Origin of the sequence: Convivina praedatoris, from assembly GCF_933208495.1 — a bacterium.
Lineage (GTDB): Bacteria > Bacillota > Bacilli > Lactobacillales > Lactobacillaceae > Convivina > Convivina praedatoris.
This window is the reverse complement of record NZ_CAKOET010000002.1, coordinates 115344-230686: the sequence shown is the minus strand read 5'-3', so window position 1 is coordinate 230686 and position 115343 is coordinate 115344. Positions and strand designations below refer to the sequence as shown.

General features: G+C 39.6%; 124 protein-coding genes, 1 tRNA gene, 1 pseudogene and 1 riboswitch (2 of these 127 cut by a window edge). Of the genes and pseudogenes, 29 read left to right on the top strand and 97 right to left on the bottom strand.

Features of this window, described 5'->3' with window-relative positions:
* The 5 genes from tilS to pth form a co-directional block, all read right to left on the bottom strand.
* Positions 1–787, bottom strand: the 5' portion of a protein-coding gene (gene tilS / locus M4974_RS02860; RefSeq protein WP_248706003.1) for a tRNA lysidine(34) synthetase TilS. 506 nt of this gene lie to the left of the window's left edge; the window shows 787 of its 1293 coding nt (coding positions 1–787); it begins with the start codon at positions 785–787; its stop codon lies beyond the left edge, outside the window.
* A 41-nt stretch (positions 788–828) separates the two neighbouring features.
* The gene (locus M4974_RS02855) at positions 829–1227 is read right to left on the bottom strand and encodes an FtsB family cell division protein (RefSeq protein WP_248706002.1); all 399 of its coding nucleotides are present in this window, start codon (positions 1225–1227) and stop codon (positions 829–831) included.
* A gap of 85 nt (positions 1228–1312) precedes the next feature.
* A complete protein-coding gene (locus tag M4974_RS02850) occupies positions 1313–1585 on the bottom strand; it encodes an RNA-binding S4 domain-containing protein (RefSeq protein ID WP_089938500.1) in 273 nt (90 codons plus the stop codon).
* A complete protein-coding gene (gene mfd, locus M4974_RS02845; RefSeq protein ID WP_248706001.1) occupies positions 1586–5119 on the bottom strand; it encodes a transcription-repair coupling factor in 3534 nt (1177 codons plus the stop codon).
* A 2-nt stretch (positions 5120–5121) separates the two neighbouring features.
* The gene (gene pth / locus M4974_RS02840) at positions 5122–5688 is read right to left on the bottom strand and encodes an aminoacyl-tRNA hydrolase (RefSeq protein WP_248706000.1); all 567 of its coding nucleotides are present in this window, start codon (positions 5686–5688) and stop codon (positions 5122–5124) included.
* 123 nt (positions 5689–5811) lie between these two features.
* On the opposite strand from pth, the gene cbpA reads away from it, so the two are divergent.
* On the top strand, positions 5812–6459 hold the full coding sequence (gene cbpA, locus M4974_RS02835) for a cyclic di-AMP binding protein CbpA (RefSeq protein ID WP_248705999.1): 648 nt from the start codon (positions 5812–5814) through the stop codon (positions 6457–6459).
* Positions 6460–6496: 37 nt separating this feature from the next.
* Here cbpA and M4974_RS02830 read toward each other — a convergent pair whose 3' ends face one another.
* From M4974_RS02830 to M4974_RS02805, 6 genes are all read right to left on the bottom strand, one after another.
* Positions 6497–7384: a prenyltransferase gene (locus M4974_RS02830; RefSeq protein WP_248705998.1), complete on the bottom strand. Its 888-nt coding sequence runs from the start codon at positions 7382–7384 to the stop codon at positions 6497–6499.
* Positions 7385–7406: 22 nt separating this feature from the next.
* Complete coding sequence (locus M4974_RS02825) at positions 7407–8075, bottom strand: DUF421 domain-containing protein (RefSeq protein ID WP_248705997.1); 669 nt, start codon at positions 8073–8075, stop codon at positions 7407–7409.
* Positions 8072–8515, bottom strand: a complete 444-nt coding sequence (locus M4974_RS02820; RefSeq protein ID WP_248705996.1) for a DUF3290 domain-containing protein — start codon at positions 8513–8515, stop codon at positions 8072–8074. The genes M4974_RS02825 and M4974_RS02820 overlap by 4 nt, the downstream gene beginning before the upstream one ends.
* Positions 8516–8608: 93 nt before the next feature.
* Positions 8609–10228 carry a chaperonin GroEL gene (gene groL / locus M4974_RS02815; RefSeq protein WP_248705995.1) on the bottom strand — a complete coding sequence of 540 codons (1620 nt, stop codon included), beginning with the start codon at positions 10226–10228 and terminating at the stop codon, positions 8609–8611.
* 101 nt (positions 10229–10329) lie between these two features.
* The gene (groES, locus tag M4974_RS02810; RefSeq protein ID WP_089938517.1) at positions 10330–10614 is read right to left on the bottom strand and encodes a co-chaperone GroES; all 285 of its coding nucleotides are present in this window, start codon (positions 10612–10614) and stop codon (positions 10330–10332) included.
* A gap of 105 nt (positions 10615–10719) precedes the next feature.
* On the bottom strand, positions 10720–11463 hold the full coding sequence (locus M4974_RS02805; RefSeq protein ID WP_248705994.1) for a nitroreductase family protein: 744 nt from the start codon (positions 11461–11463) through the stop codon (positions 10720–10722).
* 78 nt (positions 11464–11541) lie between these two features.
* Here M4974_RS02805 and M4974_RS02800 point away from each other — a divergent pair, with 78 nt between their 5' ends.
* Positions 11542–12030 (top strand): FUSC family protein, encoded by a 489-nt coding sequence (locus tag M4974_RS02800; protein WP_248705993.1) that lies wholly within the window; start codon positions 11542–11544, stop codon positions 12028–12030.
* Positions 12031–12039: 9 nt separating this feature from the next.
* Here M4974_RS02800 and M4974_RS02795 read toward each other — a convergent pair whose 3' ends face one another.
* From M4974_RS02795 to M4974_RS02735, 13 genes are all read right to left on the bottom strand, one after another.
* Complete coding sequence (locus tag M4974_RS02795; protein WP_248705992.1) at positions 12040–12864, bottom strand: Cof-type HAD-IIB family hydrolase; 825 nt, start codon at positions 12862–12864, stop codon at positions 12040–12042.
* An 89-nt stretch (positions 12865–12953) separates the two neighbouring features.
* Positions 12954–13991, bottom strand: a complete 1038-nt coding sequence (locus M4974_RS02790) for a lipid II:glycine glycyltransferase FemX (RefSeq protein WP_248705991.1) — start codon at positions 13989–13991, stop codon at positions 12954–12956.
* A 6-nt stretch (positions 13992–13997) separates the two neighbouring features.
* Complete coding sequence (locus M4974_RS02785) at positions 13998–14648, bottom strand: redox-sensing transcriptional repressor Rex (RefSeq protein WP_089938527.1); 651 nt, start codon at positions 14646–14648, stop codon at positions 13998–14000.
* A gap of 103 nt (positions 14649–14751) precedes the next feature.
* Positions 14752–15768: a tRNA (adenosine(37)-N6)-threonylcarbamoyltransferase complex transferase subunit TsaD gene (gene tsaD, locus M4974_RS02780; protein WP_248705990.1), complete on the bottom strand. Its 1017-nt coding sequence runs from the start codon at positions 15766–15768 to the stop codon at positions 14752–14754.
* Entirely contained in the window at positions 15761–16174 is a 414-nt protein-coding gene (locus tag M4974_RS02775) for a GNAT family N-acetyltransferase (protein WP_248705989.1), read from the bottom strand. Before M4974_RS02775 ends, tsaD begins: the two co-directional genes overlap by 8 nt.
* On the bottom strand, positions 16164–16670 hold the full coding sequence (rimI, locus tag M4974_RS02770) for a ribosomal protein S18-alanine N-acetyltransferase (protein WP_248715737.1): 507 nt from the start codon (positions 16668–16670) through the stop codon (positions 16164–16166). The genes M4974_RS02775 and rimI overlap by 11 nt, the downstream gene beginning before the upstream one ends.
* A 22-nt stretch (positions 16671–16692) precedes the next feature.
* On the bottom strand, positions 16693–17406 hold the full coding sequence (tsaB, locus tag M4974_RS02765; RefSeq protein ID WP_248705987.1) for a tRNA (adenosine(37)-N6)-threonylcarbamoyltransferase complex dimerization subunit type 1 TsaB: 714 nt from the start codon (positions 17404–17406) through the stop codon (positions 16693–16695).
* 88 nt (positions 17407–17494) lie between these two features.
* On the bottom strand, positions 17495–17764 hold the full coding sequence (locus M4974_RS02760) for a phosphocarrier protein HPr (RefSeq protein WP_248705986.1): 270 nt from the start codon (positions 17762–17764) through the stop codon (positions 17495–17497).
* A 179-nt stretch (positions 17765–17943) separates the two neighbouring features.
* The gene (locus M4974_RS02755) at positions 17944–18507 is read right to left on the bottom strand and encodes an LOG family protein (RefSeq protein WP_248706072.1); all 564 of its coding nucleotides are present in this window, start codon (positions 18505–18507) and stop codon (positions 17944–17946) included.
* Positions 18508–18526: 19 nt separating this feature from the next.
* Positions 18527–19549 carry an L-threonylcarbamoyladenylate synthase gene (locus tag M4974_RS02750; RefSeq protein ID WP_248705985.1) on the bottom strand — a complete coding sequence of 341 codons (1023 nt, stop codon included), beginning with the start codon at positions 19547–19549 and terminating at the stop codon, positions 18527–18529.
* Positions 19539–20438, bottom strand: coding sequence for a peptide chain release factor N(5)-glutamine methyltransferase (gene prmC, locus M4974_RS02745; RefSeq protein WP_248705984.1), 900 nt, complete (start codon positions 20436–20438; stop codon positions 19539–19541). Before prmC ends, M4974_RS02750 begins: the two co-directional genes overlap by 11 nt.
* Before the next feature lie 2 nt (positions 20439–20440).
* Positions 20441–21517 (bottom strand): peptide chain release factor 1, encoded by a 1077-nt coding sequence (prfA, locus tag M4974_RS02740; RefSeq protein WP_248705983.1) that lies wholly within the window; start codon positions 21515–21517, stop codon positions 20441–20443.
* Between the two features lie 8 nt (positions 21518–21525).
* Positions 21526–22119, bottom strand: coding sequence for a thymidine kinase (locus tag M4974_RS02735; RefSeq protein WP_248705982.1), 594 nt, complete (start codon positions 22117–22119; stop codon positions 21526–21528).
* 135 nt (positions 22120–22254) lie between these two features.
* On the opposite strand from M4974_RS02735, the gene M4974_RS02730 reads away from it, so the two are divergent.
* Positions 22255–23613, top strand: a complete 1359-nt coding sequence (locus M4974_RS02730; RefSeq protein ID WP_248705981.1) for a Mur ligase family protein — start codon at positions 22255–22257, stop codon at positions 23611–23613.
* Entirely contained in the window at positions 23613–24344 is a 732-nt protein-coding gene (locus tag M4974_RS02725; protein WP_248705980.1) for a type 1 glutamine amidotransferase, read from the top strand. The genes M4974_RS02730 and M4974_RS02725 overlap by 1 nt, the downstream gene beginning before the upstream one ends.
* A 57-nt stretch (positions 24345–24401) precedes the next feature.
* On the opposite strand, the gene M4974_RS02720 is transcribed toward M4974_RS02725, so the two are convergent.
* The 3 genes from M4974_RS02720 to M4974_RS02710 all read right to left on the bottom strand — a co-directional run bounded on the left by M4974_RS02720 (position 24402) and on the right by M4974_RS02710 (position 27338).
* Entirely contained in the window at positions 24402–24557 is a 156-nt protein-coding gene (locus tag M4974_RS02720) for a hypothetical protein (RefSeq protein ID WP_248705979.1), read from the bottom strand.
* 23 nt (positions 24558–24580) lie between these two features.
* Entirely contained in the window at positions 24581–26425 is a 1845-nt protein-coding gene (locus M4974_RS02715) for an APC family permease (protein WP_248705978.1), read from the bottom strand.
* 94 nt (positions 26426–26519) lie between these two features.
* Positions 26520–27338: a methylenetetrahydrofolate reductase gene (locus tag M4974_RS02710; RefSeq protein WP_248705977.1), complete on the bottom strand. Its 819-nt coding sequence runs from the start codon at positions 27336–27338 to the stop codon at positions 26520–26522.
* Between the two features lie 86 nt (positions 27339–27424).
* Here M4974_RS02710 and M4974_RS02705 point away from each other — a divergent pair, with 86 nt between their 5' ends.
* Entirely contained in the window at positions 27425–27754 is a 330-nt protein-coding gene (locus M4974_RS02705) for a thioredoxin family protein (protein ID WP_248705976.1), read from the top strand.
* A 37-nt stretch (positions 27755–27791) separates the two neighbouring features.
* On the opposite strand, the gene M4974_RS02700 is transcribed toward M4974_RS02705, so the two are convergent.
* The 11 genes from M4974_RS02700 to M4974_RS02650 form a co-directional block, all read right to left on the bottom strand.
* A complete protein-coding gene (locus tag M4974_RS02700; RefSeq protein ID WP_248705975.1) occupies positions 27792–28652 on the bottom strand; it encodes a S1C family serine protease in 861 nt (286 codons plus the stop codon).
* Positions 28653–28668: 16 nt separating this feature from the next.
* Positions 28669–29997 carry a sensor histidine kinase gene (locus M4974_RS02695; RefSeq protein WP_248705974.1) on the bottom strand — a complete coding sequence of 443 codons (1329 nt, stop codon included), beginning with the start codon at positions 29995–29997 and terminating at the stop codon, positions 28669–28671.
* On the bottom strand, positions 29963–30679 hold the full coding sequence (locus M4974_RS02690; RefSeq protein WP_248705973.1) for a response regulator transcription factor: 717 nt from the start codon (positions 30677–30679) through the stop codon (positions 29963–29965). The genes M4974_RS02695 and M4974_RS02690 overlap by 35 nt, the downstream gene beginning before the upstream one ends.
* Before the next feature lie 68 nt (positions 30680–30747).
* Positions 30748–31113 (bottom strand): type II toxin-antitoxin system PemK/MazF family toxin, encoded by a 366-nt coding sequence (locus tag M4974_RS02685; protein ID WP_089938565.1) that lies wholly within the window; start codon positions 31111–31113, stop codon positions 30748–30750.
* 36 nt (positions 31114–31149) lie between these two features.
* A complete protein-coding gene (alr, locus tag M4974_RS02680) occupies positions 31150–32277 on the bottom strand; it encodes an alanine racemase (RefSeq protein ID WP_248705972.1) in 1128 nt (375 codons plus the stop codon).
* Positions 32274–32684: a holo-ACP synthase gene (gene acpS / locus M4974_RS02675; protein WP_248705971.1), complete on the bottom strand. Its 411-nt coding sequence runs from the start codon at positions 32682–32684 to the stop codon at positions 32274–32276. The genes alr and acpS overlap by 4 nt, the downstream gene beginning before the upstream one ends.
* Positions 32685–32746: 62 nt before the next feature.
* On the bottom strand, positions 32747–34033 hold the full coding sequence (gene dltD, locus M4974_RS02670) for a D-alanyl-lipoteichoic acid biosynthesis protein DltD (RefSeq protein ID WP_248705970.1): 1287 nt from the start codon (positions 34031–34033) through the stop codon (positions 32747–32749).
* 4 nt (positions 34034–34037) lie between these two features.
* Complete coding sequence (dltC, locus tag M4974_RS02665) at positions 34038–34274, bottom strand: D-alanine--poly(phosphoribitol) ligase subunit DltC (protein WP_248705969.1); 237 nt, start codon at positions 34272–34274, stop codon at positions 34038–34040.
* A gap of 16 nt (positions 34275–34290) precedes the next feature.
* A complete protein-coding gene (gene dltB / locus M4974_RS02660) occupies positions 34291–35493 on the bottom strand; it encodes a D-alanyl-lipoteichoic acid biosynthesis protein DltB (protein ID WP_248705968.1) in 1203 nt (400 codons plus the stop codon).
* Positions 35486–37015: a D-alanine--poly(phosphoribitol) ligase subunit DltA gene (gene dltA, locus M4974_RS02655; RefSeq protein WP_248705967.1), complete on the bottom strand. Its 1530-nt coding sequence runs from the start codon at positions 37013–37015 to the stop codon at positions 35486–35488. Before dltA ends, dltB begins: the two co-directional genes overlap by 8 nt.
* A 15-nt stretch (positions 37016–37030) precedes the next feature.
* The gene (locus M4974_RS02650) at positions 37031–37171 is read right to left on the bottom strand and encodes a teichoic acid D-Ala incorporation-associated protein DltX (protein WP_248705966.1); all 141 of its coding nucleotides are present in this window, start codon (positions 37169–37171) and stop codon (positions 37031–37033) included.
* A 349-nt stretch (positions 37172–37520) separates the two neighbouring features.
* Between M4974_RS02650 and M4974_RS02645 the strand changes: the two genes are divergently transcribed.
* The 5 genes from M4974_RS02645 to M4974_RS02625 all read left to right on the top strand — a co-directional run bounded on the left by M4974_RS02645 (position 37521) and on the right by M4974_RS02625 (position 42889).
* Positions 37521–38522, top strand: coding sequence for a PTS sugar transporter subunit IIC (locus M4974_RS02645; protein WP_248705965.1), 1002 nt, complete (start codon positions 37521–37523; stop codon positions 38520–38522).
* A 2-nt stretch (positions 38523–38524) separates the two neighbouring features.
* Positions 38525–39379, top strand: coding sequence for an alpha/beta hydrolase (locus M4974_RS02640; protein WP_248705964.1), 855 nt, complete (start codon positions 38525–38527; stop codon positions 39377–39379).
* Between the two features lie 30 nt (positions 39380–39409).
* Positions 39410–40291, top strand: a complete 882-nt coding sequence (locus M4974_RS02635; RefSeq protein WP_248705963.1) for a TPM domain-containing protein — start codon at positions 39410–39412, stop codon at positions 40289–40291.
* 30 nt (positions 40292–40321) lie between these two features.
* A complete protein-coding gene (locus tag M4974_RS02630; protein ID WP_248705962.1) occupies positions 40322–40948 on the top strand; it encodes a LemA family protein in 627 nt (208 codons plus the stop codon).
* Between the two features lie 168 nt (positions 40949–41116).
* Complete coding sequence (locus tag M4974_RS02625; protein WP_248705961.1) at positions 41117–42889, top strand: oleate hydratase; 1773 nt, start codon at positions 41117–41119, stop codon at positions 42887–42889.
* A gap of 725 nt (positions 42890–43614) precedes the next feature.
* Here M4974_RS02625 and M4974_RS02620 read toward each other — a convergent pair.
* From M4974_RS02620 to M4974_RS02555, 14 genes are all read right to left on the bottom strand, one after another.
* Positions 43615–43698: transfer RNA gene (locus tag M4974_RS02620), tRNA-Leu, on the bottom strand.
* A gap of 146 nt (positions 43699–43844) precedes the next feature.
* A complete protein-coding gene (locus M4974_RS02615) occupies positions 43845–44306 on the bottom strand; it encodes a universal stress protein (RefSeq protein ID WP_248705960.1) in 462 nt (153 codons plus the stop codon).
* Between the two features lie 9 nt (positions 44307–44315).
* Complete coding sequence (locus M4974_RS02610) at positions 44316–45719, bottom strand: Nramp family divalent metal transporter (protein ID WP_248705959.1); 1404 nt, start codon at positions 45717–45719, stop codon at positions 44316–44318.
* A 349-nt stretch (positions 45720–46068) separates the two neighbouring features.
* Positions 46069–46983: a cation diffusion facilitator family transporter gene (locus M4974_RS02605; RefSeq protein WP_248705958.1), complete on the bottom strand. Its 915-nt coding sequence runs from the start codon at positions 46981–46983 to the stop codon at positions 46069–46071.
* A 21-nt stretch (positions 46984–47004) separates the two neighbouring features.
* The gene (locus M4974_RS02600; protein WP_248705957.1) at positions 47005–47712 is read right to left on the bottom strand and encodes an NAD-dependent protein deacylase; all 708 of its coding nucleotides are present in this window, start codon (positions 47710–47712) and stop codon (positions 47005–47007) included.
* A gap of 4 nt (positions 47713–47716) precedes the next feature.
* Positions 47717–48670, bottom strand: coding sequence for a nitrate ABC transporter ATPase (locus M4974_RS02595; RefSeq protein WP_248715736.1), 954 nt, complete (start codon positions 48668–48670; stop codon positions 47717–47719).
* Positions 48660–49892, bottom strand: coding sequence for a hydroxymethylglutaryl-CoA reductase, degradative (locus M4974_RS02590; RefSeq protein WP_248705955.1), 1233 nt, complete (start codon positions 49890–49892; stop codon positions 48660–48662). The genes M4974_RS02595 and M4974_RS02590 overlap by 11 nt, the downstream gene beginning before the upstream one ends.
* Positions 49885–50814 (bottom strand): Ppx/GppA family phosphatase, encoded by a 930-nt coding sequence (locus M4974_RS02585; protein WP_248705954.1) that lies wholly within the window; start codon positions 50812–50814, stop codon positions 49885–49887. The genes M4974_RS02590 and M4974_RS02585 overlap by 8 nt, the downstream gene beginning before the upstream one ends.
* Positions 50815–50895: 81 nt before the next feature.
* Positions 50896–52077: an LCP family protein gene (locus M4974_RS02580; RefSeq protein WP_248705953.1), complete on the bottom strand. Its 1182-nt coding sequence runs from the start codon at positions 52075–52077 to the stop codon at positions 50896–50898.
* Between the two features lie 107 nt (positions 52078–52184).
* Positions 52185–54167, bottom strand: coding sequence for an ABC transporter ATP-binding protein/permease (locus tag M4974_RS02575; RefSeq protein ID WP_248705952.1), 1983 nt, complete (start codon positions 54165–54167; stop codon positions 52185–52187).
* A gap of 204 nt (positions 54168–54371) precedes the next feature.
* On the bottom strand, positions 54372–55166 hold the full coding sequence (locus M4974_RS02570; protein WP_248705951.1) for a CAP domain-containing protein: 795 nt from the start codon (positions 55164–55166) through the stop codon (positions 54372–54374).
* Between the two features lie 167 nt (positions 55167–55333).
* Positions 55334–56305, bottom strand: coding sequence for a beta-ketoacyl-ACP synthase III (locus M4974_RS02565; protein WP_248705950.1), 972 nt, complete (start codon positions 56303–56305; stop codon positions 55334–55336).
* Positions 56306–56393: 88 nt separating this feature from the next.
* Positions 56394–59072, bottom strand: coding sequence for a valine--tRNA ligase (locus M4974_RS02560; protein WP_248705949.1), 2679 nt, complete (start codon positions 59070–59072; stop codon positions 56394–56396).
* Between the two features lie 251 nt (positions 59073–59323).
* Positions 59324–60151: an NEAT domain-containing protein gene (locus tag M4974_RS02555; RefSeq protein WP_248715735.1), complete on the bottom strand. Its 828-nt coding sequence runs from the start codon at positions 60149–60151 to the stop codon at positions 59324–59326.
* Between the two features lie 247 nt (positions 60152–60398).
* On the opposite strand from M4974_RS02555, the gene M4974_RS02550 reads away from it, so the two are divergent.
* Positions 60399–61061: a hypothetical protein gene (locus M4974_RS02550; protein ID WP_248705947.1), complete on the top strand. Its 663-nt coding sequence runs from the start codon at positions 60399–60401 to the stop codon at positions 61059–61061.
* A gap of 39 nt (positions 61062–61100) precedes the next feature.
* Here the strand turns inward: M4974_RS02550 and M4974_RS02545 are convergent, their stop codons facing one another.
* The 3 genes from M4974_RS02545 to M4974_RS02535 all read right to left on the bottom strand — a co-directional run bounded on the left by M4974_RS02545 (position 61101) and on the right by M4974_RS02535 (position 63616).
* Complete coding sequence (locus M4974_RS02545) at positions 61101–61628, bottom strand: hypothetical protein (RefSeq protein WP_248705946.1); 528 nt, start codon at positions 61626–61628, stop codon at positions 61101–61103.
* Between the two features lie 33 nt (positions 61629–61661).
* Positions 61662–62177 carry a hypothetical protein gene (locus tag M4974_RS02540; protein ID WP_248705945.1) on the bottom strand — a complete coding sequence of 172 codons (516 nt, stop codon included), beginning with the start codon at positions 62175–62177 and terminating at the stop codon, positions 61662–61664.
* Between the two features lie 146 nt (positions 62178–62323).
* Positions 62324–63616: a NupC/NupG family nucleoside CNT transporter gene (locus tag M4974_RS02535; protein WP_248705944.1), complete on the bottom strand. Its 1293-nt coding sequence runs from the start codon at positions 63614–63616 to the stop codon at positions 62324–62326.
* Between the two features lie 240 nt (positions 63617–63856).
* Between M4974_RS02535 and M4974_RS02530 the strand changes: the two genes are divergently transcribed.
* Positions 63857–65299: a glutamate--cysteine ligase gene (locus M4974_RS02530; protein ID WP_248705943.1), complete on the top strand. Its 1443-nt coding sequence runs from the start codon at positions 63857–63859 to the stop codon at positions 65297–65299.
* A 35-nt stretch (positions 65300–65334) separates the two neighbouring features.
* Here the strand turns inward: M4974_RS02530 and M4974_RS02525 are convergent, their stop codons facing one another.
* The 4 genes from M4974_RS02525 to M4974_RS02510 all read right to left on the bottom strand — a co-directional run bounded on the left by M4974_RS02525 (position 65335) and on the right by M4974_RS02510 (position 69272).
* Complete coding sequence (locus tag M4974_RS02525; protein WP_256465512.1) at positions 65335–66228, bottom strand: DMT family transporter; 894 nt, start codon at positions 66226–66228, stop codon at positions 65335–65337.
* Positions 66229–66360: 132 nt separating this feature from the next.
* Entirely contained in the window at positions 66361–67395 is a 1035-nt protein-coding gene (locus M4974_RS02520; protein ID WP_248705941.1) for an ABC transporter permease, read from the bottom strand.
* Positions 67396–67490: 95 nt separating this feature from the next.
* Positions 67491–68069 carry a TetR/AcrR family transcriptional regulator gene (locus tag M4974_RS02515; RefSeq protein WP_248705940.1) on the bottom strand — a complete coding sequence of 193 codons (579 nt, stop codon included), beginning with the start codon at positions 68067–68069 and terminating at the stop codon, positions 67491–67493.
* Positions 68070–68096: 27 nt separating this feature from the next.
* Complete coding sequence (locus M4974_RS02510) at positions 68097–69272, bottom strand: ATP-binding protein (RefSeq protein WP_248705939.1); 1176 nt, start codon at positions 69270–69272, stop codon at positions 68097–68099.
* Between the two features lie 84 nt (positions 69273–69356).
* Here M4974_RS02510 and M4974_RS02505 point away from each other — a divergent pair, with 84 nt between their 5' ends.
* On the top strand, positions 69357–70127 hold the full coding sequence (locus tag M4974_RS02505) for a MerR family transcriptional regulator (protein WP_248705938.1): 771 nt from the start codon (positions 69357–69359) through the stop codon (positions 70125–70127).
* A 44-nt stretch (positions 70128–70171) separates the two neighbouring features.
* Here M4974_RS02505 and M4974_RS02500 read toward each other — a convergent pair whose 3' ends face one another.
* From M4974_RS02500 to lysA, 11 genes are all read right to left on the bottom strand, one after another.
* Positions 70172–71182 (bottom strand): NAD(P)-dependent oxidoreductase, encoded by a 1011-nt coding sequence (locus tag M4974_RS02500; RefSeq protein ID WP_248705937.1) that lies wholly within the window; start codon positions 71180–71182, stop codon positions 70172–70174.
* 806 nt (positions 71183–71988) lie between these two features.
* Positions 71989–72432 carry a DUF3021 domain-containing protein gene (locus M4974_RS02495; protein ID WP_248705936.1) on the bottom strand — a complete coding sequence of 148 codons (444 nt, stop codon included), beginning with the start codon at positions 72430–72432 and terminating at the stop codon, positions 71989–71991.
* Positions 72429–72869: a LytTR family DNA-binding domain-containing protein gene (locus M4974_RS02490; RefSeq protein ID WP_248705935.1), complete on the bottom strand. Its 441-nt coding sequence runs from the start codon at positions 72867–72869 to the stop codon at positions 72429–72431. Before M4974_RS02490 ends, M4974_RS02495 begins: the two co-directional genes overlap by 4 nt.
* A gap of 116 nt (positions 72870–72985) precedes the next feature.
* Positions 72986–74170 (bottom strand): ammonium transporter, encoded by a 1185-nt coding sequence (locus M4974_RS02485; RefSeq protein ID WP_248705934.1) that lies wholly within the window; start codon positions 74168–74170, stop codon positions 72986–72988.
* Between the two features lie 122 nt (positions 74171–74292).
* Positions 74293–75357 (bottom strand): aspartate-semialdehyde dehydrogenase, encoded by a 1065-nt coding sequence (locus M4974_RS02480; protein WP_248706071.1) that lies wholly within the window; start codon positions 75355–75357, stop codon positions 74293–74295.
* Between the two features lies 1 nt (position 75358).
* Positions 75359–76561 carry an aminotransferase class I/II-fold pyridoxal phosphate-dependent enzyme gene (locus M4974_RS02475; RefSeq protein WP_248705933.1) on the bottom strand — a complete coding sequence of 401 codons (1203 nt, stop codon included), beginning with the start codon at positions 76559–76561 and terminating at the stop codon, positions 75359–75361.
* A gap of 12 nt (positions 76562–76573) precedes the next feature.
* Entirely contained in the window at positions 76574–77344 is a 771-nt protein-coding gene (gene dapB / locus M4974_RS02470) for a 4-hydroxy-tetrahydrodipicolinate reductase (protein ID WP_248705932.1), read from the bottom strand.
* Positions 77344–78252 carry a 4-hydroxy-tetrahydrodipicolinate synthase gene (gene dapA, locus M4974_RS02465; RefSeq protein WP_248705931.1) on the bottom strand — a complete coding sequence of 303 codons (909 nt, stop codon included), beginning with the start codon at positions 78250–78252 and terminating at the stop codon, positions 77344–77346. Before dapA ends, dapB begins: the two co-directional genes overlap by 1 nt.
* Positions 78253–78265: 13 nt before the next feature.
* Positions 78266–79414, bottom strand: coding sequence for an N-acetyldiaminopimelate deacetylase (locus tag M4974_RS02460; RefSeq protein ID WP_248705930.1), 1149 nt, complete (start codon positions 79412–79414; stop codon positions 78266–78268).
* 7 nt (positions 79415–79421) lie between these two features.
* A complete protein-coding gene (gene dapD / locus M4974_RS02455; RefSeq protein ID WP_248705929.1) occupies positions 79422–80126 on the bottom strand; it encodes a 2,3,4,5-tetrahydropyridine-2,6-dicarboxylate N-acetyltransferase in 705 nt (234 codons plus the stop codon).
* Between the two features lie 33 nt (positions 80127–80159).
* The gene (lysA, locus tag M4974_RS02450) at positions 80160–81482 is read right to left on the bottom strand and encodes a diaminopimelate decarboxylase (protein ID WP_248705928.1); all 1323 of its coding nucleotides are present in this window, start codon (positions 81480–81482) and stop codon (positions 80160–80162) included.
* Between the two features lie 110 nt (positions 81483–81592).
* A riboswitch (Lysine riboswitch) is annotated at positions 81593–81775 on the bottom strand.
* Positions 81776–81959: 184 nt separating this feature from the next.
* Between lysA and M4974_RS02445 the strand changes: the two genes are divergently transcribed.
* Positions 81960–83330, top strand: a complete 1371-nt coding sequence (locus M4974_RS02445) for an aspartate kinase (protein ID WP_248705927.1) — start codon at positions 81960–81962, stop codon at positions 83328–83330.
* 2 nt (positions 83331–83332) lie between these two features.
* Complete coding sequence (gene dapF / locus M4974_RS02440; RefSeq protein WP_248705926.1) at positions 83333–84319, top strand: diaminopimelate epimerase; 987 nt, start codon at positions 83333–83335, stop codon at positions 84317–84319.
* A gap of 26 nt (positions 84320–84345) precedes the next feature.
* Here dapF and M4974_RS02435 read toward each other — a convergent pair whose 3' ends face one another.
* From M4974_RS02435 to M4974_RS02420, 4 genes are all read right to left on the bottom strand, one after another.
* A complete protein-coding gene (locus tag M4974_RS02435; protein WP_248705925.1) occupies positions 84346–85683 on the bottom strand; it encodes an MFS transporter in 1338 nt (445 codons plus the stop codon).
* Positions 85684–85797: 114 nt separating this feature from the next.
* A complete protein-coding gene (locus M4974_RS02430; RefSeq protein ID WP_248705924.1) occupies positions 85798–86352 on the bottom strand; it encodes an NADPH-dependent FMN reductase in 555 nt (184 codons plus the stop codon).
* A 21-nt stretch (positions 86353–86373) separates the two neighbouring features.
* On the bottom strand, positions 86374–86952 hold the full coding sequence (locus tag M4974_RS02425; protein ID WP_248705923.1) for an NAD(P)H-dependent oxidoreductase: 579 nt from the start codon (positions 86950–86952) through the stop codon (positions 86374–86376).
* Positions 86949–87494, bottom strand: a complete 546-nt coding sequence (locus tag M4974_RS02420; protein ID WP_248705922.1) for a TetR/AcrR family transcriptional regulator — start codon at positions 87492–87494, stop codon at positions 86949–86951. The genes M4974_RS02425 and M4974_RS02420 overlap by 4 nt, the downstream gene beginning before the upstream one ends.
* Positions 87495–87627: 133 nt before the next feature.
* On the opposite strand from M4974_RS02420, the gene M4974_RS02415 reads away from it, so the two are divergent.
* Complete coding sequence (locus M4974_RS02415) at positions 87628–88128, top strand: GNAT family N-acetyltransferase (RefSeq protein WP_248705921.1); 501 nt, start codon at positions 87628–87630, stop codon at positions 88126–88128.
* A 36-nt stretch (positions 88129–88164) separates the two neighbouring features.
* Here M4974_RS02415 and M4974_RS02410 read toward each other — a convergent pair whose 3' ends face one another.
* Entirely contained in the window at positions 88165–89349 is a 1185-nt protein-coding gene (locus tag M4974_RS02410; protein WP_248705920.1) for a homoserine dehydrogenase, read from the bottom strand.
* A 204-nt stretch (positions 89350–89553) separates the two neighbouring features.
* On the opposite strand from M4974_RS02410, the gene M4974_RS02405 reads away from it, so the two are divergent.
* The gene (locus M4974_RS02405; protein ID WP_248715734.1) at positions 89554–90144 is read left to right on the top strand and encodes a TMEM175 family protein; all 591 of its coding nucleotides are present in this window, start codon (positions 89554–89556) and stop codon (positions 90142–90144) included.
* A gap of 14 nt (positions 90145–90158) precedes the next feature.
* On the opposite strand, the gene M4974_RS02400 is transcribed toward M4974_RS02405, so the two are convergent.
* Both M4974_RS02400 and M4974_RS02395 read right to left on the bottom strand, forming a co-directional pair.
* Positions 90159–90638, bottom strand: coding sequence for a hypothetical protein (locus tag M4974_RS02400; RefSeq protein WP_248705918.1), 480 nt, complete (start codon positions 90636–90638; stop codon positions 90159–90161).
* A 61-nt stretch (positions 90639–90699) separates the two neighbouring features.
* Positions 90700–91779, bottom strand: coding sequence for a YhgE/Pip domain-containing protein (locus tag M4974_RS02395; RefSeq protein WP_248705917.1), 1080 nt, complete (start codon positions 91777–91779; stop codon positions 90700–90702).
* Between the two features lie 124 nt (positions 91780–91903).
* Between M4974_RS02395 and M4974_RS02390 the strand changes: the two genes are divergently transcribed.
* Genes M4974_RS02390 through M4974_RS02380 form a run of 3 tightly spaced genes read left to right on the top strand, consistent with a single transcriptional unit; the run spans position 91904 to position 93423 of the window.
* Positions 91904–92404 carry an RrF2 family transcriptional regulator gene (locus tag M4974_RS02390; RefSeq protein WP_248705916.1) on the top strand — a complete coding sequence of 167 codons (501 nt, stop codon included), beginning with the start codon at positions 91904–91906 and terminating at the stop codon, positions 92402–92404.
* Positions 92397–93104, top strand: coding sequence for an AzlC family ABC transporter permease (locus M4974_RS02385; protein WP_248705915.1), 708 nt, complete (start codon positions 92397–92399; stop codon positions 93102–93104). The genes M4974_RS02390 and M4974_RS02385 overlap by 8 nt, the downstream gene beginning before the upstream one ends.
* Complete coding sequence (locus M4974_RS02380) at positions 93091–93423, top strand: AzlD domain-containing protein (protein WP_248705914.1); 333 nt, start codon at positions 93091–93093, stop codon at positions 93421–93423. The genes M4974_RS02385 and M4974_RS02380 overlap by 14 nt, the downstream gene beginning before the upstream one ends.
* Positions 93424–93450: 27 nt before the next feature.
* Here the strand turns inward: M4974_RS02380 and M4974_RS02375 are convergent, their stop codons facing one another.
* Positions 93451–94032 carry a hypothetical protein gene (locus tag M4974_RS02375; RefSeq protein WP_248705913.1) on the bottom strand — a complete coding sequence of 194 codons (582 nt, stop codon included), beginning with the start codon at positions 94030–94032 and terminating at the stop codon, positions 93451–93453.
* Between the two features lie 108 nt (positions 94033–94140).
* Between M4974_RS02375 and M4974_RS02370 the strand changes: the two genes are divergently transcribed.
* Genes M4974_RS02370 through M4974_RS02360 form a run of 3 tightly spaced genes read left to right on the top strand, consistent with a single transcriptional unit; the run spans position 94141 to position 95799 of the window.
* Positions 94141–94851, top strand: coding sequence for an ion transporter (locus tag M4974_RS02370; protein WP_248705912.1), 711 nt, complete (start codon positions 94141–94143; stop codon positions 94849–94851).
* Between the two features lie 22 nt (positions 94852–94873).
* Positions 94874–95398: an MscL family protein gene (locus tag M4974_RS02365; protein WP_248705911.1), complete on the top strand. Its 525-nt coding sequence runs from the start codon at positions 94874–94876 to the stop codon at positions 95396–95398.
* Entirely contained in the window at positions 95398–95799 is a 402-nt protein-coding gene (locus tag M4974_RS02360; RefSeq protein ID WP_248705910.1) for a phosphate-starvation-inducible PsiE family protein, read from the top strand. The genes M4974_RS02365 and M4974_RS02360 overlap by 1 nt, the downstream gene beginning before the upstream one ends.
* Before the next feature lie 47 nt (positions 95800–95846).
* Here the strand turns inward: M4974_RS02360 and pgmB are convergent, their stop codons facing one another.
* The 5 genes from pgmB to ptsP form a co-directional block, all read right to left on the bottom strand.
* Positions 95847–96518, bottom strand: coding sequence for a beta-phosphoglucomutase (gene pgmB, locus M4974_RS02355; protein WP_248705909.1), 672 nt, complete (start codon positions 96516–96518; stop codon positions 95847–95849).
* A gap of 1 nt (position 96519) precedes the next feature.
* The gene (locus tag M4974_RS02350; RefSeq protein ID WP_248705908.1) at positions 96520–98955 is read right to left on the bottom strand and encodes a glycosyl hydrolase family 65 protein; all 2436 of its coding nucleotides are present in this window, start codon (positions 98953–98955) and stop codon (positions 96520–96522) included.
* Positions 98956–99048: 93 nt separating this feature from the next.
* Entirely contained in the window at positions 99049–100566 is a 1518-nt protein-coding gene (locus M4974_RS02345; protein WP_248715733.1) for a PTS transporter subunit EIIC, read from the bottom strand.
* A gap of 18 nt (positions 100567–100584) precedes the next feature.
* A complete protein-coding gene (locus M4974_RS02340) occupies positions 100585–101055 on the bottom strand; it encodes a PTS sugar transporter subunit IIA (RefSeq protein ID WP_248705906.1) in 471 nt (156 codons plus the stop codon).
* A gap of 115 nt (positions 101056–101170) precedes the next feature.
* The gene (gene ptsP, locus M4974_RS02335; protein WP_248715732.1) at positions 101171–102904 is read right to left on the bottom strand and encodes a phosphoenolpyruvate--protein phosphotransferase; all 1734 of its coding nucleotides are present in this window, start codon (positions 102902–102904) and stop codon (positions 101171–101173) included.
* 320 nt (positions 102905–103224) lie between these two features.
* On the opposite strand from ptsP, the gene M4974_RS02330 reads away from it, so the two are divergent.
* On the top strand, positions 103225–104211 hold the full coding sequence (locus tag M4974_RS02330; RefSeq protein ID WP_248705904.1) for a Dyp-type peroxidase: 987 nt from the start codon (positions 103225–103227) through the stop codon (positions 104209–104211).
* A gap of 58 nt (positions 104212–104269) precedes the next feature.
* On the opposite strand, the gene M4974_RS02325 is transcribed toward M4974_RS02330, so the two are convergent.
* From M4974_RS02325 to M4974_RS02310, 4 genes are all read right to left on the bottom strand, one after another.
* Positions 104270–105409, bottom strand: a complete 1140-nt coding sequence (locus M4974_RS02325) for a trans-sulfuration enzyme family protein (protein WP_248705903.1) — start codon at positions 105407–105409, stop codon at positions 104270–104272.
* 85 nt (positions 105410–105494) lie between these two features.
* Positions 105495–106007 (bottom strand): DUF3278 domain-containing protein, encoded by a 513-nt coding sequence (locus M4974_RS02320; protein ID WP_248705902.1) that lies wholly within the window; start codon positions 106005–106007, stop codon positions 105495–105497.
* Positions 106008–106067: 60 nt separating this feature from the next.
* Positions 106068–106583: a DUF3278 domain-containing protein gene (locus M4974_RS02315; RefSeq protein WP_248705901.1), complete on the bottom strand. Its 516-nt coding sequence runs from the start codon at positions 106581–106583 to the stop codon at positions 106068–106070.
* Positions 106580–106777 (bottom strand): helix-turn-helix transcriptional regulator, encoded by a 198-nt coding sequence (locus M4974_RS02310; protein WP_248705900.1) that lies wholly within the window; start codon positions 106775–106777, stop codon positions 106580–106582. The genes M4974_RS02315 and M4974_RS02310 overlap by 4 nt, the downstream gene beginning before the upstream one ends.
* Positions 106778–107049: 272 nt before the next feature.
* Between M4974_RS02310 and M4974_RS02305 the strand changes: the two genes are divergently transcribed.
* Entirely contained in the window at positions 107050–107856 is an 807-nt protein-coding gene (locus M4974_RS02305) for a manganese catalase family protein (protein WP_248705899.1), read from the top strand.
* 56 nt (positions 107857–107912) lie between these two features.
* On the opposite strand, the gene M4974_RS02300 is transcribed toward M4974_RS02305, so the two are convergent.
* On the bottom strand, positions 107913–108563 hold the full coding sequence (locus tag M4974_RS02300) for a TetR/AcrR family transcriptional regulator (protein WP_248715731.1): 651 nt from the start codon (positions 108561–108563) through the stop codon (positions 107913–107915).
* 87 nt (positions 108564–108650) lie between these two features.
* On the opposite strand from M4974_RS02300, the gene M4974_RS02295 reads away from it, so the two are divergent.
* The 3 genes from M4974_RS02295 to M4974_RS02285 all read left to right on the top strand — a co-directional run bounded on the left by M4974_RS02295 (position 108651) and on the right by M4974_RS02285 (position 110684).
* Positions 108651–109787 carry a YhgE/Pip domain-containing protein gene (locus M4974_RS02295; RefSeq protein ID WP_248705897.1) on the top strand — a complete coding sequence of 379 codons (1137 nt, stop codon included), beginning with the start codon at positions 108651–108653 and terminating at the stop codon, positions 109785–109787.
* A gap of 136 nt (positions 109788–109923) precedes the next feature.
* A complete protein-coding gene (locus M4974_RS02290) occupies positions 109924–110463 on the top strand; it encodes a DUF2975 domain-containing protein (protein WP_248705896.1) in 540 nt (179 codons plus the stop codon).
* A gap of 17 nt (positions 110464–110480) precedes the next feature.
* Positions 110481–110684 carry a helix-turn-helix domain-containing protein gene (locus tag M4974_RS02285; protein ID WP_248705895.1) on the top strand — a complete coding sequence of 68 codons (204 nt, stop codon included), beginning with the start codon at positions 110481–110483 and terminating at the stop codon, positions 110682–110684.
* An 18-nt stretch (positions 110685–110702) separates the two neighbouring features.
* On the opposite strand, the gene M4974_RS02280 is transcribed toward M4974_RS02285, so the two are convergent.
* The 3 genes from M4974_RS02280 to M4974_RS02270 are packed head-to-tail and all read right to left on the bottom strand — an operon-like array spanning position 110703 to position 111879.
* Positions 110703–111119 carry a MerR family transcriptional regulator gene (locus M4974_RS02280; protein WP_248705894.1) on the bottom strand — a complete coding sequence of 139 codons (417 nt, stop codon included), beginning with the start codon at positions 111117–111119 and terminating at the stop codon, positions 110703–110705.
* A gap of 6 nt (positions 111120–111125) precedes the next feature.
* A complete protein-coding gene (locus M4974_RS02275) occupies positions 111126–111551 on the bottom strand; it encodes a cupin domain-containing protein (RefSeq protein ID WP_248705893.1) in 426 nt (141 codons plus the stop codon).
* Positions 111544–111879: a carboxymuconolactone decarboxylase family protein gene (locus M4974_RS02270; RefSeq protein WP_248705892.1), complete on the bottom strand. Its 336-nt coding sequence runs from the start codon at positions 111877–111879 to the stop codon at positions 111544–111546. Before M4974_RS02270 ends, M4974_RS02275 begins: the two co-directional genes overlap by 8 nt.
* A gap of 134 nt (positions 111880–112013) precedes the next feature.
* Here M4974_RS02270 and M4974_RS02265 point away from each other — a divergent pair, with 134 nt between their 5' ends.
* A complete protein-coding gene (locus tag M4974_RS02265; RefSeq protein ID WP_248705891.1) occupies positions 112014–112571 on the top strand; it encodes a TMEM175 family protein in 558 nt (185 codons plus the stop codon).
* 24 nt (positions 112572–112595) lie between these two features.
* On the opposite strand, the gene M4974_RS02260 is transcribed toward M4974_RS02265, so the two are convergent.
* From M4974_RS02260 to M4974_RS02240, 6 genes and pseudogenes are all read right to left on the bottom strand, one after another.
* Positions 112596–113339, bottom strand: a complete 744-nt coding sequence (locus M4974_RS02260; RefSeq protein WP_248705890.1) for an SDR family oxidoreductase — start codon at positions 113337–113339, stop codon at positions 112596–112598.
* Positions 113336–113740 (bottom strand): MerR family transcriptional regulator, encoded by a 405-nt coding sequence (locus M4974_RS02255; protein ID WP_248705889.1) that lies wholly within the window; start codon positions 113738–113740, stop codon positions 113336–113338. The genes M4974_RS02260 and M4974_RS02255 overlap by 4 nt, the downstream gene beginning before the upstream one ends.
* 19 nt (positions 113741–113759) lie before the next feature.
* Positions 113760–114260, bottom strand: coding sequence for a flavodoxin family protein (locus M4974_RS02250; protein ID WP_248705888.1), 501 nt, complete (start codon positions 114258–114260; stop codon positions 113760–113762).
* Between the two features lie 286 nt (positions 114261–114546).
* Entirely contained in the window at positions 114547–114882 is a 336-nt protein-coding gene (locus M4974_RS07915; RefSeq protein ID WP_371831393.1) for a hypothetical protein, read from the bottom strand.
* A gap of 33 nt (positions 114883–114915) precedes the next feature.
* Positions 114916–115070, bottom strand: a pseudogene (locus M4974_RS07910) (TMEM175 family protein); the annotation flags it as partial.
* A 98-nt stretch (positions 115071–115168) separates the two neighbouring features.
* Positions 115169–115343, bottom strand: the end of a protein-coding gene (locus M4974_RS02240; protein WP_248705887.1) for an aldo/keto reductase. It continues 689 nt past the right edge of the window; the window shows 175 of its 864 coding nt (coding positions 690–864); the start codon falls outside the window, past its right edge; it ends in the stop codon at positions 115169–115171.

Here is a 115343-nt window from a genome sequence, read left to right as displayed (position 1 = left end):
GTTGATTTTTTAAACGATAAAAACCCTTTTCTGTTAGCCAGTACCTTAAGGTAGGATATAACCAATCCTCAGGCACCTTAGTCCAATCTTCTTCTAACTGTGGTAAAAAAAGCTGAATTTGTTGGTTCATCAATTGCTCTTGATTAGCTATTTGGCCAGCAAAATCCAAAATATGCCGTTTCGCTCCTGAATTTAATTCTGATAGAGCCGGTAAAATATTTTGACGAATAGCATTACGAGCCGTATAGCTAGCGTCAAAATTAGTTTCATCTTCCCGCCAGGTTAGTTGTTGCTGTTGCGCATAGTCAAACAAGTCCTGACGATAATAATCGAGAAGAGGTCGGAGAACTTTATCGCGTACTGCAGACATGCCAGTTAATTGACTTAGTTGTCCTCCGCGAATTAAATTTAACAAAATGGTTTCGACTTGATCATCAGCATGATGGGCAACTAAGACAGTTTGACTATGATATTGCTGCGCTAATTCTTCAAAAAATTCATACCGAAAATCACGTGCTCGGCCTTCAATGCCGCTGGGATTGTTATTTTGGAAGTCTTTAACAACTAACTGAGCGTGATATTTTTCTGCTAATTGGGCCACAAAGGCAGCATCCTGATCACTTTCAGCCCGCAAATGATAATTAACATGGGCAATCACAATTGCCTGTTGCGGGTGACTTTGGTAAAGGGCATCCAAAAGGACAACTGAATCCAGTCCTCCGGAAACGGCGATAATCACGGGAGTATCCCAATGATATTTTTTTAAGCTTTCAATAATTTTTGACATGTATGATAAAAAAACACCCAACACTGGGCGTCTTTCCTTTTCTAAGCATAATTGTGTTCGGGTAGATTATAAATCGTCTCACCGGATTTTGCATAGCCATATTTTTCCCGCAAAACCTGTTCTAAATATGCCGGATCATTTAGCTGTTTAGCATCCCTTTTAAGTTCAGTATTACTTTTTTGAATACCCGTCAATTTTTGTTGAGAAACTGTCAAGCCCTTGTTGGCATCATGCAAACGAACCTGACTCATCAATAATTGGATTAAAAATATAGCCATAGTCACTATGCCAATCCATTTGATTCGCTTTATTCGCCGTGCATGAACCTGTCGATAATGGTGGGCTGCTGCATCACGGCGCTTTCCTGCTGCTTCAATCTGGTAGGCAATCCGTGCGTTTAACGGGGTAATATTTGGTTGTAAGCGACTGTAATTGGCCATGGCGTCCTCACTTCTAAGAATTATTCTGTCACAATATCCCTAGCCTTGCAAGGTTTTTCATTAAAATTAAACCATAATTATCAAATTATTCTTGACTAAAATCACGTTCATAGCTTTCGCTAATCACTTCATACAAATCACTGGCCTCATCTTTTTTCACTAATTCAGCTAGCTTCAATACCTTCACGGTTAAAATTTTATTACCAAAATGAATCGTGATTAAATCGCCAGTTCCTACATTAGCGGAAGACTTAGCAACTTTTTGATTAATTTCAATTCGTCCTTGATCGGCAATTTCTTTAGCAATTGTCCGTCGCTTTACCAAACGGGAAATTTTTAAATATTTATCTAAACGCATTTATTTCTCCACTTCCTGCTGTTGAATTTCAATAATAACTAGTAAAAAATTACGCAATATGTTTAACCAGATACTACTTTCTTGACGATCATCAATAGTTAGAGTCACTTTTAATTGTTGGTCGGGTGCTCCGACAACGGCCTTTAATGGCACATCTTTTAAAGCTTCAAAAATTTTTACCCCAGCCAACTGTTTAGTAGCTTTCGCATTAAATTGAACCGATAATTCCTTTTTCTGCCGACGAATTTGCGTAACTTGGGCTCGATCAGCAGCACTCTTAATTCGACCAACTAATAATAATCGTGCCACTGGATCGGGTAAATCACCAAATCGATCGATTAAATTCTCTTCGACCTGTTCAAAATCTTCATCTGTCACTGCCAAACGAATTTGCGTATATAGGTCAATTTTCTGAGCATTATCAGCAACATAATCTTCGGGTAAATAAGCCAAAACCCCTAAAATTAACTCGGCATCGGATTTTACCACTGGGGTATCAACTACCTTTCCCTGCTTTTTGGCAACCGTATCTTTGAGCATTTGTGTATACATATCGTAACCGACTGAATCGATAAAACCATGTTGTTGCTTTCCCAGTAAATCACCGGCCCCACGAATACTCAAATCACGCATGGCAATTCGGAAACCAGAACCCAACTCAGTAAAGTCTCGAATCGCCTCTAAACGCTTTTCGGCTTCCGGGCTTGGTGTTCTAGAAAAAGGATAGGTAAAGTAGGCATAAGCTAATCGAGCTGATCGGCCAACCCGACCCCGTAGCTGGTACAACTGGGACAAGCCCATGTGATCGGCATTATCGACAATCAAAGTATTCGCATTAGGGATGTCCACTCCAGTTTCAATGATGGTTGTTGTAACCAAAACATCGTACTGCCGGTTCAAAAAGTCGTACAACACCCCTTCTAACTGAGTTTCACTCATTTGTCCATGAATCACAGCCACCCGACTATCTGGTACCATTTCTTCAATTTGGGCAGCAATCCGATCCAAATCACTGACTCGATTATGCAAATAGAAAACTTGCCCATCACGGGCTAACTCTTTTTCAATTGCAGCCCGAACCACTGCCCAATCAAATTCTAAGACATAGGTCTGGATGGGAAAACGATTAGCCGGGGGAGTTTCAATCACCGATAAATCACGTGCACCCACCATAGCCATATTTAGAGTTCGTGGAATGGGAGTCGCAGTTAAGGTTAGAACATCAACATTGGTTTTTAACGCCTTTAAGCGTTCTTTATGCTTGACACCAAAACGCTGTTCCTCATCAATAATTAACAAACCTAAATCAACAAAAGTAACATCTTTGCTTAACAAACGATGGGTTCCAACAACTACATCTAATTGATGATCTTCCAATTCCTTAATAGTTTGTCGATTCTGGGCATTGGTTTGAAAACGACTTAAGGTACCAATTTTAATTTCAGGAAAATCGGCAAAACGAGCCAAAATAGTTTCATAGTGCTGTTGAACTAAAATAGTAGTGGGTGCTAAAAAAGCTACCTGCTTACCAGCATGGGCAGCTTTAAAAACAGCTCGCAAAGCTACTTCAGTTTTCCCAAAACCAACATCCCCTACCAGCAAACGATCCATCGGCTGAATTTTTTGCATATCAACTTTAATTTCTTCAATACTACTAATCTGGTCCGGTGTTTCTGGATAACCAAAACTAGTATCAAATTTTAGCTGGGCAACATCATCTGGTGGAAAGGCGTAGCCGGATTGCGCTTCGCGTTTGGCATATAAATCAAGTAAATCATCGGCAATATCTTCGATTTTAGCAGCTACCTGCCGCTTAGTCTTATGCCATTCACTGCCACCTAATTTATTTAAACGCGGTGCCTTGGCAGCATCGGAAGCCCCAATATATTTTTGAATTAGATTCAATTGATTAACTGGAACAAAAATTTTGGCATTCTTTTGATAGGCAATTTCCAAATAATCTTGCTTACCGCCATCAACATTTAAGGTTTGTAATCCATGGTATTGGCCAATTCCATGGTTCACATGAACCACATAATCGCCGACAGACAGTTCGTTGTAGCTCTTTAAACGTTCGGCATTAGCCATTGTTTTTTGAACTCGACGAACTGGTTGACGGGCATGGGTAAAGAGCTCGCGTTCAGTTAAAGCAACCAAATGATCTTGTACCCACTCAAAACCATTACTCAAACTCCCTAACATAATTTGGACTTGATTAGACTGAACTTCGCGGTTGACTGGAATTGGCGTTTCAAAGTCAACTAATGATTGCTGAAAATGTTCAATCCGACTCGCATTACTAATGAGCATAACCACTGTTAAGCCTTTTTCTTGGGCATAGAGCAGATCATTTTTTAAAGCTGGTAACTGACCAAAATACTGGGTTGCTGGCCGGGTCGTTACTTCAGCAATATTAGTAAAATGAATCCGATTTAATCCCCGCTGAAAATTAGCTAAGTATAGTTCTGGCCGGTGCTGTCCAGCTAAAATTTTAGTTAATGGCGTCGGTAAAGTTACGCTCGGTAGTAACTGATAACTTTTAACCTGTTGAGCCAGCCATTCTTGATCCCGCTGTAATTGATTAAGACCAAATTCCTCTAAACGTGTCCACTCGTCTAGGACTATCAAGGCATCTTCAGCCAAATAATCAAGCACAGTTGTTGCTTGTGGATAGAAAAAAGACAAATAAGGCTGAATAACACTTTGTCGACTTTGTTCATTTAACGCTACTTGCGTTGTTGAAAAACCATCGGTGGCATGCTTTTTTTCCACACCAATTAACTGTGTTCGATAGTCACTAAACGCTGTTTCAACGGCCTTTTTACCACTTTGATATTGATCAACATCAATAACTAAATCTGAGGCCGGTTGAATTACCACCTGTTTTAACTTGGCCATACTCTGTTGATTAGTCGGATCAAATTGTTTGATTTGGTCTAATTCGTTATCAAAAAAATCTAGCCGAATCGGATGCTCCAAAAAAGGCGAATAAATATCAAAAATAGCACCCCGTTGTGCAAATTCACCCGGTTGTTCCACCAATTGCGTCGCTTGATAGCCCATTTTTAATAAATCATTCTTTAACTGATTAAAATCATAGCTTTGCCCAACTGATAAATTTAGGGTGGCTTTTTTTAATTGATTGGGATTGGGTAATCGTCGACTAAAACCAGCTAAATTAGTGATCAAAATTAACGGTTGACCACTCAAAAGTGCAGTCAAAGCGGCTACCCGCTGTAAATTAAAATCGGCCGAATGAACCGCCAAATCAGTTGCTAGGCTTTCTTCAGCCGGGAAAGTATACAGCACCTGCTCTTCGACCAATTGTGAAAGATCTTGATACAAATTATCCAAATGAGCTTGCGTATCCGTCACAATCACCATTTGTTGAGGATGAGCAGCATAAAGAGCCGCCAAGCTTGCCGCCTTGGCCGTTCCATTAACTCCCAACAAGAGCTGCTTAGATTTAGGATTAAGATGCTCTTGAATGGTTTGGATGGTACTATTGTTTTTTAAAAAATTCGTCAGTGTCATATTTATCCGTTATAGTGATTACTTAAATCACTTACTGAAGCCCCAGCAATCCAGTCATCAATCGCCTGACTACTACGATCTAATAAGTCATTAACCGTCGTCATATCTTCAGCTTTAAAATTCCCTAATACATACTTAATAACTGCTTCTTGGGTATGCTGGGGATGCCCTAAGCCAAATTTTAACCGTAAGAAACTTTGCGAATTGGTATGGGCCATGATACTTTTCAACCCATTATGCCCGCCGGCTGAGCCCTTAGCCCGGAACCGTAACTTACCAAAAGGCATGTCCATATCATCAACGAGTACTAAGACATCTTCGATTTCTCCAGCATAAAAATCCAAAAAAGCACGCACAGCCTGCCCGGAATCATTCATATAAGTGGTGGGTTTTACCAACAAGACTATTTCCCCATCTACAGTAATCTTAGCGACCTGTGCAAATAACTTGGTAGCCGTAAAGCTTGCTTGATGGAGTTGAGCGTAATGATCTACGGCCATAAAGCCAATGTTATGTCGGGTATTCTCATATTTAACACCGATGTTACCGAGTCCAAATATAAATTTCATGCCTTGAATCCTTACTCTTCCTATTGATTAGTATCAGTGAGATATTATACCACTCCTCTCAACTATGAATGTGTTATTATAAGTATGCTTATATCTATTATGAAAATAGAATTAGAGGATCCTATGTTCCCAAAATCATTAGTAATACCAAAATCAAAATTAACTACCATTACTGAAAATACAACGATTCAAGAAGTTTACGATCTTTTTAATACGCCCAATGAAGCGCATACTAGGACTTTTCCAATTCTGGATCAATCTGGTCAACTGTTCCGAGGTAATGTTTATAAACAACACGTTTTAGAACACATTGCCAACCAACAAGATATGTCACTACCTGCGACTGCCATCATGCGTAATTCAACTAAGTTTATTTACACCAATAGTAAATTTTATGATGTCTTCTTTGCCATTCGAGACCTCCCTTTCATCGCCGTCTTAGATGAAAACCACCATTTTTATGGGATTTTTACCCACGATGCGCTGATGAATGTCTTATCTCAAAGTTGGTCAGTTGAACGTGGTGGTGTGGCGATTGGTGTTGAAGATCGTTTGCAGCGTGGTGATTTAAGTAAAATGTCTAAAATTATTACTCGTTTTACCAATATTGAATCAGTAGTATCCCTACAATCAGAAAAAAACACCCCGTTAACCGTGATGTTTACCCTAACAATTCCTAGTAATAGTGATTTACTAAAACAAATTATTACTAAATTAGAAAAAAAAGATTTCCATGTCGTTAGCATTGAAAATTTAGACCAATTTAAATAAAAAAACAAGCATGAGCTCTCCTCAAGTCTTGTTTTTTTTATAGCCAAAAACCAATAATAATACTAATCGCCATGGTTACCATTAAAATAACCAAATTTTGAATAGCTAAAACAAAATTTTTAGATTTAATCGGGTTATCCACAAAACGCTGGGTATTACGCCAAACTAAAGGTGTCAAGGCCCAGGTTGCCAGAGCAGTTAGTGGTAACCAACCACAAATAACTACCACGACAATTTCTGTATAGGCCAGGATAACCCAGGAAAAATATAACTTTTTAGCATTGGCTAACCCTAAGTAATGCACAATCGTGTGGCGCTGATTTTCCTCATCCTCTTCATGATCAGCGATATTATTAGCTAACATAATATTGGCAATTAATAACACTAGGGGTAAAGAAACAAAGAACCACTGCAATAAAATCATCGGACTTAGAACAATCATCGTATTGACATATACTTGAGCAACAAAAATGAAATAGCCCATCGTTATACCCGATACAAATTCACCCAAAGGGGTATTAGTAATTGGTCTTGGTCCAGCCGAATAAAAATAACCAATTAAAAACGATAAAATTCCAATAATCCAAGTCACATAGGAAGTACGCCAAGCGACTAAAATACCGGCCAAAGCCGCCAGTAAACCTAAAATAACAGCTACAATTAAAACACAGTGATCAGTTAAATCTTTCTTGGCACTCGTTTCACGTAAGTATTGACTACTTACCTGACGCTTGTGGTCTTCATATCGGTTAAAAGTGTTAACCGCCAAATGAACACTAACTGCGGCAATAATTAATAAAATTGTATTCCCCCAGTTCACCAAATGATAACGCCATTGACTATAGGCTAATCCCACCAAAAGTGGTGCTAAACTGGGAATCACTACCTTAATTTCTACTAAGTCCAAAAACTGTCGAACGGTCACAATTGATTCCTTTCTGCATGTACTACTTTTTCAACCTAATCTTTGTGTTTAAATCGGTTTGATCATACGGCGTTAACCGAATCTGACCTTCAATATATTCACCTACAAAGATACTGCGAATATTAGTATAGCCTTGTTTTTGGACTTGAACAAGCAACCAATCAACATCTTGATCAATGGCATCCAACACTTCCATGTTGGCCTGCCCATCATAAATAATTGGATATTTAGGACTTTGATCCCCATATTCAATCAATGTCAGTTGACCATTTTGTTCCAGAACAGCCCGTTTAACTTTGGAAACATCATAAATATTTTGTTCCCGTAACTTAAACATCAAATCACTAGCTGATAGACCGGCCAAAATCACCTTACCAGCATCAATCCGGCCGTTTTCAATCACATTAACCGGCTGTCCATCAATCACTGCTTTAGCCAACCGACTATGTTCCTTGAGGAATTTTAAAATCATAACCAACAAGGTCCACATAATTAATACAACCATGAACTGAAAGACAGTAATCGTATCAGAGTAAATCGTTCCACCAATAATTCCACCCAAAACATAATTTTGAACCTGATCGAGAGCATTAGAAGGAGCTAAATTACCCTTCCCCATAATGTTAATTTGAATAATTAGGGCAATCAGACCAATCGCTAATTTATAAAGAATTGGTAAATAAATATTCATTGGACCACCTCAACTTTTTCATTAAATAGATATACTCGGGTTAAACTATAGGATTTCTGGTCCTTACTTAGGGTTATGCTGTAGTATTTATTCCCTTCTTTAACCAACATACCATCCGTTAAAGTCGTCGAATTAAAATATACCTTTTTAGACGATACATTTTGATTTTCCGCAAACTGTGTCGCAAAGGTTCCCATTTGTGACTGTTGGGAATTTTTCGTTACCATCGTTTGGTAATCTGTATATTGAATCCCCGCAAAAAATAAAAAACTCAACAAGGCAATAATTGTCAAATCACGATAACGCGTATTAAGACGATGACGCATAGTTGCCACTAAACCAACTGCCATTAAAACAAAAGTTATCAACAGCATCACAATCCCAAAAGTACTGGTAACATTGGCCTGTTGTGATAAATAATCGGCACTATAAAAAGTCATGAATCACTCCTCCAATAATGATTATTTTAGCATAGCTTTTATAAAATACCCTGCCAAAATAAAAACAGCCCTAAGGCTGTTTTTAAAAGAAAATTACATCATTCCTGGCATTCCACCCTGTGGCATAGCAGCAGATGCATCTTCTTTAGGTTGCTCGGCAACAACGGCTTCGGTTGTCAACAACAAAGCTGAAACTGAAGCTGCGTTTTGCAAGGCAGAACGAGTAACCTTGGTTGGATCAACAATTCCGGCTGCAATCATATCTACCCACTCATCAGTGGCAGCATTATAACCGAAGCCTTCTTTTTGTTCCTTTAACTTATTAACAATTACAGAGCCTTCCAAACCAGCATTTTCAGCGATCTGACGGACTGGGGCTTCCAAGGCCTTAACAACTGTTTTCACACCTGTCAAAACATCCCCTTGGGCTTCCACAGCTGAAGCGGCGTCAATGGCATTGACCAAAGCTGTTCCACCACCAGCAACGAAACCTTCTTCAACAGCGGCACGAGTTGCGTTCAAAGCATCCTCAATCCGATACTTACGTTCTTTAAGTTCAGTTTCAGTAGCAGCACCAACATTAATCACAGCTACACCACCAGCTAACTTAGCCAAACGTTCTTGCAACTTTTCACGATCAAATTCTGAAGTAGTTTCAGCAATTTGTTGCTTCAAAGTTTCTACTCGAGTAGCTACATCAGCCTTATTACCAGCACCTTCAACGATAGTTGTACTATCCTTGGTAACGTTAATCTTGTTAGCTTGTCCTAATTGCTCAAGGGTAACATCCTTTAGGTTCAAGCCCAAATCATCAGTAATTACAGCACCGCCAGTTAAGATTGCAATATCTTCTAGTTGCGCCTTACGACGATCACCAAATCCAGGAGCTTTAACAGCAACAACGTTAAAGGTTCCCCGCATTTTGTTCAAAACCAAGGTTGGTAAAGCTTCCCCGGTAATATCATCAGCAATAATCAACATTGAACGACCTTGTTCAACGACTTGTTGCAAGACAGGCAAAATTTCTTGAATATTACCAATCTTTTTGTCAGTAATTAAAACATAAGGGTTGTCCAAGTTAGCTTCCATTTTATCGTTATCAGTTACCATGTACTGAGACATGTAACCACGATCAAACTGCATTCCTTCCACAACGTTCAACGTTGTTTCAATTCCCTTAGACTCTTCAATCGTGATGACCCCATCATTGCCAACCTTTTCCATAGCTTCGGCAATCAAAGCCCCAACTTCTTCACTAGCAGCTGAGATAGAAGCGATTTGGGCAATTTCAGCCTTTGTGCTAACTGTATGTGACATTTCATGCAATTTAGCAACGGCGGCGGCAGTTGCCTTTTCAATTCCAGCTCGAATACCTACTGGGTTAGCCCCAGCAGTCACATTCTTTAATCCTTCACCAACAATGGCTTGAGCCAGAACAGTTGCGGTTGTGGTACCGTCACCCGCAATATCATTTGTCTTTGAAGCAACTTCAGCCACCAGCTTGGCACCCATGTCTTCAAAGTGATCTTCTAATTCAACGGCTTTGGCAATGGTTACACCATCGTTAGTGATTGTAGGAGAACCAAATGATTGCTCCAAGACAACATTCCGCCCCTTAGGACCAATTGTTGTCTTAACCGTATTAGCAAGCTTATCAACGCCGACCTTCATCTTTGCCCGAGCGTCTTCTGAAAACTTAATATCCTTTGCCATTATATGCTCCTTATTTTTATGAGTTTATTAAAAAACTTTCCGTAAAGAAAGTGCCCAATAACCAAACAAATCAATGGATTGATAATTTAAATATTATTAACTTACTGGATAATAGCAACAATGTCTTTTTCATGTAAGACAAGGTAATCTTGACCTTCAAAAGATACTTCTTGACCAGCATACTTATCAAACAACACTTCATCGCCTGACTTAACTGTTAATTCATGCTTACTACCATCTGTAGCAACCAAACCTGTTCCGACGGCAACAACTTTACCGGTAACAGGCTTCTCGTTAGCTGAGCTAGCTAACACAATCCCACCAACTGTCTTTTCGCCTTCATCAGCTACTTCAATAATTACACGATCACCTAATGGCTTTAACATTGGGTATACCTCCAATAATTTCTTTTTAGCACTCCTGTATAGTGAGTGCTAACCTACATCAATAAGTATAGCATTAGTCTGCTACATGTCAATAGGGAGTTTAGTTTAACTTAAATCAAAACCTTTAGCCTTGGGATAAGCACTTAAACCATGATTAATTTTTAACTGGCCAAATAATTTGATATTATGCTGCGTCCAATCACTATCAATACCGCGTTTAGCAAAGTATTGTCGCATAGTTTTATTATAATCACTGACTGCTTGTGCCATTTGCTCTGGACGATAATAATCTTTCATAAGGCTGCCAGTCAATGGCAATTTAGGTTTAATGCCGGGTGTTTGGTCGGGATATCCAAGTGAAAAGCCCATAATTGGCTTGACATAAGCTGGTAACTTTAACCGTTCTTCATATAATTCATATGCCCCCATTGCACCAGCCATCGTCACGGTACCCAAACCAAGTGATTCCGCTGCGATTTGAGCTCGTCCTAAGGCAATTGAGGCACTAATAATTCCCCCTTCAAAAATTTGATAACTCTTTAATTTTTCAATAACTAAAGCTTGTTGATCATCATCCAATCCAATTAAATCCTTACTATAGTCAACTGCTACTACAAAAAAGCGAGTAGCAGTTTCAATATATTTCATCCCTACTACTTGTGTGATTTCAGCTTTAAAGGCCTGATCAGTAATTTCAATAAAAGTTACGGGTTGGAAATTTTGAATATTAGGCCCCGCTAAAGCAGCCGTTAGAATGGTATCAATTTGTTCTTGGGATACCGGTTGATCAGTAAAGGCTCGAATTGATTGATGGTCGTTCATTAAATCTAAAATAGTATTTCTTAACATAAGTTAAACATTCCTTTCATTTCAAAAAAACAATAAACTATATGATAACCTATAAATTAAGATTACAGGAGATAGTAAATGCATTTTGGACAATTTCGCTTAGGATTACGTACTCTTAAAACTGGTATTTCAGTTATGCTCATCATTGTTATCTTCCATTTTTTTCAACGGCCACCTTTTATTGCGGCCCTGTCGTGCATTTTTGCTTTACGAGAAACTTGGGATAACACCATTCATTTTTCTAAAATACGGCTAATGTCCAATACTGTCGGCGGTGCTTTTGCCTTGCTATTTTTTTGGTCCCGTCAGGCTACTAACAATGCTCCCTGGGTTTCAATGGTTCTCTTACCAATTTTTGTTATGATTGTGATTATGATTTTAGATGCGATGAACTACAACAAAGGGGTTATCGGTGGTTTAGCCGCCCTATTAATGATTTCATTAACTATTCCCTTAAACGCTACTACTAACTATGTCTTTCAACGGATTACGGATACCTTTATCGGCGTTATTTTTGCAATCGCTGTGAATCGTTACCATGTACCAAAAAAACAAGCCGAAGAATAGGCTTGTTTTTTAAATATCCAAATTTAATTCTTTAATAATAGTTTTAATGACACCATTATCGGTATTAGGCGCAGTGGCTTCTTGAGTAATTTGTTCTTTCATAAAGGCATCAGCATTAGGCATCAAATAGTGATGCGCATACTTTTGGAGCATTTCCAAATCGTTGGTATTGTCACCAAAAACCATGATTTCATCATCCAAAATATTGTAGTAATCCTGTAAAACTTCTAAAGCAGTCGCTTTGTTAACCCCTTTAGGCAAAATATCAACTGAGCCAAAACCAGAGCCAGTGGCATGTAGTTCATCACCAAATATTTTTTCCAAAGCTTCAACGTGCTCGCGAACCTCTTCATGTGGCCAAACAAAAGTAACGCCAATGATTTTATCATCGATTTCCATTAATTTTTCAACCTGATGGACATTGGGATAAAACATTTCAACCATTTTTTTCACCTGACCAGTGGCATGATTTGAAATATAGGTTCCGTGATTTCCAGATAAAATAATTAGGTTATCAGCCGAATCCGGATTGGCTGCATTCCAGTCAATAACCTTTTGAATTTGAGCTGCTGATAGATATACAGAATACAAATCCTGCTCATGCGTAGCAACAATCGATCCGTTAGAGGCAACGTAATCAATCTGTCCTCCTCGTTCAATAACCGGCTTAAATAAGGTTCGCAAATTAGCAATTTGCCTTCCCGAAGCGGCTACAAAACGAATATCCTTTTTTTGCAGGGCCGCTAGTACTCTTTCAAAATAGTCGATATCATAATTATCATCACTCTTTAAAAAAGTACCGTCCATATCGGTGGCAATCATTTTAATTGTCATCTGTTCCTCCTTCCACTCACATTAAAATCCATTTAATGCTGCTGTGGGATTGGTTTGATAAAGAAAAAGACGGCCAACGCCGCTTTTAATTATTGAAACTGCTTTAAGTATTCTTGGTAGCCTTGCTCATCAACTACCCAATCCAACTCACCAATATACTCGGCGTGCGGATCGTGGTAAGCAAATCCATGTTTAAACTTATAGAGCCCGTCGGTTGGTACAAAATCACCAACTCCACCAAAATCATACTCAGTCTTGCCTAAAGCTAGACCCCACTTTAACATTTCCCATTGGACAGCATAGGGAGCGTAGTGTTTAGCATATTGACGGTTTGAACCGGCATACATATACCAAATTTCATCACCATAACTAAAACCAATACCACTAGCCACCACTTGATTGTCAAAGTGAGCTAAAAATACTTTAAAGAAACCTGTTTTCTGCCAAAGCTGCTGCATTCGCAAAAAATAACTAAGAGGTCGATGGGTTATTTGTTGGGCTTTGGCCATTAAAACATAGGTATCAAAAAAAGCTTCCACATCGGCTTGGCTGTCACCACTAGTAACCGTCACACCATCTTTAGCAGCACGACGAATTTGATTACGGTAATCCCGTTTAAAATGCTTCATCAAGCTTTCTTCATCGGTAATCTTTTGAGCTCCTTCACCCCGCCCGTCATAGTATAGTACCACGTTTTTACGAGGTTGAATGTTCCCATGCATATGTTCAATTTGACGATTACGCGTAATGAAACCGGCCCGACGGTACCGAGCATCCAGTTCATCTGAGTAGGGCACTTCGGGATCTAAACGTAAAAGAAATACATTGTCCGGTAAGGCTATAAGAGCTTCTTCAATTAATGCCTTAATTAAATCAATATCATCTAGATTGGCAATCGGTCCACGACCACTATAGGCTAAGAGTTTACCAGGTACGGCCTCAACAGTTAAGACCGTCATGACAGCATCGATTTTGCCATTAGTTTCATGATAAACATAAACATGACCCCAATTAGCTTTTAGTTCACCCCACAAGGGATCTTGTGTAACCTGCCCACGTGGATCCGTTCGTACAAAATTTTGATACTCGGCTACCTTTTTTTGATCATCTAAATTTAAAAGTGGCATTCCGTTTTAATTCCCCGTTGTAATTGAACCGTAGTTTTGAATAAAGTAAACCAATGTTTGTAATTCGTTGGTTAAATCAACGTTCTGAACTCGTACACCTGTTGGTACCGTTACTCGTAATGGCGTAAAGTTCAAAATCCCCTTCACCCCAGCCGCTACCAATTGATCGGTGATTTCTTGAGCCACTTCTTGTGGTACCGTCAAAATTGCAATATTAATACGTTGAACAGCAATTTGTTCTTGTAAATCTTCCATGCTATAAATTGGTACACCTGAAAAAACATGGCCAATGCGTTCTGAATCGACATCAAAGGCTGCCGCAATCCGCATATTAGAAGACTGATGAAAATTAAAGTTTAAGAGAGCCTGTCCCAAATGTCCAACCCCAATTAAAGCGACATTGATTAAACTATTTTGATCCAATACATTGGCAAAAAATTCCAACAAGGCTTCAACATCGTACCCGTACCCACGTTTACCTAAGGCACCAAAATAAGAAAAATCACGACGAATAGTAGCCGCATCAAATTTAGTAGCATCGCTTAATTCAGCTGACGAAATCCGCTGAGTTCCAGCATCATTTAAAAAAGTTAAATATCGATAATAAATTGGCAAGCGCTTAGCGGTTGCCCGGGGTATTTTCGGTTGTTCTGGCATGATTAACTCCTGTGTTTAATAAAGTTTGTGAAATACACACTTATTCAGTATACCACAAAATAGCGCCTTTCCTATATTACACCTCTAATCTTTCACAATGTCTTTAAAATTCGCCCAGCTCAAAATCTAATCCAGGGTTTGTATTCAAGTCTAAACCAGCAAAAACATGATCTTGATAGTTCCAAAAACCTGCAGCGCCAATCATTGCAGCATTATCACCGCTGTATTGAATAGGCACTGGAATGTAGGTTGTTTCAGAAAATTCAACTAACATTGTTTGCAAAGCTTCCCGTAATTGTGAATTAGCAGCGACACCACCGGCTAAAATAAAGCTGCGAACCGGATAATGGGCCAAAGCCTTTTGCGTACGACCAACTAAGGCATCAACCACTGCATTCTGAAAGGCACAGGCCAAATCATCAACATCAATTGTTTCATTCTTTTGCTGAGCATGATGGACATAATTAATGACAGCACTTTTTAAACCTGAAAAACTGAAATCATAATTATCTTCATGGGCCATGGCTGTTGGGAATTTCATCTGTGCTGTACCACGATGAGCCATTTCATCAATTTCTTTACCAGCTGGATAGGCTAGACCTAACAAACGACCAATTTTGTCAAAGCTTTCCCCGGCAGCATCATCACGAGTTTCACCAAGAACTTGGAATTGATTTTGTTTTGGCATCAAGACTAACTCAGTATGCCCCCCTGAAACCATTAAGGCTAATGCTGGGTATTGAATTGGTTGATTAAAATTAGCGGCTGCAATATGACCGGCCAAATGGTTAACCGGAATAATTGGTAAATCATGGGCTAAAGCAAAAGTTTTAGCACCCATCAAGCCAACTAAGAGTGAGCCCACTAGGCCTGGTCCGTAAGTAACGGCGACAGCATCTAACTCATCCGGTTTTACCTGTGCCTGGTCTAAAGCATCATCTAAAACACGACTAATCCATTCAATATGGTGCCGGCTAGCAACCTCAGGTACAATCCCTCCAAAACGTTGATGCGAATTAATCTGAGTAGCCACACTATTACTCAACACTTTGTGGCCATCTTCTACAATGGCCACACTGGTCTCATCAGCACTAGATTCAAATGCAATTATTTTAGTCATTAAATTTCTCCATCATGATGGCATCTTCCCCATTTCGATAGTAAGCACTTCGTCGATAATATTCTGAAAAACCCAATTTTTGATATAAAGCTTGGGCCGCTATATTATCAGCGGCAACCTCCAATAAAAAGCGATGAACGCCACTCAAAGCCAACACTGCTTCTAATAGAGCCCTTCCCTGTCCTTGGCCCTGATGTTTGGGATCAACGGCTAAATAGTTGATTTCCAACTCATCTAAGATATGAGTAAATCCAACAAAACCTGAGGTACTGATGAAATAGCTAGCTCTTGGGCTAGCTATTTCATGTTCAATTACACTTAAAGGTAATTGTTCTATACCAAATGCAGCTAACCCAATTTGATAAATTGTTTGAGCATCTTTTATTTGCGCTAATTTAACGATCAATATTTAACACCATTGACAAGGCATCCTCGTGATTATCACGATAATATTCTTTAATTATCGCAATCGTTTGATACCCGATTTTTTCATATAAACGCCGAGCAATATGATTAGAAGCCCGCACCTCCAAAGAAGTTGCTGGTAAATTTAATTCTTCTCCTAATTTTTGAACCATCTTCAATAAAAAGGAGCCAATTCCATGACCTTGCCAAATTGGTAAGACCGCTAAATTGGTAATATGTAAATCATGATACCAAGCCCTTTGAACTAAACCAATAAAGGCTACCAAACGGTGTTCGTGCTCAACAACTAGATAAATTCGATCTTCCGGGTGGCGGAGTTCAAAAGAAAAATCAGCCGCTTGCCAAGGACTATAACCGTCATAGACGGCCTCTTGAATGGCTACCATTTGCTCAATATCGGCCGCTTGGGCATAACGAATAGTAAACCGAGTTTCGCTAATAACCACCATCTGCGATTCAAACACTTGAAAAGGCATTAACGGATGATTATTCTGACCATTAGACTTCAAAAACATAATCTTCCGGTCGATCCTCTCCTGGATGTTGTGCTAGCCAATTTAATTCGGCCTGCGTTTTACGGAGATAGTTAGGGTTAAAATCAGCAATATTCTCTACTGGGGTCTGCTTCAAGCCTAATTGAATAATCCCATCACCATTGGGCAAACTGTCTTCAGGAGCTAGAATTGTGACAACCTGGTCATTGAGTCGATTCATAATCAAATCAACAAAATTTTGAGTATCCCCCAAAAAGGTTACTGCACCTGACTGTTTTCCTAAAAAATTCAAGACAGTTTGAATTGGATAGTGGCCATCAGCCAAAAGATTATGGCCGTTTTGATAAACACCAGCAAAAACATTCTGGTTACGGGCATCAAAAATTGGTACAACTAGACTATTACCTGGTATTTGAGTAGCCAAAATCGCCAAACTAGATACCCCTACCAACGGAATATTCAAAGTATCAGCTAAAACTTTTCCTACCGTAACGCCAATCCGCAACCCGGTAAAAGATCCAGGCCCTTGAGCTACAACAATCCGATCTAGGTCAGTTAACTGCCAACCCTGCTCATGTAGTAGATGTTGAATCGCTGGTAACAGCTGAATCGAATGACTTCGTGGTTGATTGGTTTCATATTGTTGTACAACCTCTGTGTCCCGTCCTAAGCTCACGACCAGAGGTTGGTTACTAGTATCAAATGCTAAAATCTTCATAATTTTTATTTTACCACAGCCCAACCTAGTGAAAATAACAAAAAAAGCCGCTCAAGGCGACAATCATTATTGTAATCACTTAGCTGACTTACTTAGCAAGGCCCTCATCGACCATAACCTTAGTAATCACTTCTAATGCTTCTTTTTCATCAGCACCATTAGCCTTAATGGTTACGTCGGCACCGTGACCAACACCCAAAGACATCACGCCCATGATGGACTTCAAGTTGACTTCCTTACCTTGATAAGAAAGAGTCACATCAGAAACAAACTTCGAAGCTGCTTGAACCAACAATGTAGCAGGGCGAGCATGAATTCCAGCCTCTGCAATAATATTAAAACTTTTAGTCTCTGCCATGATAAAAATCTCCTTTTAGTTGTCGTAACTATCCTTCTACAGTTTAGCAAAGCGCTTACAAAATTTCAAGCGAAAAGCTTTTGAAGTCCTGCTACTACTATGTTAATACCGATTATAGCACCTCTTTCTGAGATTAGCGGAATTTATCTGTGAAATTAAATGCAAATTATCGTATTGAACTAATATTTCCTAACTTCTGGGGTTTGATAAGCTTTCATAAAATCGCCAATTTCAGTTAAAGAATCAGAAAAAAACAGGGCGGCACGATTATTTTTAGAAAGAAAACCAGCTTCAACCATTTCATCAAAAAACTTTTCTAATGAGTCAAAATAGCCATCCACATTGTAAAAAATACAAGGATTAGCGTTATCCCCCAAAAGGGCCCAGGAAAATGCTTCCGCAATTTCTTCTAAGGTACCTGGCCCACCGGGTAAAGCAATACAGGCATCTGCTTTAGCCAACATTGTTTTTTTACGAGTTGACATGTCAGCCACCACGGTTAGATTTTTTAATTGAGGAAGGGCTGCCCCACGATCATATAACTCTTGCGGAATTACGCCATGCACTTGGCCGCTCAACGCTAAAACAGTGCTACCCAAAATCCCCATTAAGCCAAAACCACCGCCACCATAGATCAAGGCCAAATGATTTTGAACTAACCATTGTGCCAACTCTTTTGTTGCTGTTTGGTAACTAATTTTGTTACCATTTGAAGCACCACAATAGACAGCAACCGATTCAATTTGTTTCATTGCAGATTTACTATCCTTCCTTTGGTATAAACAATTGATTACCCGCTGCTTTGGATAAGCGATTATTAAATGCTCGACCGAGACCAATTTCTGGCATCCGTTCCACATAAATTGTTTGAACGTTAGCCCGGTCGTCAAAATAGCGTAAACCGGCAAATAGTTGCTCACTAGCGTTCATCATAGACAATCCCAAAGACCAAGTCTGCTGACCAGGCAAAGCTAAAATGTTCAAATCATCTTCTAAGGCTAATACAACGTCAGCTGGCTTTAAGGCCAACTTTAACTCAGCAATGTCCAAAGGATCAAACATAACAACGGGCTTATCCGGCGCATAATGGCGATATTTCATTCCTGGTGCTTTAGGAGTCTGATTATCAGCTAATGCTCTTGTACTAGTAGCATCAATCACACTTTGATTCAAAGCCTGACTCAACTCTTCTTGCGTGACTGCACCGGTTCTAAGGATGGTGGGTTGACTAACTGACAAGTCAATCACCGTTGATTCAACCCCCACTGTCGTTGGCCCATCATCTACAATACCAGCAATTTTCCCCTCCATATCATGCCAAACATGAGCCGCAGTGGTTGGTGAAGGTTTACCAGAAGTATTAGCACTGGGCCCTACAATCGGCGTACCTGCTAAACGAATTAACTCCCGAGCCGCTTGATTATCTGGTAAACGGAAAGCCGCCGTGTCCAATCCACCTGTAACCAAAGGTGACACCTTACCGGTTTGAATTGGCAAAATAATAGTTAGAGAACCCGGCCAAAATTGATTCATTAACTGACGAGCTGTCGGTGAAATTAAAGCTAAATCGGCTACCTGATCAATTTGGTCAACGGTAATAATCAAGGGATTATCGGCTGGACGGCCTTTAGCCGTAAAGACTTTTTGCACGGCAGTTTCATCTAGCGCATTAGCACCCAATCCATATACCGTTTCAGTTGGGAAAGCCACTACTTGGCCCTGTTGAATTAATTGAGCCGCAGCTTGCAAATCTGATGGTGAAGTTGTAAATTTTTTAGTTTCCATGACGTCTTACTCTAATCATCCGGTCTAAACCGGCAAAATCTTGTTTTAAGGTAACTTTGGCATCCGGCACAGCTGCTTGAAAGAGCTCAACCAAAGCCGGTCCCTGATCATAACCAATTTCAAAATAAGCCCGACCATTCGTCGTTAGATGTTGTCCTAAATCCTGGGCAATTGTTTGATAAATCGCTAATCCCTGATTATCAGCGTATAAGGCCAAATCAGGCTCGTAATCCTTAACACTTTGATCCATTTTATCCTGCTGGCTGATATCAATATAAGGAGGATTAGCCACGATAATGTCAAATTGGGTCTGTTGATCTAGATTCTGCCAAACATCAGATTGAATGAAGCTTATATTAGCCACATTTAAGCGTTGAGCATTGTGCTCAGCGACACTTAAAGCCGCTTCTGAAATATCTAAGGCTAACCCCTGCAAACGTGAATTAGCCAACAATAGTGTTTCAATAATCGCTCCACTACCGGTACCAATATCAAGAACTTTAAGTGCCTCTGTCCCCGGTTTCAAGTCTTTTAAAATCCACTCAACTAACTGTTCTGTTTCAGGACGCGGAATCAGCACCCGTTCATCAACCATAAATTCATGTCCATAAAAAGGAGCTAAACCGAGCAAATATTGGGGAGGACGCCGATTAATCAGTCCAGCAATCCATTGTGGCCAAACCTGACTAATATTTTCAGGTAACATTCGCGTTATATTGGCATGCAACATCCCATAATTTATATTTAGCGCTCCAGTTAATAAAAAATCAATATTGTCAGCTGACTCATTTTTATCCAAACCGGCTGCCGTTAACTCTGATAAAGCCCATTTGCGAGCCTCTAAAATCGAAATTTTAACTGGCAGAGCGTTCCCGAAATTGTTATTCATCCTCATTGATTTAGCGCCGCTAATTTAGCTGTTTGTTCGGCCAAGACCAAGGCATCAATAATATCAGCTAATTCCCCATTCATGATTCGATCTAATTTATTTAACGTCAAACCAATTCTATGATCAGTCACTCGATTTTGCGGATAATTATAAGTCCGTATGCGTTCGGAACGGTCACCCGAACCAACTGCGTTTTTGCGTTGGGCGGCATATTGAGCTTCGTTTTGCTGAGCAAAATGATCATAGACACGGGCATTTAAAATTTTCCAGGCACGGGCACGGTTTTGCTGCTGGGAACGTTCATCTTGCATGGCAACGGTAATACCGGTCGGTTCGTGGGTCAACCGAATCGCTGAACTGGTCTTATTGACGTGCTGTCCACCAGCACCACTAGAACGATAAACGTCTTCACGAACATCTTTCGGATCAATCAGACCATCCATTTCAACTTCTTCAAATTCAGGCATAACACCTACCGTAGCTGTACTAGTATGGACTCGTCCCTGTGTTTCCGTTGCTGGAATTCTTTGCACTCGATGAGCACCACTTTCAAATTTTAACTTAGAAAAAACCTGCGTACCGCTAATCATCAAGACAACTTCTTTATAACCTCCGACTTCCGTCGTACTTTCATCAACAATTTCGACGGACCAATTTTGACCTTCAGCATAACGGCGATACATGTTTAATAAATCTCCAGCAAATAGTGAAGATTCATCTCCACCGGCGGCTCCTCGAATTTCCATAATAATGTTTTTATCATCATTAGGGTCTTTGGGTAGCATCAACACCTTCAAAGTTTCTTCAAGGGTTTCTTTTTTCGGCCGTAGTTGAGCTAGATCTTCCTTGGCCAAATCAGCCATTTCATCATCAGCTAATAGTTCCTGAGCATCGGCAATTTCTTGAACAACTCGTTCATATTCTTTAAATTTTTCAACGGTTTCCCGCAAACCACCTGCCTCTTTAGAAAGAGCCATATAATTTTGAGAATCATTCATGACTTCGGGATCAGCCAACATTTGATTTAACTCATCATAGCGATCAACTACTGTTTGTAACTGGGCAAAAATATTATCCATAACCGAACTTATTCCTCCGTCCTAATTTTTTCAATGATTGGATGATACCAGTGGAAACGACAGGTTGGCATATAAGTACTATCCCCACCAATAAAGACTTGCTGGCCAGAATACTGAGGCTTTCCATTAACGATTCGTAACTGGGTAGTTGCTTTTTTACCACAAAAAGAACAAATTGTTTTCATTTCTTCTAATTTATCAGCTACTTCAAGTAAACGTTTAGAACCCTCAAAAAGTTGATTAAAGGCATCCTGCTTTAAACCAAAGGCCATCACTGGTAATTTTAAGCAATCAACCACATAAGCTAGCTGATCGACTTGAGCAGCAGTCAAAAATTGGGCTTCATCAATTAAAACCGCAGCTAATTTAGGATTTTGTTTGGCTGAAATTGTTGCAAACAAATCCTCTTTCGGATTAATAACCTGGGCTGCACGTGATAAGCCAATCCGACTCGTTACTTTGCCAACCCCGTAGCGATCATCAACCAAGGGTGTCATCAATAACACTTCCCGTCCCTGTAACTCATAATTATGGGTTACTTTTAAAATTTCAATTGATTTACCAGAGCCCATTGCTCCATATTCAAAATACAACTGCGCCATTTAATACATCCTTTTGTCCTAGAATCCTTACATATTATAACAATACGACTTCTAAATGGCGACTTAAACACCAGTTACCTTCCTGTAGAATCTAGCAAAACGTGGTAGAATAGTAGCCATGAAAGTGGGGATATCATGACCATTAAGAGTACTTTAGCTAAATTCAGCGCCAAAAGCAGTCACTGGTTTTTACGTGACATTTTGCATCGTGGTGGCACTAGTTTACCAGGTAAGCTAGCCGTTGCCATTGATCCCGATATTTTACATAAACTGTCTAATGATTTTGATTTGGTAATTGTCACTGGAACCAATGGAAAAACGCTAACCACGGCCCTAATTACCCGAGTACTAGAAGCCGGTGGTTATTCGGTAATTACAAATCCATCTGGTTCCAACATGATCCAGGGAATCACAGGTACTTTGCTCACAACGCCAATTAAGCCATCACCCAATGGCAAGAAGCCAGTGGCCGTACTAGAAGTTGATGAGGCCAACGTGGAACGAATTGCTCAAGCAATTCCACCTAAAATGTTTGTTTTAACTAATATTTTTAGAGATCAGCTGGATCGATACGGTGAAATTTACACAACCTATCTCAAAATTGTTGCCGGAATTCGTAAGACACCGGATGCCGTTGTCTTAACCAACGCTGATTCGCCAATTTTTGCCCGTGGTAATTTCAATAATCATCGTATTTTCTATGGCTTTGATAATGTTGCACCAGTCGATTATCAAGATATTAAGGCGCCCAACAATACTGACGGGATTCTTTCACCAACCGATAACTCGGTATTACACTATAATTTCATTACTTATGCAAATCTAGGTAAATATTTTAGTGTCACCGATAATTTTGTCCGCCCTCAGTTGGACTACCGGGTTACCAGTGTTGATCAACTCAATCCTAAATTTTCTGAATTTTCGATTGACAATACCCCCCTGCGAATTGAAATTGGCGGGCTTTACAACATTTATAATGCCTTAGCAGCCTATGCCGTTGGTCGAGAATTTGGTGTTAAACCTAGTGATATCAAGACTGCTTTTGAATCAAATGCGCAAATTTTTGGCCGTCAAGAATCTATTCAGGTCAAAGATAAAGACGTCACCATTCTACTTATTAAAAATCCAGTAGGTACTAATTCGGTAATTGATATGATGATGACCGACCCCGAACCATTTTCTCTAATTACCTTATTGAATGCCAATTACGCAGACGGGATTGATACAAGTTGGATTTGGGATGCTGAGTTTGAAAACTTGCATAATGCTAAATTAACCGCATTAGCAACTGGTGGTCAACGCTATCAGGACATTACCGTTCGCTTAAAAATGGCTGATTTCAACATAGAAGGGACTTATCCTGATTTGAGTAAAATTACCGAAGCCATTACTAAAATGCCAACCAAAAAAGTCTACATTGCGGCTACTTATACAGCAATGTTACAGTTACGCGAACAATTACGAGCACAAGGATACATTAAGGAGGAATTCTAATGGCCGACTATACCCTTAACATCGCCCATTTGTATGGTGATTTAATGAATACCTATGGCGACTACGGTAATATCATTGCCCTCAAGTATTACGCTAAGCAAATTGGGGTCCAAGTTAATGTTGAATTAGTTTCTCTTAACGATGATTTTGACGGCCACGCCTATGACTTTGTTCTCTTTGGTGGTGGTCAAGATTACGAGGAAACAATTGTTGCCCATGATTTAAAAAATAAAGCCGGTCAAATTAAAGATTACATTGAAAATAATGGCCCTCTGCTAGCGGTTTGTGGCGGATTTCAATTGCTAGGTCACTATATGGAAATGGCGGATGGTTCCAAAGTCGATGGTATCGGTGTTATGGACCACTACACCACTAATATGACGGCTGATGAAGTGCAAACCTTAAAAGGGCAGCGCCTAACTGGTGACATTACCATTAAAAACGATGAAACCGGTGAAACCTACCACGGTTTTGAAAATCATCAGGGCCGCACCTTCTTAGGTAAAGGTGAGCGGGCTTTAGGCCAAGTCACCAAGGGGCAAGGAAATAACGGCATGGATCAGAGTGAAGGCGTTATTTACCACAATGTTTATGGTTCATACTTCCACGGACCCATTTTTACTCGTAACGGTAACTTAGCCAAGCGGGTCTTAGCGACCGCCCTATCTCGTAAATATCCTGACATTGATTGGCAAAATAAGCTTGCTGATGTATCAGCTGAAAGCTTTTAAAAACGATCATAAAAAGCTCGATTGGTTCGTATCAAACCAATCGAGCTTTTTACTGTGCTATTTATCTTGACTATCGCTTTTATCGTTTAATTCTTGCGCTTTTTTAACTTTATCAACTTCCCGATAATACCAACGCATAATTAGTATTAGCCCAACGGTAGAAGCTGTCATAGCAAAAATCACCCATAAGAAAAATAATATCCATTTGTCCATTCATCTCTCCTACTGCTAAAAATTTATTCTGATAAATGATAGTAATAAGTTGCAATGGAAATGCCATCCATTGCAGAAAGCGCAGTGCGCAAACGTAATGAACTTTGGTTATGCAAAATGTTTTGCCAAGGTTTTTTCGGTACAAATTGTGGCACGACAACCGTCACCGAATGATTAACAGTTTTCGCCCGCTTAGAAACCTTATCAACAAAACCCACGACTGGTCGAATAATCGACCGGTAAGAGCTATGGACATCAACGTAACGAACGTCTGGAAAATCACCCTTAAACTGTTTAGCCGTCTTTTCTTCCTTAGCCGGATTAACATCAAAACTTACGTGCATAGCGACCACCCGATCACCAATGGATTGCGCATAATCAATCGCTTCAGAAGTAACCCTGGTCATATTTGAAACCAAGACAATCACAGTTGCACCATCATATTTATGGCGTAATTCATCGGTATTATTAACATACTGTAGCCGTAATTGATGACCAATACTGTCATAATGATTGCGAATCTTTAAGAACATACTCAAGATAAGGGGCATGATGATTAAATAAGGCCAAACATGATTCATTCGAGTAACAAACAAAACAATTACCAGCGCCGCCGACATAAAGGCTCCGATAAAATTAATTGTAGCCTTACCAAACCAAAACTTAGGACGCAAGCGCATCCAGTGAATAATCATACCAGATTGCGATAACGTAAATGGCACAAACACTCCCACCGCATACAGTGGAATCAAATCATCAGTGGATCCATGGAAAATTAAAGTTACTACAATTGCCCCAAAAGCCAATGACAAAATACCATTAGAATAACCAAGACGATCCCCACGATCCATATACAAATGTGGTAAATACTTATCACGTGCTAAATTCAAAGCCAACATAGGAAAGGCCGAAAAACCTGTATTAGCAGCAACGGCTAAAATTAAGGCTGTTGCTAATTGCACCGTGTAGAATCCAATGTTGTGCCCACCAAAGGTAATAGTAGCAATTTGAGACAAAACCGTTGATCCACTAGCCGGCCGCACGCCAAACCAATAGCTCAAGAAGGTAATCCCGCCAAAGAAAGCTGCCAAAATAATGGCCATCAAACCCAAGGTACTAGCAGCATTTTTTTCTTTAGGCTCCGTGAAATTTGGTACGGCATTAGAAATTGCTTCTACCCCAGTTAATGAGGAAGAACCACTAGAGAAAGCTCGCAAAAAGAAAATAATGGTCAATCCACTAAAATCAGTACCAATTCGGGCTGCCGCGTGATAAGGTAACTGACCAGTCAAGGCCTGAAAGACACCCCAAGCAACCATACCAGCAATGACTACAATAAAGAAGTAGACCGGTATCATTAAGAAATTAGCACTCTCCCGTAAGCCACGTAAGTTCATAGCCGTTAATAATAAAATAATTAAAATCGAAAGAGCCACTGAAAATGGTAATAACTGGGGGATAGCCGCGGTGATGGCATCGGCAGCCGCCGAAGCTGAAACAGCAACCGTCAGCATGTAATCAACTAATAGAGAACCACCAGCTACCAGGCCGGCCTTAGAACCCCAATTTTCACTGGCAACCGCGTAAGCACCCCCACCCGAAGGATAGGCATGAATAATTTGTCGATAACTTAAAACAATGGCACCCAAAAGAATCAAGATAATCAAGGCAATTGGAATCTGGAGCCATAAGGCTACCACACCAGCCGACAACAGAACAGCCGTGATTGATTCAGTTCCATACGCCACCGACGACAGGGCATCAGAGGAAAGCAGAGCTAAGGCTTTAGATTTAGACAGCGACTGACCGCCTTCTTCCAAGGTCTTGAGCGGCTTTCCAATTAAAAGGCGCTTAATATTACGAAGCATGTGAATTCTCCCTATAACTTTGTTCTAATACCCACACATTTTACGCTTTTTTTACTTAGAAAAAAAGAATCAAAGCCAGACTAATCTGTCGTATTTAATAAATGATATTCATTAACTCTTTGACAAAGTCAATATCTATTCCTGAAAAAAAATGAATTCCCGCCGGACCACTAAGTAGCAACTCTTTTAGCCAACCACACCAATACTTCTTTAGCTGCAGGTCAGCTGGCAAAGGGGTTAAGCCACTAGTTAAAGCTAATGGTAGTTTTTGACGCAAATTATTCTCAATCCATCGTCCTTGTTTAACGGTCATAACTGGGAAAATACCAGCAATTAAGGGCACCTTAGGATGACGTTGCTTAAGTGCTTGTTGCAGCTGCTTGAATAAGCCAAGGTCAAAGAAAATTTGAGTAATTAAAAACTCAGCGCCAGCAGCAATCTTAGTATCAATTTCACTCAATAAAGCCGGCAAGCCAATTGTGGTAATTTTATTAGGGTTAATCGTTGCCCCCAAATCAAAATCAAATTCCGATTTACTAATATCTTTTAATAGACTAACCGCACTCTGATAGTTAACGGTGGCAGCAACTCGATCTCCCCGCATGACTAGGAGATGGTCTAACTGACTTTCTTGTAATTCAATTAATTTTTGTTTTATCTGAGATTCGCCAATTGCACCAGCCGGCACATGTAATAGTAGGGGGTGCTTGGTTTCCATTTGTAAAACTTGTCCAGCCGTCAGTAATTCATGCCATTCTTGATCATTAGTTGTATGATTAACCAAACTAAAATATTGGATATTAGTTAGTTGATCTAATTTCTTTACGGTATCCTGTCGTTGCAAATCAGCCATGGTAACTTCCATAGAAAAAATCAGCTGCTCTTGATAAAGGGTACTTAAATGATTGGACATACTAACCTGCTTTCATTCATTTCAACATGACAACTAAACCAATTTCAAGTTGTGATATAATCAGACCAATAATTAAGGAGGCTTCTATGTACGAACCAAGTCGTAATTCTGATAGTGTCGTCCAGGCTAATATCGATAAACCTGGGCGTAATCTGATGTTCTTATCTGCCGATTGGTGTGGTGATTGTAAAATTATTAAGCCCTTTGTCCAAGACATCAAAGACAAAGTAAGTCAAACTGCAAATTGGTTTGATGCCGACCGCGATGACAATCTTGAAGTCGCTAAAAAATACGGCCTCCGAGGGATTCCTGCCTTTGTTCTCTTTGAAGATGGTCAAAAAGTCAATCAAATTGGGCACGGTGAAAGATTAACACCCAACCAAATCATAGAGTGGTACCGAACTACTCTATCATAAAATCAAAAAGGAAACCGACTTACCTGACGGTTTCCTTTTATTTTTCAATTTGATTGATAAAATTTTGAACAATATCAGCTGGAATGGCAAAGCCAATCCCTTCCACACTGGTCCCATCCGATGAAGCTGAAATCTTAGCCGAGTTAATACCAATTACTTGACCATCTAAATTAACCAATGCTCCCCCAGAGTTACCAGGATTAATAGCTGCATCAGTCTGAATAGTTGTCAATGCAGTCCCGCCAGTATCCTGACTGGATAGTTCCCGCCTAGGTGAAGAAATAATACCGCTAGTCATAGTCGAGGCATAGGCCGATCCTAAGGGAGAACCAATCGCCAACACAGACTGTCCCGCTTTTAACTTATCAACAGCACCAAAAGTAGCAGCTGTTTTTAAAATATCGGTCTTAGCTTTTACAATCGCTAAATCTTTACCGGTATCCGTTCCGATCACTTCAGCCTGAATTTTTTGGCCATCGTCATTAATGAGCTGGATAGCGGCTGAGCCATCAACCACATGATTATTAGTAATAATATAGGCATAGCCATCACTAATCTTGTAAACAACCCCAGAACCTTCCGAAGCCGTTTGAAGGTTGTCGTTATTCTGGGAATTATTTTGATTTAAGAAAGCTTCGGCCCCTTGTGAAAGTGAGGCTTTCTTTTGTAGGTTTTGAACCGTCACAACACTAGCCTTAACTTTATCATAGGCCTGCGTAGCTGGATCATTACTTACGTAGGCCGTTTTTGCGACGGTAGTCTTCCCGGCTGAATCATGATGGGCTGATTGGCTTAAACTCATTTGATACCAAGAGTTGGGCTGTAAACCACTATAAACGACACCCGCACCAATGACCACCGCTAAAATAGCTATTCCCAGCAACTGTTTATTTTTCATGAACATCTCCTAGTGATTAAAGTGGTAGGCTCACCTTAAAAATAGTGCCTTGCGGCTGATTATCACTAACAATAATTCGACCATTATGGGCCTGGACAATCCACTCGGCAATCGACAATCCTAGACCCGTTCCACCAGTTTCGCGATTCCCCGTTTTATCTTCGCGATAGAAGCGATCAAATATATGTTTTTTAGCCTCATTACTGATGCCTCGACCAGTATCAGCAACAGTCAATACTAATCGCTTTTTTTCAATCACAGCCGATACTTTTACAGTAGCCCCAGTGTCAGAATATTTCAACGCATTATCTAACAATAGAACTAGTAATTGATGAATTCGTTTCCGATCAAGAGCGACAGAGCGATCAACATTAACATCTAATTCAACCAACTTATCTTCTAAACCACCCATTTCACGGTAAGGTGTCATAATCTTATTTAAAAAGGAAGCCACATCAGTCGGTTCTTTTTCAATCTTAGTCATATTTGACCCAGTTTTGGCCAAAGTCAGCATATTATTAGTTAACGAATTTAAACGACGAACTTCTGATAAGGACAAAATAATGGCCTCAGATTGATCACGTACAGTTGAATCCGGCTTAGTCAACATGGTTTCTAACTTACCCTGAATAACCGACATCGGCGTCCGTAATTCATGAGCTGCATTATTTACAAAATCTTGTTGTTGCTGCCAAGCCTTTAAAATTGGTTTCATATTTTGCCCACTAATCACAAAGGCAAACATTACCGCTAACCCAAAGGCAAAGGCAAAAGACCAAATAATCAAGTCTTGGAAATGACGTAAATTGATAACAGTATCAGTCGCATCAACAAACACATATGCATACTTAGCATACGTCATTTGATTATCACTGCCGCTAGGTACCATCAAGGTGTTGTCCTTAAACTTAATGGCCTGAGCACGAATATAACCTTTACTAGTTTTAATCGTTTGCGGAGGTAAGTCTAAATCCAATGAATCAAAGGCTACATTCATCTTAAAGGTTGGCGCCGAAGCCGATTGAGCCAGTGTGTCGACATTTTCACTAATAATCTGCTTTTTGTTTTTATCATAGTAAAGTAACTTACCACGAAAATCATCAAAAGAGCCTGCCGGACTGCCGTGCTGATTTTTTTTGTTATTGGATAGCGTCGGTTGCGATAATAAATTCGTCTGACGATAATAATTGACATACTGCTCTAAAACTTTATCACTATTGGAATAAATTGAATTAGAGTAATTCCAAAAAATCACACCGGCTAAAATAGCAAAAATTGCCATAAAGCTCAGGGCCAAAAAGGTGAAACCTTCAATTTGTTTCTTTCGATTGATTATCTTGGGCATCAGGTACCTCTAATATAAAGCCAATATTACGCAGCGTTTTAATTAATCCACTTTGTCCTACTGCTTCTAATTTTCGACGCAAATTGTTCAAATAGATATTCACTACATTAATCGTGGTATCAGAATCAATTCCCCAAATTCGGTCAAAAATTTGATCACGGGTGACAATAATATTTTTGTTTTGACTGAGGTAAGTTAAAATATCAAACTCTTTACCAACTAATTTAACCGGTTTACCATGAACTTGAACACCACGATTTTCTAAGTTAATTAAGACATCCCCCACCGCAATGGTGTTATCTTCCGAGTAGACACCAGAACGTCGTAGGAGCGCCTTAACTCGGACCAATAATTCTTCCCGATGAAAGGGTTTGGTAAGGTAATCATCAGCCCCAACATTAAATCCTTCAATTTTATCATCTAAGGAAGTCTTAGCGGTTAAAATTAACACTGGCGTTTCAATGTGATTATCTCGAATGTTTTTAATCACCTCCAGCCCACTTTCACCAGGTAGCATTAAATCTGAAATAATTAGGTCATAGGGGGCTTCTTGGGCTTCAAATTCACCATCTAAACCGTCCGCAACGGCCGTTACATCAGCAAAATCTTGTAAAAAACCAACAATGTTATCAGATAAATTCACATCATCTTCAATTAACAGTATTTTAATTGCCTTAACCATCTCAATCTCCTCGTATCGTTTTAACTTACTATATTAGTTCCATATTAACAGTAAATTAAATAACAGGCCTAACGCAAACTAATACTAATCTTTAATGCTTGAGCAACCTGTTGCATTTCAGCACACGCTGCTTCTAAATGGGCAATTCGGTCTCTTAAGCGTCGCCGGTCAATCGTTCGAATTTGTTCGGTGAGAATAATCGAATCGCGTTTCATCCCCCCCATATGGTCTGGTAAAAGGACATGGGTTGGTAATTTCGGTTTACTAATTTTGGAGGTAATCGCCACCACAATCGTTGTCGGCGAATTACGATTACCGACATCATTTTGTACTACTAAGACTGGCCGGATTCCTGATTGTTCCGAACCAACTCCTTGTTTTAAATCCGCGTAAAAAATATCACCACGTCGGATGTTTTCATTATCTATTGTCATTATTTTACCTAATATGTACGTGCCAAAAACAAGGCATCATGATGGATAGCAACGTGGAACTCGGGCACTAAATTCGGTTAAGAGTTCGTGTGGGATCGTTTCCGCGTAATCTGCTAAGGTTTCAATGGTAATTTGCTTTTGGCCACTTTGACCCAAAAGCACCACAGGTGTCCCAACCGGTTCCTTTTGATGCAAAGTAATAATAATTTGATCCATGGTCACCCGTCCAATGACCTGTTCAACTTGACCATTTACTAAAACATTCATGCCCCCTAAGCGTCGGTTATAGCCATCGGCATAACCAATCGGTAAGGTTGCAACCCACTGTGGATGCTCAGCCTGATAAGTTGCACCATAACTAACTGATTGACCAGCCTGTAATTGATGCACTGCACCAATTTTACTATAGAGACTAGCCGCCGGCTTAAGCTCAATTGGACTAGTTAACAGTGGCGCTCCAGGATTGTAACCATACAAAACCGAACCAACTCGAATGGTCTGGGTTGGAATTTGCTGGGCATGCCAAAGTGTTGATCCAGAATTGGCCAAATGCCAATATTCCTCTGGAATACCGACTTCTTGGACCCAACTCATGAACTTTTGATACTGATTATCATAGTAATCCTGATTAAGATCATCAGCCGTTGCAAAATGAGTAAAAACACCAGCTAAATAAAACGAGGCATCCGCTTCAATGTAACTATATAGCCGTTGTAATTCTAATAAACTCCCAGCACCCATTCGTCCCATGCCTGTATCAACGGCCAATTGAACACCTAGTACCTGTCCAGGGTTAAGATGCGATTTAGCAGCCTCTAACCATTCTAAATCGCCGACAGCGGGCTGTAGATGATATTGAGCCATTACATCAGCGTGCTCGGCTGGTTGCACACCTAATAAGTTAATCTTAACATCAGTTGCTGCTAGGCCCTGGCGTAACTCAATTCCTTCCCCTACCGTTGCTACGGCAAAGTCTTTAACACCAATGTCATATAAGGATTGGACAACACGCAAAGCCCCATGACCATAGGCATTAGCTTTGACGACAGCAATCAATCGCCTAGCACTGGTGGCCTGCATAATGGCCTGAGCGTTAGCCTGAATAGCCGATAAATCAATTTCTAACCAAGTTGGTCGTAATCTTAAGCGTTCCTCTTGTCTCATTGTAAAACTCCACGTCCCCCAGTTAAACTGAGTTTTAATTTTTCTAACCAAGATAATTTTTCAATTACCACAATCGTATTCACAAAATTGTCACTGTGGGTAATTGCGACCCGAACTGTGTAAGGAAAATTTTTAACAGTAATAATTGGCCGACCATTATCAGCATTTAAAATAGCAATATCATGCCAGTGAACTTCTTGGCCAATCCCATAGCCAGTAGCTTTGGAAAAAGCCTCTTTAGCTGAAAAACGTCCGGCAATAAATTCAGCATAGTGCTTACCGTGTCGTTGCTGGGCAGCCTGCACTTCTTCCTTTGTTAAAATCATATTCAAAAAAGCGGGCTGACGTTCTAGCACTTGTGCAACCCTTGTAATCGATTCTAAATCATTACCAATTCCTACTATCATGGCTTAATTTTATCAAAAAAAAACTAACTCAACACATTAATGTGTTGAGTTAGTTGATTTTACTATGAAAAAGATTCTACATTTTGCTTAGAAGAATCAAATTTTTGCCAATCTGTTGATAGGAAACGATCATTAATCTGATAATTAACATCCTGATAATCACTTGACAAAAACGGATCAATGTACTGATCAGCTTCAAGCCAACCACGCCAACCAATATGAATGGTGTCTTGCATAAAGTATTTCTCACCACCACGATGAGACAAATCAGCAATGTTATTGAAACCTTGCGATTGCAATTGATACTTGATTTTATCAACACTTTGATAGTACATTTCGCGACTTAGACCAGTATAATCTGACCAACGTTGGTTAACCGGTGCAATCACAAAGAGTACATCCGTATGTTCCTGAGCAAATTGATCTAAGACAGCCTGCATGTAGCTATATTCAATTGATTCTCGATAATTGAACTTAACTTGAGAACCCTTGAGGCGCTTTTCTTGAGGAACAATTCGTTGTTTATAAAAAGAATTCTTAATCAAGAAATCGTTTGAATTAGAAGCCTTCTCAGCCTGTTTAGTAACAACTGAATCTAAGTCAGTACTATTATAGTCAGCTGGCAAAGACTGCATATTTTTCACAACCTTATTTTGCCAGTTGTTACTACCAACATAGTTCGAAAAGAGTTGATCTTCTCGTGACAAAATTCGGTGTTCCAAACGCAAGCGACTAATATCAGCACTGGATAGAGCCTGCCCATTTTCAATTTTTGTCACCAAGCCAGCGTATAAATTACTCTGACTAACAACAGATTGATTCAACAAAGATTTAGCCATAAACTGATCAGTCGGTGTAATCTTCTGAATATTTAACAACCAATCAACTAGCTGTAGTGGTGAATAAAAATTAGCGAAGAAGACATTAACGCCTTTTTTAGTAAACCATTGCGGTGAAATAATAAATACCGCTTTTTTATGATTTAGAGCTGGCCGCATCTCCTGCATGCTCATATAATGAATCATTGATTCGGTACCCGCCTGTCCCATCATAAAGGGCTGGTAATCGCGATGATACTTGGCCGCCAAAACCGATGGATGCATGGAATCAAAACGAGTTAATTCACTAGAACCAAAAAATGGTACATAGTTCGTTTCTTTATTATTGAAAGCAGCCTTCTTGACAGCTTCTCCCTTAATGATATTACTTGCAAAGGAAACAGAAGATTCACGAATCGCTTGTGGACTGAGATGGTTCAATGGAAACGGCAATAAAAATAACAAACCAATTAAGGCAAATGCCGCAAGCACCGGTCCGAAAATCTGCCATAATTTCTTTTTGTTCGTCATGATTTTATCCGATCAGGCTTTTTACCTTAGCAATAATTTTATTAGGTGTATCCCACTCATCCCGATTAAATTCTGAAACTGGGGCTTGAATGCTAAATTTATTTTCTAAATCCAATAGCAATTCCACTGTAGCCATTGAGTCCAACAACCCTGAGTCAAACAAATTGTCGTCCATTTGATCTGAAATATCTTCACCAATAATGCCATTCAATACTTCAATTACTTCTGCTTGTACGTCCATTGTATTTCTCCTTTAATTAATGGTGGAACCAGAATTTATCTAGGAAACCACAGAATATTAACAAACTAAACATTACCACGTTTAAGGTCAAGAAAATGGCAAAATACTCGGTAAGTTTATTATGTGGTACTTTGTGTTTTTTCTTATAACGCAGCCAGGCATCGTTAACAACTAGGCCTACGCCGTGGAAAAGGCCATACACAATATAGTACCAAGTCAAACCGTGCCAGAACCCCATAATCAACATGTTGACGATATAGGCTACATTAGAAGTGGTAATCCGGCTTTTAAAGACCTTATTTTTCATCATGGTAAAGACTAAACGCATAAATACGAAGTCACGGAACCAAAATGATAAAGTAATATGCCAACGATTCCAGAAATCCTTCAAGTTCTTAGAACGAAAAGGCTGTTTGAAGTTCATTGGTACATCAAAGCCCATCACATAACCCGTTGCTACGGCAAAGAGTGAGTAACCAGCAAAGTCAAAGAACAAATAGAAACCATAAGAATAACCGACACCAATTAGCCACCAAGACCACCCCTGACTAGCATCAGCCATGGCCATATTTTGAGTGTAACTATACAAGTGTTCAAAGCCATAGGCTAAAATAAACTTGTACAAGAAACCTAAAAAGAAGTACCAAACGGCTTTCCCTAGAAATTCAATATATTTATCTCGACTTGGAGCAACCGTAGCGTCTTGATTAAAGTGACGGTAACGATCAATGGGACCAGAAGATAAGGTCGGCATAAAAAGCACAAAACGCAAAAACAAAGGTAAGCTAAATTCTTTGATTGAACCATCGCGCGTTTCAATAATAGTCCCAACAGTTCGAAAGGTTAAATAGGAAATTCCCAGAAAACCTAACAAAGTTAGTTGGGTTTTAAACAAACCCGTATCACCAATTCGAACTGCTAGAATCGGTAGGATAGATAAGAATGTCGTGATATAAAAGACCCAACTATTATTAGCCCGTTTACGATAACTGGTATACCAAGCAACCAGCGCCGTTTCCCAAAGCATGTAGATAATTAGGGCAATACCTTGCTGGATGTAGCGACCTGAATCAAAAATCAAGAAGATAAATAACAAGGAAACAATTACTTCATACCAGACAAAACGTTTCCCGTAGTACAAACCAATTGCTAGTGGAACTAAGGCCAGTAACAGGTAAATGAAATAGGTAGGATCCGCATAAGGCTGTAAATTAAGCATTGCCATTCACCTCAGCAATTAGACCCTTAAGATCAATCTTACCGTTAGGAGTCAATGGCATTGCCTCACGATACATAAAGCGTCCTGGCATCATATATGGCATCATGATGTTGGCTAAGTCATCCCTAATAGCGTTGGTTAATTCGATTGGTTTAGCAAAGTCATTAGGCTTAGCGACCACGACGGCCAAAAGTTGTTTAACTTTACCATCTGCATCATAACGAGGTACCGCCACAGCCTGTTCAACCCATTGACTTTGTTGTAGTTGCTGAGCAACTTCCTCTAGTTCAATTCGGAAACCATGTAACTTAATTTGAAAATCCGTCCGACCCTTATAGTGCAGAATACCCTGGGTATCCATCGTTGCTAAATCCCCAGTGTGATAGGCTTGCAGACCGTTATACTGACTAAAGGCAGCCTCGGTCTTAACTGGGTTATTTAAGTAACCCTTGGAAACAGACGGACCAGCAATGATGATTTCACCAGCTTGATCATGCCCAAGCACCTGACCATCTTCATCTTGGATAACTACGGTTGTGTCATCCTTTACCCGGCCAATTGGCATCTTATCAAATTCAGTAATTGTTTCGGATGTAATTTTAATACCAGATACCGCCACAGTTGCTTCGGTTGGCCCATAGGTGTTATAAATTGCCGCTTGTGGAAAACGCTCGAGTAATTTCTTTGCAGTGGTACTAGTTAATACTTCTCCACAAAACAGGAAAGTTTTCAAATTTGGATGATTGTCACCCTTAAATTCAGGATCCAACAAGGCAACATCAGCAAACGATGGTGTCGAAACCCATACATCCAAGTTCAGCTTTGGTAAGGCTGCAAAAAGCTCTTTAAAATTATCCGCCAACTGCTTAGGCAAGGCTTTCAAAGTACCACCAGAAGCTAGAGCCGGTGCCCAATCCATCACAGATAAATCAAACGAATAAGGCGGTTGAGACAAAAAGTTTTGCGCGGACTGCAAATTAAAGTCATCACTCAACATCCAGTTTACAAAGCTTAGTAAGTTGCTATGCGATATTTGAACACCCTTAGGTTTTCCAGTCGTACCAGAAGTAAAGATAATATAGTAATTATCATCCCCACTTACTGGATGAGTAAGTTCATATGCTTGTTTTTGCTCAAAAACCGTTTGTAATTGAGCAACACCATAGACTGGCAATCCTGTTAAACTAATGGGCAATTCATCAATGGCAATGACGGCGGCCGGCTCGCCAATTTCAACAATATCAAGTAAGCGCTCATCAGCCGAATTTACATCAACTGGAATATAGGCATGTCCACTCTTAACTGCTGCTAGGAAGGCCGCTATCATTTCAAATTGTTGCCCACCATACACCATAATTGGTGCTTTTTCTGGCAGATTTTGTTGGTCCAAAAAGGCTGCTAAACTATCTGAGGTAGCTTTTAAATCAGCATAAGTATGCTGGATACCCATTTCATCATAAGCAATGGTTGATCCCGCTTCCTGGGCGAAATTATCGATTTGGTTAATGATGTTTTCAATCATGAATGAAGCTCCCCATTAAAATTCGTTATAAATAAAGTGACCGCCGGTTACACCGGAATAACTATAAAGATAAATTAAGGCCAAAATAATGAAAAAATAAAAAATCGTGCGCAGTACAAAAATTGTAACGGGTCGCTGCAAAAAATGTTTGAACATGAGGTAATCTCCCCGCACGCAGTATAGATAGTGTATAATCACCAACGTGCTTAATAATATCTGAATTAGATTATTCAACATATTGTATCATATGCTTTGAAACATGTTAACGACAGTAACTGAGACTTTGAGGTGAACCAAAATCAAAATACTGAATAAAATTACTTCCGTCTTTTTAAACTTCGATCGACGTTTAATACATACCAAAATTATCCAAAGCTTATATCAAAGTTTTCGAGAAAGCCTACCGGTTATATCCTTAGCTGTTTATTTTCGGCTATTCGATCGTTTATTTTTAAATCCTGGTAGCCTATTCCCCACAATTTTTAATTATAAGCCCTCTCATTTAGTGGATCCGCAAATTATTACGGCCATTTCCAATAGTTTGGACTACTGTGTCATTTTAATTTTAACAATTGCAATTACTAAAAATTACTTAACTATCAAAGGCGTCACCGATCCGACTTTCCCTCTGATTATTAACTTCAGCATCTCCTTTTTGCTCATTATCTTAAATTTCCAGTGGCAGTCACGCCCGACTATTCATTTCATTATCTTTTTTATTACTATTATTTTAATCAGTGAAAGTTACTATTGGTTAGATCATTTATTCCATAAAAAAATAGCTCCCTATGGCTACATTCACTTAGTTTGGGCAGCTTTAATTATTTTATTGACAATAGGTATTAACATGGCCTTGCCATTGCAGGCTTTACAAGGTTCCTATCTGGATTTTTTCTCATCTAGCTTCTTCGTACACTTCTTTGGCATTATGTTAGTTGCACTCTTATTACCTATTTTGCCCTGGCTGGGAATTAGTATTCCGACTGAAATTTATAACAATATGACGGATTTAACTCCAGTTTCAACAAATTTAAATGCCATCTATCAATCAGTCAATGCGACAATCCCCTACCCAGAAAATCTATACAGTGTTTTTGGAACTTTCTCATACTTGGGTGGTGCCGGTAGTACCTTAGTTATCAGTATTTGGCTGCTATTTAATCAGCGAAAAAAGTACCAAAAATTAGGCTGGTTTTCAATTATTCCAAGTATATTTAACAATAATCAGCTCCTATTATTTGGCTTACCAATAATTTTGCGGCCGATCATGCTAGTACCGATGATTTTATCTTCAACAATAGGAAGCCTGATTGGTTTTACTGCCATTAAATTAAACATCCTAAAACCTTCAATTTTTAACGTACCAATAAATTCACCACGACTTTTATTAGGCTTCTTAGCCAGCCAAAATCATTGGCCTAGTTTACTAGCAGTCTTGCTAGTCTTTGCGATTAACTTATCTATATATCGACCATTTCTAAAATACGTGACTAAGGAGGTTGACTGACCGTGCGGACCAGTAAAATCATTCTAGGCCTCAGTACTATATTATTAATTGTGATTGGTATTTTTAGTTCAATTTGGATGACCAAACAACACCACAACGACCACGCTATCCAAACGGCCAGAATTTCACCGGTCATCTTCATTCCTGGTTCAAGTGCGACCATTAATCGATTTGACGACATGTTTACTTCGATCAATAAACAAAGTAAAGGTACCCCAGCAACACCAGTTTTAAAACTCCAAGTGAATAAAGATGGTTCCTATACATATAGTGGTAAATTAGCAACCAATAATCGGCAGCCTTTTATTGTAATTGGCTTTGAAGATAACTCCGATAGTTATGACAATATCAAACGTCAAGCTAAATGGCTTTCTTCAGCGATGAATGCTTTGCAACAAACCTATCATTTCCGTGATTTCTCAGCGATTGGTCATTCTAACGGCGGTCTCGATTGGACTGAATACTTGGAAAATTATTACAATATTAACGATTTCCACATTAAAACTTTGATGACTTTGGGTACACCCTATAATTTCTCTGAATCTTCTACCACCAAACAAACTGCCATGCTGACGGATTTGATGGATAATAGTGATAATTTACCAACTGACTTAACCGTTTACTCGGTTGCCGGTAGTGAAGACTATAGCGACGATGGGATTGTGCCAGTTCAAAGCGTCCTTTCTGGAAAATACATTTTCCAAAAACAAGTTAAAAAGTATACTCAAATTACCGTTTCCGGTGATAATGCCGAACATTCCAATCTCCCTGAAAATCCTGAAGTTGTACAATTAATTCAGGAGTATATTTTAAATAATAAAAGTAATGACAACCGTTCACGGCGCGCCGATAAGTAATAGGCAAGCATCGGCAGAATAGGAGGTCAAATGTCATCTATTAAAATTAATAATAGTAGCATCCGGCTGATACTAATCATCAGCCTAAGTGCGTTACTTGGATTGGTTGCCTACATAGCCAATCCCATCGCCCGAGCAGAAAACCCAGATACCTTAAAGCCAGAACAATCCTACGTAGTCAACGATTACGCCAATATCTTAACTACTAGTAGTAAGGAACATATCATTGACCAAGCCAAGCGTTTTCAGGCCACCAAGTCACAACCACAAGTGGTAGTCATCACAGTAAATAATACTGATGGTATGGATATGAAAAGTTTCACCAATGAACTAACCTTACGCCAGGTTTGGCAGGCTGGTAAAAAGGGTCAAGATAATGGTGTTTTAATCGTTTTTGCTAAAAATAATGGTCAAAACAATGTACGGGTGGCTACTGGTACAGGAATTGAATCGAATTTACCAGATGGTAAAATAAATCAATTGTTAAATGAAAATCGTAGCCAGCTTAAATCCAGTGATAATACTCAGATTAACCAGGGTTTGATAAAATTATTTGATGAAGTTTGCCAAAATATTCCCACCGATGGTCAAATTAAGGCAAAAAATAGTCCTGCTAAAGGACTAGGCCTTGGGTGGGTGCTGCTCTTTGTAGTACTTTTCCCCCTCCTATCTATTTTTTTCATTAGCAAGCTAATGCGGCGTAACAAAAATTACGCTCATAATAGCTATGCTTCCGTTGATGGCCAGTCATCATGGTGGCAGTGGCTGCTGTTAGGTTCCCTACTAAATTCTGGTAGTGGTAATCGACACGATTCTTGGTCAGACAGCAACTCCAGTGACTTTGGTGGTAGTGATAATTTCACCGATTCCGGTGGCGGTGGCGACTTTGGCGGCGGTGGTTCTGATTTTTAAATTTAATACTCATTTTGAAAGGTGAATTTTATGAACGTAATTAACAACTCTCAACCCTTTTACAAAAAGAAGTCGGTGATTATCAGTGCCATTATTGGCCTAGTTTTGATCATTTTACTAGCATCATTTATTGGTTCTTCCAACGGGCTGAATCGTTCTCAGCAAGACGTTGATGAAGCCACCGGTTCTGTGCAAACGGCCCTCCAAAATCGAGCCGATTTGATTCCTAATTTAGTAAATGCCATTAAGGGAAGTCAAGCTCAGGAAAGTGCCGTCTATGGCAAAATTGCTGAAGCTCGTACCCAGTACAACCAGGCAAAAAGCAACTACCAAAACGCTAACAGTCAGGACCAAAAGACCACCGCTATGGAAGGTCAAGAGCGGGCGTTAAACGTAATGGTATCAGCCATCAATGAAAACTACCCCAACCTAAAGTCCGGTGATCAAGTTAGCACGCTAATGTCTCAAATTGAGGGTGCCGATAACCGAGTAACCTATCAACGCCTTAAGTACAATAAGGCTGTTCGTGCTTACAACGACAAAGTCGTATCTTTCCCCAGTTCAGTAGTAGCTGGAATGACCAATCATCAAAAGTTAAAGTATTTTGAAGCCGATGCAGCCGCCCAAAGTAATCCAGTGGTTGATTTTAGTAAATAATTTTTAAAAGTTCTCTGTAGCAGAAGATGCCCAGGGAACTTTTTTTGTGAATATTTAAATTTTTATCAAAAAGTAGTACACTGTACTGGTATATAAACAGTGTTTTAAAAACGAACAGTGTTTATATAGTCCAATACTTAGTAGTTTTTAAAAAATAAGGAGAAAAACATGCACTACGGTAGCGGTAATTTTGAAGCTTTTGCAACTCCCAGAAAACCTGAAAATATTGAGCAAAAATCAGCCTATATTGTTGGATCCGGCATTGCCGGTTTAGCAGCGGCCGTCTTTTTAATCCGCGATGGTCATATGGATGGATCATCCATCCATATTTTAGAAGAACTTCCCTTAGCTGGTGGTTCCTTAGACGGAACTGAGCGCCCTGGTGTTGGTTTTGTAACCCGTGGCGGTCGTGAAATGGAAAATCATTTTGAGTGCCTATGGGATTTATATCGTTCCATTCCCTCTCTAGAAATACCCAACGCCTCTTATTTGGATGAATTTTATTGGCTGGATAAAGACGATTCTAACTCTTCCAACTGCCGCTTAATTTATAATCGTGGTAATCAAGTTCCTGATGATGGTCAGTATACACTTGGAAAGCATTCACAAGAATTAACCAAATTAATCATGGCCACTGAAGAATCACTAGGTAAGCAAACCATCGGGGATTATTTCTCTGATGAGTTCTTTGAAAGTAACTTCTGGACTTATTGGGCAACGATGTTTGCCTTTGAAAAGTGGCACTCAGTCATTGAAATGCGCCGCTATGCGATGCGATTTATTCATCATATTGATGGTTTGCCAGATTTCACTGCCCTAAAATTTAATAAATACAATCAGTACGATTCAATGGTGAAACCCTTGTTATCCTACCTTGAAGACCACCATGTTAATATCCAATATGATACTCAGGTTAAAAACGTACTGGTTGAACAAAAGGGACATCAAAAGCAAGCCAAAGAACTTCAATTAGTAGTTAGTGGTCAACCTAAAACTATTGCTTTAACACCTGATGACTTAGTTTTCATTACAAATGGTTCAATCACTGAAAGTACTACCTATGGTGACCATCAACACGCAGCGCCTAAAACTGACAAGGCCGGCGGTTCTTGGCAACTATGGGAAAACATGGCTGCTCAATCTGATGAGTTTGGCCACCCAACCGTTTTTTACAAAAATCTACCCGAAAAAAGCTGGTTCGTTTCAGCAACGGCTACCATTAAAAATCCAGAAGTTGACCCCTACATTGAACGCCTAACTAAGCGTTCCTTGCATGATCATAAAGTTAACACCGGTGGCATCATCACTATCACTGATTCCAATTGGATGATGAGCTTTGCCGTTCATCGTCAGCCCCATTTCAAAGAACAAAAGCCAAATGAGACAACGGTTTGGATTTATGGCCTTTACTCCGACACTCGTGGTAACTTTATCAATAAAAAAATTACCGATTGTTCTGGTGAAGAAATTACCCAAGAGCTCCTATATCATCTTGGTGTACCAGAGAGCGAAATTAATCGTCTAGCACAACAAAACTCAATCAACACTGTGCCCGTCTATATGCCGTTCATCACCAGCTACTTTATGCCCCGCATCGCTGGTGATCGACCTGCAGTGGTTCCAAATGGCTCAATAAACTTAGCCTTTATTGGTAATTTTGCAGAATCTCCATCTCGCGACACGGTCTTTACCACTGAATATTCAGTACGGACTGCCATGGAGGCCGTTTATTCTCTCCTTGAGCTTGAGCGCGCGGTCCCAGAGGTCTTTAATTCAACCTATGACATTCGTGAACTGTTAAAGGCTCTCTACTATATGAACGATAAGAAAGAACTGTCAGAGATTGATCTCCCTATTCCAAAATTAGTTCAAAAAGTAGGCATGCAAAAAATCAAAGGTACTTGGTTGGAAGAATTATTGCAAGAGGCTCATTTAATTTAGACAGTCGATGATTGTTTTACATTAAAAATTTTAGTTCGTAACTAAGTTCTTGATTTCTTTAATCTTATTACTATTTTTATATTAGTCATACATCTATGCCTTAAATTCTAAAATAAATTCATTTGACATTATAAAGACAACTTAACAAATATCATCTGATTCAGACAACTTCTTTTGATTAGAATCACTACTCCTCAACTAACCATTTCTTGGAACCTGAATCATAAGCCAAATTGGCAATTAATGCATAGTGTTGACGCAAACTTGGGCATCATTTAGGTTACTTTGAATTGTAAAGTTTAACATTTCAATGTCTAAATCAACAATTTCCATGTTATGTCCCCCAAAAATAATTATTAACACTAATTTTCACTGTCCGACCATTAACCGCTACTTTTAGATTGGATTGATCGTCACTCGGAAATTAACTGGTTCTAATTTAATCACATAACGGAGGAAAAGCAACAGTTACTTCCATCTTGGGAAAAAGAAACACAGCAAAAGCATTTTTAAGTAAGCTTTTTATCACTATCAAATTAGCTGGACATCTTTTAATATTCAGTGGAATTATGACTAGCTAGAAGCTTAAGTATCGACTGATAACTAGCATCATAAGTGCTAATAGAATGCCAATCGCCCAGATCAGCACTTGTTTTTTATTCATTAGTAACAGAGGATAGAAAAAGGCACCCAGCTAATATAAATTAACTGAGTGCCTTCGGATATGCCGCCGGTGGGAGTCGAACCCACACGGTGTTACCACCACTGGATTTTGAGTCCAGCGCGTCTGCCAATTCCGCCACAGCGGCAACAAATCACAACTACATTAGTTTACTAAATATTCCAGTTTAGGTCAATCTATTTTTGGAAAAAATTCTCTTTTTATACCATTTATTTAAATTGCAAAAAACATCCCGCCGGTTACGATTGGCGGGATGTTTTTTATAATAAACAATTATTGACGGACGATTAAAGTTGAAATAGACGCATTGCGAGCAATGTAAGCGGCTTGTGAACCGATTGACCGCCAGAATCCACGATGAGAGTGAGCCCCAACGACGATTAGGTCAGCTTTAACTTCAGGTGCAATTTCTTCAACTAGAGTTTCTCCAGCTTTTGCACCGTCATCAAAAACTACCTCAACATTAGTAACCCCACGCTCTTCAGCATACTTACGATACTTTTCTAAGTTGCTTTCTAATTGTTCCCGCTTAGCCTTAATTGCATCCAAATGCATGGCATCAATCGTTGATAGGTCACCCATTTCTAAAATAGTAGCAATAATTAAGTGAGAATCATCTTCTCGCGCTTGGTGAATAGCATTCGTCAAGGCAAAATAACCTTGTTCGGATTCATCAACACCTACCAAAATACGCTGAAAGCGCTTTGGCTCGATATCCATATTTAATGTATCCATATCCCCTCCTTATTTCAAACCAAAAATATCGGTAACTGAATTATAAACAATCCAAATATTTATAATGGTCAAAACAGTAAAACAAATCCAACCTAACCAAGTAACCCACTTAGGATTAGCAAATTCACCCATAATCTTTTTTGAAGATGTAAAGTAAATCAATGGTGCCATTGAAAATGGCAATACGATTGAAAGGAAAACCTGCGAATTGGTCAACAATTTGTCCAATTCCGCTTCATTTCCACCATAATAAATTGTAGCTGCAACAACTGGCAACAAGGCCAACCCACGCGTTACCACACGCCGGAGCCACATTGGAATCCGAAGATGTAAGAATCCTTCCATGACGATTTCACCAGTCAAAGTACCAGTAATAGTTGAGTTTTGACCAGAAGCCAACAAAGCAACCGCAAACAAAGTTGAAAGGACTGGTGAAGCAATTGCCCCAGCAATACTATTATCTTGCAAAGCACGATACATAGCACCGAAAGATCCCAAATCAGCACCGTGTCCATAGAACAAAGCAGCACCCAAAATCAAAAGCAATGAATTAATTACAAAGGCCAAAGTCAACTGGATATTAGAATCCCAAGTCATCAAGCGTACCGCATCACGAACTTCTTCGTGATCTTCATGATTGACCTTACGTGTTTGTGAAATAGATGAATGCAAATAAAGGTTATGAGGCATAACTGTGGCTCCGATGATACCAGCAGTCAAAGTCAGTGGAGAATCAAGACCGGACACCTCATGGGTCGAAAGGACATGGGGTTGTGGTACATAACCAGCTAATACCCCCAGCCAATCAGGATGTGACAAAGCCACTAGGTATACATAAACGACTAGAATAGTCAAAATCAAAGTGGCCACAATTGCTTCAATCTTACGGAAGCCAAACTTCATCAGAAGCAATAGCAACACAACATCAAAAGCAGTCAGCAAAACAGTCACAATCATTGGCCAACCAAACAGTAGGTGTAAGGCGATGGCCCCACCAATAACCTCGGCAATATCAGTGGCCATCAAGGCTAATTCAGTAAAAACCCAAAGTGTATACCGGCCGAACCGATTAGTACGACTACCTGTTGCTTGCGCTAAATCTTCTTGTTTAACAATTCCAAGCTTTCCAGCCATATACTGCAATAACATGGCAATTAAAGATGAAATTAAAACAATTGACAAAAGCAAGTAACGGTAACCAGCACCACCAGCTACAGATGTAACCCAGTTACCGGGATCCATATAACCAACGGCAACTAAGGCCCCTGGACCTGAAAAAGCTAGTAAACGACGCCAAAAGGAACCATTTTTAGGAATCTCAATGGTTCCGTTAACCTCTTCCAAACTTTTTTCACCTGTGTGCTCAATCAGGCTATGTTTCTTGCGGGGACTTCCCTGTGTAGAATTATCCATATTCTTCTCCTTTGGAATTCTCCTCAGGACAAAGACAAACAGAAAAACACGCGGCGTTGCACTAATCATCACAAACTTTTTTATAACAAAAAAACCGCGACAAGAAGATACAATTCCGGTGCTAAATAATTTTCATAAAGAATTTCATTCAACTTGGCTGTTGAAAGCTTATGAAAGCTACCTAACCCATCCATCAGTGCCTAAGTACATCTATAATCATACACAAGTTTACGCTCGCGTCAAGTAAAGAAAGGTACAACATTTATCTAACAATAAATTACAATATTACATTTTTAATAGAATTAAGCCAGGAAACGAAATTTATTAAAATAAAATAATTTTTACCAACCTAAATCGAATTACAATTTGTTTCATGCCAAGGCCCCTCAATTTGAATCGTGACATGTGAAATATGATAGTGACTCCGTAACTGGTCAGTTACGTCCTCTAAAATATTTTGAGCATCAGCTGGATTCTCCACCGCCAAATGAACTGTCAAAGCTGATTCAGTTGTCGATAATGGCCAAATATGCAAATCATGTAGTTCTTGAATTCCCGCGTGTTGATTCAAATATTGATAAATCTCTTCTTCGTCAACATTATCCGGCACACCATTAATGGCTAAATTAAAAGTGGACTTCATCACCGGCCAGGCTGTTACCAAAATAATCACACCAATGATTAATGACACGATTGGATCAATAATTTGCCAACCGGTCATTTGAATTAGCCATCCGGCCAATATAACCCCAACAGAAACACCAGCATCAGCTAGTAAATGTAAATATGCTGTTTTAGCATTTAAATCTTGTCCATGGTGATGACCATGCTCGTCAGGCCCCCCAGAAATTTTAAAGAGCATCGCTGTTGAAAAGTTAACCACAATTCCAATAGCAGCCACAACGGTAACAATCCAACCAGCTGTATGTTCTGGCGTAACAAAAAAGAGGTCTCGAATACCTTCATAAAAAATTATTGCCACAGCCCCTAACAGTAATAGGGCATTAAAAATACTGGCTAAAATCGAAACGTTATGCCAGCCATAAGTATGTTGCTTGGTCGCTCGTAAACCAAAAACGACCACAGCTAACCAGGCAATTACCAAAGCCAATACGTCACTCAAATTATGAAAAGCATCCGCAAATAACGCTGTTGAATGTGCAATTTGAGCAAAAACTATTTCTGCTAAAACAAACACTAAATTAATTACAATGCCGATAATATATGGCTTTTGTTTCACCTCATTATCATGTGTGTCACTCATAAGATCCTCCTACATCCCTTTTTAAATCTGTAATTCTTGGAAAAACTCGCCAGCATTCCCGACAACCTGTTCAACCCGCAATGGCGCATTAATCAATTCCAAATTAACCGACATCAAGGTTGCTTGTGGATTAGCATATTGTAATAGACCGGCAAACGGATAGACCTTAAAACTGGTTCCAACAACCACGATTAAATCAGCCGCTGCAACCCATTGGGCTGATTCATTAACCCCAAAAGGCATTTCCTCATAAAAGGTAATTCGTGGTCGTAATTTAGCCCCATCACTAGACCGACACATTGATCTTAAATACTGCTGAAATGGTACCGGTTGATTATCGATGGGCGCATAAACTTCATAGAGACTGCCATGAAAACGAATTAACCGTTCGGCATCACTATTAGCCTTAACATGTAAATCATCAACATTTTGTGTAATAATCCGAGCACGTTTAGCTTGCGTGAGCGCCGCCATTTTATCATGGATAATATTGGGTTTAGCATCTGGAAAGTACATATTATCAATCATAAATTGATACTGCTTTTCAGGTTCACGCTCAAAAGCGGTTGCACTTAAAAGGTACTCTGGTTGGAGTTTTACCCCATCATAAATCCCATTTTTAGAACGATAATCGGGAATACCCGATAAAGTTGAAATACCGGCGCCTGTCATAAAAAGAATGTTTTGAGCTTGATCAAATTTAGTCTGAATAACTGGTGTTACTAACATAAATTCACCCCCTTTCTATGTATGGCAAAGCTAATTGTTTAAATAAATCTTGAACCGGCAAGGCATATAGTTGTTGGAAAAATGCAGGTCGATCAGCTTCATTTTGTGGTGGTGTAATAACAAAACTATTTTGCCGATCACCCTTGTTAAGGCCCACATAAGCAGTTTCTTTGGTTTGAAAATCAAGCATTTCCGTGTGAAAGATATCAAATACTTGACTAACTGGTAAACTCAACTGTCTTTTAGATAGAACACTGGTTAGCGTCACATACTCACGAGCATTAACCGTTGGTAACTGCCAGTTATACAAAGTTTTATCCAGAGCATCAAATACTCTTACCATTTGCTTTCTAGTCTGTCGTGGCTTCTTAAAGTCAACTGACCAAAAGGGACTAACGATTTCTTGAGCAGCTGCAAATGCTCGTGGATAATTAGTCTTTAAGTCGTTGAAAAAAGATTGATTATCATTTAACGTGTGACCAAACACTAAAGCATCCATGAGCACTAATAGGCGCCACAAAGTTTCTGAATCTTGTTCCTCAGTCTCTAGACTTAACTCTTCATGCACACCAACTAAGTACTCCGAAACCGTTTCCACGCTGATAATGCCATGCTGATTTAATTCTGGATAAGTAATGGCATGCACCACCACACGATGCATCCGCGTAGCAATTTGAATTAACTGGTTATCAAGTTGTTCGCTATCAAAAGTAATGGCAAAAAAAATCTGTGGAATGATGCCGTTTAAGGTTAATAGCATTTTTAGGAGTTCATTGCCCAAAAGAAAGTCAGCTGCTGTACTATCAGCTAATTCAATTAAAATTCGACCAGCCAAAGTAGACTGACTTACTCGGTCTAAATGTAATCGACCATCATGTTCCTGGCCAACTCGGGTTATAACTTGACCTGGATAAACTTGATTAACCTGGTCTAAAAGGGTCTGGATTTTAGGATTCATGGCGACGTATCTCCTTTAATATTTGACTAGCTAGCTGGGTATCCACTGTTTTTTGTGTACTTAAACGCCGTGCTAAAGGCAGCACTTCATGTGGCTGAGCACCGACTTGAAGTGCTAAGGCCCGGTATTGCATCCGCATATGCCCAGTTTGAATACCCTCACCAGCAATTGCTTTAAGGGCTGCTAGATTCTGCGCTAAACCAACGCCAGCAATAATTTCACGTAAGGTTTGAACGGATGGCTTTTCTAATAGGGCTAAATTTCGTTGTGCCTGGGGTAAGGCCGTGATAGCACCACCAATGCTACCAATTGGCAAAGGTAGGACTAATTCACCCACCAACTGCTGTTGATTAGCATCAATTGACCAGTGACTAAGGCTCTGGTATGTCCCTTGTTGACTAGCATAGGCATGTCCGGCAGCTTCCACGGCACGCCAGTCATTTCCAGTTGCTAATACCACAGCGCCAACACCATTAAAGATTCCCTTATTTTCTGTAACCGCGCGGTAAGAATCCACTTTAGAAAAACGACTAAGCGCGACTATTTTATTTGCTACTGCTTCCCCACCGAGAACGGCAAAGGGCACCCTACCAAATACTTTTGTTAAATTATTGCGTCCATCATTACTCAAAATTGCGCCTAAGCAATGCTGGATAAAGGGCTGAAAAAATTCTTTTTCAGCCGCTAAAATTGTATTAACAATGTTGGCCCCCATTGCCTCTTTGGTATCAATTAAAAAATCAACACTTACTTGTTTTAAACTTAACTCACGTAGTTGAACTTTCACTAAGCCCCCACCGCGTTTTACAATTGATGGTTTGGCTAGATCAGCTACTCGTTGAATTTCAGCTGCAAATTGATCAATAAATTTATGTAAAGCAGCAACATTCACATCCTCAAATAATAGCTGTCCAAGCGTCAGTGCTGCTGGCTGTATTTTTTCGGTAAAAATACCACCATTAAAATTAAGCATTCGAGCCCCATTATTAGCTGCTGCAATTACACTAGGTTCTTCAATAGCCATGGGCACCGTATAAAAATGACCATCAAGCTGTAAACGTCGCAAAACCCCTTCGGGTTCACGAAAATCACTAATATAATTTTCCACTATCGCTGCATTCACTAAATTTTGATCAACAGTAAAATCCTGACGCAGCTTTGCTGTCAGGGATAATTCATTTAGTCGTTCTGTTGGTGTTTTTTCATAAAACTTCTTAGTCATCGAGTTTACATACTCTTTCGGCAATAATACCTTCTCTAACACCACTTTCAGAGAAAATAACCTGTGGGGCATCAATCGCTTTCATTAAGTTAAGGAGGGGAAGTAATCCACTAATAATAATATCAGCTCGTGATTTTTCTAATCCAGCTATTTTTTCACGGCCAACTCGATTCGTTTGCCGAATTTGGTCAAATAACTGTTCCACCAAGGCTCGTGACATCGTAAAGCCGTGGATATTATTAATTTGACGTTCCCCATTAAAAGCACGAGCTACACGAGCTAGCGATCGATTAGCACCACCAAGCAAAATAACCGAATCATTTTTAAAATTATCCAACCATTTTAGCTCTTGATATTGCTGATTAATCGAAGCACAAGCTGCTTCAACGTTAACTTGTTTAACATCATCAGCTAATTGATATTTTTCAGATAGATTCACTGCCCCAAAAGGTAAGCTAATTTCATGTTGTTCTTGTCGATTTTTAAAACCAATTAGTTCAACTGATGCACCACCCGTATCTAAAATTACCCCGTTTTGAATATCACTTAAGGTTGCCATAACACCCAAATAATCATAATGGGCTTCCTGGGTACCAGTTAAAACTTCAAATTCAATATCAACTTCTTGCCGTACTAAATCTAGGAATTCAGTTTGGTTTTTAGCAGTGCGAACCGCCGCCGTAGTAATTGCTTTGGTGGCTAACGGTCCATACTGATCCAAGCGCGCCTTAAATTCCTTCAGTACGGCAATGGTTCGACGCATCGGCTCCGGTTGTAACACCAATGATGAACCCATGTTTTGAGCAATCCGAGTGTCAGTCTTTTCCCGCAGAATTTCAGTATAACTACCATCTGGATGCAAATCTTCAATAACCATTCGAGCGGAATTGCTCCCTAAATCAATAATACCCAAATATGCCATTTCTATGCCTTATCCTTAGCTTTTTTTCCAGTATAACACGAATTTTACGAATCAAAAAAAGCGCCGAAGCGCTTGCTTATTCTATTCATTCGCCAAGTATTGTTCCCCAATCAGCGCTAAATTATCACTAGCAATTCGAGCCCCATTGGCTGGTACCTGTCCACCAAATTGGGTACCGGTATCCTTAGGATCCAATCCTAATTGGTTACGAATTTTATCAGTTACCCGTTGTTTTTCAGTTTTAGGTACCATTTGATAAGAAATACCGCCATACATATCCAACTGACCTTGAAGGTTATCAGAAACCTGATTTTTCGCAGCAACTCGATATGAGGTAATTAATTTCAGGACATTATCAAAAGAAATATCAGTTTGGGCATTTTTAGAAACGGTCTTAATGAACTTAGGATTAGTCAAACTCTTAAGATTAACTGCCTGTTTCATAAGAGCCTTTAAGACCAAACGTTGTCGCAATTGACGACCATAATCGCCATCAGGGTCATCATAACGCATCCGTGAAAAAGCTAAGGCAGCATCGCCATCCATGACAGTTTTACTCCTAGACCAAGTCTTACCATTATCATCAGAATGCTCATAACGGGTACTCCCCTTATGGAAACGATACAAATTCGGCCCTTCGGCATGGGCAGTCTCTTGACTATATTGGAAATTAAGCGGTGAATCCACTGAAACCCCACCAACTTGGTCGACTAAACTTTCTAAGCCCTTCATATTGACCAAAACATAAAAATCAATTGGCACATTTAAATAGTTTTGTACAGTCTGCATGGTTGCACCAACCCCTTCAATCGGATAGGCAGCATTCATTTTTTGTGGGAAAGTTTCTTCAGCACCGACAATTGATACCATAATATCACGTGGAATCGAAGTCATAGTTATTTCTTGTTTGGTTGGATTTACAGTCAAAACCATCATTGAATCCGTCAATCCATCTCGATCTCTGTTTAACTCGCCTACATCGGTTCCCAAGACCAAAACTGAAAATGGCTTACCCTCTTTGACCAATTGGTTGACATCCCGGGCTTTAGTGATTTTAGCCGAATGCTGCATGCTTTCAACTGAACTTTTAAATTCAGCAAAGAAAACGGCACTTACGCCAATCGCTGCCACTAGCAGGATTAATAAAATCCAGCCAAGCCAGCGTGTTCGGCGCCGACGGCGTGGCCGACGAGGCCCTTTCTCGTCAAAATTAGCCTCCTCTTCTTTACGGCGCGAAGAGCGGCTGTAGTTATTTTCGTCCATGGTCTGTCTACTCCAATATTTAGATACAAATATTATACCTTAAAGATTATCACGTTGCGAACAGCTCAATTAACAACAAAAAAGACCTCTAAAGAGATCTTTTAGTCTTAATCATTTGCGAGCGCTTCGATTGTATTTAAACGAGCTGCTTTACGCGACGGTACAAAACTTGCCGCTAAGGTAATGATGATACTAATTACTACTGCTTCTAAAACATTAATAGCTGAAATATGAACAATATTATAAGTAATCAGTGAATATAGAAGTTTATTCATGACTGCTTGACCGATAAAGGCCAAAATAATGCCAATAATCGCGGCCACAATCGCCATCAATAAGGCTTCATTAGTAAAAAGATATTTAATGTCACCTTGACGAGCACCTAAAGCCCGTAAAACGCCAATTTCCTTCGTTCGTTCGGCAACTGACATATAAGTGGTCACAATAATCATAATGGCCGAAACCAATAGTGAAATGCCAGAGATGGCAGCCAAAACATAAGTTGCTAGATTAGTAATACGGTAAATCGTTTCTAGGACATCATCCATGGAAGCAGCAACGAAAGCTTGCATACCATTAATTTTGATTGAATTAATTTTTCGAACAGCTGCTTTAACGTTGGTAGTTTTATCTATTTTAACCGCCACAAAGTTTGGATCGGTCAGTGCCCCGGCTGCTGCCAATTCAGCTTTCATTTCATCATGGGAAACGGCAAAAACTTCAGCCGCTTGATTACCATCAGTAATACCAACCACCTTTAATTTAGCCGTGACTGGTACTGGATTGTTATCAGCATCAACAGCCGCATATTCAACTTGAATTTCTTTATCAATAGCCTTAGTCCAATTGGAACCAATCTTGTTTGCAAAATTTTTAGACACAACTATCTCGCCACGATGCAGTGGTTCCCGACCTTTTTTTAGCAATTCAGTCGATAAGTTTGGTGCCCAAGAACGGAAATTCAATCCTACTTTCACATCTCCATAGCTAAAATTAGCTGCAGCTAACATATAGGCCGGATAAATCTTTTCCACATGTTGCGACTTACTTAATTTGTCTAAGTAATCAGAACTGATGGTAGTGCTAGCATAATTAGTCGCCATCACTTTTTGCGTATTGTCAATTTGTTCAACCGCGTTCAGTTTACTATCCTTGGATAAATTACGGTAAACAGTTGGATAATCAGGATTAGCTAACTGACCAACCTGTTGATTAATATACCCTTGAACCCCATTTCCTAATCCTAAAAATAAGATTACCGAGAAAACACCAATCGCTGATCCCAAAATGATTAACAAACTTTGAAGCCAGTTATAACGTAAATGTTCATAGGCCATTGACCAAATCGTTGTTGGTGATAATGGTCGGGATGTTAAATGGTACATTGAATTTTGAATCCGATGATGCTCATTTAAGCTCCGATCACGGGCAATATGACCATTTTCCATATATAGGATTCGGCTACTATGATCAGCAACCTCCTTCGAATGGGTCACCATTATAACCAACTTACCTTCTTCGGCAATTTGGCGTAGTAAGACCAACACCTCACCAGTGTTAACAGAGTCTAAAGCACCGGTCGGCTCATCAGCAATGATAACATCTGGGTCACCTGCTAAGGCACGAGCGATAGCGACACGTTGCTTTTGACCTCCCGAAAGTTGAGAAGGATACTTATAAACATGTTCTCCTAAACCAACTTTTCGAAGAAGTAACTCTGCTCGTTCATGGCGTTCCGTAGCACTCAAGGTGGTCATGTTCAAAGAAGTTTCGACATTTTGCAAATTAGTCTGATAGTTAATTAAATTGAAGCTTTGAAAAATATAACCAATTGTTTGACGCCGATAATTATCCAGTTGCCCCGCTTGATGATGGTCTAAAATATGCCCATCAACCACCACTTCGCCCTGAAAATTGCGATCTAAACCACCAATTATATTCATTAATGTGGATTTCCCGCCACCAGATTCCCCTAAAATTGAAACAAATTCACCTTTTTCAAAAGATAAATCAATTCCCTTTAAAACGGGAAATTCTTGTTTTCCTAAGTAATAGGATTTGGTAATTTTATGTAGTTCTAAAAATGCCATTAGCCCGTCACAATCTCACTTTCAACAGCTGCTTTATCATATTAAATCGGCTAAATTGTGATGAAAATAAGCCCTCTTTACATACCAACCCATTATAAACTACTAAGGAAACCTGTCAACATTAGGAATGCTTTTTAGGAAAGTTTTTAAAATCACAAAAAAGCTACTGCATAAACAGTAGCTTTAAATAAAGTTTTTTAATAATTAACCAGCGATTCCAACGATAGTTGAACCAACTACAGCAAAACCAACACGGCTAAATGATGCATTAGTCACCCACAAACGGTGGCTAGGAGTACCATTAGTAATCATGTTTGTTTCGTTGTACCATGCATCAACAACTGATGATGGGTCGAAGCCGATAGCAACAACTTCAGGTCCGGCAACTTGTTGGAAGTGTCCACTTGGCAAGCCGTTATTAGCAGCAGCTTCTTGTGCACGAGCTTGAGCAGTTGCAGCCAAGCTAGCATCATAACGAACTGGAGCCAAACCAAGAGCAGCACGCTTAGCATTCATAGAATCAACCATAGCTTGGATTGAACCATCAGCACCAGCTGAGTAGCTAGTATCAGCGCTAGCAGTACTTGGTGTTGCAGCAGCAGTTTGTTGATTTGCAGAAGTTGCATCACTAGCAGGTTGCTGTGCTGCAGCTGGGGCAGTTGATTCAGAAGTAGTAGTAGCACTTTGAGCTTCTACAGCTTGGCTAGTTGCAGCTTGAGCAGTTGAGGCTGCAGGAGCAGCAACGGCTGGCGTTGCTGACTTCTTAGCAGCTGAACCATCAACCTTCAAAGTATCACCAGCAAAAATCAAATCCTTGTTAGCAATACCATTCAAGTCAGCAAGAGCATCGGCAGTAGTGTTGTTGTCCACAGCTAACTGTGACAAAGTATCACCAGCTTTAATAGTAACGTCATCAGCTGATGCTGAAACACCAGCTGCAGTAAAGGTAGCGGCACCGGCAGCGGTAGCCAAAATTGTATTCTTGATATGTTTCTTCATGAGAATAATATACTCCGTTTTGTTTGTTTTCTACTTATTATCTTGTACCACAAGTTAAAGTCTTAACCTCTGGACATTTCACATTCTACCGGTAATATATAACAAATATTTTTCTAATATATTTCTATAATATTTCAAACATTTCTTAAATATTACAATAAATTGGGTTATAAGTTTAATAAAAGACTGCCGTAGGTGAAGCCTGCACCAAATCCAGTTAGCAGTACTTTTTTACCTGAGAGATTTTCCCGTTGATTGAGCTGATCAAAGGCCATGGCAATTCCCGCTGAAGAACTATTACCATACTGCTGCACATTGCAAATAAATTTTTCAATTGGTTGCTGTAAATTTTCAGCAATTTTTTCAATAATACGTAAATTGGCCTGATGAACAATGTAGTAATCAATATCGTCTGGTTGCAGATAATCTTTTTGTAAAAAGGCCTTAATGTGCTCCGGAATTAATCCGGTAACTTCTTGATAAACCAATCGACCTTCTTGGGCAAAGGCATCAATCTTAGGATAATTATCTGCCGAGAGACTTTGGAGTGGCATAACCCTACCAGAATGCACTACATGATCATTTCCAACAGTATGTAATTCTTCCCTTACCACCTGTTGGCCATTGGAATCAGCTTGCAAAACTACAGCACCAGCACCATCCCCGAAGAAAACAGTACTAGCTCGATCTTTAAAATCCATCATCTTAGAATTTACTTCAGCTGCAATTACTAATCCATATTCACCACTACCAGATTGTAAAAACTTATCGGCGGTACTTAAGCCAAATACAAAGCCTGCACAGGCCGTTGATAAATCATAACCCCAAGCATTAGTGGCACCCAAATTACGTTGAACTAAGGCCGCCGTTGACGGAGCCAAACCATCTGGTGTAAATGTTGTCACGATAATAAAAGCAAGTTTTTCCGGACTAAGATTAGCACGCTGCAAAGCAATTTGAGCTGCTTTGGTCGCTAAATCACTGGTATTTTCACCTTGTAAGGAGACACGGCGCTCCTTAATACCAGTGTGGCTTTGAATCCATTCATCAGTAGTATCAATTAATTGCGCCAAATCATGATTGGTCACTATATCTTCAGGGACATAATGTCCACTGGCTATTATCCTAGTTCCTGGCATGTTCTTCCCTTACATTTATAATTTATCCATCAATTATAAAAACTAATATTAATCTAACATAAAAAGCCCCTGCGGGCTTTCTTTTTATTTAGTTGGCTTTCAAAGTAGCTACTCGCTGTTGAGTGGCAGCCAATTTACTTTGCCAATCAGCCAATTTTTCACGTTCACCATCTACAACCTTAGCGGGGGCAGAGTTAACAAATTTGTCGTTACTTAACTTACCTTGAGCACGTTGTACTTCCTTAGTAAAGCGATTAATTTCACCTTCCAAGCGGTCAATTTCAGCATTAATATCAATCAAGCCAGCAAGCGGCACATATACTTCAGCACCAGTGATAACTTGTGACATAGCCAAGTGCGGCACTTCAACATTTTCATCAATAACTAATAACTGTGGATGAACAAAACGATTAATATAATCAGCATTTTCATTGAAAATTTCTTTCAATTTTACATCATTAATTTTGATTAAGACGTCGATTTTCTTAGACATTGGTGCGTTGGCTTCGGCACGAATGTTACGAACCGCAACAATCAAATCCTGGAGAGACTTGAAAGCTTCTTCAGCGTCTGAATTAGCTAACTGCGCCTGAGCGGTTGGATAAGCCGCGATAGCCAAATCGGCGTCCTGACCAGCTTGTTGTGGCATTTCTTGCCAAATTGCTTCAGCCATAAAGGGCATAATTGGCTGTAACAAGCGTAGTGTTTGGTCCAAAACATAGGCTAAAGTTTGTTGAACGGCAGTCTTATCACCTTCACCATTCAAAGTTTCCTTAGTCATTTCAATGTACCAATCCGCAAAATCAGACCAGATGAAATTATACAGTTCTCGACCAGCCTCACCGAATTCAAACTTTTCAAAATTACCGGTTACCTTAATCACTACACTATTCAAACGAGACAAAATCCATTTATCAGCTAGGCTTTGTTGATCAGCAACTGGCATCTTTGCCTCAGTATCATCATCCAAATTCATAATGACATATCGGGCAGCATTCCAAATTTTATTGATAAAGTTCCAAGCCGCGTCCATCTTTTTATAAGTAAACCGAACATCTTGTCCTGGAGTAGAACCAGTAGCTAGGAACCAGCGCAAAGCATCAGCCCCATACTTTTCAATAACGTCCATTGGATCAACCCCGTTACCAAGGGACTTGGACATCTTACGGCCTTCACCATCTCGAATCAAACCATGAATCAAAACATTTTTAAATGGCCGTTCTCCGGTAAACTCTTTTCCTTGGAACATCATCCGAGCAACCCAGAAGAAGATAATATCATAACCAGTTACTAAAGTATTAGTTGGATAATACTTCTTGAAGTCCCCCTCCAAATCATTAGGCCAACCCATAGTTGAAAATGGCCAAAGCGCAGAAGAGAACCAAGTATCTAGGACATCAGGATCGCGTTCCCAATCAGCTCCAGGAGCTTCTTCTCCGACATAAAGCTCTTCTTGAGCAGTTCCTTTATTTTTATACCATGCTGGAATCTGATGTCCCCACCATAGTTGACGAGAAATAACCCAATCACGGATATTTTCCATCCAGCGCGTAAACGTATCTTCAAAACGACCTGGCACAAAGTTAACCTTTTCATCAGGATTTTGCTGCATAGCCAAAATCTGTTTAGCCAAAGGTTCCATTTTAACAAACCATTGCGTTGACAAGCGCGATTCAATTGGAACCCCAGTTCGCTCTGAATGACCGACCGAATGAGTCAAAGGATCAACCTTTAACATGTAGCCGTCATCTTCTAAATCCTTGACAATCGCTTTACGAGCTTCAAAACGCTCCATACCAACATATTTACCGGCATTTTCATTTAAATGCGCATCTTCAGTCATCGTGTTAATGCGTTCCAAATTATGACGATTTCCCACCTGAAAGTCATTTGGATCATGGGCTGGTGTAATTTTAACCATCCCTGTTCCAAAGTCTTTTTCAACATATTCGTCAGCAATGATTGGCACAACGCGATCAACCAAAGGAACCTTAACTTGCTTACCAATCAAGTCCTTGTAACGATCATCAGTTGGATTAACAGCAATCGCCACATCTCCGAACATGGTTTCTGGACGAGTCGTAGCAATTTCAATATAATCTTTTCCATCAAAAGTCGTACCATCAATAAAGGGGTACTTAACATGATAGAAAGCTCCCTGATCATCTTGATAAATAACCTCAATATCCGATAGAGCCGTCCGAGCTTGTGGATCCCAGTTAATGATATATTCACCACGATAAATCAAACCCTTATTATAGAGATCAATGAAAACCTTATTAACAGCCTTATTCAAACCTTCATCTAAGGTAAAGCGCTCACGGTCATAATCTAAGGATAGGCCCAGCTTACCCCATTGTTTTTTAATGGTGCTAGCATATTCATTTTTCCATGACCAAACCTGTTCAACGAATTTTTCGCGGCCTAAGTCATAGCGGCTAATACCTTCACCCCGCAAACGTTGCTCCACTTTAGCTTGCGTAGCAATACCGGCATGATCCATTCCGGGTAGCCACAAGGTATCAAAACCCTGCATTCGCTTTTGGCGAATAATCATATCTTGTAAAGTAGTATCCCAAGCATGACCTAGGTGTAACTTTCCAGTTACATTAGGTGGTGGAATTACCACAGAATAAGGCTCAGGTTCATTACCCCGAATCGCCTGGTTAGCTTCTGGAGCAAACAGTTTTTTACTAAGCCAATGCTGGTAGCGCCCATTTTCAACTGTATTGGGATCATATTTGGTTGACATATTAACTTCACGCATATAAATTCTCCTCCTAATAAAAGCGCCCTAATCAGCTAAGATTAGGACGCTTACACGTGGTACCACCTAAATTGCCATCGTCTAGATGACCACTTAAATATATTTTTAATTAATAAAAACCCTTAGCAACCTTCAGCAGTGTCCTAACTGGTTTACACCAACCACCAGCTCTCTATAATAGCGACGTTTGCCTATTCCTCTAAGATGCTTTCAATCTTATACAAATAACTAAACTGCGTCAAGCATTAAATTTATTCGTCCGACCGACCTTTACCAAAACGGAAACGGAATTCAGATATAATTCCAATTATCACCGCTACCCCGACGATTAAAGCAAAGGGCCACCAAGGTAAGGGTTTATTAGCAGCTTTATCCTTCTTATCTTTTTTAATAGCTGCCTTCGGCGTTACTTGAGGCTTATTTACCTCAGAAACAACCGAAGAGCGACTCTCTTGGATTGACATAGATTCTTGACTACTTTCAACACTAGCTTGCTCACCAGTCATTACACCACTATTATTACTACTATTACTGTTATCACCCTTGTTGTCATTGGCACTGGCATTTGAATTATTGGCGTCGTTTTGACTCGTAGCAGACTTATTATCTTTTTGATCACCACCAGGGACAGGAATACCATTACTATTAAATTCAATATCAAAGGCATATACATGATCGTAACGGATGGCCGGGATATTAACTGACATATGTCCAGTTAAACGTTGGCTCAAAGATGTCGCCGTAAATGTGAATTGATATAAATCCGTGTTGTCTTGGGTACTCTTTGAAACCGATGGTGTTTGCCCATTAAACTCGGTTACCGTAACAGGAAATAGCCCCAAACTATGTTCAGTTTTAACAACCAAGGTCACTTCATAGTGATCACCCACCAAAGTAGCACGACCAGGCTTTACAAAGTATTGATCCGCCATTGAAGTGCCAGTACTACCATTTTTGAGCACCCGATAAGAAACACTAAAATCTTCTCCATCAGCTGCTGCAGAATTAGAAAACAACAAGCAAAACACACTACTGAAAAGTGCAAGGAGTCCAACCCCCCACAATTTATTTAACCTCATAATTCCCCCAGTTCAAGATATTTACTTAAATATTTTTCAAACTAAACCAATTTAAAAATCACCCTATTTTATTCGCTAACGTGAAAAAGGCACAAACGCCCTAACATTGATTATTTTAAGTTTTTAGTACTGGGAATGCAACCTACAAATCAAGGGTCCTTTATTAAAAACCAAAGCGATTCATATCGGTAAAGCTGTGATAAGATAAAGATGATAAATATGAACCAAATCAAATAGGGAGATAGACATGAACAAGAAAATAATGGTGGTTGCGCTAGCAGCCGTTTTATCCGGTGGTGTAACTTATGGTGTTAGCGCCCAAACTGGTGTCTTTCATCACGGCACTACTAGCAAAGTAAGTTCTAGTAGTAAGGATGATACTAAAAATAGTGATAGCCAAACAACAACCAGCCAAGCTGATAGTACTAGTACTGCTAAAAGTAAGGCCAGCTCAAGTAGTAGTATGGCCAGCCAGTCCAAAGATAATACAAAAGCAACATCATCTACCGGCCAAGCCAGTCAAATGACTTATTACTACAATGGTTTTAACCTACCCAAGTCAGTTACTTTAACCGATATAAATGGTGCAAATCCAAGTATCAGCTTTGATGGTTCAAACTACGCTAGTCAAAATACTAATCCCATGTCCTTTAGTGCTCAAGTCAGCAGCATCAGCGGTAAAACAGTTCGAGTCTTTAGTGCCACTGATAATTCAGTTCAAACCGTCCAGGCCATTCAGCAAATTAGCGTTGTAAAACAAATTGCTGGTCCAACCGCTGGTCCTGATATGGCACACGCTACTTTTTACATGGTAAAAGATGGCACTGGTGCTACTCATCTAGCATCTCCTAATTTTGCTGGTAATGTCAGTGATGATCAACGCGACGTCATGATTGAGCTAGCTCAATAAATTAAAATAAAAAAGCAAGCGTTGGCTTGCTTTTTTATTTTAATCAGCAGCTTTGGTGCTGCTTTCGGAACTTGAGGAAGCTTGCGGTGTAGTAGTCGATTCACTGCTAGCTGCACTAGCACTTTGGCTAGCTGATGGTGTACTTGGTTGACTAGCTGGTTCAGTCTTTGACCCCTGACTGCTAGAACCATAATTGTTATTAGTAGCTGGCGTATTATTAGTAGCTCTACCATTGCTACCCGTCTGCCCGTTGGAGGAATTATTGGATGAACCAGTATCCCGATCATGAACAACCGAATAATTTTCACTGGCTTCAGCAGCTTTTTCACTTGCCAAGCTACTACTACTAGAAGAGGACTTACTACTTTTATGAGAAGACTTGGATGACTTACTAGATGAGTCACTACTGTCACTTTTATTAGAAGTTCCGGAGCTTTGACCAATCATATAAAATCCTAAAATAATGAATAAAACAACAAAAGCAATCCAAAACCAGGCCCGCTGATAAAAATGCTTTTTAGGCAGTTGTTCCTCCATAATTTTTCGACGCTTACTTCTTGAAAGCATTCAATTAAACTCCTTCATTATGATTACTTTAATTTAATGATTAATACGATTAATCATGGCTCGAATTTCGTCTCGAAAATAAAATCCAAAAATCAAGACAACTACTGGCCAAGGACTATATTGAACAATTACTAGTAGTAGTTCTCCGAAGTAGGCAAAAAAAGCTGCAATCCACTTACCAAAAAAAATTTGTAATAATATTAATCCCAAAATAGTAATTGGCAATATCAACCACTTTGTCCACTGAAAATTGGGTACTTTTGTTTCTTGATAAACCCGCTGAGCATTATTTTTAGCTTGTAGCGAGGCCAAGTTCAATTTTTCCTGACCCACTTTGGTCCAATGCTGGGCCTCAGCCTTAGCCTGCTCCCAAGCAGATTGGATGGTTTGGCTGGTGGAAGAACCACTGCTACCGTAATTACGCTGCACTCTAGACCCAACCTGCTCCCCAGTTGATTCAGTTGCATTGTTAGCCGAACTTTGAAAAGATTGTGAATCAGAGACAACTTGGCTGTGGCTTTCAAGTGATTCATTTTCATTATTAGACATATAATCTCCTTCCCCATCAAAACCATTCGCTTTTAAGGAACTCTGTCCATTATTTTAGCAAGAATCATCTAACCATGCTAGCTATCCAGTATAAATCATAAATAAAAAGGCTATCCAATCGAATGGATAGCCTTTTTTAAGTTATCTTACCAAACAAAGAGTCCAACAGTTGCTGCTGATACTAGTGAAACTAGTACACCAGACAGCAACAAGTAAGGCACGTTTTTAGCAATTAAATCATTCTTTTCACGGTCGACCAAACCCTTGAAACAACCGATAATCATGCCAATAGTAGAAAGATTGGCAAAGGAAGTCAAGAAGACGGTCAAAACAGCACGATAGTGAGGGGCAAATGAAGAAATCTTAGTGGTAACTTCTCCCATTACCACAAATTCATTAGTTACCAACTTAGTACCCATGTACTGAGCTAACGGGAAGACATCCTTAGGCTCAACCCCCATCAACCAAGCAAATGGATAAAGGATGATTCCCAAAATGTGTTCCAAAGTTAACCATGGATTAAACATCATCAAAATCTTATCAACTAAAGCAGCCAAGGCCACAAAGGCAATAACGTTAGCTGCAATAATCAAAATCAACTTACCTGCATTCAAAATTGAATCACCTAAGAAGGAGAAGAAAGGTTCCCGCTTAGTTTGTTGTTCAACATCTTGTGCCTTATCATTTTCAGCAACTTCTTGAGCCAAGGCCTCTGATCCAGAAGCAACATCCTGACCCTCAACTGGCAAAGCTTCCCCACCAATAGTAGCAATCACATCTTCTTCTGGTGTAACTTCAACAGGATTTAAGATGTTAGTAATAATCAAAGCGTTAATGACGTTGATTGGCACCGCTGTCAAAATAAATTGTCCGGGCATCATACTTGTATAAACACCAATCAATGAAGCAGTCACACAGCTCATCGACATCATTGCTAAGGTTAAGTTACGCTCAGCCTTCATACGCTTCAACTGTAATGAAGAAACCGCCAAAGCTTCAGTGTTACCAAGAAACATCATTTCAACAGAGAAAAAAGACTCAAACTTAGGCTGACCACTTAACTTAGCCAAAACTACACCAATCCACTTGATGATGAAAGGCAAGATACCGAAGTAAGTCAAAATATCAAACAATGGCACAATCAACAAGATTGGTAACAAAGCACTGGTGAAAAAGTTCATCTGCTTAACGCTCACCCAGTCAGCTACCGCAAATCCGATTCCCTTATAGGCCACAGCAACTAACTCAGTAAAGCCATTGGCTGCAGCTTCAACCATAGCACGACCAATTGGAAAGCTAGTCAAGAACCAAGCCAAAACTAGATTAAACAGCGACATAATAATCACTGATTTCCATTTAATATTGCGACGATCTTTTGAAAAAAGTACTGCAATTGCCAAAAAGATGATTAACCCCACGATGTTAATGATGAGATACATAACATTCCGCCCTTCTTTTCCGATAATATTCGCTAAAACACTAACATTGTACCATAATAACGCTGTTTTTAACCGGTATTTGCCATTATAAAAGCCCTTTATCTTTTTAATCCAAATCTTTGACTTTACTAATAATTTAACCTATTATTATCATAATTTTTAAAAGAAGTGCGAACATAGGTTTAAACTTTTATAATGAACACCTTAAAAATAATCAGATTTACTGCGGGAGGATAATCTATGGTTCAGTCACTACTACATAAAACAGGTGCTATCAACCCACTTTTCCAGGGTCTCTTTGGATTGGAAATTGAAGAACATCGGGTACAGATTAGTCGAAGCAGCCTTTCTCAGCTAGCTCACCCAACTGCCTTTGGTGATCGCTCCTTTCACCCCTACTTTCAAACTGATTTTTCCGAAAGCCAAGAAGAATTAGTAACGGCGCCACATAAAACCAGTCAAGCGGCATTGCAACAGTTGCATGAATTACAAACGATTTTAACCAGTCACCTTTCCGATGATGAAATTATTTGGCCCCTGTCAATGCCACCGCATTTGGCATCCGATGATCTTAATTTTTTAGCAAACCACTTCGAGCGAACTTGGTATCAAGCCTATCGAGATTTTTTAATTAAGCGTTACGGTTATTACCAACATATCATGACTGGGGTGCATATCAATTTTTCAATTAGTGATGATTTAGTTAATCAATATCAAGCGACCAACCAGATTGCTGATTCAGGACAGGCGAAAAATCAATTATATTTTAAAATTGCTCAACATATTGTGGCTTACCGTTGGTTTTTAACCTATTTATTTGGTGCCAGCCCAGTCAGTGAAAATCCTGATGATACAATTCCATCTCAAAAACAGTCTTTACAACCCGTTCGCTCTTGGCGGGCTAGTCAGTATGGTTTTAAGAATCAACCTAATATCCAAATTGGCTATGCTAGCTTGGCAGAACACTTACAACAATTAGCGCATGCTTTAAACACTAATTTACTTTATGATCGCAGTGAATTTTATGGTCCAGTCCGTTTTAAAAACGCTGGTACTATCGCTGATTTAAAGCAAAGCGGTCCCGATTATCTTGAATTTCGGATGTTTGATATTGATCCTTTTAGTCTTGACGGTATTTCGCAAGAAGCGCTTAGCTTACTTCATCTCTTGATTATTGACGCACTAAACCAAGATCAAACATGGACAGCTAGCGAGTTAATAGCTGCTGATGAGTCCAACAATGAGGTAGCGCTAGCCCATCCCAACCAAACATTGAATAATGAACTTCAACAGCAGGCTAGCGCTTTATTAATCCGTCTACAAGCTATTGTGCAACAGGCACCGGCTTCATTACAAAAGGAGTTTGAACAAGCCATTACGTATGCAAAATCAGCTCTTGCAACACCTACAAAGACTGTTGCTGGACAACTGGTTAACTATATTGAGGATAATTCTCTATCAACCTTCGCCCTAGAAGAAGGACAAAACTGGCGTAGCCAGCATCAAATATCCTTAAATCAGTTCAAGTCGGTGAATGAAAATCTAGTATCAACTTATATTCAAGCACTAACCTTAGGTTTCAAAACTAAAGCGCAAACCCCTGACCAACTAAAATTAAACTATCAAGGTAAAAGCTGGTTAATTAACGAACCGTTAGATTTAAAAACACTACTCAATCAATAAAGCTGCCCCGCATAAACGAGGCAGCTTTTTATTCATTACTCTTTTTTACCCAAATAACGACGAGGAATACTCATCAAAACAATAGTGGACAGAATTAAAATGATACCGATCACTTGAACCAAGGCTAACTTAGTATTTAAGAAGATAACTGACAAAACAGTCGCTACCAAGGGCTCAATCGTTCCTAACAAACTGGCATAATTAGCCTTTAAATGACATAAACTCATTACATAAAAGGCATAAGGAAGTAACGTACCACCAATAATGATGATTAAAATAAAAATCCAGTCTAGTTGTACTAACTGCTGGGGACTATGCCAAATTGGCTGAAAAAAGTTAACAACCACACCACCAATAAATAGGCCCCAAGCGGCAACTAAAAGGGGGGAGTAATTTTTTAATAAAGGCCGTGGTAAAAGTGTATAGCCTGCTAAACCAAAAGCCGACAAAATCCCCCAAAAGAGAGCCTGGTTGCCAATCGCTAGGGTCGAAAATTGTCCATTCGTTGCCAGCAAAACAACGCCTAACAGGGCAAGGATAAGCACAATCACATCAATTCGTGAGGGCAGAGTCCGACTAATCACGCTCAAAATAATGATAATAATAGTCGGCCCTAATGACTGTAAAACAGTGGCCGTAGCAGCATCCCCATAATAAACCGACAAGAAAAAACTTGATTGGGCCAGTAAAACGCCCAAAATACCAAATAGAAGAGCCGAAACGACGGCGCGAATATTGGTAAACATTTCAAAAATCTGCCAACCATTTTTCATAAATAAAATTATGAGTAAAATGAAGCCTGACCAAAACATTCGCGTACCGACTAACCACTCCGGATTAATGGTCGTTGATTGAAATAAAAAACTGGCTAAGACACCGCTCACACCAAATAGCGTGGCACTTAACACCCCATAGATAAATCCTTTAATACAGATAACAACCGCCCTCTTTTCCTCATTAATATCTCATACAATTTTAATGTAAGCTTTTACCGAGATTAATCATAACAAAAAGAGTGCTCCTATGAAAAGGAAACACTCTCTTTTTATGAAAATAATGCTTTAAATTTCTGATTTATTCCCCAATTTGAAGAGCAACATACCAACCAGAACATAACTGCTTAACACTGCTATGGGCATGAGAGCCGCATGACCATCAAATAAAGCGAGGTTGCGAAGCAAAGTTCCAGTGGCTCCGGGTGGCAAAAGCTGGCCAAAGGCACCCCAACCACTTGGCAACATTTCTGGTGCCGAAGTCAAACCAGACAGTGGATTACCTAGCAAGATTAGCGTAATGGCCGCAATGGCTAGCCCCCAATTCCCTATCACTTCTAGTAAACCTAGAACAAAGAAACCGGTTGCTGCAATACCCAACATGGCGCCCAATGATGTTAGCCAATAATTTCCATCAAAGGTACCAATCCCAAATTGAATAACTGCTATCAAGCCAAGGCCACCAATCATGGCAAAACATAGAATGGCCGCAAATTTCTGCCACTTTCCTTTAACAGCCTTAACAATGGCAACTGAACCGATCCAACCGCCCAAGGCAATTGGCAGGGCTCCTGCAGCTAAACCAGTTCCCTTAGGGTCTGCCTTTGGGAATGATTTTAGTTCTACAATTTTCACTTGCTTAGCCTGTAGCGCAGTCATACGGGCATTAATGGTTTTTAGCATAACTGGATCAGTTGCTTGCTGAGCTGTCGCTGCCAATTGCTTGGTTCCTACTACCTTTTGTTGTTCAACAATACCAGTACCAATTTGATTCAAAGCCTGAGCCACAGCACTTGAAGCCGCCGTTGCTTGATATACTGTTACATCACCGGTATCTGAAAGGGCAATGGCCCCGTAAATTTTACGCTCATCAACTTGCTTTTTTACTGTATTTTCGCTTTTATATTGTTCAACTTTAAAGCCCTTAGCTTTTAACGGTTCCGATACTTTTTGATAGGTGGGGTCATCAGGGGTAATTAAACCAATGGGTACCTGATGAACACCAGAATTAACAGCTGGCACCGAAAAGGCCGTCATCATAATGCTCAACACAGCGGTCAAAGCAATTGTTAAACCTAAAATGAATTTCCAACTTGATTTCATCTTTGTTCTCCGTTTTCTTTATTACTAGAATTAATTCTAATAATTCCTCAAAACGGTACAACCACCAATCACCTACAGATGTTGGATAAATCCACCTATACCCTATTAATAATAGATTTAATGAAGTTTGGCCCGACTTTTTTAACAATTTCAGAAAATTCAGCTGGGCTTTCTTGAAAGTCACGTTGTACCCAAGTCAGCATTAAATTAACTACCAAGCTGGCCATACTAGCAGCCAAATAAGGCTGTGGAATGTCAATATCAGTCACAATATCACTAGTAAACAGCTCGGTTTGTGCCCGTTGAATTAAACGTTGATTAAAGGTCGGATCTCCCTTACTACTCATCAATAAGTGCAACATGGTCCGATTATTGTAGACATTTTGACTCATCTGGCCAATTCGTTCTTCCACTCTTTGATTGCTCATCAGATTATCTAAATTTAAAGCCGGTAAGGAAACTAAAATATCATCTAGCAGTTCAGTCTGAATTTCAGCCATCAAATCCTCTTTATCTAGAAAATGGACGTAGAAAGTTGAACGATTAATATGGGCAGTGGCAATAATTTGGCTGACAGTGGTTTTGGCATAGCCTTTAACTTTAAGCAGCTCAATAAAACTGGCTTTAATTAGTTCGTGATTTTTTCGGTAACGGAGGTCTTTTACATTTGTCATTTATAATTAAATATCCACCTTTCACCCTTACCGATTGAATTGCTGAATGTTAATGATCTGAGATTGCTTATTTTGTCGGAATAAAACCGCCTGGCCAACCTTTAATTGACCCAAATTAGTTGAACTTGGTAAATGTTCGACTTCCTCTTTAGTCTGCAAATTATGAACCAGCCAGGTATGAAATTCACCGCGCAACTGGGCTGGTATATCCAAACTCGATTGGGTGCTCATTAATAAACTCAGACCGAATTTTCGACCTTCTCGTAGAAGGTCGAAAATACCACTCTGTGCCAAAGGTTGATTAACGGGCAAATAACGGTGGGCCTCATCAATCACAATCGCCACCGGACGTCGGCAGCTACTGTTAATTCGCTGATATAAAATTTGATCCATCAATAAGGAAATAACGTTTTGCTGAATATGAGGATAACTTTGTAAATTTGACAAGTTAAGCACCAGGGAACGTTTTTGATTGAGAGTATTTTCAAATTTGCTCAAAATGAAAGATAAATCATACTGAATTATCTGACCATTCGGTTGCCGTAAATGAAAAATACGGCTACACAGAGGATTCCCTAACAACTCCTGTAAAGCCAAAATCTGGGGCCAGTAGTGCCGAATAGCTCGATGGTCAAGTTCTTGCCCCAGATAACTATAATCGGCTTGTTCATTAGCGAGCGGCACCACAAATTCTTGAATTAATTGTTCCGCTAGTAAGTGTAAGGGATAATCATGGCCAAATAGAGCTAATTTTCTTTGCCAAGTCTGATATTGACTGATTTTAAGATTAAGTTTAGTCAGAGTTTTAGCTTGATTAGGATAATTCATATTTTGAATGCGTAATGACACAATGGCTGATTGTAATTTTTCAACCAAAAAATCCGGCCAGTCTAAATCCCACAGCGCTAATAATCGTCTAGCGTCCTGATTGGCCAAATCCACAAAGGCATCTTGCCCGATGGTATAGGTTATGCAATTTGGTAAATCCTGACTATACTCACCAGTTGGATCAAAAATAATATTGGTTAAATCATGCTCCTGTAATTGACTAATAATTTGCTTTAAAGAGGTTGATTTTCCACTACCGGTTTGGCCAACGACTAACAGATGTTGTGCCAGTAAATCGGCGTAAGACGCGCTAACTGGCTGCCCATCAGCTGATTTTCCTAGATAAATTTTTACGTTATTAGATGGTAAGTTCATTATTTTAGCTACTTTTCCACAAATTTAAAAGTTTGACATTGACCTTAGGTCATACTCTATATTAAAGCATGTTGGAGGCGTGTTATGAATCAAAATAATAATTATTCAATTTCTCAATTGGCTCAATTGACTGGTGTTACTACTCGAACACTACGATACTACGACAAAATCAATTTGTTAAAGCCAGAGAAAATTGATCAAAATGGGTATCGACGCTATGCCAAGCCCCAACTTAACACTCTCCAACAAATTTTATACTTTAAAAGCTTAGATTTTAATCTTCAAAAAATTAAAAGTATCTTACAAGATCCGACTTATAACGTGGTACGAGCCCTAGAAATTCAACGCAGGCTTTTAAATCAAGTTATTGAAGAAAAACAACATTTACTGCACAGCATTGACCAATCACTTAAATACTATAAAGGAGAAATAACGATGACCGACCAGGAACAATTTGAAACTTTAAAAAACAGTCTAATGCTACAAAATGACGAACACTATGGGACACAGGCACGAGCGTTATACGGTAATCAAGAATACGAGGCAGTTCAAACGAAAATGGCATCACTCACTCAGACTGACTACCAGTCCTTACAAAAATTAGAAACTAGTATTATCCAAAATCTCGATTTGATGAACGAAAAAGATCTAGCACTAACTCATCCCCTCGCTCAAGATATCTTTCAAGCTCATCAACAGTGGTTAAAAATGATGAATCCGAACTACTCCAGTCAGTATCATTTAGCTATGGCCGATTTGTACGAAGCTGATGAGAGCTTTCAAGCCTACTATGATAGTCGTACCAAAGCTCCTTTAGCTAATTTACTAATTGCTATTATTAGAAATTATGCATAATAAAAAGCGTCCCTAGTTTAATATTAGGAACGCTTTTATTCTTGTTATTCATCGATGGTGATTGGTTTCACTAAAAAATTATCATCAAAGTCACCCGCTAAGGCATGTTCAAAATTCAAAAATGAGGTGGTAATCATGTCATTAAGTGCCTCATTGGTAAACGAACCCAAATGAGGGGTAACGATGACCCGTGGATATAATGATTGCATCCGCCCCACTGTTCCGTCAGCCAGACCGATTTTCTTACCAAAATAAGCTGCTTCGTTTTTAATCACATCAGTGGCAAAGGCTTTAATTTGATGATCTTCAACAGCATCTAAAATTGCCTCTTCATCCGTAATTTCAGCTCGAGACGTATTAACCAAAACCGCACTAGCTTTCATTTGGATGAGCTGTCCTTTTCCAAAAAAATTTTCATTTCCTCCCTTGATATAGGGTATATGCAAAGAAACAATATCTGAACTCTTTAGCAACTCTTTTTGCGTTACGTATGAAACCACATTTGCTAATTCTTGTTTAGGATGACGGTCATATGCAAATACCTGTGCACCAACGCCCTGCCAGAGACGAGCCTCAGCCCGACCAATTTTACCAGTACCGATAATGCCAACTGTCATATTTTGAAATTCAATCGTCAAATAGTTTCCATTAATACGAAAATCGCCTTGAGAAGTATTACGAATAGTATACGGAAGCAAGCGTGATTGCATGATACCTAAACTAAAAGCCAAGTCAGCCACTGCATAGGGCGAATAAGATGGTACATAGGCCACAATCTGTCCATTCTGTTGCGCCTGGTTTAAATCAATGTGATTATAGCCAACCGTCCGCGTGAAGATATAACGGATACCGTAGGCTTTCATCTGATTTAAGTTGTGAGCATCGGCTAAATTATTGGCCCGTAATAACACGCCATCATAACCAGCCGTCAAAACGATATTTTCATGGGTTAAATTGTCAGAGATTAATTTTAATTTGAAATTTTTAGGTTTTAGTTGCTGAAAAAGCTCAATTTCACTGTCTCGAACACCAAAAATAATTATTTTAACCGACATGAAATACGGACCACTTTCTGATTGGATTCCTGACCAATGTGCCTTTTACTGGATGTTTATATCGTCTTTATTTTAAAACTTTTAGAGTGGCGGAAGTGTTAGAAAATGCTAATGAAAAATTAAGATAATACATTATCTAGGTATATAATTAGAGAAAGGAAGATATAAGTAAACATAAACACAGCACTTGATTAGTGCCATCATCACTTCCACTTCGAAAAGAGAAAATTATGTCAAATAAATTAAAGTACTCACTAATTCTTGGGGCAGTGGCTGGTATTTCAGAGTTCTTGCTATCTATTTTTGTATTACAAAAACTAGATAACTTAACGGCCATAATTGTAAACATGATAGCTTTAACTGTAATCGTTCTACTAACCAACTCTATCATTAACAAAATATCACATAATAAAAACGATTAGATTTCAACGTGAAATCTAATCGTTTTCTATCTATCATAATTTCGCTTACCAGAACCACCGACCAATAAAGAAATTAAAAATACCTATCATCAACTTAAATGGTAGCATCATAAACCACCACACCACATATACCATAAAATAAAAGGCACTATAACAAAACGCAATACCAAAGAAAAATAGTAGTATAGCAAGCCCTCCCAATATAAAATCCATAGGCGTTATCTCCTTTATTTTTCTATTCATACAATAAGGAACCTGTCCTTATTAATCTGACCTACTTCTAAAAGTATTTTCTCCCCAGAAAGTGTTTTATCAGAATAGTTTCCTACATTGTAACAAATATCCCTCCTTAAACAAAAAACAGCGATTTCTCGCTGTCACTGTCTACTTTAACAATTCCTGATTCAACTTCGCCACATTTCGCCGAGCCACATACATTGAAATCAACCAAATAATGATATAAACCACCACAAAAATCAATGTATATTGCAGTAAATACCAAAAATTCAATGGGAACCAACCAGCTAGAATAGCCAAGATAGTGTAACCAGTATAGGTTGTTATAAAGTGCCAAACTGTTTGTTTGGTAATACTCCAACTTTCTACTTCGAAAATCATTTGCGCAGTGCTAAATACTACCCCCATCAAGGCCCAAATGACCGCTGATACAGTTATCGCAATTAAATTGTTGGAGAATTGCTCCACAAATTGTGGACTAGATGGATACAAATTGTTGGCTCCATATAACCAAGAAAAAAACAAAGCAGACATAAAGCCGATAAAGGTTCCGGTAATAATGCCAAAGCGAATTATTCGTACATACTTCATAATTTAAAACTCCTTTTAATGGCTTGCATATAACGCCGCGAGGCATAAGTTACCTGCCCATCCGTAAAAATAACCTGATACATCCCAGTTTTTGACAAATCAAATTGCTTTAAATAAAAGCGATTAATAATTTCACTATTGGAAATCTGTAAAAAGCGATGTTCTGGTAAAATTGCGCGCAATTGGTATAAACGTTCCTTTAAACGATAACGCTCAGTTGCAGTTTCGCAGTAGACCAACTTATTTTCAGTGTAAATTCGTTTAATTTTTTGAACAGGTAAATAATGATAAGAGCCATCCTGTTCAATCCGTATTTTTTGACGATCGACCAAGTCTTTTAAATCCTCAAACAGCTCCTGGGTTGCTTGACCATCCTCGCTGGCCCGATAGATAATCATCGGCTTCTGCCCAGCGTCAATTTCTAAATGTACCTCCATCTCACTACTCCTTTCCGTTTATCTATTTATACCGACTTTCCCTTTTTCATGCCAGCAAAAAAAGCTAACCGGTTATCTATGCCTGATAACTGGTTAACTTTGCCAATTCATGATTTTTATAGATGTAAACGCAGATCCAAACCAATGGCTTCGTCATCTTCACTAACCCGTAAAGGTCCCACTAAGAAACGTGTAATCCCAGCTAGCAATACTGTTCCCACTACAACTAACAAAAGAGTAATAACAATGGCAATCAACTGTTGCCCCAGAAGCTCCCAGTGACCATTCACTAGGCCACCCGCATTGCCCAAACTTCTATCAGCAAATACACCGGTTAAAATAGCCCCCAAGGTCCCGCCAATACCATGGATGCCAAAAGCATCTAAGGTATCGTCATAGCCAAAATGACGCTTAATTAAGGTAATGCTATAGATACCAACCACACCAGCGATGGCGCCCATCACAATCGCTGCCCAAGGATGAACAAAACCAGCTGCAGGGGTGATAACCACCAATCCCGACAGACCAGCCGTTACTAGGTCAGCTAGCAACAGATGTCCACGCAATCGATAAGACATCCAAGCTCCGGGTAACAAGGCAGCCGCGGAAGCCAGCCAAGTGTTCATTAGGGCTAGAATTGCCTGATCATTGGCAGCTAAGGCTGAACCAGCATTAAAGCCAAACCAGCCAAACCACAACAGAAAACCACCAACAAAAATATAGGGCGAATAGATTTTTTCATAACTTTGATCCCGACGTGGACCAACCAAGTAAGCTAACACCAATCCAGTCACCCCACTGGAAATATGAACAACCGTTCCGCCAGCAAAGTCGATTGCTCCTAACTTAGCCAGAAAACCATTATCCCAAACCATGTGGGCTAACGGTGAATACACCACCAAAAGCCAGAGGCTGATAAAAACAATCAAAGCACGCAAGCGCACCCGACCAATCACCGAACCAATAATAATGATAACCGTGATGATGGGAAACATTCCCTGAAAGATAGCAAACAAACCGTCTGGAATGGTCAAGCCCCGCGTCGAATGACTAAAGGAAATTTGATTTAAACCCCAGAATTTCAAATTGCCAAGCCAGTCATTACCGCCACCAAAGGCTAGGGTGTAACCCAGTAAAAACCAGATAATTGAAGCAACTCCCATCAAAATTAAGGATGTACCAATTGTATGTAAGCGATTCTTAGGACCACCTAAACCGGCATAAAACAGCGCCAATCCCGGCGACATTATCCAGACTAGCAAAGCCGAAATCAAGACCCAAGTTATGCTACCACTATCCATGTTATCCCACCTCATTTATTTAATAAAAAAAGCATACCAATAGTGAAATGGTCTGCTTAATTTTATGGTAGGTTTCTTAACATGCAATAATAAAAATGTTAGATTAGATAACATTATAACTGTTATTCAGGTACCCGCACTAGGTCATCGGCGACTAAGCGCTCAGCGATTTCCACAGTATTCCAAGCCGCCCCCTTGAGCAAGTTATCCGAAACAACCCACAAGTGGAAAGCCCCTGGATTTTCGCGGTCAGGACGAATCCGGCCCACAAAGGTTTCGCGTTTTCCTTCGGCTGTCAAAGGCTGAGGATAGACTTGGTGGTCCGGATCATCTTGCAAAACAACTCCTTCGCCGGCTGCAATCGCTGCCTTAATGTCATCTGTAGTCGCCTTATCATCAGCGACTTCAAAGTAAACCGACTCACCGTGGGAAATTGGGACTGGTACTCGAACACAGGTAGCCGTAACCTTCAAGTCTTCGGCATCCATGTCATTTAGCATGATTTTTTTAGTTTCATGAATCATTTTCCACTCTTCGTGGGTATAACCATCATCTTCAAAAACATCAATCTGGGGGAGCAAATTAAAGGCCAAAGGATAATGCTCTTTATCACTACCAGTTGGTAGGATAGTTGACTGCATTTCTTTCCCGTTCAAATAATCTTGCGCCTGCTGGAAGAATTCATTCAAAGCCGATTGTCCAGCACCAGAAGCAGCTTGATAAGTTGACACCACGATTTGCTTCAAACCAAACTTATCCAAAACAGGCTTTAATGCTACGACCATCTGAATTGTCGAACAGTTAGGATTGGCAATGATTCCATGATGATTTTTCAACTGATCAGCGTTAACTTCTGGTACGACCAAGGGAACGGTTGGGTCCATGCGAAAGGCGCTGGTGTTATCAACACAGACAGCACCTCGCTTCACGGCTTCTGGTAACAAACGCTTAGAAACCCCACCCCCGGCAGAAGCCAATACTAAATCAACCCCGTCAAAAGCTTCTGGAGTCGCTTCTTCAATCGTGATCGGCTGTCCTTTAAAGTCGACTGTTTTACCAGCTGAACGGCTAGATGCTAACAACTTTAGTGATTTTACTGGCACCGTGGAATGGGCTAATTGATCAATTAAACGGGTTCCCACAGCTCCTGTTGCCCCTAAAATAGCCACATTATATGATTTCATGATTTCATTCCTTTCCCGGCACTAGCTTACCTTGTGCCTGTGCTTGTTTAATCTGTTCAACGGCTTTATGTAATGCATCCAAAGATGAAGCGTAGGACAAACGTACATATCCTTGACCACCTTTACCAAAGGCCGATCCCGGAATCACCCCAACTTTAGCCTGATAAGCCAATTGAAGGGCAAAATCAGTATCATCTTGATTAAAGATGGCTGGAATTTTGACAAAGAGGTAAAAGGCCCCTTCTGGTAAAACAACTGCAAAACCTAAGTCAGTCAAGGCCTGCGCTAAATAATCTCGCCGTTCCCGATAAATTTCACGCATAGCCAAGAAATCACAGCTTCCATGGGCAAAAGCCTCAGTGGCCGCGGCTTGGTCAATGCTGGATGGACAAGTAACCATAAAAGCATGGACCTTGGTTAATTGGGTAATAAATTCCCGAGGACCAGCCACAAAACCAATTCGCCAGCCAGTCATGGCATAGGATTTGGATACGCCCGAGATATAAATTGTTTGCTCAGGTAGTAGTTGAGCAATGGAATGATGCTCCGCTTGATATACTAAATCGCTATAAATTTCATCAGAAAGGACAAAGATAGCATGATTCTTAATGACAGCAGCTAACGCTTGTACTTCTTGGTCAGTTAAGGCAACCCCAGTCGGATTGTTAGGATAGCAAAGTAGCACCGCCTTAACGGCGTCACCATGCTCTACTAGAGCTGCTTCTAGAGCTTCAGCAGTTAGCTTAAAGCCAGTTAAAGAAGTATCAATTTCAACAACTTGTCCGCCCAACATCGTCACAATCGGCTCGTATAACCCAAAGACCGGTGTAGGAATAATAATCTTATCACCGGGATTAATAAGGGTCTCAAAAATGGCATAAATAGCCTCGGTAGCACCAACCGTGGCAATAATCTCGCCCTGAGCATCATAATTTAGCTGATGAAACTCTTTTAAATAAGATTGAATCGCCTGACGCAAGGCCAAGGTTCCCGGTTGCGCCGTGTAGTGAGACTGGTTAGTCTCAATCGCCTTAACGGCCGCAACTTTAATGTGCTCAGGCGTATCCAAATCAGGTTCGCCCAATGTTAACTTGATTAAACCTTCAATACTAGATACTTTTTGGTCAAAACTACGAATACTGGAAGGTTGAACCAAATCGAGGCGCTGATTATAGGTTTGTTTTAATTTATCTGATAAGCCTGGCATCTGATACTCCTTCTACAAAATTTTTTCTAAGCCGATGGTTAATTGATCTAATTGATCAACTTTATTAATGGCAAGTTTTACCCCTTGCATAAAGGAAGCCCGATCAAAACTGTCTTGACGAATAGTCAGTCCTTCACCAGGTCCACCAAAGAGAACCTCTTCATGGGCAATATAGCCGGGCAAACGAACTGCGTGCACACGAATCCCATGATAATCGCCACCCCGAACGCCTGCTAAGGTTTCTTTTGAGTGACCCTGTTCATGTTCTGGGCGTACTTCATCAATCATCTTAGCCGTCATTAAGGCTGTTCCCGAAGGGGCATCCTTTTTATCCTCATGGTGCATTTCAATAATTTCAACATCAGGAAAATACTGGGCCGCTTTTTGCGCAAATTGCATCAATAACACGGCTGAAAGGCCAAAATTAGGGGCAATTAGACCACCCAAACCTTGTTTTTGGCTCATCTCAATCAATTCCTGTTCTTGCCCATCAGATAAACCAGTCGTCCCCACTACCGGATGCAAACCATGTTCAATGGCAAAGCGAGTATTTTGATAAACCGCACTGGGGGTCGTAAAATCTAACCAAATATCAGCATCCAGCTTAATTTGATCTAGTTGATTAAAGACGGCGACATCCTCAGCTAAACCATAACTAGCAGCACCTTGGTCAGCACTGGGAGAATAAACGCCAACTAAATCAAATTCCGGCGTATCAGCAATCATCTTGAGTGCTTTTTGCCCCATGGAACCTTTAAATCCAGCTAAAATTATTTTTGCCATTAATTTAACTCCTTTAGGGTGTGTTGCAAGGCATCCGGTGCCAAGCCTAACTTGGTAGCCAAAATCGCCTTTTCTTCATCATCCAAAGGTAAAATTGGTAACCGCGGCGCACCAACTTGGTACCCTTGGGCAGTCAAAATCGCCTTAACTGGGGCTGGTGAAGAGTACATAAACAAAGCTGCCATCTTGGGGGTTAACTCACTTTGTAAGCGACCGGCTTGTTGGTAATCACCTTGATACAAGACATCATACATCTGCCGCATTTTAGGACCATAGACATGAGAAGCCACCGAGATAATCCCCTTAGCCCCAATAATTTTGGCAAACAAGGCTTGCTCATCTTCTCCACTATAGATCAAAAAGTCAGCTGGTGCATTTTGCACTAAGTATTCTAAATCTGGCATATTGGTACATTGTTTTACACCGACGATATTTGGATTTTGGGCTAAGGTTAAAATAGTCTCATTAGCCATTGTAACCCCAGTCCGACCGGGAATATTATACATAATCACCGGCATGTCACCCTGATCAGCCACTGTCGAAAAATGAGCGATCATCCGCCGCTGATCGGGCTTATTGTAGTAAGGTACGACAACCAGCGCTGCGTTAATCCCCTCAATTTCACTAACTTCCTGAGTCAAACTAATCGTTTCAGCAGTATTATTACTGCCAGTTCCAGCCACAATTGGCACCCTTCCAGCCACAATCTTAGCAAAACGACTATATAATGCCAACTTTTCATCGTGAGATAAAGTTGGTGTTTCACCAGTGGTACCGCCAATAATAAAACCACGGTGCCCTTCTTGTAAGTATCGTTCCGTCAATTGTGCCAAAGTATCGTAGTCAATTTGATCATTTTGGTCAAACGGCGTGATAATCGCGGTCATTAAATCAGCTTCTTCAAACATGGCAGGTCTCCTCTTATTTCTCTTGCATCCGATATTCTAAGAAATCAACAATTGCTTTAACACCAGGTTCAATGGCATCCTCGTTTGGGTTTAACTTAGCCGAATGAAGGGGGTGTTCATCCCCAACCCCAAGCCAGAACATCGTTCCTGGAATTTTAGAAAGTAAGTAACCAAAATCTTCACCGGTCATCGCTGGTTCAGTAATGGTAAATTGACTGGCATGCTGCTTTTCCATATAGTCGATGAAGTTTTCAGTGAGTTTCGGATCATTTTCAACTGGTAAATAACCACCCTGAATGAAGTTCAAGTTGACCTCACAATTGTAACTACGGGCGATTCCGGCCGCAACATCTCGAATTCGCTCATCAATTTGTTCGATGGTTGTTTGCTTTAAGCCTCGAATGGTTCCTTCAAGATGGGCCCGTCCAGCAATGACATTACGAATGGTACCGGCTTCAAACATCCCAAAAGTCACTACACCACTATGAATCGGATCTAAACTACGAGAAATGATGGTTTGAATCTGATTAATAAATTGAGAAGCAGCTACAATCATATCATTGGCATTTTGTGGAAAGGCAGCATGACCACCCTTCCCCACAAAATCAACATCAATTTCAGTTGTCCCAGCAAATAAAGTTCCTAAACGACAACCAATCTGTCCAGCCGGCAAGTCCGGTGTATCATGCAAGCCATAAAATTCATCAGGCCGCCATTGACCTTCAAAAACGCCATCTTCGTATGCTAACAAACCACCATTTTCACTTTCTTCAGCCGGTTGGAAGAAAAAGACCATATTATCCTGCGGTTGATTTTGGGCAAAATAACTCAAAACCGCCAAAGCCACCGTCATATGAATATCGTGACCACAGGCATGCATCACCCCTGGGTGCTTTGACTCAAAAGGTAATCCAGTTTCTTCTTGAACTGGAAGAGCGTCAATATCAGTTCGATAGCCAATCGTCCGCTTAGGATTAACTCCATCAATATGAACTAAAAGAGCCGTCGGTAGTTCTTCAACTTCACGAATCGTTAAATGTTCTTGGTCAAACCCTTGAATAACTTCCTTTATATAGGTATGAGTTTGAAACTCATTTAAAGCTAGTTCAGGAATTTGGTGCAAGTGGCGCCGGATTTGAATTAAATCAGCAGTTTTTAGCATGCAATTATCACAACTTTCTTAAATCATCCTCAAGACCGGTCTTGGACTGTGTCTTACCATCGACATCCTTCACCTTGCGGGCTGGACTTCCAGCTACCACGGTATAAGGCGCCACATCTTCGGTAACGATGGCACCGGCAGCGACAACGGCACCCTTACCGACATGTACTCCTTCAATTACTACCGCATTGGCACCAACCAAGACGTCATCATCAATGCGAACTGGTTCGGCTGAAGCTGGTTCAATTACCCCCGCCAAAACTGCACCAGCGCCAATATGGGCATGTTGGCCCACAATGGCACGGCCACCCATGACCACACCCATGTCAATCATTGAGTTGGCGCCAATTTCACAACCAATGTTAATAGTCGCCCCCATCATAATCACAGCGTTATCACCAATCACGACTTGATCACGAATGACTGCTCCGGGTTCAATTCGAGCATTAATACCTTTTAGGTCTAGCAAAGGCACGGCTGAATTACGGGCATCGTTTTCGATTTGATAATCAGCGATGTCCTTATTTTCTAACAATGGCGCCACGTCAGCCCAATCACCAAAGACGGTCGCAAAGTCGTTTCCACCGAACACCTTGACATTTTTAGGGAAATCAACTTGTTTCAAGTCTCCTTTAAGATACACCTTAACTGGGGTCTTTTTCTTTGCCGAACCGATGTAATTAATAATTTCTTGTGCGTTCAATTCAACCATGGATAAGCTCCTCTATTCTTTCATTCACACTCATTAAGATAATTGCTGACCATTCAAGCCAAAATCTAATCGTTCCAAATCGGCCGGGGTTTCCCGCCGCGTGACCAAAGTTGCTTGGCCATTTTCAACGAAAACGATGGCTGGTTTAGGATTCAAATTGTAATTAGAAGCCATCGAGTAACCATAAGCACCTGTATCAAACATGACTAAAATGTCACCGGGCTGGGTTTCAGGTAAGGCTTGTTCTTGAATCAAGATATCACCCGATTCACAATATTTACCGGCAATGTGTACCGTTTCAACTGCTGGTGCAGCTGGACGGTTAGCAACAGCGGCTTCATATTGAGCGTCATAAAGAGCGGGCCGGATGTTATCACCCATACCACCATCGACGGCTAGATAAGAACGAATTCCTTCGACATCTTTACGAGAACCAATCGTATATAGGCTGTATCCCGCTGGTCCGGCAATCGAACGACCCGGTTCAATCCAGACAGCTGGCGTTTTCAAGCCAGCCTGTTGACTTTCTTGCTTGATAGTCTTGATGATAATATCAACGAACTGCTCAGGTTTTAGTGGTCGATCAGCCTGGGTGTAACGAATACCAAAGCCACCACCCACGTTGATCACTTCGGCCTCATAGTCAAAGCGCTTTTTCCAATCGGCTGCTAAGTCAACTAATTTCTTACCAGCTCCTTCAAAACCAGCTAGTTCGAAAATTTGAGAACCGATATGAGCATGAACCCCTAGCATATGCATTCGTGGTTCTTGCAAAACGCGTTGCAAGGCCTGGTCAGCTTGACCCGTACCTAAATCAAAACCAAATTTACTATCAATTTGTCCAGTCTGAATATATTCGTGGGTATGCGCTGAAATCCCGGGGGTGACTCGGAGCAAAACATTGATTTCAGCCTGTGACTTTTCCAGAATATCACTTAGTAAATCAATCTCATGGAAATTATCTAAGGCAATCACGCCTAATCCCTGGTCAACGGCCAATTGCAATTCCTCTCGGGACTTGTTGTTACCATGAAAGGTCATTTTACTGGCTGGAAAACCAGCATGCAGAGCCATGCTGATTTCACCAGCTGACACAACATCGACATGGCAGTCCATCTCATGAACTAATTGGTACATGGCCGTGTTCGCAAAGGCCTTGCTAGCATAGCAAACAGCATAGTCAACATCATTATTTTTAAAAACTTCCTGAAAATGCTGAATCTGACTCTTAATTTGGCTAACATCATATACCACCAAGGGAGTACCATACTCATGGGCTAAATCAACGGCATCACAGCCACCAATCGTCAAATGACCAGCTGCGTTAATTTGGGATGGGCTAATATGTTCATTCATTATTTATCCAACCTAACTTTAATTTTTCAAATAAAAAAGGATTCCTTCGCACAAAGGGCACACCCTCATACAAAAGAATCCAATCATGACGTCTAGTTATTATCGGTTTCCATTGTCGAAAGCGCCCCACAAGAATTTACTTGTGACAGTTCGCAGCCTCTTAAGCTACGCCCCAGCCTACCGACTACTGTGATAGTTGATAAACTTCGGCAACCTTGCTGTTCGGTTAACGTCACCGCCCTCACAGGGACTTAGTTAACCTAGTAGTCTTAGTTGCAACCTCTTCGATCATTAAAATCTTAGAATATTTTAATTGATTCGTCAAGTCCTAAATCAAAATACTACTTTTTTAATTTTTATTCATATAGTCGCCTTAAATAATACCCGTTTATTAGAAAATCCTTGTTGCATCTATGTAAAATACTGTTAAAATTCAAATTAATCAATCTGTAAGCAAATAATTGGAAGGTATTGGGCATGAAAAAAGTTGTCAAATTTGGCGGAAGTTCACTAGCTGACGGCCGTCAATATCAAAAAGTCGTTGATATTATTAAGAGCGATTCTCAACGCAAAGTGGTGGTAGTTTCCGCTCCAGGAAAGCGTTTTGACGATGATATCAAGGTTACTGATTTACTAATCCAATACGCCCAAGAAAGTCAGCAAGCCGGCCCTCAGACAGCTCAAACAGAAATTATTGCCCGCTATCAAGCTATTAGTGATTATTTCCAACTTGATGCGGCAACCTTTGTCCCCATTCTAGATACCATCCTAGCCCTACCTGACCAAAAATTCATTGACTCAGATTACCGCCTAGCCTATTTTAAGGCACATGGTGAAAAATTAAACGCCATGCTAATGGCCATGGTTCTGCAAAAATTAGGGCTTCCCGCTCGCTTCATTGATCCGGCTCAAGCTGGGTTAATTGTCAGTGATGATGCCAATAGTGCAACGGTTCTACCTGAAACCTATACCAATTTAGCACAACTGAAGTATGAAGAGCAGGATATTTTAGTTTTCCCAGGCTTCTTCGGTATTACCAAAAATGAGCAAATTGCAACTTTTGCCCGTGGCGGTTCGGACATCACCGGATCCATTGTTGCGCGCGGTCTGGGCATCTCTCTTTATGAAAATTTTACCGATGTCTCTTCAATTTACGTGGCTAACCCTAAGATTATTGACAAGCCAGCTCCCATCGCTGAGATGACCTATCGAGAAATGCGGGAATTATCATATGCTGGTTTTTCCGTTTTCAACGATGAAGCGATTATCCCAGCCATTGAGGGTGAGGTCACAATTAACGTCAAAAACACCAATGATCCCCAGGCACCCGGTACCATGATTGTCCCCGAAGACGGCTTCCAGCCCCAGTATCCGATTACTGGGGTCACTAGTTCCAATCATTTTTCCGCTTTGTATTTGCACCGGTATCTCTTAAACCAAGAAGTTGGTCTGACTTTGAAGTTGTTGCAAATCTTTTATAAATACGGCATTTCATATGAACACATGCCATCTGGAATTGATGATTTAACCATTATTTTTGATAACCGACAATTCAATCAAACTACTATTCAGCAATTATGTCAGGAAGTGCAAGACGTCTTACACCCGGATACTTTGAAGTGGATTGACGATTATTCCATTATTATGGTGGTCGGCGAAGGGATGCTTCGTCAAAGCAAAGCTACTAGCGAGGCAATCAATGTTTTGGCCCAAAAAGGGATTCCTGTCAATATGATTAATCAAGGCGCTTCCCAAATTTCAACCATGATTGGTACCAGCCGAGCTGATGCTAATCAAGCCGTCATCGATATTTATCATCACTTTTTTAAAAACAGAAAAGAGGCCTAATAATGGCAGAATTAACCCGTGTTCACGGTTCTGAAAATCAATTTTTCATCCTAGATCAAACTAGTTTAGACCAAGCTTTGTCCGAAGAAGAACTCACACAATTAGCCTTAAATTACTGTCAAAAAGACGCTAACTGGGCCGGTGCAGATGGTGTTTTAGTTATTGAAGCAGCTACCCATCCTGGTCCTATCGGGCGAATGATAGTCGTCAACGCTGATGGTAGCCGAGCTTCCATGTGTGGTAACGGCTTACGCTGTGTTGGGCGTTACCTGGCTGAAAAATATAATCAAACTGAATTCACAGTTGAGACCTCAGCAGCTGATTTACGAGTTAGCCATAAAAAAGATTTAGCCCCTGAAGTCAAAGCTTTTTCAGTTGAAATTTCACCGGTTAGCTATGAACGAACTGCCCTGCCATTTGACAAGTTAGGCAAGGATGAAATTATTAATGAATATTTACCTGAACTTAGTGACCGACTTCTTTTTACAGGACTGGCCGTACCTAATCCACATCTGATCAGCTTTGTAAAGGATGAAGAAGATCTCAGCCAAACTCTAGGTGATTTAGGTCAAAAATTAAATCAAACCAATCCATATTTCCCGGATGGTGTCAATGTTAATTTCGCTAAAATTCTCGGTCCTAATCGTCTTTTTGTACGAACATATGAACGCGGAGTGGGCTTTACTAATGCCTGTGGAACTGGGATGTCAGCGACATCGTTAGCTTTTGCGCAAAACTATCCTGACTTGGTCGATGTTCGACAACCAATCGAAGTCTTTAACCCTGGCGGAATGGTCAAAACGATTGTCCATCCTAATGGCGCACAACAGTGGATTGAACTAATTGGTAACGCTACTTTTACGGCTAAAATAACCCTTGATGAGGCCCTACTTCATTCTAGTCAGTTACAACCAGATCAGCTAAGTATTACATCAACAACCGAAGAAAAAGCTTATCTCAACTTTGTTAATAGTTTAAATCGAAAGTAAAAAGGACGTGCTAATTGCACGTCCTTTTATTGAATATCTTCTTTTTTAATAATTAACGTTGAAAAGGCTGCTAAAATCAGCAAAATACCTGATAAAAAAATCATCCGTGGCATAGAGCCATGCAAGAGTGGTAACAAAACCACACTAAGCAAGGAACCAGCAATTTGTGGAATACATAATTGAGCATTGAAAAGACCCAAATAAGTGCCCATATAGCGATTTGGAATAGCATCAGTCACGAAGGTCAATGGATAAACCGTCAGAGCTGACCAACCAATTCCTACCAAAATAAAGGACAAGGTCATCGTAAATAAAGTATGGGCTAGAAAGATGGATATAAAGCCAAAGCCACCAATCATCAACGTGATTGCTAACGTTTTTACATAATATTTTTTGGCCAATCGCGACAAAAAGATTGTAATTAACACAGTAATTAAGGCATACAGAGCTGACATTAAGCCAAACAAATTGCCACCCTGTTGATAACCAACACTATTCGGATTGGTTGTCCCATAAATATTATCAGCCATTACCCCGGCTCCGTAGACCCACAAGTAACTAAAAGCAAAGTAGGCAAAGAATTGAACCAACGCCATAATCCAAAAAATGCGAGGTGCCTCGGTAAGCAATTTTTTCATGTTCTTAGGTGCAGCCTGTTGTTCCCCGTTTCCATGATACTGGTTAAATTCTTCAGGTGAGTATTCTTTCACATTTTTAATTGTGACCAAACTGCACAAGCTAATCGCAATGGCCGCCAAGTAAAAAGCATAAGCGACCGTATCAGGTACTACGCCTGGCTTGGCCGTGTTAGATATCCCCATGCTAGTCATAATAAAAGGCGCTACGGCAGCAATCAAGATACCAGCATTTAACAGTAAACTCTGAATAGCGTAGGCTTGTCCCTTTTGTCGGCTGTGGACCATATCACCGACTAACATTTTATAGGGTTGAACGCAGACATTAGATGCTACCATAAAAATTCCAACAATGGCAGCTGCCACACTCACGGCCATCGCCGCAGGCCAGCCAAATGATCCTGAATTTGGCAATATGATTAAGCTTAAAACCGTTAATATACTACCGATAATTAAATACGGCATCCGACGGCCACCCAAGCTTGGTAGCCAAGTCCGATCAGAATACTTCCCAATCAAAGGCTGAGCAATTAGTCCGGTCAACGATGGAATAATAAAAATAATTCCTAATAATTCAGGTTTGGCGCCAATTGTTTGAAATAGACGTCCCAGTTGTGAACTTTCCAATCCAAAGGCCATCTGCGTTCCAAAGATACCAAAACTCAGAAAAGTTAAATATTTAACCGAACGAATTGGTAATTGATTCGCTGCTTGCTTCTCTTCCGACATGTAATTAATAATCTCCCTTTTAAATTGATAGCGGCGCCTATGCGGTACCGGTTCCGTCAGACCTATCAAAATTACATTGTACCTTTATTCACACAAAAAAGCGACTCGGAAAAATCATTTTTTTGCTAGTTCCTGTTCAAAATTTTGTCGTAATAAATCAAGATTAAAAGATTGATTGGCTAAAGCAGCATCAATATCAATAAATTGGCCGGCCTCATTGACCATATCATCAGTCATAATCAGGCCCACTTGAGTCGCTAGCGGTTTCATCTTCAAACCGGCCAAAACCCAACGCATAGCTTGCATCCCCTGAAAACCCCCATGGGATCCATAAGAAATTAAACTAACTGGCTTATTATGCCATTCAGCATATAGGCTATCTAGAGCATTCTTTAAAACGGCTGGATACCCCCAATTGTATTGAGGATAGAGCATAATAAAACCATCATAGCTTGCGACTAACTTTGCCCATTGTTGAGTACTTTCTAATCGATAATTACCTTTGGCTGGGATTTCAGGTTCATCTAACCAGGGCAGGTTAATATCCGCCAAATCAATTATATCAACTGTAAAGGCCTTTGATTTCAACTGCTTTAGCGCCCACTTCCCAATTGATAAAGATACTCTTTGCGAGCGGTTTGATCCGATAATCAATGCAATTTTTTTCATAGAACTTCTTCTTTCTTGGAATTATTTGAATGATTGACAGCTTAATTGATGTAAATACTGTGTCAAACGCTGCTTCTTGGCGGTTGAAATCATCCCAAAGTTTTGCCAGCGACGATGTTGAAAACCTAGTTGTTTAAGGGTTTTATTCAGGAAAACACCCTGGACGGCATTGCCCATCAGAAATCTCAAATAAAAAGTTGGTGAAGTTGACGTCGTTAGCAAATAACAATGTTTGATGTTGGATAAATTGCCTTTAAGACCTAACTTACCCACAGTATAAGCTTTGTTTTGCTTCATAACTTTGTCAATAAACCCCTTTAACATCCCAGGAATATCATTCCACCATACAGGTGTGATAAATATAATTGTTTTGGCCTTGGTTAGCAAGTTCCAATACTCTTGGATTAAAGGATCAACAGTCTCCCCACTGGAAAATAGACGTAACTCTTCAACCGAATAAATGGGATTAAATTGATCACGATAGAGGTCAATTACCTTTAGGTCAGCACCTTTATTGCGCAAATTATTGCACACTGACCTTAAGATAGCGTGATTAAAGCTATTTGGATAAGGGTGGCAATAGACGATTAAATAACTCATTTAAGATTCCTCCCAGCAAATTCCAATAGGGTCATCCTAACTAAGCTGGAATCATATTGCACTATTCCATGATGAATGAGCAAAGAATACCCCTGAATAAAGGACCAGATTTGGACAAATAATTGCTGATCTGGAATATTTTTTTGATTAACCTGATGAACTAATTGCATAATTTCACTTAAAAAGGCAAAGTTAGCTTCTTTTTGTTGATAAATCCCTAGCAAACTATCATTAAAGAACAAAAAATTCATCACTTGTGGTTCTTGCTCAAATTTTTGATGTAATCTTTGGGCCAAAGTTAATAGTTGATCAAAGGCATCCCCACTCGATTCAGAATGTTCTAATAACTCCTGGTTCATTTTCTGCGATAAAATTAAGGTTATTTCGTGAAAAAGCTCTTCTTTATCACGAAAATTACGATAAAAAGCCCCAGTGGTCAGTCCTGCAGTTTGCATGATTTGCCGTAAAGAAAAATCTTGATAATTGTGGTCAGACAACCAATTTAAAGCGTTGTTAATAATTTTTGTGCGAGTATCTTGCATTTTCTCCCCCATTGATTTTCCCGTTTGGTAACACCGTTATCAAACTAAAAATAACACTATTATCAAAAAAATACAATTTTAAATTCTAACCAACTTATGCTAAGATACGTCTAACTTTATTTTGGAGGCACCTATGCTTAGCTTTCGTCCAGCCCTAATGACTGATTTTCAACGGATTACTACTATTTATAACCAAGCCATTCAGCACGGTAACATCACAGCAGACTTAGTACCAAAAACACCGCAACAGCGCATTTCGGTCCTTGGAAGTCACGTAGATAATGACCACTATCCCCTCCTAGTTCTAGTTGATGATCATGAGGTAATCGGCTATGGTTATCTATCAACTTATAATATTCGTCCTGGTTATCAACAGACTGCCGAAGTCTCCTACTATTTGGATATGGCCTATCGTGGTCAGGGATTAGGAACTAAAATACTAAGAAAGTTATTGGCAATTGCCCAGGATCAAGCCTTTGATAACTTAGTAGCCACAACCTTTTCCGTCAACGCTGCCAGCAATCATCTCCTGCTAAAGCATAACTTTACTTTGTGGGGCGAACTACCCAATATCGCCCGTAATCAGCATGGTGATTTATTAAGCCAGCAGCTCTATGGACTCTATCTAAAATAAAAGGTATCTAGTCAATTAAACTAGATACCTTTTACTTTATAAGATTGCTTGCGCACGACGGTTTAAGCAGGCAAAGAAAATATGTTCATCTTGCTGAATCAAATCCGCTATTTTTCGATGTAAGTCTTCAGCATTAATGTCAGCTACTAACCAGTAATGTCCGTTTTGTTGTAAATCATAATCGGCGAAGGATTGGCGCAAATCCAACTCCGTTCGAATCACATAGTTCCGAATACTACGACGATTATCCAAAACTAATTTTTGATCAAAATTTTGGTACAAATGATTGGCACCCTGTTGCAAATCTAAAATATCTTGCATTAAGGCGTGTGCTGTCGGCAACTTACCAGCCCCTTGTCCGTTAAAACTTAGTTTTCCAATGGTAGTGCCCCGCAGACCAACATAGTTATAGTTATCATGAACACCAGCTTCAATTTCACCAGGCAGATAAAGGGTCGGTTCAATAATAAAACTATAAGTATCTTCCTTACGAAGACTACGCCCTAGTAATTTCACCACCCAGTTGTGTTTCTTAAAAAAAGCAATGTCAGCAGCCGTAATATTACGAATACCAAACTTCAAGAGCTGATCACCAGGTTCAATCACAGTGTTATAGGCAATACCAGCACTAATACATAATTTATTTTCAATGTCAAAACCATCAATATCAGCACTTGGATCCGCTTCAGCATAGCCCAAATCTTGGGCTTCTTTTAAGATATCCTCAAAGGAAGCTCCGGTTTTAGTCATCTGATCTAAGATAAAGTTACTGGTACCGTTGAAAATCCCGTGAATAGAATCAACTTCATCAATGCGCAAAGCCCGTTCTAAATTAATAATCCACGGAATTCCACCACCGACACTGGATTCAAAGTAGAATTTAACCTGATGTTTCTCAGCCATTTGATTAAACAAAACCAAATAGCGAGCGACAACAGCTTTATTGGCCGTTACCACATGTTTCCCATGTTCTAATGCAGCAAGAATCATGGTGCGCGCTGGTTCAATGCCCCCCAATACTTCCACCACAACATCTACCGTCGGATCATCTAAAATTTTTTGATAGTCAGCGGTGTAGTGTGGTTGGTCATTTTCTTTTTCCGGACGTACCCAGACATAGGCAATGTCAATTTGAGCAGTACTTTTACTAACAGGGGCGTCATTGATAATTTCACTAACACCTTGTCCGACCGTTCCATGTCCTAAAATCGCAATTTTCAATCGTTGTTCCTCCGTGTTATCTGACTTTTAAAATGACTTAATCTCAGTTATCTTATCATCATTTTTAAGTCTGTGTTGATAATTCTTTAATAAATACCTCACAAATCACCACAAAATTTAACAGTTAAATCACCGTGTGTATATATTTTAATTAGTGTAAAATTAAGATTATTGTTTTAAATACTAATTTAGGGAGAATTTATTATGAACAAAGGGCGCATTGAAGCCTTCACCGATGCTATGGTGCCAATTATTGTGACTATTATGGTCTTGGAATTTAAAGTCCCCGAGTCCGCTGACATTACGGCTTTGCTACACGAAGGTCCTTACCTGATTTCTTATATGGTGGGTTTCTTGTTTATTGGCGTGGCCTGGTTTAATCATCACTACATGTTTGAACTAGTTAAACATCTTAATCTAAAAATCTACTGGTTAAATAATGTATGGCTCTTTACCATGTCCTTGATTCCAGTTTCGGCGGCTTGGTTGGGCCGTTTCCCCACTCAGGTTGCCCCTGCTTATTTCTATTTAATTATTTTTCTAGCTTGGACAGTGGCCTATTATGGCATTAGTCAAGCATTGCTAGCCGAAATTATTCAAGAGCAGACAGGACGTGAACATTATATCCAGTCAATGTTCATTTATGGTTTACTTAAAAGTCCGATCTTTGGCTTGATTAACATTCTAATTTTTGTCGCTGTCTATTTCTGGCCACCAATCAGCATTACCTTTACAGCCGTTGAATTAATTGTAGTAGCCTTTTCAATTCGTAATTACAATTTCAACATCCAATAATAAAAAGCGAGCCGTTATAACAACGACTCGCTTTTTGATTTAGCTAATTTTTGTTTAGAGATTCGAAGCCGGATAATTACATTGGCAACACCTAACATAAGCATCAATCCATTAATTGACCAAAAGACCCAAGCTGACTCAGACCAGTGAAAATGCTCTAAGACTTCTTTAGTTTTCCCAATCCCATTGAAAGCCCACGCCATGGCCACGTAGAACCAGGCAGTTGCACGCATCGAGAAAATGCGTAACTGTCGTTTATCAACACCGGAAAAACTACCACTTTTCAACATTTTTTTGACCCGTTCACGCTCTAGATATACCTTCAATGGTGGTAATAACCAGTACCATGGGGAAACTTTCGGATATTGACCGGCTGATTCTTTATAGTGGCCAATCACGTCAGTTTGTTCGGATAATTCTAAGCTACCTTGTAAGAGAGGAAAAGAAAACAAAAAGCCTAGAACAATTACGATATTTTGTTGTAACCCACTCATTTTGTTACCCTCTAATTCATGCTTTTTCTTTATCTTACAGCTTTAGGTTCAAATTGGAAGCCTAAAGTAGTGGTAACTCATGTTTACGATAGGCTCGGACTAAAATCAACTGGCCCAGGGTGAAGAAAGCTAATAAAATAAAGACTTCTGGCCAAATATCGATATTATTCAAACTAATTAATTTTTTAAAACCATCGATACTATAAGTCATTGGCAAAAAAGCATTGACTATTTTAAAAAATGAACCCGACAATTCAATTGCGTAAGTACCACCTGAAGAAGAAGTTTGTAACATGGTCAAAAGCAACACCATGAGACTACCGATGCCTGGAATTAATTTGTTTAAGGCCACAATGATGCTACTAAAGGTCGCCGCTACTAATAAGGCAAATGGTACCAGTAGGGTCATTTGATCAATCTGAATCTTAATGAATAGTTGATTAACTAGCAACAAGATGAAGACCTGTAAGCTAGCAATAATAAAAGGAACTAGGAACTCAGTAATCCAATAGCGTCCAAAATCCAGGTGCTTCCGACTCAAGGTTCGCATCACAAATTGATTAATAAAAATACCACCGACAAAAAGTGTTAACGAGAAAATATAAGGTGCCATTGCCGTTCCATTATTTTTAACTGGATGGCGTTCTTCATTTTGTAATTTAATAATCTGGCCCACTCCAGTCGGAATATTTTCCCCTTGCATGGTCGTAAGTATTTTTTGGCCAAGCTGATTATTGTATTCAGTAGTAAATTGAAGCATAGTATTTTTTAGTAATTTACTAGTGGTATAACTTAATCCTTCGGAAGTAATCAAATTAATTGTAGGTGACTGCTGATTTTTAACAAATTGATTTAATTGATCATTAAAATTATCATCAAATTGCACAATGGCATAGACTTTGCCTTGCCTCAAATCTGCATTAGCCTGATTAATATTTTCATTTTCCAATTTAAAAAGATGATGCTCGTTCATTGCTGTTAGCACCGGATTAGCCTGCCTAGTCACCACAGCTACTGGTAATTCGCTAACCTTCCCGTAAGGATCCATTAAAGCCCCTAAAAATAGGCTGGAATAAACCACTGGTATTAAAGACATAAAAAACAATACAATCAATAACTTTAACTTACGCCCCTGTATCATTGTCACACTCCTTGTGCATTTGGATTACTTAATCTATACTTTTGATAATAATATTTGATACTTTTTGTTATCCATAGATATATTATATCCACAGATATAATAAGTCAATAGTTGGGGGAGCGTTTTGAAATTTAGCAAGGGATTTTTACAAACTGCGGCACTAATGGTGATGTTAGCTGAATTACCAGAACATACATATTTAAAATCAGGCGAACTCAGCCATGCCATGGGTGTTTCACACACTTATCTACAAAAAACAGCCAAAAAGCTTAAGGATGCTGGTCTAATCAAGGCCGAAGCTTCTAAAAACGGTGGTTATGCATTAAATCACGCTATTGATGAAATAACCTTTTACGATTTATTTCAAGCCGTCGAAAGCCCCGAAGCTTTCGCTAGTGGCTATGATTTAACCGGTATCCGTAATATGTTTATTTCACCAGCATTAACCGAACACTATGTCCAAATTACCGGTAATATTTTTAAAGATGCGGAAAATGCGCTTAAAAATTCGCTTAAATCACATAAACTCAGTGAAATCGTCCCCTTAGATCAACAGGGAGAGATTTTACAAATTAATTGGCCGGCTCAATTGGCTCAAAGTCAGGAGGAAAGACCCAATGAATAACGAGTTAAAAGCAACCGTAGCTGTTCGTGAAACCCTTCCAACCGTCTTTGGCTACCTTGGCATCGGCCTTGCCTTTGGTATCGTCGCTCGTGCTGCAGGTATTAACTCTCTTTTAGTAACCTTAACTTCCCTAATCACTTACGCGGGCTCAGCTCAATTCATCATGGTGGGCATGTTTGCCACTGGTAACAGCATCTTAGCCATCACCTTGTCTGTTTTTTTAGTAAATGCCCGGATGATTTTAATGAGTATGACCGTTGCGCCGTTGGTTAAGCATGAATCGCTTATAAAAAATGTGATTTTAGGTACCCTCTTAACCGATGAAAGTTTTGCCTTAGCCATGAACAAAAGTAATCTCACCAACCGCCAGTTAAACTTCAGCTGGTTTAATACGGTTAATTTAATTTCTTATGCCACCTGGGTTTGCTCATCACTGATTGGCGCACTAGTTGGCAGCTATATCCAAGATCCTGAAAAATATGGTCTAAGTTTTGCCTTAATTGCCATGTTTATCGGATTACTTTATCTGCAAATTATCAATGACCGGGCTCTACCCCTGCTTTTACAGGCAATTGTAGTCTTACTAGTCTTTGGTCTAGTTTTTGTGGGATTAATTTTCATTCCCAGTCAATTGTTAATCCTTTTGGTTACGATTCTAAGCTGTATTTTAGGGGTGGTGATTAAAAATGCCTTCTTTTAATTTTATTCTAACGACCATTATCATGTGTGGTTTGGTAACCTTCATCTCCCGCGTGGCACCGTTTGTCCTTTTAAAAAGGTTCCAGCTACCAGCTAAAGTAGTTGATTTATTAAGCTTTGTACCGATTGTTATCATGTCCGCCTTATGGTTTGAAAGTCTATTTCACCAAAACATTGGCCATTTACCCAGTCTTGATTACCCTAATTTATTAGCCTCCCTCCCCACCGTAATTAGTGCCATTTTAACCAAAAGCCTAGTCATCATTGTAATTGTGGGTATTGCTTCCCTAGCCCTTATTCAATTTTTAGCACTAAATTAAAAACATCCCGACTAAGTCAGGGTGTTTTTAATTTAGTGGATCTTTTTTCAAAATATGTTGGGCCAAGAGGGGTGAGGATTTAATTAGACAAACCAAATAAGAAATACTACTGAGAGAATAAAGCTCCCAAACCCACCAACCACTTTCACTATCGGTAATTCGAAAAATCACGAATAAATCTTTAAAAATTTCAGCTAACAGTTCACTTGGTAGATCACTCATATTCAGACCATGTTTAATCATGGAGATACTAATTTGAAAAAAAGCAATAACAAGCCAACCATACAAATAATTGACGCCCCCTTTAGAAAATAATTCCTTTTTAGTAATCGGATAGTCGACGCCATCCGCTTGATAAACCAAATTAGTATGTAAATATTTATAGCGAACTTCAAAAGAAGAAGTCTGAAATTTGCCAATAGCGATGGCTATTAGCCCCAGAATAATCGCTAAGGGTAAGTCTTTAAGATGATTGATGGTCGTTAAAAAGACCACTAACCCACCAATTGGTAAGAACAAATATCGTAAACGGGTCACCTGGGCAAATTCAAATTGGTCTTTAATGAAATACCCCAAAACTAAAATAACAATAATAATTTCAACTAACATAATTCTATCCTTTATTTATGATAATATTGAAATGGTTTGACATTGCGATGCGATTAAAAGTAGTCACCACTACTGGGAGAATAAAAGGATTCAAACGGTAAATAATAAATGAAACGGCTTTACTATACCATTGTCTTAACCCTATCAATCATTTCGATTGGTTTCGCCCTATTGGATTTAACTAACATTATTACTATCCAAAAAGAACCACTAGCTTTCATTGATAATAGTATTTTACTATTTTTCTGGTTAGACTATCTGATTCGATTGAGCCGAGCTAAAAATAAATGGTTATTTTTCAAAAATAACATTTTTGACTTATTGGCGATTATTCCTTTTGACAGCCTTTTTGCTATGTTCCGAATTGCCCGAACAGTCCGACTAATGAAGCTTTTCCGAATTATTCGTATTATTGGATTTACCGGAAAATTACGTACTAAAACTAAAAAATTCATCAATACCAATGGTTTTATCTACTTGTTCCTTACGGCCGTAGTATTCATTCTCCTAGGTGCTGGTGTTTACGCACTGGCTGAAAACACTAGCTATGCTAGCTCTCTCTGGTGGGCGATTGCTACCACTACTACCGTCGGTTATGGCGACATTTCTCCGCACACCTATACAGGTAAAATGGTGGCCGTGCTCTTAATGATTGTCGGTATCGGCTTGATTGGTAGTATCACCAGTGTCATTACTTCTTACTTTTTGGATGAACAATATGATCGTGAAAACGATAAAATTGACCAACGTTTAAAAATCATTGAAAACGATTTAGCCGAAATTAAAGCCCTGCTGCACAATCAAGATAAAAAACAATAATAAAATTCCCTACGAGGTTTTCATGTTACGTCCAAAAAAAATTATTTCACAGCAGGCCGATCATCTAATCAGCAGCACTAATTCAACTTTAAATGCTTTTAAACAGTTTCTTTTCGCTCCCAACCTCCTAACCTTTGTTATTTCAGTTGTCGTTGGTAATAGTTTTGGATCAGCCATTAAAGATTTAATCGCCACCTTATCAGGTCTAGTAAACTTTTTATTTGAATGGATTTGGGGTGAGAACCATCCTTTACAATTTAATTTGATTTTAAACCCACTGGCGTCATTTTTTAATAGTTTTATTACCCTCATATTTATTGCGGCCATTGTTTTTTATACCATTCGTTTTATCAACAATTCCTTGATTAAAAGTAAGGAAGCTAAATGGGGTTATGATGAGTCCCATGAAGATGCCTTACATATTCAAGCTTTACAGCGTAAAAATAACACTCTGCAGGCTGAAAATTTAGCGCTACAAAAGCAAATTTTATCCGAACTCCAAGCCCAAAAGCAAGCTACTAGTTCTTCAACTAAAGGATCAGCATGATGAAAGAAAGAATTTATACTATTTTTGCGAAGTTCTATGAATATACCATCATGGCCTTCATGATGGTTTTTGGACTAATTATTTTAGGTTATTTGGGTCTAAGTATTTATGACTTAGGCATGGCTTTATTTGAATTCAAGGGTGATATAGAAATCACTGACATCACTAAAACCGTCTTATCAGCCTTCCTATGCTTCGAGTTTGCCGTTATTATCAAAGAGTATTTTGAAAATAAAGCAGCAATTAATTTTGAAAATTACTTATACGTTGCCGTGACAGCCATGATTCGTTCGATTTTGGTTTATCATGACAATGCAGCTAAGACCATCTCACTGTGTGTCGCTATTTTTATTTTAATGGTGGCCATTATCTTGTATCGGAAATTTTATAAACAGCATTAAAAAGGCGCTCAGATCATATGATCGAGCGTCTTTTTAATGTTCTAGATTTAACCTAATTTAGCTTGAATGGCTGCTAAGGTAACCTCGGCAGTATTTTCAAAGTTCAAATCAGCCTCACTCAAAACTTGAGAATTACCAATTCCTAGCGAAGTTTGACCAGCACCATTAATTGATTGAATGCCAGCAGCTGAATCTTCCAAACCAATTAATTGTTCAGGAGCCAACTTTAACAATTCACCGGCCCGAACAAAGATTTCAGGATCAGGCTTACCGGCATGTAAGCTAGCAGGATCAACTACACCAACAAAGTAATCAGCTAAACCTAACTTTTCAAGAATGAAGGGAGCATTTTTAGAAGCTGAAGCCACACTCATTAGGTAACCATTTGCTTTTAGACTATCCAAGAATGCTTGCATACCAGGCAAAACATCACCAGGGGTTAAAGTTGAAATTAACTGACGGTAGTTATCATTCTTTTCCGCTGCCAAAGTTTCTTTTTGCTCTTGGCTGTACTGATTCTCTAAGTTATCCTCAGCTAAAATCATATTCAAAGAACCCATCCGGTCGATGCCCTTTAAGCGTTCTTGTAAATCATCATTCCAGGTAACACCTAGCTTTTCGGCTAACTGACGCCAAGCCACCGTGTGGAACTTAGCTGTATCAGCTAAGACACCATCCATATCAAACGTAAAACCTTTAATTTCTGAAAACTTGACCATGTTATTTCTCCATTTTAAAAGTCATTGACTGATTCGCAACTAGATGCGCAGGTTGCCCCATTACTTCAACATCCAAATCAGCATTAGCCGTTAGCTGAACGACTGTTGGTGTTTCAACAATGGCAACCTTAACGCCTTGGAACACCTGAGTAAAGGCCAAGTGTGACCAATTTTCTGGTAAGTGAGGATTAATACTGAACTGCCCATCACGTAGATCAACGCCACCAAATTCATTTTGAATCACAGCTAAGGTCTCACCCATTACCCCGGCATGAACACCTTCAGCTGTGGTACCACCTTGGATATCATCGTAATCAGAGCGAATAGCCTGTTGCAAGAATTCTTCAGCTTCATCCATACGATTCAAATGAACATCAATACCGGCAAAGACTGGTCGTGACGTCGTTGATCCGTGGACTGTCCGCGCTTGATAATAATCCGTATTTTTGACAAGCCAATCGGCTGGTAACTGGTAACCCATTTGTTCTAGCAAATGAGCAACACGCTGGTTACCCAGATTGTACATCAACATCAAGAAATCAGCCTGTTTAGCGACCTGATAATCATCGGGTGACTTACCCTCAGCCTTAAGCAAACGATCAATCCGGTGGATATCACCATACTTTTTAGCATAGGCATCAAAATCAATTTCAGAAAGGTTAAAGTAATCTTGGTATTGTGCAAAAACACCATCCGAGCGCTGTTCTAAGCGTAAGTTAGCAGCCACAGCGGCTGCCTTTTGCAACAAATCGGCATCAAAATTATCAGCGGCCGCAATTGCTGCAAAACTAGGCAAAGTTTTCTGGAGATCTAACAACCACCCTAATGACCAAGACAACATAACGTTGGTATAGGCATTGTTTTTAACACCACCCTCTTTGGCCTCTGGATAGGCTTCGTGGTACTCATCTGGTCCCATTACACCGGATAGATCAAAGCGACCGTCATCAGCTTTTTGGACCTTATTCAACCAGAACTTACTAGTTTCCAGTAAGACATTTAAGCCACCTTCGTCTAATAAGCTGGTATCACCAGTAAATTGCGTATAAATCCACAAATCATAAACAATGGCCAAAGACACATGGCGTTGAAGGCGGGAATTATCAGGTTCCCATTCGTTATTAACCGTATTTAAATGAATAACTTGTGACTGTTCATCTCCATATAACCCAGCTTGCCAAGGATACATTGCCCCAGCTTCACCTTCATGGCTAGCATTGGCTTGGGCTGCCGAAAGACGCTTAATACGATATTGCAAAATTGCCCGAGCCGTTCGTGGCTCATTAGCAGCGTAATAAGGAAGGACAAAGAGTTCATCCCAGAAAATATGGCCACGGTAACCCTCACCAGTCAAGCCGCGTGAGCCAACAGAAGCGTCCAAATGCTCATTGGCACGCCATTGGGCTGCTTGATTAAGATGGAAAACATTCATCCGAATCATTAATTGCAAGATGTCACCGTCTGAAGCGATAGTCACATCATCATTATCCCAGAGTTGATTCCACTGTTTAGTGATAAAGTCCTTGACTCCTTGACTTTCGGTATCAACAATAATATCTTTATCTGCCCAAATTTCAGCCCAATAGTCAGCCATATTATTTTGAATACTTACCAAACTATGCTGAGTAATTTCATTTTGCAAAAATGGTACTAAATCAGCAAAAGTTTCACGAGAAGTTGCTATGGCAACGCGCTTGGCCAATTGCACCGGCGTATTAGCAAGAGTTTTTACAAGAACTTCTTCCACAAATTTTTGATCAACGACCTTGGCTATAACTGGTAAACTAACACCGGCATATTCCACTTGGGTATCTACTGCCAAGCCAATTTGAATACCGGATTGCTTGGTTTCCACCAAAACCGTCTTAGTACTTGGATTAACCTCTTGGACATCAAATTGATGTGATTCAAAAGCACGGTAGCGCTCAACGTTTTGGGTCTCAACTGTTGTATCAACAATGCTACTTAGTTGAATTTCAGCATCAAAATCAGCTGTTACACTGGCATTAATGGCCAGCATATGCCAGTTAATTGGGTCGATAAATTTAGCAGAGGTTAAAGTAACCAAACCTTGATCATGTTGGAAAACAAAGATTTCTTCTAAAATACCACTCTTAAAATTCAATTTACTTGAACGCTTAACGAGGTCCAAGTTAGCCAAAGCTGTGCCATTGACTGTTACTTCTAATAATTGAGGATTAGGTAAATTAACCATATCCTCATTAATAACATCACGCCCTGCTACTGGAGTAGAGGTTTGATTAAAAATTCCGGCGGCATACAGCCCTGGATAATGATTATCCGAATAAGTCGACCAGATTGGCGCTCCACGCCATCCTAAAAAACCATTTCCCAAAGACAGCAATGATTCCTGTCCATATGACTTTTTCCCTGTTTGCAAGTCATCATAACGTAGTTGCCAATTTTTCGAATTCATGTTCGATATCCTTCCTCTGCTAATCATCATCAAAATATCCGCTGATTAACGTATAACAAGCACGCAGTCTCCCGCGTGCTTGTCAGTACTAAACTACTTTTCTTCTGCTACCGCTTCCTTGAAGACATTTTTCTTTGCAACAGGGGCCTTAACGCTTTGAGTATCGCTATCCTTAAATCCGAAGAAATAAACCATAGCAAATGACACAATAATCGTAGCTACTGCAGCTAAGCAGAAAATCCATAGGTTGTTAGGGTTATCCTTAGCCGAAGCAAAGGATGGGAACCCAATTAGGGAACCAGTGAAGCCATACATATGCAAGTTAAGCATACCAGCAATTAAGCCACCAACAGCCCCACCGACGTTGGACATCCAAAATACACGACCGTACTTCAAGTTAATTCCATAAACCGCAGGTTCAGTAATTCCAGCAAAGGCTGACAAAGCTGAACTTCCAGCCAATCCCTTTAAACTGGCAACCTTAGTCTTAAAGGCCACTGCCAAAGCACCTGCACCTTGAGCAATCATAGTGAAGTTAATCAAGGCGTTCAAGTTAGATTGACCATGTTGGGCAATCTCTTGGGCAACCAATGGCACAACCATCCAGTGCAAACCAAAGATAACCAACACCTGATAAAGGCCACCAATCAACAAACCTGAAATAGCGTAGTTAAACTGTAACAACTGGTTAATCAAGAATGATATTGCCGCTGAAATAGCGATAATCGCTGGTCCCATTACAACTAAGACCACTGAACCAACAATGAAAATGGTAAACAATGGTTGGAAAATTGACCGAATTGAAGCTGGCAAGTGATCCTTCAACCAGTTACCAACCGGACGAGCTAACCAGGCCGCAAAGATAACTGGGAAAATTGAATAAGCATATGATGGGATTGAAATTGGTAGGCCAAAGAAGTTGGCGTTTAAACTAATTCCCATAAAATGTTCAACATGTTTCACATTAACAAAGGCAGCCATTTCCGGTTTTACCAAGAAGGCTCCAATGGCCGCAACGACCAATGGATCAGAACGGAGCTGTTTAGCGGCCGTAAACCCAACTAAGATTGGTAGGAAATAAAACGGTGCCATGGCCATTGACTGAATAATGACATAGGTATCTGACTTTGCTGAAATCCAACCAAGCAAACTTGGTTCAGACAAAATGGCCAAGAAACCATTCAACATACCACCAGCAGCCAATAATCCAATAACTGGAATCATTGAACCGGTAATAGTACCAATCAGAGTTTGGAATCCTTTTTTAATAAGGTCGAGGAAACTAGTTGGTCCTTCTGACTTAGGGGCGGCACTGGTAGCCGCCTCTTGAGCATCATCACCAGCTGCGTCAGTACCCAATTGCTTAATCACACAATCATAAACATCAGCAACCGCTGGTCCAATAACAACCTGATACTGGCCTAAACCGCTGTTATACACGGCCCCGGCCACACCATCCAAAGCCTGAATTGCCTCAGTATTAGCCTTCTTCTCGTCGTGTAGGTAAAAACGCAATCGAGTAATACAATGAATCACTTTTTCAATATTTTCGGGGCCACCACCAAGTTCAATAATCTTGCTAGCTAACGCATCATAATTTTGCTTTGCCATAACTTTCCTACTCCAGTATTAAAGTGTTGCGACTGCTTCGCCAGCCGCTTTTTGACCCAAATCAATTGCTAAGGGACTGTCCTGACCACCACTAGTTACCACTACCATAGTAGTCTTCTCTAATCCAGCCGCTTCAACCTGAGCCCAGTCAACTGTCCCAATCTTATCTCCGGCTGTAACCGTATCCCCAGCTTTAACACCACTAGTGAAAGGTTTTCCTTCCAAGTTGACCGTATCAATGCCGACATGCAACAAAATCTCTGCGCCATCACCGGTCTTAAAACCAAAGGCGTGCCCCTGAACCATTACTACTTCACCAGATACCGGGGCGTAGATACCTTCTTGGGCATCAGGATTGACCGCAAAGCCATCCCCCATCATCTTCTGTGAAAAAACTGGATCACTAACTGATGATAGTTCAATTACTTCACCTGAAACTGGTGCGTAGAGCTTCTTATCAAGCTCTTTTGATTTCCCAAACCCAAACATATGGTTCCTCCTTGTTAGCTACACTCATATTTACAACTAACATGATAGCACATATCCATCTAATTGAAAACGTTTTCATTGTTTGTATTTCAATTTTTCTTTTCTGTGAAAAAAATTACATATTGATTTTGTCACCCAACTCTGCTTCCACTAATTCCTTAACTTGGTCATTAGTTTGCAAAGCCAAAGCTTTTTGAACCAAATGCTTCAAGGATTCCGTCTCCAACTTCTTAATCAAAGAACGAGTCTGCAAAATTGATGGGGCACTCATTGAGAACTCATCCAAGCCCATACCAACTAATAAAGGAATCGCAATGCTATCACCGGCCATTTCTCCACACATAGCCACGAACTTACCTTCAACATGGGCAGCTTGGATAACCGTATTAATCAAACGTAAGATTGCTGGGTTATAAGGTTGGTAAAGATATGAAACACGGTCATTACCACGATCAGCAGCCATGGTATAACCAATTAAATCGTTAGTTCCAATCGAGAAAAAATCCACTTCTTTAGCAAACTGATCAGCCATAACAGCAGCCGCTGGAATTTCAATCATGATCCCCAACTTGATGTTCCCCATTGGGACACCTTGATCAGCCAACTTAGCACGCTCTTCTTCATAAATGGCCTTAGCTTGTTGGAATTCAGTGAGGGTGGCCACCATTGGAAACATAATCCACAAGTTTCCAAAAGCTGAGGCGCGAATCAAGGCGCGCAATTGCGTCCGGAAAATTTCATCTTGATCCAAAGAAATTCGGATGGCACGGTAACCCAAGAATGGGTTTTCTTCTTCAGGGAGTTTCCAGTAACTTAGGTGTTTATCCCCACCAATATCCATGGTACGAACGGTAACAGGCTTACCAACCATCTTTTCCAAAACAGCCTTATAAGCTTCAAACTGTTCATCTTCGGTTGGCATATGGTCTGATTCCATATACAAGAATTCAGTTCGGTACAAACCAACTCCTTCAGCACCATTATCCAAAACAGCTTCCATATCCTTAGGAGCACCAATGTTAGCACCAACCACAAAGTTTTTACCGTCAGCTGAAACCGAATGTTCTGTCTTTAGCTTAGCCCATTCAACCTTTTGAGCAGCAAAGACCTCGGCTTTTTCTTTATAGGTAGCCAAAGTTTGCTCATCTGGATTAACCACAACATGTCCAGTAAAACCATCCAAAACGACTAAATCGCCATCTTTAACTTGGCTAGTAGCCACGTCGGTCCCAACCACAGCAGGAATTTCCAAAGTTCGCGCCATAATAGAAGCATGGGCTGTTCGACCACCCAAATCAGAAAGAATTCCCTTAACAAACTGACGATCCAACTGAGCAGTATCTGAAGGAGTCAAATCCTGGGTTACCAAAACCACATCTTCATCAATCAAAGCTGGGTTAGGAATGTTCACGCCCAGCAAATGAGACAAAATTCGTTGCGTAACATCACGAATATCAGCTGCACGTTCCTTCATATAATCGTTGGTACCCGCCATCGCCTCAAACATGCTAGTATAAGCATCCGTCACTTCTGTTAGGGCTTGCTCGGCATTAACTGATTCGTCGACAATTCGCTTTTTAACGGCCGCTGACATTTCTGGATCAGCCACAACCATCAAATGAGCTTCAAAGACCTGGGCTTCAGATTCGCCCAAATTTTTACTAGCCTTGGCCTTGATATGTTCCAAATCTGTCGTTGACGCAGCCAAAGCGGCATCAAAACGAGCCTGTTCAGCCTCCACATCCGTAATACTGTGCACATCAAAACTCAAATCTGGTGCTACCAGCAAATATGCCTTGGCAATCGCAATCCCATTACTAGCTGCAATCCCTTGAAAACTCTTTGTCATTTTTCCAACCATTTTCCTTTATTTTTTAGTCCAACCATTTTTTTCAAGGCATGCTTCAATGATGTTTACAACTCATAATGAGATATTTTCAAAAGCATCGTAAATTTTTGTGTTGAAAAAAATTTTCGTCCTTAATTTTTAGTTTAGCAAAGCGCTTACAAAATGACAACCATAGTGTTCAAAGCAATTATTAATCTGTTAAAAATATGAGGTACCCTACTAACAATAATTTAGATTAATTCTAATTTAGGGTAGAATTTTAGTTGCGTTTGTTGTAATTTTATAGATAGATAAACAAATAATTTTGAGGAGAATTAACAATGTCCATTAATCCAAGTAGAGCACAAGATGTATGGAAAGATATCGGCGAACACGTCCAATTTACAGTTTTGAAGTTTAAGGATATAAACCCTCAAACTCTCCGAGAAGCTATGGAAGAATTTGCAGATCGGTCGCAAGCTATTATCCGTTCCATGCGGATTAGAGAGGCCGGTTTGTCGGCAAATTCTGGCATTAAAGTCGCTTTCGGCTTTAGCAGCAATGCTTGGGATATTCTGTTCCCTGATACGCCTAAGCCCAAAGAATTAGAAACCTTCACCGGGATCGATGGCCCTAGCCTTAACGAACCCGAGATAGATGCTAAATATAGTATGCCTAGTACTGAAGGTGACCTCTTCTTCCATATCCGTGATAGTGGTGAGGCTCAAGTTTATGAAGTTCAAACTCAGTTCATGAAATTCTTACGGGAATATACTGAAGTAGTTGGTTCTACCAAGGGCTTCCGGTACTTTGAAGGCCGGGCAATTATTGGCTTTATTGATGGTACCGAAGCGCCAGCCATTGAGGATGCTGCTGATTACGCCCTTATTGGTGATGAAGACCCCGATTACATCAATGGTTCTTACGCCTTTGCTCAAAAGTGGCGCCATGATATGGATTTTTGGAACCATATGAAGACTGAAAATCAAGAAAAAGCAGTTGGTCGTGAAAAGTTTTCTGATTTAGAATTAGAGGATGAAGATAAGTACAAAAACGCCCACAACGTTGCTTCTAAATCAACTTCACCTGAAGGTGAAGAACAAAAAATCATCCGAATGAATGTTCCCTACTCAGATTCCGCTACTGGCAATACCGGCACTTACTTTATGGGTTATGCTCGTCATTGGAAAGTTACTGAGGATATGTTACTGAATATGATTAAGCAAAACGACTTTTTGCTTACCTTTTCAACCATCCTATCTGGTCAACTTTTCTTCATCCCTTCACGTGATACATTAGCAAAGATTGCTGATGGTGAATTAGATTAACTATAAAAAGAAAAAGAACAACTACCTAAAGGTAGTTGTTCTTTTTCTTTTTTAGTCATCAGTTTAAACTGTCAAATCCTTGTTGTAAATCAGCCAACAAATCATCACTATCTTCAACCCCAACTGATAAACGAATTAATTCATCTTTAATACCGTTTTGCAAGCGAACATCACGCGGAATCGCACCATGGGTCATTTTAGCAGGAATTTCAATCAAACTTTCCAAAGCCCCTAAGCTCTCAGCCAAAGTGATAATTTGCAGATTCTCCACAAATCGTTCAGGGTCTAATCCTGGCCGTAATTCAAAGGATAGCATGGCACCAAAACCTCGCATCTGCTTTTTAGCAACCTCATAGTCTTGATTTTCTGGATCCCCTGGATAATAAACTTTAGCCACCATCGGATGCTGCTTTAAATACTCAAAGACAACTTCGATATTCTTTAGGTGAGCTTGCATCCTCAAAGCTAGCGTTTTCATTCCGCGTTGCAACAACCAACTCTCTTGTGGCGCTAAAATGCTGCCAATTGCGTTTTGTAAGTAACCAATCTGCTCCCCTAAATGTTTATCTTTAGTAACTACTAAGCCACCAATCAAGTCACTGTGTCCGCCCAAATATTTAGAAGCACTATGTAAAACAATATCAACACCGTCATCTAGAGGACGTTGAATATAAGGAGAAGCAAAGGTATTGTCAATGATACTAATCAACTGATGAGACTGTGCTAACTGTGCCACAGCAGCAATATCAGTCACACGTAAAAGTGGATTAGTTGGTGTTTCCAAATATATTGCTTTAGTTGTTGGCTGAATAGCCGCCTCAACAGCTGCTAAATCACGCGTATCGACTGTCGTAAACGTCATATCAAAACGCTTCAAGACATTATCAATTAAACGAAAAGTACCACCATAAACATCATTGCCCACGATGATATGATCACCAGCTGAAAACATGGAAAAGACAGTATGAATCGCAGCAGAACCCGAAGCAAATGCAAATCCAGCTGTGCCATTTTCTAAATCAGCAATCAAGTCTTCAACCGCCTCACGTGTTGGATTGCCAGAACGCGAATATTCGTATTTGTTGGTGCCAATCTTTTTTTGACGGAAAGTTGATGCCATGTATATCGGCACTGACATTGCCCCAGTAGTAGCATCTTCACTGATTCCACCATGAATTAACTTCGTTTCAAAGTTCATTATTTTACCTCAAATAATTTATTTACTGTCAATATAACACAAGAATAGCGATTAAAAAGGCCCCTGACAGGGAGCCTTTTTTAATTTATTTATCAATTCGGTGCTTAAACATCAAATACATGAACGCTCCAAAAAACACACCTTGAATAATTCCTCTACCAATGGATTGTATAGATAATAAATTAACGAGTGACGTTTTATCGATTATATAATCCAGGATTCCAGTTGACAAATACATCCAAAATCCAAAAAATACACCTACTCGTATTGCTTTTCGTTGATACTTTTTCTTTTGATTATCAGGTGATTTTGAATACGTTTTATCCAGCTTATTTTTAAAAACATAAAAGCCTTCTATCAAAGCAGAAACAAAGAAAACAGCCATATTAAGCAAAACTAAATTAATAAGTACACCATCACCATATTTTGCCCAGAAGAGCAGTGTCACAAAAGTCGATAATATCAAATATATCATCAACAAAATAAAAGCAATATTGCCAAACTTATTAAGCTTTTGCTCCTTATACTCATCTATCACACCATCAATACCATAAAACCAGCGCAATAAGCCTATATATAGACGGTTATATAACTTCATCTCTCTACCCTCCAATTTATAAAAAACATTAGTCAATATTTTATAAATTCTTCACCTAAACTACTTTTTATTACCACTACGATAGGGATAGCTAATCAATAAAATAAGCCCACCCCAAACAAAACCAGCAACAAAATCTCCAAGCAACGAACGGACACCAAAAGCACCGACAAAGGAACCTTCATTCAAAAAAACATTCATAAAACCATCAAATATAACATACGCAAGGCCAAAGAATAGTCCTGAACTAATGGCACGACTAAGCGCTACTCTTTTTGAAGGAGCTTGCATCCAAAAGTCCTCTCCCTGGATCAACTTGTGTTTACGGATATAGTAACCAAAAGACATCAGTAGAATAAAAAACACTATAAAATTACTGAATAAAATCCCATAGATAAGGCGTTGCGCATCCTGCCCCACTAAGCAAGCCACCGCAAAACTAGAAATCAAGGTATAAATTGAAAACATCGGAAAGACAACACTACCGAACTTGGCCATTGCCTGCTCAGTCTTTTGATCAATCGGTTCCCAAAAACAATAAAACAAGCCTAGGAATATCGATGTAAAGCGCTTCATCTCTCTACCTCCCAAAATAAGGTGTTCAAATCGGTATCCAAGCACTGACAAATCCGAATACATAAATCCAAACTGGGATTATACTTGCCATTTTCAATTAAATTGACCGTCTGGCGAGCAATCCCAACCTGCTGAGCTAAATCAGCCTGAGTCAACCCTTGTTGTTTTCGGTATTCTTGAATTCGATTGATCATAATGCTTCCGTACACCTTTCGCCCTCATCTTAATTAACTGCAACTTAAAAGTCAATTATATATGACAAAAAATAAAATAAATATTTTATTGTATTAATTGGTATAGTTGTGATATATTATTAACCAATGTTGATGAGAAGTTAAATAATTCAGAAATTCAACATTAAATATTAAAACACCGGACGTATATCGCCAGATACTTAAAATAATATTAAAATTGGTATTATTTTAAATCAATATACGTTCTCACATTGCAAAGAAAGTAGGTTCTTATGTTTAAGCACACTCGTAAATTGCAGTACAATGCCAAGCCCGACCGTCCAGATCCACTAATGGCTCGTCGTTTACAAGAAGCCTTAGGAGGTCAATGGGGTGAAACAACTGGCATGATGTCATACCTTTCTCAAGGATGGTCATCAACTGGTGATGAAAAATATAAGGATTTATTGTTAGACACTGGTACCGAAGAAATTGGCCACGTAGAAATGATTTCGACCATGATTGCCTATCTTTTAGAAGGAGCCCCCTTCCAAGCTACCCCCGAAGAATTAAAGAAAGATCCTTCTTTGGCAGCGTTGATGAGCGGCATGGATCCAGAACATGCCTTAGTGCACGGCTTAACGGCTGGATTAAACAATCCTAACGGTGCTGCTTGGAATGCCGGTTACGTAACTTCAAGTGGTAACCTAGTTGCTGATATGCGTTTTAACGTTGTCCGTGAATCTCAAGCTCGTTTGCAAGTTAGTCGCTTGTACTACATGACTGAGGATAAAGGCGTTCGCGACATGTTAAAGTTCTTGTTAGCCCGTGAAACCCAACATCAGTTGCAATTCATGAAGGCCCAAGAAGAACTAGAAGAAAAGTATGGTGTCATTGTACCGGGTGATATGAAAGATATTGAACACCAAGAATTTACCCACGTCCTAATGAACTTCTCGGATGGTGATGGTTCTCGTCAATTCGAGGGTCAAATCGCCAAGGATGGCGAAAAGTTTACCTATCAAGAAGAACCCGAAGCTATGGGTGGTATTCCTGAAACTAAGCCAGCCGATAAACGTTTGCACAACGACCAAGGCTAATTGTTTATGTACAGTACAAAAGGAGCTCGTCCTCAACGACAGGCTCCTTTTTGCGTCTAATCTTCTGTACTAACTGACTGATAAAGGGTATTTAACGGCCCTTTAATCAAGAGTTTAGTGAATGTTTCTGTAATTTGTTGATGGCTAATTTGGGGATTATTAACAGCATAATTTAAAATTGTCATATCTGCTGAAACAATAAATTCGATAGATAAACCAGTATCAATCCCATGGTTATCAACTTTTAAGTGCTGATTAACTCGCTGCCAGCTATCCCGCATTCGTTCAACAAAGACTTGCTTTAACTGATTTTGAAAATTAGCATCCCCATTTTGATTTAGTAACAGGAATAAAGTGGATTGATTAGCTTCGACAACAGCCAACATTTGTTGAATAATCGCTTCCAAATTAACCGCTAGGTCACTAACACTAGTACTTTGTTCAAACTCGCTACTAGAAATCGCACGAAGTTGCTGGAGGATTTTTTGTTCAATATCATCCAAAACTTGGTATTTATCAACATAATGACGATAAAAAGTAGAACGATTAATGGCGGCCAATTCACATATATTATTAACCGAAACTTTATTAAATGGCATTTTATCTAGTAACTGCAACAAAGTATTTTCAATCTTCTCATTAGTAACATTAATTTTATTAGAATAACTAGCCAAATTTCTCCCCCAAAATGCAACACTTTTATGCATTTTAATTCTTACAATTACTTCACTCCCACTATATGCTTAATCACAGATAAAAAGCAACTAAGTGTCGCAGTTGTGGAGGAGAAAATTATGCAAGCAATTTTTAAAAATACATTCTTAGGATTTGCTATCTTAGCATCCTTATTAGTCACACTAATCATGACGATTGCCCAAATTCCATCTGCCAAATCGACCATGCAAAACATTCCGGTCGCCATCGTTAATGAAGATCAAGGAGCTCTGGGAAAAAACATCACCAAACAAATCATGAATAACAAAACCAAAGTCGACCATGCCGATAATCCCATCTTCAAGTGGCATCAATATGATAATCAGTCCGCTGCGGAGAAAGATTTAGATTTTAACGGCAACTACGCCACTGTTATTATTCCTAAAAACTTTACCACCGATATTATGCAAATTAGTCAAACAAATCAACCAGTTACAATTAAAATTGTGCTTAACCAAGGTCGTAACAACACTTTATCCACTTCGATTAACCAAATTTTAACCGGCATGTTTACTAAAATTGGCACTGGCATTGGGAATAATTCACTGGCTAAACTGGGAGATGCTACTATTCCCGCTAATAAAGTGAATACCATTGCCAATCCACTTAAAGTCGAAGTCACCAAAACTCACCAGACCACCAACCTTGAAGCTGCCAGTTCAGTCTTCTTCCAACCAATTTGGATTGCCAGCTTAGCTGTTACCATGCTTATGTACTTTGCTTCTAAGGCTTTTCAACCTCGTCATCGTCAAGATGTTCTCAAATTTAAAACGATCACAGTTGGTTTGATTGCTATCATTTCAATTTTAATTGGTTTTTCAACCCGCTTCTACGCTAGTCAAATTCTGGATTATAACTTTCCAGATTCATTGACCTTATCACTGTTCTTAAGTTTAGCTAGCTTTGCCTTTATCATGCTATTCTCAGGCTTTATTGCTTGGCTTGGCGTTCCCGGTGTGGCAATCTTTGGATTACTATTATTCTTTGGCCTGCCCCTCTTAGTCATGGCACCAGAAATGTTACCAACCTTCTACCAAAATTGGATTTTACCTTGGTTGCCCATGCGTTTCTTGTACGAAGGTATCCGCGAACTACTCTACTACAGTAATAATTTTATTAACCAAAATACCATCGCTTTAATGGTCATTAGCTTGACCGGCTTAGGTCTTTTCTTTTTAGAAAGCTTCAGCAAGCGCCACAAAGCAAGTTTTCTATAATTATTCCCCTCAAAAAGTACTATTCACAAATTAGGAATAGTGCTTTTTATTATACTTAAAGGATAATTTATTATTGTAAAACAATAATAAAAGGTGTATAAATATTTATACAAACATATTTAGCGAGGGAAAAATTATGAATAATAAATCAATGATCATCTTCAAATTGTTATCAATCCTCATCATTTTAGTTGAAATTGGCACTATTGCCGCAATTGGCCTGTTAATCTTAGGTGGTATCCTAGTTGCTTTGCATCCCGACCAGGCTACGATTAATTATTCGATGTCTTTAGGTCATCATTCATTATTAAACAGTCACGTGTCGCCTGTAATTTTAATTTCAACCTACTTTTTGGCCCTATTCATTTCGGCAACATATTATTTTATAATTGATTCAACTCGGCGTTTGGTTAACAACTTACGCCAAGGAGCTTATTTTGTTCAAGCTAATTTAATACAAATTAAAAGGGTTATGATTGCTGTTCTTTGCATGACCATTTTCCAATCCATGATGAGCATTAATTACTGCTTAGTAGAGCTGAACGCCACTCAGACATTCAACCTACCACTATCCGAAATTTTCAAAAATATACTAATCTTAGTCGCAATCTACGTCATCTATCTGATTTTCAATAAGGGAATAACTCTACAAGAAGATTCTGATAGCATGATTTAACTAACTGGGAGCTATACATGATCAAAGTAAATTTAGATAAAGTTTTATTAGATCGACAAATATCCTCTAAAGACTTAGCCCAGGCAATTGGCATCACACCCGCAAATCTATCTATCCTAAAAACAGGTAAAGCCAAAGGTATTCGCTTTAGTACCTTAGAAAAAATTTGTGCACTATTAAATTGCCAACCCGGTGATATTTTAGAATATGCGGCTGATTAAAAATAAAAAATCGGAAATTTATTCCGATTTTTTTTCATGCTGACGAAAGGTTGCAAAATCTCCGTTGTAATTCTTGGTTTGCTTAAGTTGATAAAAATTAATTTTGTCTTTCACAACCGCTAAATGAGTCTGTTTTTGCTTAATTTCTTTCTTTAGTTCAGCTTGCTTTTCTCGCAATAATGTTTCCCGTTGGGCAATCGTTGAATCTCCCTGAACCCGCAATTTCACGTATTGTTTCATCTCAGCTAAGCTAAAACCTGCTCCTTTTAAGTGTTGTAAAAATTGGAACCACAAAACATCTTGATCGTCATAAATGCGCTGATTGTTAACCTTATTAAATTGCAACAACCCTTCCTGCTCATAATAACGAACCGTATAAGTTGTCACTCCCAATAATTTGGCAAATTTTCCAACATGATATTGTCGAGTCCCCATGCGTTACTACTCCGATATCGTTTCAGCTGCCACTTGATAATCTGCATCAGCCACTGGTTCTAACCACTCCGGTGTTCCAGCAGTAATCGCAATATGTTCAAACCAACTATTAGGCGTTGCCCCATGCCAATGTTTAACGCCATCATGGGTCACAACTACATCCCCAGGAAAAAGATGACGAGCAGTTTGCCCATCTTCCTGATATAACCCCTCTCCGCCAGTTACTAGTAAAATTTGATACCCATCACGATGAATATGCCAATTGTTCCGGCATCCTGGTTCAAACGTCACATTGCCAACACCGACATCCACCGCTGGATCATTAACTAACATGTTTAAATAACTTTTTCCGGTGAAAAATTTAGCAAAATTATCATTACTTTCCCCCACGCCAAACAGGCTATCTGCTTTTATGAACTCATTTTTAATCATTGTTGGGCTCCTTATCTGAATAAATTTCTTTAGCAATATTAAATGCTGACCACGCTTTGGGCCAACCAACATAAAAAGCTAACTGAGTAATAACCTCCACCACTTCAGACTGTTTAAGCCCGTTTTGTTTACCGGTCTGTAAATGATGACCCAATTGTGCAAAATTACCACCTGAAATTAAAGCTGCAATAGTAATTAAGCTACGATCTCGTAAAGAAAGTTCTTTATCTCGTGACCAAACTTCACCAAATAAAACATCATCGTTTAATTCAGCAAATTTAGGAGCAAAATCTCCTAAATTATCACGTCCTGCAGTTTGTTTTACCATATTGATAACCTCCCAAATTCTTTACAGTCACTATACAACTTAGAGTTAACTATAAGTCAAACCAACAGCAAAAAAGTTATTCAAATCATGATGCGCTTGGTTATATAATTAAATGGATTAGGAGATATTAATTCATGAAAAAAGATCGTGTCATCACTTTTTTAGACGCAATGCTACCAATTATTATGACTTTTCTGGTTTTGGAATTCCCGAAACCTCAGCATTTAGATTTTTCCACCCTGTTTGAGCTTAGAACTGACTTCTTTGCCTATGCCATTTCCTTTTTCTGGTTAGGCATGATGTGGATTAATAGCCATGGCCGCTTTCAAAACAAAGAGGACGTTACCGACAGCACTTTATGGGCCACCGTGGTCATGTTATTTTTCGCTTCGTTGATTCCTTGGGCAACAGAAGTTTTATCATTAGAGCCTAATAACCGGTTTGCTGCTGGCTTTTATGGGGTTATTATCTTCCTGGTGAGTTTTAGTAATCTCTGGCAGTATGCCACTTTACATCAAGGCAAAGAATTTCAAATTTATCTAAAGAACCTATCTTTGGATTTAGTGATTAAATTGATTGGTTTTGTCATTGCCATCACCGTTTACCCCATGGCAATTTTAATTTTTGTATTTTTAGCCGGTTTATTTCTATACGTTATTAGCATTCACCAAAATAAAAAAGCGACCCAATAAGGTCGTTTTTATTTTTACCTGAGTTTACTGAACTTGCTTACTAGGACGAATAACTATTTCGTTTAAGGTTGCATCAGCCGGCATATCTAATACATCACTAACAACTTTGGCAATCCGCTCGGCTGGAATGGCAAACTGGTCATAAAACTTATCGGTTGCTTCTCGACGGGCAGGATCCGTCATATGTGATACTAATTCAGATTTTACGGCACCTGGATAAAGGGTAGTAACACGCACATTTTTACCCGCTTGTGCTTCTTCCTCACGTAAACTTTCCGAAATAGCTTTTACAGCCCACTTAGTAGCAGAATAAACTGCTCCACCAGCATGTGAGTACAAACTAGCAACTGATCCCAGGTTAATAAAGTGGCCTTCATTTTGCTCATGAAAAATACCTTGAGCTGCAGCAATGCCGTACAAGGTTCCCCGCAAATTGACATCAATCATGCGATTCCAGTCATCAACCTTAGCCTCAATCAATAGGGAATGTGGCATTAGTCCGGCATTGTTAATCCAAACATCAATCCGACCGTAGCTATCTAGCGCTTGCTGGGCTAGAGCTTTAACCTGCTCAAGTTCAGTGACATCAGTTACCGCATAGGTAGCAGTGCCGTTGGCCTGTTCAATTGCTTTTTGAATTTGCTGTAAACGGTCTTCACGACGGGCACCAAGGACAATTTTATCTCCTTTAGCTGCGCGCGCTTTGGCAATAGCTTTCCCAATACCGGATGATGCCCCGGTAATTACGATTACTTTTGCTGTTGTCATATATTTTCCCCCTTTTCGCTCTGATGATAAGCTAATTTTTCTTCTTCGTAGCCAATCATATGTGAATCAAAATTATCAATTTTAAAATCTAAGTACTGTAAAGTTTTTTGAAGTTTTGTTAGCTGGGACAAAAGTTCCACCTTTTGATCAATTAAAATCTGTTTTCGTTCTGCAATAGAATCTGAATTTCGATACGAATCAATAAATTTTTTTAAGGTGTCAATGTCCATGCCAGCGCCACGCAGCGCCTTTACATAAAATACCCAATTCAAATCCCGCTGTTCATAATCACGATGACCACTGCTATTACGGCTAATCGGTGGTAAAAGCCCAATCGACTCCCAATAGCGTAGGGTGGCTGCTGGAACTCCGCATTTTTTACTAACTTTTTCAATTTTCATCGAAAATCCTTAAAATAATTTATTCTCCAACCAATTGATTATGCAACACTTTCATATCAGAATTATTGGATCCAACACCAACAAAATTCAACTCAAAGCGGCGAGCAATTCGGTTTAAGCTACCATAAGTTGATTGAATGGCGGCACTTTGATCCGAATCTGCTCCTTGAACAATCGTGTATAAATCGGCACCTTTGAGTTCACTGTTAATGTTCATATGATCCATAAAGGTTTTTAAGTAACCAGACATGTTTGACCAGTACACCGGCGTACCAATCACAATCACTTTAGCCCCCTTTAACTGGTCAAATACTTTTTGATAATCGCCATCTCCTTGACCAACTTGAGGAATATTATACTCTGACAAATTAATTTGCGTATATTTTTCATTACCAAATAATTCTTTTGCCATTTTAGCTGTGTTACCATCAGTATTTTGGCTGGCGTTTAAGAACACTTTCTTACCGGAAGTATTCACATTTTGTGGTTTAGTAAAGGTCATTTGCAATCTCGTTTGCACGGTCCCTCCTCCTTGACTAGACTGGTTCCTTTTTGATGTTGCTCCGTGGTTAAATGCCCATCCACCACATGCGACACCAATTAATAAAAATACAAGTGCTAATAGTGTATATTTAACGACGATTTTCATAAACTCCTCCTTAAGTAGTTATAGTATTCATTATGATAAATCTTAAAGTTCACTTTAAGTCAAGTAAAATAAAAAAGACTAACCCCAGGGGATTAATCTAACAGCTAAACAATGTACAGAGATTGATATTAATCCTTCTCTGCAAAACAGAAAATATTTAAACACACTTTATTTTTAATTGATTAGGAATTACGAAAGTCATTAAAGTTATCAACACTGAAAAAATCATTGCTAGTGGATAAACAGTCATTGCCAAAAGCATCCCTGACAATTTGAGCGCAACATCATATTTTGCCCAACCACGACGGGCAGCAATATGCCGAACAGAATTCTCTTGTGACTGATTAGCCCGTTGTAGTAAATAATATTGTAACTGATTACTAGCCGTGATCGACAATACTACTAATCCATAGAAAATTTGAGCAGCGCGATTATCAAAATTTTCAGAAACGATGCTAGTAGCATATGGGAAAAGTGAGGAAGTAAATAGCATCAATAAGGAAGCCCATATAATCTTAGGGTTGATTCTTTGGATGCGATACCAATTATTATGCAATTTAACCCACATTGCACCCAGCCAAAAAAAGCCAAGGTATAAGCGAAATAGTGCTCACGCATGGCCCAAAAGCCAGCCAAAGAAATTGTTTTAGGGTGCTCCAACTCTAGCACCAATATTGTCATAATAATCGCTAACATGGCATCAATAAAAGTTGCCAAACGCTCTTTATTCATACTAAAGTTCCCTTTTAAGCTTACTATACACTGCCACTAATAATTATTTAATATTGAATTTCACGACCTGCCATCCATTGAATCATTTTAGGATCTGCATGATCAAAAAACATGCTTTTCCCAGTATTTAGTTGCTGAATTTTTTGCATCTCATCCATACTTAAGTCAAAATCTAGCACTGCTAAATTCTGTTGCATTCGTTCGGATTTGTTTGATTTAGCT

Excerpts from the sequence above, each read along its gene's own strand:
- M4974_RS02855 (WP_248706002.1), bottom strand. The coding sequence starts at position 1,227 with ATGGCCAATTACAGTCGCTTACAACCAAATATTACCCCGTTAAACGCA.
- M4974_RS02850 (WP_089938500.1), bottom strand. The coding sequence starts at position 1,585 with ATGCGTTTAGATAAATATTTAAAAATTTCCCGTTTGGTAAAGCGACGG.
- mfd (WP_248706001.1), bottom strand. The coding sequence starts at position 5,119 with ATGACACTGACGAATTTTTTAAAAAACAATAGTACCATCCAAACCATT.
- pth (WP_248706000.1), bottom strand. The coding sequence starts at position 5,688 with ATGAAATTTATATTTGGACTCGGTAACATCGGTGTTAAATATGAGAAT.
- cbpA (WP_248705999.1), top strand. The coding sequence starts at position 5,812 with ATGTTCCCAAAATCATTAGTAATACCAAAATCAAAATTAACTACCATT.
- M4974_RS02825 (WP_248705997.1), bottom strand. The coding sequence starts at position 8,075 with ATGAATATTTATTTACCAATTCTTTATAAATTAGCGATTGGTCTGATT.
- M4974_RS02820 (WP_248705996.1), bottom strand. The coding sequence starts at position 8,515 with ATGACTTTTTATAGTGCCGATTATTTATCACAACAGGCCAATGTTACC.
- groL (WP_248705995.1), bottom strand. The coding sequence starts at position 10,228 with ATGGCAAAGGATATTAAGTTTTCAGAAGACGCTCGGGCAAAGATGAAG.
- groES (WP_089938517.1), bottom strand. The coding sequence starts at position 10,614 with ATGTTAAAGCCATTAGGTGATCGTGTAATTATTGAAGTAGCTGATGAA.
- M4974_RS02805 (WP_248705994.1), bottom strand. The coding sequence starts at position 11,463 with ATGTTAAGAAATACTATTTTAGATTTAATGAACGACCATCAATCAATT.
- M4974_RS02800 (WP_248705993.1), top strand. The coding sequence starts at position 11,542 with ATGCATTTTGGACAATTTCGCTTAGGATTACGTACTCTTAAAACTGGT.
- M4974_RS02795 (WP_248705992.1), bottom strand. The coding sequence starts at position 12,864 with ATGACAATTAAAATGATTGCCACCGATATGGACGGTACTTTTTTAAAG.
- M4974_RS02790 (WP_248705991.1), bottom strand. The coding sequence starts at position 13,991 with ATGCCACTTTTAAATTTAGATGATCAAAAAAAGGTAGCCGAGTATCAA.
- M4974_RS02785 (WP_089938527.1), bottom strand. The coding sequence starts at position 14,648 with ATGCCAGAACAACCGAAAATACCCCGGGCAACCGCTAAGCGCTTGCCA.
- tsaD (WP_248705990.1), bottom strand. The coding sequence starts at position 15,768 with ATGACTAAAATAATTGCATTTGAATCTAGTGCTGATGAGACCAGTGTG.
- rimI (WP_248715737.1), bottom strand. The coding sequence starts at position 16,670 with ATGCCTTTTCAAGTGTTTGAATCGCAGATGGTGGTTATTAGCGAAACT.
- tsaB (WP_248705987.1), bottom strand. The coding sequence starts at position 17,406 with ATGAAGATTTTAGCATTTGATACTAGTAACCAACCTCTGGTCGTGAGC.
- M4974_RS02760 (WP_248705986.1), bottom strand. The coding sequence starts at position 17,764 with ATGGCAGAGACTAAAAGTTTTAATATTATTGCAGAGGCTGGAATTCAT.
- M4974_RS02750 (WP_248705985.1), bottom strand. The coding sequence starts at position 19,549 with ATGGAAACTAAAAAATTTACAACTTCACCATCAGATTTGCAAGCTGCG.
- prmC (WP_248705984.1), bottom strand. The coding sequence starts at position 20,438 with ATGAATAACAATTTCGGGAACGCTCTGCCAGTTAAAATTTCGATTTTA.
- prfA (WP_248705983.1), bottom strand. The coding sequence starts at position 21,517 with ATGGATAATATTTTTGCCCAGTTACAAACAGTAGTTGATCGCTATGAT.
- M4974_RS02735 (WP_248705982.1), bottom strand. The coding sequence starts at position 22,119 with ATGGCGCAGTTGTATTTTGAATATGGAGCAATGGGCTCTGGTAAATCA.
- M4974_RS02730 (WP_248705981.1), top strand. The coding sequence starts at position 22,255 with ATGACCATTAAGAGTACTTTAGCTAAATTCAGCGCCAAAAGCAGTCAC.
- M4974_RS02725 (WP_248705980.1), top strand. The coding sequence starts at position 23,613 with ATGGCCGACTATACCCTTAACATCGCCCATTTGTATGGTGATTTAATG.
- M4974_RS02720 (WP_248705979.1), bottom strand. The coding sequence starts at position 24,557 with ATGGACAAATGGATATTATTTTTCTTATGGGTGATTTTTGCTATGACA.
- M4974_RS02715 (WP_248705978.1), bottom strand. The coding sequence starts at position 26,425 with ATGCTTCGTAATATTAAGCGCCTTTTAATTGGAAAGCCGCTCAAGACC.
- M4974_RS02710 (WP_248705977.1), bottom strand. The coding sequence starts at position 27,338 with ATGTCCAATCATTTAAGTACCCTTTATCAAGAGCAGCTGATTTTTTCT.
- M4974_RS02705 (WP_248705976.1), top strand. The coding sequence starts at position 27,425 with ATGTACGAACCAAGTCGTAATTCTGATAGTGTCGTCCAGGCTAATATC.
- M4974_RS02700 (WP_248705975.1), bottom strand. The coding sequence starts at position 28,652 with ATGAAAAATAAACAGTTGCTGGGAATAGCTATTTTAGCGGTGGTCATT.
- M4974_RS02695 (WP_248705974.1), bottom strand. The coding sequence starts at position 29,997 with ATGCCCAAGATAATCAATCGAAAGAAACAAATTGAAGGTTTCACCTTT.
- M4974_RS02690 (WP_248705973.1), bottom strand. The coding sequence starts at position 30,679 with ATGGTTAAGGCAATTAAAATACTGTTAATTGAAGATGATGTGAATTTA.
- M4974_RS02685 (WP_089938565.1), bottom strand. The coding sequence starts at position 31,113 with ATGACAATAGATAATGAAAACATCCGACGTGGTGATATTTTTTACGCG.
- alr (WP_248705972.1), bottom strand. The coding sequence starts at position 32,277 with ATGAGACAAGAGGAACGCTTAAGATTACGACCAACTTGGTTAGAAATT.
- acpS (WP_248705971.1), bottom strand. The coding sequence starts at position 32,684 with ATGATAGTAGGAATTGGTAATGATTTAGAATCGATTACAAGGGTTGCA.
- dltD (WP_248705970.1), bottom strand. The coding sequence starts at position 34,033 with ATGACGAACAAAAAGAAATTATGGCAGATTTTCGGACCGGTGCTTGCG.
- dltC (WP_248705969.1), bottom strand. The coding sequence starts at position 34,274 with ATGGACGTACAAGCAGAAGTAATTGAAGTATTGAATGGCATTATTGGT.
- dltB (WP_248705968.1), bottom strand. The coding sequence starts at position 35,493 with ATGCTTAATTTACAGCCTTATGCGGATCCTACCTATTTCATTTACCTG.
- dltA (WP_248705967.1), bottom strand. The coding sequence starts at position 37,015 with ATGATTGAAAACATCATTAACCAAATCGATAATTTCGCCCAGGAAGCG.
- M4974_RS02650 (WP_248705966.1), bottom strand. The coding sequence starts at position 37,171 with ATGTTCAAACATTTTTTGCAGCGACCCGTTACAATTTTTGTACTGCGC.
- M4974_RS02635 (WP_248705963.1), top strand. The coding sequence starts at position 39,410 with ATGTCATCTATTAAAATTAATAATAGTAGCATCCGGCTGATACTAATC.
- M4974_RS02630 (WP_248705962.1), top strand. The coding sequence starts at position 40,322 with ATGAACGTAATTAACAACTCTCAACCCTTTTACAAAAAGAAGTCGGTG.
- M4974_RS02625 (WP_248705961.1), top strand. The coding sequence starts at position 41,117 with ATGCACTACGGTAGCGGTAATTTTGAAGCTTTTGCAACTCCCAGAAAA.
- M4974_RS02615 (WP_248705960.1), bottom strand. The coding sequence starts at position 44,306 with ATGGATACATTAAATATGGATATCGAGCCAAAGCGCTTTCAGCGTATT.
- M4974_RS02610 (WP_248705959.1), bottom strand. The coding sequence starts at position 45,719 with ATGGATAATTCTACACAGGGAAGTCCCCGCAAGAAACATAGCCTGATT.
- M4974_RS02605 (WP_248705958.1), bottom strand. The coding sequence starts at position 46,983 with ATGAGTGACACACATGATAATGAGGTGAAACAAAAGCCATATATTATC.
- M4974_RS02600 (WP_248705957.1), bottom strand. The coding sequence starts at position 47,712 with ATGTTAGTAACACCAGTTATTCAGACTAAATTTGATCAAGCTCAAAAC.
- M4974_RS02595 (WP_248715736.1), bottom strand. The coding sequence starts at position 48,670 with ATGAATCCTAAAATCCAGACCCTTTTAGACCAGGTTAATCAAGTTTAT.
- M4974_RS02590 (WP_248705955.1), bottom strand. The coding sequence starts at position 49,892 with ATGACTAAGAAGTTTTATGAAAAAACACCAACAGAACGACTAAATGAA.
- M4974_RS02585 (WP_248705954.1), bottom strand. The coding sequence starts at position 50,814 with ATGGCATATTTGGGTATTATTGATTTAGGGAGCAATTCCGCTCGAATG.
- M4974_RS02580 (WP_248705953.1), bottom strand. The coding sequence starts at position 52,077 with ATGGACGAAAATAACTACAGCCGCTCTTCGCGCCGTAAAGAAGAGGAG.
- M4974_RS02575 (WP_248705952.1), bottom strand. The coding sequence starts at position 54,167 with ATGGCATTTTTAGAACTACATAAAATTACCAAATCCTATTACTTAGGA.
- M4974_RS02570 (WP_248705951.1), bottom strand. The coding sequence starts at position 55,166 with ATGAAGAAACATATCAAGAATACAATTTTGGCTACCGCTGCCGGTGCC.
- M4974_RS02565 (WP_248705950.1), bottom strand. The coding sequence starts at position 56,305 with ATGCCAGGAACTAGGATAATAGCCAGTGGACATTATGTCCCTGAAGAT.
- M4974_RS02560 (WP_248705949.1), bottom strand. The coding sequence starts at position 59,072 with ATGCGTGAAGTTAATATGTCAACCAAATATGATCCCAATACAGTTGAA.
- M4974_RS02555 (WP_248715735.1), bottom strand. The coding sequence starts at position 60,151 with ATGAGGTTAAATAAATTGTGGGGGGTTGGACTCCTTGCACTTTTCAGT.
- M4974_RS02550 (WP_248705947.1), top strand. The coding sequence starts at position 60,399 with ATGAACAAGAAAATAATGGTGGTTGCGCTAGCAGCCGTTTTATCCGGT.
- M4974_RS02545 (WP_248705946.1), bottom strand. The coding sequence starts at position 61,628 with ATGCTTTCAAGAAGTAAGCGTCGAAAAATTATGGAGGAACAACTGCCT.
- M4974_RS02540 (WP_248705945.1), bottom strand. The coding sequence starts at position 62,177 with ATGTCTAATAATGAAAATGAATCACTTGAAAGCCACAGCCAAGTTGTC.
- M4974_RS02535 (WP_248705944.1), bottom strand. The coding sequence starts at position 63,616 with ATGTATCTCATCATTAACATCGTGGGGTTAATCATCTTTTTGGCAATT.
- M4974_RS02530 (WP_248705943.1), top strand. The coding sequence starts at position 63,857 with ATGGTTCAGTCACTACTACATAAAACAGGTGCTATCAACCCACTTTTC.
- M4974_RS02520 (WP_248705941.1), bottom strand. The coding sequence starts at position 67,395 with ATGAAATCAAGTTGGAAATTCATTTTAGGTTTAACAATTGCTTTGACC.
- M4974_RS02515 (WP_248705940.1), bottom strand. The coding sequence starts at position 68,069 with ATGACAAATGTAAAAGACCTCCGTTACCGAAAAAATCACGAACTAATT.
- M4974_RS02510 (WP_248705939.1), bottom strand. The coding sequence starts at position 69,272 with ATGAACTTACCATCTAATAACGTAAAAATTTATCTAGGAAAATCAGCT.
- M4974_RS02505 (WP_248705938.1), top strand. The coding sequence starts at position 69,357 with ATGAATCAAAATAATAATTATTCAATTTCTCAATTGGCTCAATTGACT.
- M4974_RS02500 (WP_248705937.1), bottom strand. The coding sequence starts at position 71,182 with ATGTCGGTTAAAATAATTATTTTTGGTGTTCGAGACAGTGAAATTGAG.
- M4974_RS02495 (WP_248705936.1), bottom strand. The coding sequence starts at position 72,432 with ATGAAGTATGTACGAATAATTCGCTTTGGCATTATTACCGGAACCTTT.
- M4974_RS02490 (WP_248705935.1), bottom strand. The coding sequence starts at position 72,869 with ATGGAGGTACATTTAGAAATTGACGCTGGGCAGAAGCCGATGATTATC.
- M4974_RS02485 (WP_248705934.1), bottom strand. The coding sequence starts at position 74,170 with ATGGATAGTGGTAGCATAACTTGGGTCTTGATTTCGGCTTTGCTAGTC.
- M4974_RS02475 (WP_248705933.1), bottom strand. The coding sequence starts at position 76,561 with ATGCCAGGCTTATCAGATAAATTAAAACAAACCTATAATCAGCGCCTC.
- dapB (WP_248705932.1), bottom strand. The coding sequence starts at position 77,344 with ATGGCAAAAATAATTTTAGCTGGATTTAAAGGTTCCATGGGGCAAAAA.
- dapA (WP_248705931.1), bottom strand. The coding sequence starts at position 78,252 with ATGTTTGAAGAAGCTGATTTAATGACCGCGATTATCACGCCGTTTGAC.
- M4974_RS02460 (WP_248705930.1), bottom strand. The coding sequence starts at position 79,414 with ATGCTAAAAACTGCTGATTTAATTCAAATCCGGCGCCACTTGCACCAA.
- dapD (WP_248705929.1), bottom strand. The coding sequence starts at position 80,126 with ATGGTTGAATTGAACGCACAAGAAATTATTAATTACATCGGTTCGGCA.
- lysA (WP_248705928.1), bottom strand. The coding sequence starts at position 81,482 with ATGAATGAACATATTAGCCCATCCCAAATTAACGCAGCTGGTCATTTG.
- M4974_RS02445 (WP_248705927.1), top strand. The coding sequence starts at position 81,960 with ATGAAAAAAGTTGTCAAATTTGGCGGAAGTTCACTAGCTGACGGCCGT.
- dapF (WP_248705926.1), top strand. The coding sequence starts at position 83,333 with ATGGCAGAATTAACCCGTGTTCACGGTTCTGAAAATCAATTTTTCATC.
- M4974_RS02435 (WP_248705925.1), bottom strand. The coding sequence starts at position 85,683 with ATGTCGGAAGAGAAGCAAGCAGCGAATCAATTACCAATTCGTTCGGTT.
- M4974_RS02430 (WP_248705924.1), bottom strand. The coding sequence starts at position 86,352 with ATGAAAAAAATTGCATTGATTATCGGATCAAACCGCTCGCAAAGAGTA.
- M4974_RS02425 (WP_248705923.1), bottom strand. The coding sequence starts at position 86,952 with ATGAGTTATTTAATCGTCTATTGCCACCCTTATCCAAATAGCTTTAAT.
- M4974_RS02420 (WP_248705922.1), bottom strand. The coding sequence starts at position 87,494 with ATGCAAGATACTCGCACAAAAATTATTAACAACGCTTTAAATTGGTTG.
- M4974_RS02415 (WP_248705921.1), top strand. The coding sequence starts at position 87,628 with ATGCTTAGCTTTCGTCCAGCCCTAATGACTGATTTTCAACGGATTACT.
- M4974_RS02405 (WP_248715734.1), top strand. The coding sequence starts at position 89,554 with ATGAACAAAGGGCGCATTGAAGCCTTCACCGATGCTATGGTGCCAATT.
- M4974_RS02400 (WP_248705918.1), bottom strand. The coding sequence starts at position 90,638 with ATGAGTGGGTTACAACAAAATATCGTAATTGTTCTAGGCTTTTTGTTT.
- M4974_RS02395 (WP_248705917.1), bottom strand. The coding sequence starts at position 91,779 with ATGATACAGGGGCGTAAGTTAAAGTTATTGATTGTATTGTTTTTTATG.
- M4974_RS02385 (WP_248705915.1), top strand. The coding sequence starts at position 92,397 with ATGAATAACGAGTTAAAAGCAACCGTAGCTGTTCGTGAAACCCTTCCA.
- M4974_RS02380 (WP_248705914.1), top strand. The coding sequence starts at position 93,091 with ATGCCTTCTTTTAATTTTATTCTAACGACCATTATCATGTGTGGTTTG.
- M4974_RS02375 (WP_248705913.1), bottom strand. The coding sequence starts at position 94,032 with ATGTTAGTTGAAATTATTATTGTTATTTTAGTTTTGGGGTATTTCATT.
- M4974_RS02370 (WP_248705912.1), top strand. The coding sequence starts at position 94,141 with ATGAAACGGCTTTACTATACCATTGTCTTAACCCTATCAATCATTTCG.
- M4974_RS02365 (WP_248705911.1), top strand. The coding sequence starts at position 94,874 with ATGTTACGTCCAAAAAAAATTATTTCACAGCAGGCCGATCATCTAATC.
- M4974_RS02360 (WP_248705910.1), top strand. The coding sequence starts at position 95,398 with ATGAAAGAAAGAATTTATACTATTTTTGCGAAGTTCTATGAATATACC.
- pgmB (WP_248705909.1), bottom strand. The coding sequence starts at position 96,518 with ATGGTCAAGTTTTCAGAAATTAAAGGTTTTACGTTTGATATGGATGGT.
- M4974_RS02350 (WP_248705908.1), bottom strand. The coding sequence starts at position 98,955 with ATGAATTCGAAAAATTGGCAACTACGTTATGATGACTTGCAAACAGGG.
- M4974_RS02345 (WP_248715733.1), bottom strand. The coding sequence starts at position 100,566 with ATGGCAAAGCAAAATTATGATGCGTTAGCTAGCAAGATTATTGAACTT.
- M4974_RS02340 (WP_248705906.1), bottom strand. The coding sequence starts at position 101,055 with ATGTTTGGGTTTGGGAAATCAAAAGAGCTTGATAAGAAGCTCTACGCA.
- ptsP (WP_248715732.1), bottom strand. The coding sequence starts at position 102,904 with ATGACAAAGAGTTTTCAAGGGATTGCAGCTAGTAATGGGATTGCGATT.
- M4974_RS02330 (WP_248705904.1), top strand. The coding sequence starts at position 103,225 with ATGTCCATTAATCCAAGTAGAGCACAAGATGTATGGAAAGATATCGGC.
- M4974_RS02325 (WP_248705903.1), bottom strand. The coding sequence starts at position 105,409 with ATGAACTTTGAAACGAAGTTAATTCATGGTGGAATCAGTGAAGATGCT.
- M4974_RS02320 (WP_248705902.1), bottom strand. The coding sequence starts at position 106,007 with ATGAAGTTATATAACCGTCTATATATAGGCTTATTGCGCTGGTTTTAT.
- M4974_RS02315 (WP_248705901.1), bottom strand. The coding sequence starts at position 106,583 with ATGAAGCGCTTTACATCGATATTCCTAGGCTTGTTTTATTGTTTTTGG.
- M4974_RS02310 (WP_248705900.1), bottom strand. The coding sequence starts at position 106,777 with ATGATCAATCGAATTCAAGAATACCGAAAACAACAAGGGTTGACTCAG.
- M4974_RS02305 (WP_248705899.1), top strand. The coding sequence starts at position 107,050 with ATGTTTAAGCACACTCGTAAATTGCAGTACAATGCCAAGCCCGACCGT.
- M4974_RS02300 (WP_248715731.1), bottom strand. The coding sequence starts at position 108,563 with ATGCATAAAAGTGTTGCATTTTGGGGGAGAAATTTGGCTAGTTATTCT.
- M4974_RS02295 (WP_248705897.1), top strand. The coding sequence starts at position 108,651 with ATGCAAGCAATTTTTAAAAATACATTCTTAGGATTTGCTATCTTAGCA.
- M4974_RS02290 (WP_248705896.1), top strand. The coding sequence starts at position 109,924 with ATGAATAATAAATCAATGATCATCTTCAAATTGTTATCAATCCTCATC.
- M4974_RS02285 (WP_248705895.1), top strand. The coding sequence starts at position 110,481 with ATGATCAAAGTAAATTTAGATAAAGTTTTATTAGATCGACAAATATCC.
- M4974_RS02280 (WP_248705894.1), bottom strand. The coding sequence starts at position 111,119 with ATGGGGACTCGACAATATCATGTTGGAAAATTTGCCAAATTATTGGGA.
- M4974_RS02275 (WP_248705893.1), bottom strand. The coding sequence starts at position 111,551 with ATGATTAAAAATGAGTTCATAAAAGCAGATAGCCTGTTTGGCGTGGGG.
- M4974_RS02270 (WP_248705892.1), bottom strand. The coding sequence starts at position 111,879 with ATGGTAAAACAAACTGCAGGACGTGATAATTTAGGAGATTTTGCTCCT.
- M4974_RS02265 (WP_248705891.1), top strand. The coding sequence starts at position 112,014 with ATGAAAAAAGATCGTGTCATCACTTTTTTAGACGCAATGCTACCAATT.
- M4974_RS02260 (WP_248705890.1), bottom strand. The coding sequence starts at position 113,339 with ATGACAACAGCAAAAGTAATCGTAATTACCGGGGCATCATCCGGTATT.
- M4974_RS02255 (WP_248705889.1), bottom strand. The coding sequence starts at position 113,740 with ATGAAAATTGAAAAAGTTAGTAAAAAATGCGGAGTTCCAGCAGCCACC.
- M4974_RS07915 (WP_371831393.1), bottom strand. The coding sequence starts at position 114,882 with ATGCTATTTACTTCCTCACTTTTCCCATATGCTACTAGCATCGTTTCT.